This window comes from Acidovorax sp. GW821-FHT10E04 (assembly GCF_059415185.1).
In genome coordinates this window covers 56,816-169,614 of record NZ_JBWKMT010000002.1, presented here as the reverse complement: position 1 = coordinate 169,614, position 112,799 = coordinate 56,816, and the positions used below count along the sequence as shown (strand labels likewise).

The window sequence follows — 112,799 nt, the reverse complement described above, 5'->3', positions numbered from 1 at the left end:
CCGACCCGCGCAAGGCGGCTGCCGCCACGGTGCTGCAGCTGGCGCGCGTGGTCCACACCCACGCCGACGAGGATCTGGCCGGACGCTTTCGCCGGCGCTTCGCGTTCGCGCCCGACGCCTTCGTGCGCCACGCCGCCGATGCAGGCAGCTTCATCGGCCCGGTGTTCGCGCTGGGCGATGGCCGCGTGCTGGCGCGCATCGGCGCGCCCTGCGACGATGCCGCCCATTGGGTGGAACTGCAGGGCGTGAGGCGCACCCCCTTGCCCGCGCTGCACGGCCTGGGCCGCTCGCCCAACCGGCGCTGCTTTGCCCGGAGCGACGGCCAGCACATCACCACCCACGACGGATTCGACGGCCCGGTGATCGCCCGGTTTGCACTGCCCCAGGGCAACGAAGGGCTGCCGCCCCAGGTGCCGGTGTCGGCAGGCCCGCCGGGCCAGCGCTGCGACGAGCTGATCCCCTTCAACGACGGCCAGCGCGTGCTGCTGCGCAACCCCACGGGCATCTACCTGCTGGCCAGCCAGGGCAGTCAGGGGAGCCCCGGCGTACAGCGCCTGCACCCCCAGACCTTCGACGAGGATGGCCCCTACACCTGGCCCAAGAACCAGCAGGAAGAATCGGTAGATGGCACAGAGGTCACGGTGCTGGCGCTCGACATGCTGCACATGGCCCTGTCGCCGGACGAGCGCCACATCGCCGTGGGCGACCAGGACAGCCAGCACATCCTGCTCGATGCACGGGGCAACGTGGTGGCCGAATACGAAACGCTGTCGTCCTACCCGCACCACGCCACCTTCTCGCACGATGGCACGCGCCTGTTCGCCAACTCGTGCCACCTGTACGGGGGCGGCACCCGCTCCGTCCCCCTCGGAGGGCCGCCGCAAGGGGCTGCGGGCGACGAAGACGCCCCGCCGCTGGACGAACGCTGCCGCGTGTACGCCTCGGCCACCCTGCCCGGCATCGTGGTGCTGGGCGATGCCGACGGCTACCTGCACGCCCTCGGGGACGACGGCCGCCCGCTGTGGCGCCACCACATCGGCAGCACCATCAGCGCCATGGAGGCGTCGCCCGACGGCAGCACGCTGTGGGCGGCCAGCTACGGCGGCTATCTGGTGCAACTGGAGCGCCTGGAGACAGGCATGGACCCCTACTCCATCGGCACCTCGCCGTATGCGGAGACGCGGCGGTGGATATTCTGGCGTGGCGAGGCGGCGCCGTTATGCTGGTAGCCGATGTGGCAATAGCATGCGAGGCGCCGGGGGCACCATGATGAATGCGTTTGGCTTTCTGCTTGGGTACCTGGCTGCAACGCTGCTGCTGGCCGTTCTGGTCGTCGCGGGCCTTCTTGCCGCCGCGGCGGTGCTTCCGCGCGGCCATGCGGTCGCCGATCAATTGCGAGAGTTCGCCAGCCGAGTTCCTGGTCTTGCTGTCCGCAGCGTCCTGCTGCTCGACGGACTCCTCTTTGTGGCCGGGGTGGTGCTTCTCGCCGTCCTGACCTTCGTCCATTCTTGACCCCATCCTGGGACGACAGGGTGCTCAACGTCGGAGTTGACCGGCCTGTCAGGCCGCACCGCCGCTCCTCCAATCCCGCTTCAGAAGCGAGTGCAGCATCAGGTCATGATGGGACCCCGCCCAATACCCAACCTCTCTGAGGCGCCCTTCCTCCACAAAGCCAAGCTTTCCGAGCACGGCCAAGGAGGCTCGATTGTCGGGATGCACCTGTGCTTCTACACGGTTCAACCCCATCTCTCCGAATCCCCAAGCGAGAACCGAAGCCAATGCCTCTTTCATGTAGCCGCGTCCCTGGTGCAGTGGAGAGATTTCATAGCCCACCACGCACATTCGCCAGTTTCGGTTCCAGCGGAACAGGCCGCAAGTTCCAATCAGGCCGGGGACGCTTCTTAGCTGTATGCCCCAGCGGGTGCCGGACGCAGGTTCCTCACGCCATTTCGCAAACGTCTGGATCAGACTTCTCACCCCGTCGATGTCTGTCAAGGGATCCGATCCAAACCACTTCATGTGCTGGGCGTCGCCATGAATGCTCAAAAGATCTTCAGCATCAGTGTCAACGATCTCCCGCAAAAGGAGATTCTGAGTCTCGAGCTCCGGGAAGTGGCTCATAGTGCGGTCTAACGTGATGTATCCCGCAAAACTTGCGGGCTAAACTGCACCTTGCGGAATATTCTGGACACTGATTCCTCCTGGAAGTGGCTTGCAGATGGGGCTTGCGGCCAGTGCGCTGTTCAAAAGCACACATATCAAATTTCCGACAAGCCCGGCAGGCATCACCTCGGCAAACTATAGCTTGCCAGTAGGCAGGCGCCGGACACCTGGACAGCGCAGTTTGGGCCGCAAGCCAGCGGGCAGTGAATCAACGCCAGCTTTGGGGTGGTTTCGTCCAGCGGCGGCCTCGGGCCCCAACTCGGTCAATCGCGAAACTTGCGGCTTGAAACGCTGACCGAGTTCCCGTCTGGATCTTTTGTGTTGGCGAATGCGTAGCCGTTTGCTTGATGGATGGCCCCAAAGACAACGCCCGTTGCCTTGGCGGCCGCGACGAACTTTTGCACATCAGTCACCGCAAATGACATCTTGATGGCGGCGGAGCCAAGCCTAAGACTTTTGGCGGCCTGATGGATCAGTATCTCGGCGCCGCCGGCAATCGGGCGAAGTTCGATAAGTCCCTCACTGATTTCGCCACTTGTCTCGTAGCCAAAGTTCTCACTGTAAAACCGGGCGGTGCGATGCATGTCCTTCGCATAGATGATTAGGGTGCTAAGTGCGATGGTCATGGAGATCAGATGCCTTGTGGAGTGCGCGGGAGTGTATCGAGCGTCCGCTCCTGGCCCCATTCTGCCCTCGCACCCCATCCGCCTGCAGCAATCACCGCATGGCAGCCCCTTTTCCACCAACCTGCGGCAGCCACTGCCTTCGCGGCTTGTTGCTGACCACGGGCACAAGCGACGCCACCCGCTCACCACGCGCCGGCAGGCGCAGCAAATCACGCACCTGCGCTCAAAAATGCGGCCCGGGCCCTTCCTGCGCCAGCGTGTCGTGCGCATTGCGCAGCGGGCAGACCTTGAGCGACAGGCAGCCACAGCCAATGCAGCCGTCGAGCTGGTCGCGCAATGCCGTCAGCGTGCGGATGCGCTCGTCCAGGTCGTCGCGCCAGCGGGCCGACAGGCGGCGCCAGTCCGCCACCGTGGGAGTGCGTCCGGCGGGCAGGGCCTGCAAGGCATCGGCGATGGCGGCCAGGGGCACGCCCATGCGCTGCGCCACCTTGATCACCGCCACGCGGCGCAGCACGGAGCGCGGGTAGCGCCGCTGGTTGCCCGCATTGCGCACGCTGGCGATGAGCCCGCGCGACTCGTAGAAATGCAGCGCGGAGACGGCCAGGCCGCTGCGGCTGGCGACCTCGCCCACCGACAGCTCGGACTGTTCGTTCACCGGCACGTCGGGAACGGGGGCGCCCTGCACACCGGGGGCGAGGGGGACGATGGGGACGACGCGCTTGCCTGGCTTCACAACAACTCCTGCAGGGTTTTTCTCCACGGCATTTGACCTCAATTTAACTTGAGGTTTGATACTAGCCCATGAAACCGGAGAAGCCGCCGAGCCCACGGCGGCCGCCCTGGTTTCCCTGGCCATTCCACCTTTGGCTTCACTTCACCACCCACCTCTGGACTCCTGCACCATGCGCCCTGATTCCGCGACGACCCTGCGCCCCGCCACGGCCGCCTCCAAGCTCCGCTTCCTCAACCCGCCCGGCCTGTACGACCCGCGCGCCAACGGTTACACCCACGTGGTGGTGGCGCCTGCCCAGGCGCGCACCGTCTACGTGGCGGGCCAGGGCGGCGAAAACGCGGCGGGACAGCTTTCCGCCGACTTTGGCGAGCAGTTGCGGCAGGCGTTCACCAACCTGCGCATGGCACTGGTCGGGGCAGGAGCCAGCGTGCACGATGTGGCCAAGCTCACCGTGCTGGTCGTGGACCACACCGAACAGCGGCTGGCCCTGTTCAGCCAGGCGGTGCGCAGTCTGTGGCCCGACGGGGCGGCACCGGCCTGCACCCTGATCCCCGTGCCCCGGCTGGCGCTTGACGGCATGCTCATAGAAATCGAGGCCACGGCCGCCATGCCTGCATGAGCACCGCGAAGGTGGCCGCGAACGCACCCCGTTTGTGACGTACCATGCCGGCACGGTCCCATTCCGAGACCCTTACAGGAGGCCCCATGGCAAAAGGCGAACAACGCAGCAACAAGATGGCGAAGAAACCCAAGAAGGACACTTCGCTGCCCAAGGAAAGCGGCGGTTCTGACCGCCCCATGCCACCGGTGACCTCCGTCATTCCGCGTGGCAAGGAAAAGAACAAGTAACGCGGTGGCGCGCACGCGCCCACCACCTTCTTGCTATCACATCAATAGCTGCCAGCGCTTTGCCATCAAGCGCTGGCAGCTATTTTCATTTGAACCTTGCGTATCAGTTCCGGGTGGTCGGGGCGTCGGCCCGCGCCGTGCGGGCCAGCCAGTCGGTATCGGGCTCGGGGCGGCCGAACAGGTAGCCCTGGTACACGATGTCGGGCGCGCGCTGGCTCAGGAACTCGGCCTGGTCGCGGGTCTCCACGCCCTCGGCCACCACGCGCAGGCCGAAGTGGCGGGCCACCGCCAGGATGCCCTCCACCAGCACGCCATCGTCGGCATTGGTGGGCGCGTCGCGCACGAAGGAGCGGTCGATCTTGATCTCCTGGATGGGCAGGCGCTTGAGGTAGGCCAGCGACGAGTAGCCCGTGCCGAAGTCGTCCAGCGACATGTCCACCCCCAGCGCCGCGAGCTGCCCCATCTTGGCCACGGCGTCATCGAAATCATCGATCACCAGGCCCTCGGTCACCTCCAGCGTCAACAGCCGCGGGTCGGCGCCCGTGGCCGCCAGCACCGCGCGCAGCTGCGGCACGAAACCCGCCTGCCGGAACTGCCGCGCGCTCAGGTTGACCGACAGCCGCAGGCGGCGCTCCTGGAACACCGGCCCCGCCAGCAGCGCGCAGGCGTGCGTGAGCACCCAGTTGCCCAGGCTCACGATGAGGTCCGATTCCTCGGCCACGGGGATGAAGACGCCTGGCGGCACCAGGCCGTCGCGCGGATGCTGCCAGCGCACCAGCACCTCGGCGCCGGTGAGCTGGCCCTGCACGTCCACCTGCGACTGCAGGTACAGGCGCAGCTCGTCCGCCCCGATGGCCTGGCGCAGCTCGCGCTCCACGCGAAAGCGCTGCTCGGCCGCCTCGCCCATGCCCTGCTCGAAGAAGGCCGCGCGCCCGCCGCCCGCCTGCTTGGCGCGGTGCAGCGCGGTGCCCGCGCGGCGCAGGGCGTCGTGCGCGACGTCGTTGGCGCTCTGCGGGTAGAGCGTGATGCCCACGCTGGCGCCCAGTTGCGCCTCCTCGGCATCGTTGTCCTGCAGGCGCAGCGGCCGCAGCAGCGCCGACTGCAGTTTTTCCGCGAAGGCCAGCGCATGCCGGCCCGCGAGCGAGGCGTCCGCGCCCAGGCCATGCAGCACCACGGCAAATTCATCGCCCGCCACGCGCACGAGCAGGCCCTGGGGGGGCAGGATCTCGGACAGGCGCAGCGCCACCGCGCACAGCAGGCGGTCGCCCATCTCGCTGCCGCGCGCATCGTTGAAGGTGGTGAAACGGTCCAGGTCGAGCAGCAGCAGCGCATGCTGGGTGCTGGGTGCCCGGCCCGGGCGCCCCTGCAGCGCGGACAGCCGCTCCACCAGCGTGAAGCGGTTGGGCAGGCTGGTGAGGCTGTCGAAGTGCGCCAGGCGGTGGATCTCCTGCGCCGCGTGCTTGCGCTCGGTGACGTCCTGCTTGAGCTCCACGTAGTGGCTGATGTGCCCGTCGGGCTGGCGGATCGGCGCCACCACCACGGCCTCGGCGATCTCGGCACCGTCCTTGCGGCGGTTGAGCTGCTCGCCCGCCCAGTTCTCGCCGCGCGCCAGCGTGTCGCGCAGCCCCTGGCGCTGGGCGGGCGCCATGCCGTTGCTGGACACCAGCGCGGAGGGCTGGCCCAGCACTTCGCCGCGCGCGTACCCGGTGCGCGCGAGGAAGGCGGCGTTGACGTATTCGACGCGCCCCTGCAGGTCGGTGATGACAATGCTCTCGGGGCTTTGCTCCACCGCGCGCTGCAGCTTGCGCAGCTCGGCATCGATGGTGGCCAGGTTCACGGCGGTGCGCTGTGCCTCCTGCACGCGGCGCAGATAGCTGCGGCGCGACAGCAGGGTGGCCGCCGCCGTGACCGCCAGGATTCCGCTCAGGTAGGCGACATAGGCCAGCCGGTTGCCATAGCGCGCCGCGGGCAGCCAGCCCCGCAGGTCGGCCCAGACGAAGAACAGGAACAGCACGCCCGTGGCACCGGTCAGCACCAGGGTGGGCCGCGCGCCGAGGATCCAGCCGGCGAACACGATCAGCACGGGAAAGTTGAGCAGGTTGGGGCCCCGCAGGCCCCCGTTGGTCGCGGCCACGATGGCGACCACGCCCCAGACGCCCCAGATCAGCACCAGTGCCGCCTGGTGCCAGCGCCGCAGGCGCCCCAGCAGCACCGCCACGCCCCCCATCGCGCCCGCGCCCAGGTTGAGCAGCACGTGGGTCCACGACAGGGGCCGGTCCAGCAGCAGCAGGGCGGCGATGACGGTGCCCGTGACCATGACCGTCCAGGAGCCAGCCCGCACCAATTGCTCGGTGGTGGCATCGTCTCGTTCGGAAGGCGAGGAAGGGACAGCAGCGGGCATTGGTTTCAGGCGGTAACAGCCAGGCTGGCATGGTAACGCGATACCCCGCGGCCACCGAGCCTGCCGTGCGCGCCCACCGCCCGGGATGCCCTGGCCGGCGCCCGCGGCCCCGGGCGCGGGGCCTACTCGGCGTCGCCGGACGCCGGTTCGCGCACGCCCGAACCCTTGCCCTTGGCCTTGGCGCGCGCGTCCTTGCGGGCCTGGCGCCTGGCGTCCTCGGCCAGCCCGGCGGCCCGCCAGGCCTCGAACTCCTGCGGGGTTTCCAGCGTGATGCGGCCCAGGATCGCGGTGCGGAAATCGGTCATCACGATCTCGGCCGTCTTTTGCAGGTTCACGCGGCCGCCGCCCAGCATGGCGCCGCGCTTGCGGCCGATGGCCTCGAGCAGTTCGTCGTCCTGCATCGTGGCCATGGCGCCGGCTGGCAGGCCCAGCTTGTAGCGTGCCTCCAGCAGCGGGGCGTAGTGCTGCTGCAGGCGGCGCAGCAGCTCCAGCGCCACCAGTTCCTCGTCGAAGGCATTGCGGCCTACCGCGCCGCTGGCGGCCAGGTTGTAGCCGCTTTCGGGCACGATGATGCGCGGCCACAGCATGCCGGGCGTGTCCCACAGGTAGAAGTCGTCGGCCAGCGTGATGCGCTGCTCCAGCTTGGTGATGCCGGCCTCGTCGCCGGTCTTGGCCTGGCGCTTGTTGGAGAGGGTGTTGATCAGCGTGGACTTGCCCACGTTGGGCACGCCACAGATGAGCACGCGCATGGGCTTGGCCATGCCGCCCCGGTTGGGCGACAGCAGGTGGCAGGCGTCGATGAGCTTGCGCGTGGGGGCCGGGTCGGACGCATCGAGCGGCAAGGCGCGCGTGTCGCTCTGGGCGTTGTACCAGTCCACCCACAAGGCCGTGCGTGCCGGGTCGGCCACGTCCTGCTTGTTGAGCACCTTGAGCGTGGGCTTGTGGCCCGTGATCTCGGCCAGCAGCGGGTTGGCGCTGGAGCCGGGCAGGCGCGCGTCCAGCACCTCGATCACCACGTCAATGTCCTTGATGCGTTCGGTGATGGCTTTGCGGGTCAGGTGCATGTGACCGGGGAACCACTGGATGGCCATGCGGGGGTACTTTCTTCTGTATTTGAATCAATCCAAGGGTGGCAAGGATAATCGCGGTCTCATCTTTTCATGATCTGGCGCGTTTTTGCGCCGCCCTGCCCACCATGCCGCTGCCCACTCCGTCGCCCTCCAAGCCCACCGCCAGCAAGGCCGACAAGGAAGTGCTGTTCAAGGGCGTGACCTGCGCCCTGATCGGCCTGGTCATCCTGCTGGCGCCCCATGTGGCGCGCTCCACCAGCGTGCGCGATCTCATGAGCCAGGCGGCCCTGGTGGGCTGGTTCGCGCTGGTGCTGGGCATCGCGTTCGTGGCGCAGTACGGCATGCGGCGCGCCCGGGCCGGGCGCCGCCCACGATGACATCGAACACCGCCACCATCCCGGCCCGCGCTGTGGACGGTGCCTCCGCGCAGCGGATGTTCCAGTGGCTGCAGCAGCGCGCCACGGACGCGGGCATCGCCCTGCGCAACCCGCCTCCCGAGCCCACCACCTGCTGCGGCCGCGGCTGCAATGGCTGCGTGTGGGAGGGGTTTCTGGACGCCGCCGAGTACTGGCGGCAAGAGGCGCTGCTGCGGCTGGAGGGCTGAATTTCAAGCCAAATTGGCCTCTAGCGCTTGATGAATAAACGCTGGAAGCTATCAAATTCAGAGTACCGAACAACTCTGCCTTGTAGCAGACGTCGCCTCAAACTGGCGCTGCCCAAGGCCAGTGCCACCGTGGAACTGGCTCTGCCAGGCCACCGGTGGCGTCCCCCTTGGGGGAAGCGGCGCAGCCGCTCAAGGGGTCAATTCCTTCACCGACATGTACTGCTCGCGCCAGGCCTCGAACGGCAGCGTGTCCGCCGCCTCGATGGCCTTCTGCGCCGCGATCGACTCGTCGGCCATGGCCAGGTAGCGCGCCTGCTGCTCGGCCGTCCAGGGCAGGCCCAGCAAGGCGTCGCGCGCGGCGATGGACTGCTGGCGGGCAAAGGCTTCGAAGCTGTGGTGATGCTCCTGCACGATGCTGTCGAGCACGCGGGCCGATGGCGTGCGCCCGGGAGCGGACATCAGCGCTCGGGCGTCGCGCAGCGCGGCGCTGTAATCCTGGGTGCCGTGGGTGGCGTCCAGCGCGGCGGCCAGGGGCTCGCACGCGGCCAGCACCTCGGCGCCCCATTCGGTCAGCAGCACGCTCTGGCCGTTGCGCGAGAGCCGCAAGCCGGGCTCGCGGCCCCGCTCGGCCGTGAGGTGCTGGTTCTGCTTGAGTTCGGCGATCTCTTCGGGCGTGTCGGGCGGGCTGTCGGACAGCAGGCAGTGCAGCAAGAACACGTCCAGGAGCCGCATGGTGGGCGCCGTGATGCCCACGGGCACGAACGGGTCCAGGTCCATCAGGCGCACCTCGACGTATTCGACACCGCGTTCACGCAGCGCGTGCAGCGGGCGCTCGCCGGTGCGCACGGTGCGCTTGGGGCGGATGGTGCCGTAGAACTCGTTCTCGATCTGCAGCAGGCTGGTGCCCAGCTGGTTGTAGTCGCCACCCGGGTTGCGCACGCCCACGGTTTCGTAGGCCGGGTACGGCTTGGTGAGTGCTTCGTGCAGCGAGTTGGCGTAGCCCGTGAGGCCGTTGTAGCTCACGGCCAGCGTGGCCTGCGCGTCGCTCTGGTAACCCAGACGCCCCATGCGCAGCGAGGTGGCGTGCGGCAGGTACAGCGCGCTGCCGCCCTCCATCTGCTGCAGGCGGTGTTCGCGCCCTTCCACGAAACACGGGCACAGCGCGGGCGAGGCGCCGAACAGGTACAGCAGCACGAAGGCATGGCGGCGGAAGTTGCGGATCAGCGAGAAATACTGCTCGCTGTCCACGCCCGGCAGCGACCAGTTGTAGTGGATGCCCGAGATGGTCTGCATGCGCCGGCCATAGCGGTGGCCCAGGCCCATGCGGTACACGCTCTTGGCGCGCCCGATGTTGGAGCCGCCGTAGCGCCCGATGGGAATGGTCTCGTCGGTGGGCAGCCCGCAGGGCATGCTGGACGCCCACAGCAGCTCGCCGCCGCTGTTCTTCAGGGTGTGGTGCACGAACTGGTGCACCTCGGTCAGCTCATCCAGGCACTGCTGGACGCCCTTGTGGGCGCCGGTGATGAGTTCGAGCTGGGACTCGCTGTAGTCGGTGGTGATCAGGGGGTGCGTGAGGGCCGAGCCCAGCGCCAGCGGGTGCGGCGTGAGGGCCAGGCCATCGTGGGGCAGCACCCGCAGCCCCTCCTTTTCAATGCCGCGGCGAATCCCTCCCAGGGCCTGCGCCGGGTAGGCGGCCAGTCTCTCGTGCAATTTGCTCATATGTTTATACCGATCCGTCTTCTGTCGGCCCGGAACTTAGCACGGAGCAGGATTGCGCGTATGGACCTGGCTTAAACCCTCGCCGCCATGGCCTTGCTCACTTCATTGGTTCCCTGCGCCGCGCCACTTTGTGGTACTTGTTCGCCCGCGCGCCCCGTCGCTTCGGCCAGGCGGGCCGCCAGCTGCTCGGGAACGTCGGCGCCCAGCCCCAAGTGGATGCCCTGCGTGAGCGTGATGTGCGCGGCCTCGAACGTGCCCGCGCCCGCGCACAGGATGGTGCGCGTGGGCGCACTCTCGTGCGCCAGCACCAGCATGGCGGGCACCACGGCCTCGGGCTTCAGGGCGTCCAGCACCTCCTGGGGCATCAGGCCCTCGGTCATGCGCGTGGCGGCGGTGGGTGCCAGGGCGTTCACGTGGATGTGGTATCTGGCCCCCTCGATGGACAGGGTCTGCATCAGCCCCACCTGCGCCAGCTTGGCCGCGCCGTAGTTGGCCTGGCCGAAGTTGCCGTACAGGCCCGTGGACGACGTGGTCATCACGATGCGGCCGTACTGCTGGGCCACCATGTGCGGCCACACGGCCTTGCAGCAGTGGGCGGCGCCCATCAGGTGCACGTCCACCACCAGGCGGAAGTCGTCCATCTCCATCTTGGAAAACGACTTGTCGCGCAGGATGCCGGCGTTGTTCACCAGGATGTCCACCCGGCCCCAGGCGTCGATGGCCTGCTGCACCATGGCCTGCACGGCCGCGTAGTCGGTGACCGAGGCGCCGTTGGCGATCGCCTCGCCGCCGGCCGCGATGATCTCGTCGACCACGGCCTGCGCCGCGCCCACCGAACCACCCTTGCCGTCCACCGCGCCGCCCAGGTCATTGACCAGCACCTTGGCGCCCCGCGCCGCCAGGGCCAGTGCATGCTGGCGGCCCAGGCCGCCGCCAGCCCCCGTCACGATGGCCACGCGGCCCTTGAATTCGATGTCCATGCAAGGTTCTCCTGTTGTGTCTGTGAAAAAGTTGGCTGGCGCACGCGCGCCGCGCGTGGCACTGTAAGCCACGCGGCACGGGTGCATGGTTGCGCAGGCGACTCGGGCCCAGGGGCCCATGGCGCCCGCGCGCCACGCATGCCGCAGGCACGGCCCGGGCCGGCAGACGCCGCACCAGGGCCCGCGGGCGCCCCGGCGGCCTTGGCGTGCGTGCGCTGGCAGCGCCTCTCTTGCCATGCACAGCGCGGGAGAAAAGGGGGAAGCAACGGCGCCGCTCAGGGGGTCGCCGCTTCATGCATAGCGCACGGGCTGGCTGTAGCGTGGATCGCGGTGCCAGTCCCAGTAGGTCCGCACCAGCTGGCGCACCACCGGCCCCACGGCGCCATCGCCCACCGGCCGCCCGTCCACCCGGGTGACAGGCAGCACGCCCCCGCCCGAGGTGGACAGGAACACCTCGCGCGCACCGCGCAATTCGGCCGCCGGCAAGGCCCGCGCCTGCAGCGGCAGGCCCAGCGACGCCGCCATCTCGAGGACCGTGCGGCGCGTGATGCCTTCGAGCATGCCCTGGGCGGGCGTGGCGATGGTGCCCTGCGCATCCACGCAGAACACGTTGAAGCCCGGGCCTTCGACCACATGGCCTGCTCCGTCGGTGAGCACGACGGTGTCGCCCCCGGCGTCCAGCGCCCCCAGGAGCCCCATGGTGAGGTCGTTCCAGTGGTAGTTCTTGACGCGCGGGTCCACGCTGCTGGCGGGGATGCGCTGCACGTCGCTCACGATGAGGTTCAGGCCCCGCTCGCGCTGCGCCTCGTTGGCGATCCACACATAGGGCACGGCGAACGCGTAGAACTGGTTCACGGCCTGGCGCGGGTCGCGCGAACCCCAGGGCGGCTGGCCGCGCGTGACGATCATCTCCACATACGCATCGCGCAGGCCCGACAGGCGCACGCACTGCTCCAGCACCGCCGCGATCTCGGCGGGCGAGCGTCCCGGGTCGAGCCGCAGGCGCGCACAGCTGGCCAGGAACCGCTCCAGGTGCGCGTCGAGCCGGAAGAATGCGCCGTCCCAGACGGTGACCACGTCGTAGGTGGCGTCGGAGCGCAGAAACCCCCAGTCGGTCAGCGGAATCGCCGCGTCGCCAATGGGAACGTACTGGCCGCGCACGCAGGCGGCCCCCTGGGAATAATCGGGTAAGGTGCTCATGCCCGCATTCTGGCCAGCGCGGGCCGCCCCGCAAGGCCCGTGGGGCCATTGCTCGCACATTCATCGCGGTCACCGCTTGTCCGTCAAGCGCTGCGCGGCATTCAATTGAAAGGAAATACCATGAAAGCAGTCTGGAACGGCGTGGTCGTCGCCGAGAGCGACGACACCGTGGTGGTCGAAGGCAACCACTACTTTCCCGAAAGCGCGCTCAAGCGCGAGTTCTTCACCTTCAGCAACCACAAGACCACCTGCCACTGGAAGGGCCAGGCCAGCTACCTGTCGCTGCTGGTCAACGGCGAGATGAACACCGACGCCGCCTGGTTCTATGCCGATCCCAAGCCCGAGGCCGAAGAAATCCGGGGCCGCGTGGCGTTCTGGAAGGGCGTGAAGGTCGCCGCCTGACCAGGAGGCCAGGGTTATCCCTGCCAGCGCTGGACAATCATGTGGATAAGTTTTGGCAAGTCCTGTATGGCAGCGCCAAGTGCTTGATTCATAAGGCCAAGGCCTGCGACGCCTCTTTTTTAGGCAATCGATCCCGCACTGGCTCCGGTTATCCCAGCCCGCACTGGACAATCATGTGGATAAGTTTGGAGAAGTCTTGTATGACATCCTTAAGTGATTGATTTATAAGAAATATCCTTGCATTGCCCAAAAAAGCGGCAACCACGCCCAGGGATTCCGCGCACCGCGCCCAGCCCCTTGCCACCCCCCAGTCCGCCCCGGTTATCCCTGCCCGCACTGGACAATCATGTGGATAACCCTGGACAAGCCTTGTATGGCGGGGGTAAGTGCCTGATTTACAAGGAATATCCTTGCACCGCTTAAAAAACAGGCACTGCCCCGCCACGCGCCGGCTGGGATACAGTTCCCATCGGCGCCCCCTGCATAGCTACATTTTTAATAGCAGCCAGCGCCCGCCAGTCCAGCGCGCATGAGCAAAATCATCCCATGTCCCACCCTCCGCTCCCGCACAGTCCCGCCGCCGAACGCAACCAGGGCCCCATCCTGGCGGTGCTGCAGTCCCTGCTGGCGCCGGAAGGCGCGGCACTGGAGATCGCCAGCGGCACGGGCCAGCACGCGGCGCACTTTGCCGCCGCCCTGCCCGGCTGGAGCTGGCAGCCCACCGACCTGCAGGGAACGCACTTCGGCGCCATCGCCGGCTGGGCCGCGCACACGGGCGCGCGCAACGTGCGCACACCCGTGGCGCTCGACGTGCTCCAGCCCGCCTGGCCCGCCGATGGCCCGGCGTTCAGCCAGCCGTTCGACCTGATCTACTGCGCCAACATGCTGCACATCGCGCCCTGGGCGTGCTGCGCGGGCCTGATGCGCGGGGCGACCCGCCACCTGGCGCCAGGCGGCCTGCTGGTCACCTACGGCCCGTACCTGGAAGACGGCGTGCCCACCGCCGCGGGCAACCTGGCGTTTGACGCCAGCCTGCGCGCCCAGGACGCCACCTGGGGCATCCGCCGCATCGACGACGTGGCCGCCGTGGCGGCCGGGGCCGGGCTGCGGCTGGCGGCCCGCCATGCGATGCCCGCCAACAACCTCCTGCTGGTGTGGACACGCGCCACCCCCGCCCCCGACGCCCACCCCGACACCACGCACCACCCATGAGCACCCCACCCAACACCGCGCCCTTCTTCATCGCCACGGTAGAGCCCGGCGGCCAGCAATGCGACGCCTGGCCCGAGCAGCCGCTGCTGCTGTCGCTGGAACAGGGCGGCATCGACTGGCCCAGCTCCTGCCGCAACGGCACCTGCCGCACCTGCATGGGCCAGCTGGCCGAGGGCACCGTGCGCTACGCCATCGAATGGCCGGGCCTCACGGCCGAAGAAAAAGACGAAGGCTGCGTGCTGCCCTGCGTGGCCTATCCCACATCGGACGTGGTGCTGCAGGGCAGCATGGTCTGAAGCCCCTCGCAGCCGCGCCGCACCGCCCGACGGCAGGGCGGCGCCGGCAAGGGGCGCCCCCGTCTGGGGAGCCTGCCCAACCCACGGGGAACTGATTTGCATCAGCCCCGGGGCGCCCCACCGGGCACGGCGCGGCCCGGTGCACTAAAATCCCATCCTTCTGGGGCAATATGCCCCTTTGACGAGCGGCAGCGCCGCATCGCATGTTCTTTGGGCGGTTTCTTGGGGGTGCGCACAGCGTGGCGGCCTCCGGCCACGGGGACCTGCGCTGCGGCACCACCGCCAGCGGTCCCCTCAGAAAGCCCAGCCTTCCATGAACTCCCCCCTCACTCCCGTGCCGATCTCGCCCGTCGAGGACATCGTGGCCGAGATGCGCGCCGGCCGCATCGTCATCCTCGTGGATGAAGAAGACCGCGAAAACGAAGGCGACCTCGTCCTGGCCGCCGACCATGTGACGGCCGAGGCCATCAACTTCATGGCCCGCTTCGGCCGGGGCCTGATCTGCCTCACGCTCTCACGCGAACGCTGCGAACGCCTGCGCCTGCCGCCCATGGTGGCCAGCAACGGCACCAAGATGGGCACGGCCTTCACCGTATCGATCGAGGCGGCCGAGGGCGTGACCACCGGCATCTCGGCCGCCGACCGCGCCCGCACCGTGCAGGCCGCCGTGGCCCCCAACGCCGTGGCCGCCGACCTGGTGCAGCCCGGCCACATCTTCCCGCTGCAGGCCGTCGAAGGCGGCGTGCTCATGCGCGCGGGCCACACCGAGGCCGGCTGCGACCTGGCCGTGATGGCCGGCTGCAGCCCCGCCGCCGTGATCTGCGAGATCATGAAGGACGACGGCACCATGGCCCGCCTGCCCGACCTGCAGCTCTTCGCGGCCGAGCACGGCCTGAAGATCGGCACCATCGCCGACCTGATCGAGCACCGCAGCCGCACCGAATCGCTGGTCGAGAAGGTGGGCACGCGCGTGCTGCAGACGGCCTTTGGCGCCTTCACCGCCCACGCCTTCCGCGACAAGCCCAGCCAGGCCGTGCACCTGGCCCTCGTCAAGGGACAGTGGGGCGCCGACGACGTGGTGCCCGTGCGCGTGCACGAACCGCTGTCGGTGCTGGACGCACTGGAAGTCAACCGCTCCATGCACTCGTGGAGCCTGGACACCAGCCTGCAATACCTGTCCGAACAGGGCAAGGGCGTGGCGGTGCTGCTCAACTGCGGCGAGACCGCCGGCCAGCTGCTCTCGCAGTTCGAGGGCACGGCCCGCGCGGCGCAGGCCCCCGAGCGCGGCCGCATGGACCTGCGCACCTACGGCGTGGGCGCGCAGATCCTGCGTGAATGCGGCGTGCACAAGATGGCGCTCATGGGCCAGCCACGCCGCATGCCCAGCATGATGGGCTACGGCCTCGAAATCACCGGCTTCATTCCGAAAGAGTAAAAAACATGTTTGGCGCAGAAAAAGGACCAGCGGACAAGCTGGACGGCAAGAAGCTGCACATCGGCATCGTGCAGGCCCGCTTCAACGAAAGCATCACCAATACCCTGGCCGCGGCCTGCCGTGCCGAGCTTCTGAACCTGGGCGTGCAGGAAAAGAACATCCGGCACGTGCTCGTGCCCGGCGCCCTCGAGGTGCCCGTGGCCCTGCAGGCCATGGCCGAAAGCGATGAGTACGACGCGCTGATCGCCCTGGGCTGCATCATCCGCGGTGAAACCTATCACTTCGAACTGGTGGCCAACGAATCCGGCGCGGGCGTCACGCGCCTGTCGCTGGACTACCAGATCCCGATTGCCAACGCCATCATCACCACCGAGAACCTCGATCAGGCGGTGGCCCGCCAGACCGAAAAGGGCACCGATGCAGCCCGCGTGGCGGTGGAAATGGCCAACCTGCTGGACGACCTGTCATGAGCGAAAACACCCCCACGCCCTCCTCGGCGCGCCCTCCCAAGCAGGGCCGCACCGGGCTCAAGTCCACGGGCACGCGCAAGGCCGCCTCCAAGTCCAACCGCAGCCGCGCGCGCGAGTTCGCGCTGCAGGCGCTCTACCAGCACTTGGTGGGCGGCAACGACGCCCACGCCATCGACGCGTTCACGCGCGACCTGGCCGGTTTTCACAAGGCGGACTCGGTGCACTACGACGCCCTGCTGCACGGCTGCATCGCCACCGCCGCCGACATGGACCTGCTCATCACCCCGCTGCTGGACCGCAAGATGGCCGAAATCTCGCCCATCGAGCACGCCACGATGTGGATCGGCGTGTACGAGTTCCAGCACTGCCTGGACGTGCCCTGGCGCGTGGTGCTCAACGAGTGCATCGAACTGGCCAAGGAATTTGGCGGAACCGACGGCCACAAGTATGTGAATGCCGTGCTCAACGGCCTGGCCCCCCAGCTGCGCGCGCTGGAAGTGGCGGCGGACAAGGCTGGCGGCGCGGCGGCCGCCCCCACCGCCCCCCCATCCGGGGCATCCGCTGACGGCGCCTGAGCTCCCGGGCGCGCCGGGCCGCCACGGAGCGGCGGCGGGCGCGCCCCCATTCCCCCTTCCATTTCAAACGACACCCGGCCAGCACGGGCAGGACGCCTTTCCATGAAGTTTTCCACGCGCGCCGAGCGCATCGAACCGTTCTATGTGATGGAGGTGGCCAAGGCCGCGCAGGCCCTGGCGCGCGAAGTGGCGGGCACGCGCGAGCCGATGATCTTCCTGAACATCGGCGAGCCGGACTTCACAGCGCCGCCGCTGGTGCAGGAGGCCGCGATGCGCGCCGTGCACGGCGGCGCGACCCAGTACACCAACGCCCTCGGCCTGGATGCGCTGCGCGAACGCATCAGCGGCTGGTACCAGGGCCGCTTTGGCGTGAACGTGCCCGCGCGCCGCATCGTGGTGACGGCCGGCGCCTCGGCCGCGCTGCAGCTGGCGTGCCTGGCGCTCATCGAATCGGGCGACGAGATCCTGATGCCCGATCCCAGCTACCCGTGCAACCGCCACTTCGTGAGCGCGGCCGAGGGCAAGGCCGTGCTCGTGCCCACCACGGCCGCCGAGCGTTACCAGCTCAGCGCCGACAAGGTGCGCGCCGCCTGGGGCGAAAAAACCCGGGGTGTCCTGCTCGCATCGCCATCGAATCCCACGGGCACCTCCATCGCCCCCGGCGAGCTGCGCCGCATCCACGACGTGGTGCGCGCGCACGATGGCATCACCCTGATCGACGAGATCTACCTGGGCCTGTCGTACGAGGAAGAGTTTGGCCACACGGCCCTGGCCATCGACGACAACATCATCAGCATCAACAGCTTCAGCAAGTACTTCAACATGACGGGCTGGCGCCTGGGCTGGATGGTGGTCCCCGAGGCCATGGTGCCCGTGGTCGAGCGCCTCGCGCAAAACCTGTTCATCTGCGCGAGCACCGTGTCGCAGCATGCCGCGCTGGCGTGCTTCGAGTCCGAGAGCATCGCCGAGTACGAACGCCGCCGCGCCGAGTTCAAGGCCCGGCGCGACTTCTTCATCCCCGCGCTGCAATCGCTGGGCCTTTCCGTGCCCGTGATGCCAGACGGCGCCTTCTACGCCTGGGCCGACTGCACGCAGGCCGCACAGCGCCTGGGCGTGAACGGCAGCTGGGACTTCGCGTTTGAGCTGATGCGCCGCGCCCACATCGCGGTGACGCCGGGGCGTGACTTCGGCACGGCAGAGCCCGAGCGCTTCATCCGCTTCTCCACCGCGAACTCCATGGCCCAGCTGCAGGAATCGGTGGAACGGCTGCGCAGGCTCCTCGGGTGACACCATGGGCTTTGAGTTCCCCATCCGCGTCTACTGGGAGGACACCGATGCCGGCGGCATCGTGTTCTATGCCAACTACCTCAAGTTCTTCGAGCGCGCCCGGACCGAATGGCTGCGCTCGCTGGGCGTGGGCCAGCAGCGATTGCGGGAACAAACCGGCGGCATGTTTGTCGTAACCGATGCGCAGCTGCGCTACCACCGGCCCGCCCGGCTGGACGATGAACTGATTGTTACCGCCGCCCTGCAGGCCCCAGGCCGCGCATCGTTGACAATAGTGCAGCAGGCGCTCCTGAAACCAGAGCAGATGACCGAACAGCCTCCCCTGTTGCTGACCGAAGGCACCATCCGCATCGGATGGGTCGATGCCGCGACGATGCGCCCTGCAAGAATACCGAGCACCCTCCTGGAACAACTCTCACCATGAACTCCCAAAACATGTCCATCATCTCCCTGGTGCTGCACGCCAGCTGGGTGGTGCAACTCGTGATGCTGCTGCTCCTGGGCGTGTCGGTCGCCAGCTGGGCGGCCATCTTCCGCAAGCTGTTTTCCTTGAAGCGCGTGAAGACGCTCAACGACGACTTCGAACGCGAGTTCTGGTCGGGCACCAGCCTCAACGACCTGTACGCCAGCGCCGCGCAGAACGCCAAGCAGGCCGGCCCCATGGAACGCATCTTCGCCAGCGGCATGCGCGAGTACCAGAAGCTGCGCGAGCGCCGCATCGTGGACCCCGGCACCCTGCTCGACGGCGCACGCCGCGCCATGCGCGCGAGCTTCCAGCGCGAGATGGACGTGGTCGAATCCAGCCTATCGTTCCTGGCCTCGGTGGGCTCGGTCTCGCCGTACGTGGGCCTGTTCGGCACGGTGTGGGGCATCATGCATGCGTTCACCGGCTTCGCCGGCATGGAGCAGGTCACGCTGGCCACCGTGGCGCCGGGCATCGCCGAAGCCCTGGTGGCCACCGCCATCGGCCTGTTCGCCGCCATCCCGGCCGTGATCGCCTACAACCGCTTCGCGCGCGACATCGACCGCGTGGCCACGCACCAGGAGACCTTCATCGAGGAGTTCTCCAACATCCTGCAGCGCAACCTGGGCGCGCACCCGGCGGCCCCCGCCCCATCGGCCTCCGGCCACTAACCGCAGGAGCGCCACACCATGCCCGCCATGGCATCCCGCGGCCGAGGCCGCCGCACCATCAACGAGATCAACATGGTCCCGTTCATCGACGTGATGCTGGTGCTGCTCATCATCTTCATGGTGACGGCCCCCATGCTCACGCCCGGCGTGGTCGACGTGCCCAGCGTGGGCAAGGGCAAGAACATGCCCAAGGTGGTGGCCCAGGTCATCGTCAACAAGGACGGCTCGCTCCAGTTCAAGACCCCCGAGGCCACGCGCAGCCTGAGCCAGCGCGAGATCGGCGATGCCGCCAGCCGCTGGCAGAAGGCCCAGGGCGCGGACAGCGCGAGCGCGGTGGTCATCAGCGCCGACAAGGGTGTGCAGTACGAAAACGTGGTGAAGGCGATGGACGCCCTGCAGAAGGCGGGCGTGCAACGGGTGGGCCTGTCCGTCAAGCAGGGCGGCTGAACCGAAACCGCGCTCCGCACTCTCACCGCCCATGCACGCCCACACCGACCGCGACCAGTTTGCCCCGCCCCGCCCGCCGGCACGCCTGCGCGCCATCACGCTGGCGGTGCTGGTGCACGCGGTGCTGATCGGCGCGCTGACCTGGGGCGTGAACTGGAAGAGCAGCGCCGACCAGCCCGCGGTGGAGGCCGAGCTCTGGGCCGCCGTGCCCCAGCAGGCCGCGCCCCGTGCCGTGGAGCCCCCGCCACCGCCGCCCGCTCCCCCCGAAGTCCGCACCCCCACGCCGCCGCCACCACCGCCACCGCCCCGCGCGGTGGAACCGCCGGACACGCGCGAGGCCGACATCGCCATCGAGCGTGAAAAGAAGCGCCTGGAACAGGAAAAAAAGGCCCGCGAACAGCAGCAGGAGCGTGAAAAGCGCGAACGTGAACGCAAGGAAGACGAGCGCCGCGACCGCCTGGAGCAGGAGAAGAAGGAACGCCTGCAAAAGGAAAAGGAAAAAGAGCAGCGTGAAAAGCAGCTGGCCGAGCAGAAGAAGGCCGAGCAGGACAAGCAAAAGAAGCTGGCCGAAGACAAGCGCAAGGCGGAAGAAGCCACCAAGCGCAGGACAGAGGCCGAGGAAAAGCAGCTGGCCAAGCAGCGCGAGGACAACCTGCGGCGCATGCAGGGCCTGGCGGGCGCCACCGGCAGCGAAAATGCCACCGGCACCGCGCAGCGCAGCGCCGGCCCCTCGGGCAGCTACGGCGGCAAGGTGGCGGCCAAGGTCAAGCCCAACATCGTGTACCCCGATGCGATCTCGGGCAACCCGCGCGCGGAGGTGGAGGTGCGCCTGTCGCCCGATGGCACCATCGTCGGCAAGCGCCTCGTGCAGTCCAGCGGCAACAAGGCCTGGGACGAAGCCGTGCTGCGCGCGCTGGACAAGACCGAGACCCTGCCGCGCGACGTGGATGGACGCGTGCCGCCTTCCCTGACCATCGGTTTCAGGCCGCAGGACTGAGCCCCCAAAACAAAGCGCCCGGTACTTCCGGGCGCTTTTTCTTTTGCTTTTTGACCTCCAGCGCTTGATGGGTAAGCGCCAGAAGCTATCTATTCGATAGCAAAATACCCGCCGTTGCTACCGGTCGCGCCGCTCCATGCGGCGGTTCAGATTGAGGGCACCCAATGTGCAGGCCACGCCGGACAGCAAATACACCGTCACCGCCAGCAGCCCGAATTGGGAGGACAGGTACAGGGCCACGAGGGGCGCGAAGGCGGCGCCAATGATCCAGGCCAGGTCGGCCGACAAGGCGGCGCCCGTGTAGCGGTACTGGGGCGAGAAATTGGCAGTCACCGTGCCAGAAGCCTGGCCGTACGACAGGCCCAGCAGCACGAAGCCCAGCAGCAGGAACATGGTGCTGCCCACCTCGCCGGAGTTGAGCAACACCGGCGCCATGAAGCTGAACACGCCAATCATCACCGCCATGCCGCCCAGCAGCTTGCGGCGGCCCAGGTGGTCCGACAGCCAGCCCGACACCATGATGGCCCCCGCCGCCAGGAAGGCGCCCACGATCTGCACCCCCAGAATCTGCGTGACGGGTTGTTCCGAGTACAGCGTGATCCACGACAGCGGGAACACCGTGACCAGATGGAACAGCGCAAAACTCGCCAGCGCGGCGAAAGCACCCAAAAGCACATTGCTGCCTTCGTCGCGCACCACGCGGCTCACGGGCACGGGTTGCAGTTCGCGCTCCTGCAGCAGTTCGGCGTACGACTGGCCCACCACGAGGCGCAGGCGGGCGAACAAGGCCACCACGTTCACCGCGAACGCCACGAAGAACGGATAGCGCCAGCCCCAGGCCAGGAATTCCTCGACGGTGAGGCTGCTGTACAGATAGGCAAACAGGCCCGCGGCCAAGACAAACCCCAGCGGCGCGCCCAGCTGCCCGATCATGGCGTACCAGCCCCGGCGGTGCCGGGGGGCGGACATCGCCAGCAGCGACGGCAGGCCGTCCCACGAGCCGCCGAGCGCCAGCCCCTGGCCGATGCGCAGGATCAGCAGCGCCACGATGGCGGTCATGCCCACGTCCTTGTAACCCGGCAGGAAGGCCATGGCCACCGTGCACACCCCCAGCAGGAACAGCGCGATGGTCAGCTTCGTGCCCCGCCCCCAGCGCCGCTGGATGGCCATGGAAATGGCCGTGCCCACGGGCCGCACCACGAACGCCACGGCCAGCAGCGCAAAGGCGGCGAGCGTGCCATCCAGGCGCGACATGAAGGGAAACAGAAACGACGGGAACACCAGCACGCAGGCGATCCCGAAAACGAAGAAGTCGAAATACTCGGACGACCGCCCGATGATCACGCCCACGGCGATTTCGCTGGGAGTGACATCTTCATGCGTGTCCGCCCGGGAGAGAGAGGCTGGGCTTTCTTCGAAGCCGGCCGCGGGGTAGGTGGCAGAGGCGGGGCTGCTCATGAACAGGACTCCTTGTCGTTGTCGGAAAAAACCAGGACGGCTGGGCTCGTCCGCCTGATTTTCAGTGATCGCGCTGCCCGCAAAGGCACCGGGTACCTAGGTTTTACCCGCAAGCCTGCCCCGGGACAAGTACGCCTGGGCCAGGGCGCCGTGCAGGACAACGCCGGCTCTGCCCCCATGCCCTGGATGGGGGGCAACAACCTTTGACCCTGGACAAAATGTCCAATGGACAAAAAAGCTAGCGATATTACATTCTGCGGTATCCCGACATCCGCGTTTACCCTCGAATCAACGCCTTGGTAGCGCCTTTCACATGTTCAAACTTCCTCACTTTCGCGGGCCTGCCTGGCTCGCCGCCGCTGCTGCCCTGGGCGGCCTGGCCGGCTGCAGCAAGGCGGTGGTCCTCAACCCGGCGGGCGACATCGCGGCCCAGCAGGGCCACATGGTCATCCAGGCCACCTTGCTGATGCTCATCATCATCGTGCCGGTGATCGCCCTCACCCTGTGGTTTGCCTGGAAGTACCGCCAGAACAACACCGCCAACACCGAGGAAGACTACGACCCCGACTGGCACCATTCCACCACCCTGGAGCTGGTGATCTGGACGGTGCCGCTCATGATCATCATCGCCCTGGGCGCGCTGACCTGGATCGGCACGCACAAGCTCGACCCGTACCGTCCGCTGGACCGCATCTCGGCCACCAAGCCCCTGGACACGCAATCCACCCCCATGGAAGTGCAGGTGGTGGCCATGGACTGGAAGTGGCTGTTCCTGTATCCCGAGCTGGGCATCGCCACGGTCAATGAACTGGCGGCGCCGGTGGACCGGCCCATTCTCCTGAAGCTCACGGCCACGTCCACCATGAACGCTTTCTACGTGCCCGACCTCGCCGGCATGATCTACGCGATGCCCGGCATGCAGACCGAGCTGAACGCCGTGATCAACCAGCCCGGCGTGTTCCACGGCATGGCGTCACACTACAGCGGCTCGGGCTTTTCGGGCATGACCTTCAAGTTCCACGGCCTGGTCCAGGGCGACTTCGAGCAGTGGGTCGCCAGGGCCCGGTCCGAGGGCAAGCCCCTGACCCGCCAGGCCTACATGGCCCTGGCCAAGCCCAGCGAACGCGACCCCGTGCAGCGCTTTGCCAGCGTGGAAGAAGGCCTGTACGACAAGGTGCTCAACCGCTGCGTCGAGGACGGCAAGATGTGCATGCACCACATGATGGCCATCGACGAGAACGGTGGCGATGCCTACGTGCGCGCCATGGGCCTGAACCTGCCCCAGGACGTGTGCACCTCGCAGAACGCCGCCCAGGTGGTGGCCGCCCTCGAGTCGCGCCACGCCATTTCCACCCGCAGCACCGCCGCCCAATGACCCGCCCCAGCCCCGCCCTGCCGGCCGCCGGCGCCCACGCCCAAGAAGACTGACCGCCATGTCCTCCTCACCTGTTACCGCACCCCACTGGGCCCTGGGCCGCATCACCTGGGATTCCATACCGATGGCGCACGAGCCCATCGTGCTCTGGACCTTTGTCGCCACCGTGCTGGGTGGGCTGGCCGTGATGGCCGCCATCACTAGGTTCCGCCTGTGGGGCACCCTGTGGCGCGACTGGATCTGCAGCATCGACCACAAGAAGATCGGGATCATGTACATGATCCTGGGCGTGGTGATGCTGCTGCGCGGCTTTGCCGACGCCGTGATGATGCGCCTGCAGCAGGCCATGGCCTTTGGCGACAACATGGGCTACCTGCCGCCGCACCACTACGACCAGATCTTCACCGCCCACGGCGTGATCATGATCTTCTTCGTGGCCATGCCGCTGGTCACGGGCCTGATGAACTACCTCGTGCCGCTGCAGATCGGCGCACGCGACGTGTCGTTCCCGTTCCTCAACAACTTCAGCTTCTGGATGACCACGGCCGGCGCCGTGCTGGTGATGGTGTCGCTGTTCCTGGGCGAGTTCTCCACCTCCGGCTGGCTGGCCCTGTCCAACCTCGGCGCGCAGGACCCCGGCGTGGGGCTGGACTACTACATCTGGGCGCTGCAGATCGCGGGGGTGGGCACCACGCTCTCGGGCATCAACCTGATCGTCACCATCATCAAGATGCGCGCGCCGGGGATGAACCTGATGAGGATGCCCGTCTTCACCTGGACGGCCCTGTGCACCAACGCGCTGATCGTGGCCTCGTTCCCGGTGCTCACGGCCGCGCTCGTGCTGATGTCGCTGGACCGCTATGCCGGCACCAACTTCTTCACGAACGACCTGGGCGGCAACGCCATGCTGTACGTGAACCTGATCTGGATCTGGGGCCACCCCGAGGTGTACATCCTGATCCTGCCGTGCTTCGGCATCTTCTCCGAAGTGGTGGCCACGTTCTGCAGGAAGCGCCTGTTCGGCTACACCTCCATGGTGTATGCCACGGTGGTGATCACCATCCTGTCGTACCTGGTGTGGCTGCACCACTTCTTCACCATGGGCTCGGGAGCGAGCGTGAACACGTTCTTCGGCATCACGACGATGATCATCTCGATCCCCACGGGCGCGAAGATCTTCAACTGGCTGTTCACCATGTACAAGGGCCGCATCCGCTTCGAGCTGCCCATGATGTGGACCGTGGCCTTCATGGTGACGTTCGCCATCGGCGGCATGACCGGCGTGCTGCTGGCCGTGCCACCGGCCGACTTCGTGCTGCACAACAGCCTGTTCCTGATCGCCCACTTCCACAACGTGATCATCGGGGGCGTGCTGTTCGGCCTGTTCGCGGGCATCAACTACTGGTACCCCAAGGCCTTCGGCTACAAGCTGGACCGCACCTGGGGCGTGCGCTCCTTCTGGCTGTGGGTGGTGGGCTTCTGGGTGGCGTTCGGCCCGCTGTACGTGCTGGGCCTGATGGGTGTCACGCGCCGTGCCAACCATTTCGAAGACCCGTCCCTGCAGATCTGGTTCGTGATCGCAGCCGTCGGCGCGGCCATGATCGCGGCCGGCATTGCCTGCTTCCTGATCCAGATCGTGGTGAGCTACCTGAAGCGCGAAGAGCTGCGCGACCACACGGGCGACCCGTGGGACGCGCGCACGCTGGAATGGGCCACGTCCTCGCCCCCGCCCGACTACAACTTCGCATTCACGCCCGTGGTGCACGAGATTGACGCGTGGTGGGACATGAAGAAGCATGGCTACCGGCGTCCCCTCGCCGGTTTCCAGCCCATCCACATGCCTGCCAATACCGGATCGGGCGCCGTGATCTCGGCCCTGTCCCTGGTGCTGGGCTTCGCATTGATCTGGCACATGTGGCTGCTCGCGGGCGTGTCGTTCGCGGCCGTGGTCCTGGCGGCCATCATCCACACGTTCAACTACCAGCGCGACTTCCACATCCCGGCCTCCACCGTGGCCAAGACGGAAAACCACCGCACCCAACAACTGCGTGCCAGCCATGTCTGATATCCGATACACCCCCGGCGCGGCAGGCGCCGCCAGCGCGGCGCTCGCGCCGCGCGACTACCACCTGGCGCACGAGCCCCATCCCGAGAACGGCACGGCCCTGGGCTTCTGGCTCTACCTGATGAGCGACTGCCTCATCTTCGCCGCCCTGTTCGCCACCTACGGCGTGCTCGGCCGCAGCTACGCGGCCGGCCCCACCGGCGCGCGGCTGTTCGACCTGACGCTGGTGGCCATCAACACGGCCTTCCTGCTGCTGTCGTCCATCACCTTCGGCTTCGCCATGCTGCGCAAGCAGCTGGGCGACGCCAAGGGCACGCTGCTGTGGCTGGCCGTGACGGGCTTCTTCGGCCTGTGCTTCCTGGGCCTCGAACTCTATGAGTTCGCCCACCTGATCCACCAGGGCGCCACGCCCCAGCGCAGCGCCTTCCTGTCGGCCTTCTTCACGCTGGTGGGCACCCACGGCCTGCACGTGACCTTCGGCCTCGTATGGCTGGTGGTGCTGATGGTGCAGATCGGCAAGCATGGCCTGATCCATGAAAACAAGCGCCGCCTGATGTGCCTGTCGATGTTCTGGCACTTTCTGGACGTGGTCTGGATCGGCGTCTTCACCTTTGTGTACCTGATGGGGGTGCTGTAACCATGAGCGCGCAACACACACACGCACACGATGCCCACGGCCACGGCGATCACCCCCATGAGGTGGGGCCGCACAGCAGCCTGCGCGACTACACGATCGGCTTCGTGCTGTCGGTCGTTCTCACGGCCATCCCCTTCTGGCTGGTCATGGCCAAGGTGATCGCCGACCGCAACACCGCCGTGCTGGTGCTGGGCGCCTTCGCCGTGGTGCAGATCCTGGTGCACATGGTGTATTTCCTGCACATGAACGGCAAGGTCGAGGGGGGATGGACCCTCTTGTCCACCATCTTCACCGTGGTATTCGTGGCCATCGCCATCAGCGGCACGCTGTGGGTCATGTTCCACATGAATGCCAACATGATGCCCGCGCACCCCACTCCCACGCCGCCGGCGCACGAAGCGCCGGGGCATTCGACGCCCTGACACCTTGACGCCAGAGCCCTCCCCCGCGCACGCGCCCTTCGCCCAGCGGCGGCTCCGCCAAGCGGCCCTCGTGCTCGTGGGCATCGCCCTGTTCTCGGCATTTGCCGCCCTGGGCACGTGGCAGGTCCAGCGCCGCGCGTGGAAGCTCGCGCTCATGGAGCGCGTGGAGCACCGGGTGCATGCGGCTCCCGTGGCGGCGCCACCGGCCAGCCAGTGGCCCCGGGTCAACGCGGCAGACCACGAATACCTTGCCGTCACCCTGCAGGGCCGGTGGCTGGCAGACAAGACGGTCCTCACCCAGGCGGTGACGGAGCTGGGCGCGGGCTTCTGGGTCATGGCCCCGCTGCAGCTGGACGACGGCACGCAGGTGCTCGTGAACCGCGGTTTTGTACCGCAGGCGCAGCGCAACCAGTGGCTCACGGGAGGGGCGCAGCCACCCCGGCCCGTGGCCACCGTGGAAGGACTGCTGAGGATCTCGGAGCCTGGCGGCGGTTTTCTGCGGACCAATGATCCCGCGCAGCAACGCTGGCACTCGCGCGACGTGGCCGCCATCAGCCAGGCACTGGGGCTGCCCCGCGCCGCGCCCTTCTTCGTGGATGCGGGCCTGCCCGCCGCTGGCGGCGCGCCTTCCGTGCAGACCTGGCCCCGCCCGGGCATGACGGTGATCCGTTTTTCCAACAGCCATCTGGTGTACGCGGCGACCTGGTACGGGCTCGCGCTCATGGTTGCAGGCGCCGGCTGGTATGTGGCACGCTATGAACGCCGCCGGCATGGCCCTTCCCGCCGCCCCACGACCACCGATGAACCCCCTTCGCCCTGACGCCGCCACCGCCCTGCCGCAGCGCAATGCCCGCTCGGCCGATGCCGCGGCGGGCATCAAGAACCTCCAGCAGCTGATCCAGCTGCGCTGGATCGCCGTGGTCGGACAGGTGTTCACCATCGAGATGGCGCACTACAGCCTGGGCCTGGTGCTGCCGCAGCGCGAAATGCTGCTGGTGGTGGGATGCCTTGCGCTTTTCAACGTGGCCAGCCTGCTGCGCCTGCGCATGGGCCCCGTGGTGGTGCGCAACGTGGAGCTTTTCCTGGCGCTGCTGATCGACGTCGCCGTGCTCACGGTACAGCTCTACCTGAGCGGCGGCACCAGCAACCCGTTCGTGTTTCTGTACCTGCTGCAGATCACGCTGGGGGCCGTGCTGCTGCGCGGCGCCTACATCTGGTCCATCGTGATCACCACGCTGCTGTGCTTCGGCTTGCTGGCCGTCTACCACCTGCCCCTGGAGCTGCCGCAGGACCTGCACCAGGGCCTGTCCAGCCTGTACGTGATCGGGCTGCTGGTCTGCTTCGCGCTCAATGCCACCCTGGTCGTCGTCTTCATCACGCGCATCAGCCTGAACCTGCGCGAGCGCGATGCGCGCCTGGCGGCCGCGCGCCGGCGCCGCGTGGAAGAGGAACACATCGTGCGCATGGGGCTGCTGGCCTCGGGCGCCGCGCACGAGCTGGGCACCCCGCTGTCCACCCTGGCCGTGATCCTGGGCGACTGGCGACGCGATGAGCGCCTGGCGGCCCATGAACCGCTGCAGGAAGACATCGGCGAGATGCAGGCCCAGGTGCAGCGCTGCAAGAGCATCGTGAGCGGCATCCTGCTCTCGGCCGGAGAGACCCGCGGGGAAGCTTCGGTGCAGACCACCGTGCGCACCTTCGTCGATGCCCTGGCAGAGGAATGGCGCAGCACGCGGTCGATGCCGCGGTTCGTGTACGACAACGACTTCGGCGCCGACACGCCCATGGTGTCGGACACCACGCTCCAGCAGATGGTTTTCAATGTGCTCGACAATGCGCGCGACGCCTCGCCGGCATGGGTGCGCCTGGCCATCACGCGCAGCGCCGATGCGCTGCGCATCACCGTCACCGACGCAGGGCCCGGTTTTGCGCCGGGCATGCTGGCAAGGCTGGGAACCCCCTACCAGTCCACCAAGGAGCGCCCCGGGGGCGGGCTGGGCCTGTACCTCGTGCTCAACGTGGCACGCACGCTGGGCGGCAGCGTCACGGCGCACAACCGCCCCGAAGGGGGTGCCGAAGTCACCATAGAGCTGCCGCTGGCAGCGATCGCCTTGCCTGGAGCCTGACGCGCATCATGGATACCGACACAGAAAAAGAAGAACGCCTGTTGCTGATCGTGGAAGACGACGAGGCCTTTGCCCGCACGCTGGCGCGCTCGTTCGAGCGGCGCGGCTACCGCGTGCTGCAGGCCACGGGCCTTCCCGAGGTCGAAGCCCTGCTCGCACAGCACACGCCCGGCTATGCGGTGGTGGACCTCAAGCTCAAGGGCGAAGCCTCGGGCCTGGTCTGCGTGCAGAAGCTGCATGCGGCCAGCGAGGCCATGCTCATCGTGGTGCTCACAGGCTTTGCCAGCATCGCCACGGCGGTGGAGGCCGTGAAGCTGGGCGCATGCCACTACCTCGCCAAGCCGTCCAATACCGACGACATCGAGGCCGCCTTCGGGCTCAAGGCGGGCAACACCGACGTGGAGCTGACGAACCGGTCCAGCTCCATCAAGACCCTGGAATGGGAGCGCATCAACGAAGTGCTGGCCGAAACCGGCTTCAATCTCTCGGAAGCGGCAAGGCGCCTGGGCATGCACCGCCGCACCCTCACCCGCAAGCTGGAGAAAAAGCAGGTCCGGTAACGGGCGGGCGGGCGAGGAAACAGCGCCCCGCGCAGCGCCCTAGCGCGACGCAAAACCATGCCATGCCAGCACATCCACCACCATGGCCACGCCCAGGGCCAGCAGGCCCAGCATGAGGCTGCGCCGAAACCACACGGGTGACATCCGGGCCCGCAGCCGCTGCCCACACGCCATGCCCGCCAGCGCAGGCAGCAGCATCACGACCGACAGCCCCACGGTCGCCATGGGATAGCTCGCGTTGAATGCCAGGCCGGCGGCCAGCGCGAGTGTGGAGACCGTGAAACTCAGCCCCATGGCCTGCACCAGCGCATCGCGCTGCAGGCCCAGCGCCTGCAGATAGGGCACGGCGGGCACCACGAAAACACCCGTGGCGGCGGCGATGGCACCGGTCGCGAACCCCACCAGGGGGCCCTGCCAGCCCTGGGCCGGCAGGGGCAGCACGCGCCGCGTCCCCGTCAAGCCCCAGGCGCCGTACAGCGCGAGGGCCAGCCCCAGCGCCAAGCGCGACCCAGGGCCCGCGGGCGCCCCCAGCCACCAGGCGCACAGCCAGGTGCCCAGGCAGATTCCGCATTGCATGCCGCCCAGGCGCCGCACCAGCGGCCACACGGCGGGCCAGGGGCGCATCTGCCAGACATTGGTGACCAGCGAAGGCACCACCAGCAACGCCGCCGCCTGGGCCGGCGGAACCAGCATGGCCAAGAGGGCCATCGCCACCGTGGGCAAGCCCAGCCCCACCACGCCCTTGACCGTGCCGGCCAGCCAGAAAATGGCGGCCGCCCCCGCCAGCCAGCCCGGCGCAATGCCGTGGCCCCACAGCTCGGCAACCCCGTTCATGAGCGCCCCGCCCCGGAAGGCGGCTGATTCATCACAAGTTCCATCGGTATCCCCTGGTCCGAAACCCACCCGCCGCATGTCCAGCAACGCAGTGCCAAAGGCCATTGTTTCGGATGGCCCCGCCCCTGGAAATGCGGAAGCCGCGTAGCCCGCCTCAGGCGCGGCCGAAGCCTGCCATGTGGTACGTTTGCCCCATGCGCTTTGACCTCACCGACCTGCGTCTCTTCGTGCACGTGCACGAAGCAGGCACCATCACGGGGGGCGCAGAACGCAGCCACATGGCGCTGGCCTCGGCCAGCGAGCGCATACGCGGCATGGAAGACGCGCTGGGCGTGCCCCTGCTGCTGCGCGAACAACGCGGCGTGCAGCCCACGCCCGCGGGCCACACGCTGCTGCACCACGCGCGGCTGGTGCTGCGGCAGATGGAGCTGCTGCGCGGCGACCTGGGCGAATATGGCGCGGGCCTAGCGGGCCATGTGCGCGTGCTGTGCAACAGCTCGGCGCTGAGCGAGTACCTGCCGCGGGCCATGGCAGGCTTTCTGGCGCGGCACCCGCGCATTTCGGTGGACGTGGAGGAGCGCTCCAGCCAGGAGGTGGCCGATGCGGTGCGCGCCGGGCTGTGCGACATGGGCCTGGTGTCCGACGCGGTGGACCTCGAAGGCCTGTCCACGCGGGTGCTGCGGCCCGACCCGCTGGTGCTGGTGGTGCCCCAGGGGCACGCACTGGCCGCGCAACGCAGCGTGGCGCTGGCCGACGTCGCGCACCTGGACTTCGTTGGCCTGGCCGAGGGCAGCGCGCTGCAGGCCCTGGTGGTGCGCCAGGCACAGCGCCAGGGGCGGCGGCTGCGCTACCGCGTGCGGCTGCGCCAGTTCGAGGCGGTGTGCCAGCTCGTGGGGCTGGGCGTGGGCGTGGGCATCATTCCCCGCGCGGCAGCCGCACGCCACAGCCGGGCGCAGCACGTGAAGGCCGTGCGCCTGACCGATGCCTGGGCGGACCGGCAACTGGTGCTGTGCCTGCGCGAGCTCGACGAATTGCCGCAGCATGCGCAGCAGCTGGTGCAGCATTTGCTGCCGGCGCTGGGCTGAAAAGCCCTGGAGCGGCCGACGAAACCCTTCTCGCGCCGCTGCTGTTCCCTGCCGTGCGCCTCGCACCGCCCGCAGTGCGGCGCCCTGGCCGGAACCGCTTCACGGTGAGCGGCCAGCCGCGCCTAGCGCACACGCCCCATCAGCCACCGCTCGGCCTCGGCCTGTTGCTTGAAGCGTGCCCAGTCCAGCGCGGTCTTGCCGTGGGCGTCCGTGCGCGCGAGGTCGATGCCACGGTCGGCGAACCATTGCAGCGCCTCCACGCGGCCCCTGCCTGCGGCCAGCATCGCGGGGGTCTCGCCCCGGCTGGCGGGCGCGGGTTCGTCGAGCGGCTGGCCTTGCGCATCCAGCCATTCGAGGCATGGGATGCAGCCGCCCTGCGCGGCCATGTGCACGGGCCCCCAGTCCCAGCGGTTGCGGGCCGAGAGGCTGGCACCTGCCTGCACCAGGCGCCGTGCCGCCGCCAGATGGCCGCCGTAGAAGGCACGCAGCAGGGCTGTGTCGCCCCGCTCGCTGTCCTTGCGCGTCTGGCGCAGGTCGGGCTGGGCACCCGCGCCCAGCAGCGCCTCGATGTGCTCGAGCTGGCCACGGTGGGCCGCCAGCATGAGCACCGAGGAACCATTGGGCGCGAGCAGGTCGGGATTCGCCCCGGCGGACAGCGCGGCCCGCAGCGCAGGGGCGTCGCCGGCATTCTGTGCATCGAGCAAGCGACCCTCCGCGAGGGAATACGGCACGGCCGGCGCGGTTGCAGCCGAAGCGGAAGCCTCGGCCCCGACAACGCGGCCCACGGTGCGGCCAGCCTGGGGCCCCACGATCCACCAGCCCAGCAGGGCCAGCACCAGCAGTGCGCCCCAGGCCGGGCGGGAATGCTGCGCCCGCACGGGCCGCTGCATGCCGGCGGCGAAACGGCCCCGCCGGTGCGCCCACGCCTGGCCCAGCGATTGCCCCAGGGCCGTGGCCGCCGCCTCGCCTGCCAGGCCCGGGGTCAGGCGCACCAGCTCACCGCCCGCACCGCGCGCGTACACCGCGTGGTAGCGGTGCTCGCTGCCGCCGCTGCCCGTGGAGTGCAGCAGCTTGTGCACCAGGGTGCGGCTGGCAGCGCCCGACACCGTGTCGGCGCGCGACCAGAGCCAGGAGTGGCGGCGCGCGGTGATGCCGCCGTCCTGCACGGTCAGGGTCCAGTGGCGGGTGGTCGCATGCAGGGCAAAGGCGGCCAAGGCCATCCACGCGCCGGCGGCAAAGAACCCACGGGGCAGCATCAGCCCCTGCGGGCCCAGCCGGCCGTGGATGGCCGACTCCAGCAACAGCGCGGCCAGCACCAGGCCCGCGGCCCAGCGCCAGCCGCCCTGGGCGAATTCGTAGTGCCAGGCCTGCGGGGTTTCCCGCAGCGTGACCGAAGCGGGCAGAGGCCGGGAGCCTTCTTCTTCCTCTTCCTGCTCGCCCAGGGGCACGATGGGAACCTCCTGCTGCCAGGCGGCACGCCGGTCAAAACGATCCGGCAGTTCGTCCCCACCGAAGGTGCGGGGTGCGGCCTGCACGGGAAGGTCGTAAGTCAGCTCGACGGCGCCGTCCGGGTTGTGCAGCAGTTCCACGCGCCAGTCCACGCGCTCTCCCGAGCGCTGGCTGCCGTGCGGGGGCGCATCGGGCGGTACCTCGAAGCGTGCCACCAGCCGCAACCCGCCATCGGACGTGTGCTGCATGCGCGCGGCTTCGGTGAACGACTCCACGCACCGCTCGGGCGAACCGGAGCTCGACTCGTCCACCCGGTACTGGGCCAGGCGCAGTTGCAGGCTGTGCCCCTGCTGGTAGGCGGCGGCGCGCCCGGGGAGCAGCAGGGTCACTTCGAGCGGATGCCCTGCACGCGGTGCTGACGGCAGCAGGACAAGGGTCGCGCCCGCATAGCGCCAGGCCATGTGGGTCTGTCGCACCGCAAGGGCCAGCAGGGCCATTCCGACCAGCACGAACAGGCCGATGAAGGCCTTGGCGAACCAGGGCGACTGCGGGTTGGTCCACAACATGCCGGCCATGGGAAAGGAAATGCCACACCAGAAAAAGGTGAAGAACCAGACGGCGCCCAGCGGGCTGCCGGCAGAGCCCATGGGCAAGGGGATGGCAGAAACCCCGGCCTGCGGCCCCGGGCGGCCACCGCCCTGCCCCTGCGGCTCCCTGGACGTGCCCAGTCCTGGCAGGGTGGCCAGGAAGACCCAGGCCGCGCCCAGCCCCACCGCAGTGAACACCAGGGCAAAGGGCAGGCGGAACATCAGCAGGGCCCAGCGGATGGAGGGGTCGATGAGGGAACGCGAGGGTTCGCGCGGGTCGACCATGATGGTGATGCGCGCGCCGCGGGCCTGGGCGCCTTGCAGCTGCGCGTGCCAGCGCTGGTGCCAGTCGCCGATGTTGTCGGCCGTCTCCGTGGGATCGAGCCCGACGCGGGAGCCTTCGTATGGCCGCCCCGCGAATTCATAGCGGTAGCGGGCCCGCACCTGCCAGGTGGTGCCGTCGCCGTCGCTGTGGCGCGCGAGGTCGGCCGCGAGCACCTGGGCCTGCACGGGCTGCCAGCCGCGCACCGCCCACGCTGCCCGCAGGGTCAGGGCCAGCGGCTTGAGCCCGACGAAGTAACCACCCAGGCCAAAGCCCAGGGCGAAGGCGGCGCTGAGCAGCAGCACCGCGAGGCGCGCGCCGAACGTGCCGGCCTTGCCGGTTGTCCCTCTTGCCATGGATGTACCTCCATTTCTTTTGTTGTTGTTATGCGGCAAGCATGCGACTCCATCATGACATTTGCATGACAAAAAAATGTCTGGACCATGGCCACGGCGTGGCAAGCGCGTGGCGCGGGGCACCCGCAACGCCATGAAAAAAGCGGCCCGCAGGCCGCTTTTTGCAGTGGATCACTCCCCGGAGGGAAACAATCAGGCGGCCACGCCGTCTGCCACTTCCTTGAACTCGGCGATCTTGTCGAAGTTCAGGTATTGGTAGATCTTGTCGCCGTTCTGGTTGATGACACCGATGTCGGCCAGGTACTCTTCCTTGGAAGGAATGCGGCCCAGCTTGGAGCAGATGGCCGAGAGTTCGGCCGAGCCCAGGTAGACGTTGGTGTTCTTGCCCAGGCGGTTGGGGAAGTTGCGGGTGCTGGTGGACATCACGGTGGCGCCTTCCTTCACCTGGGCCTGGTTGCCCATGCACAGCGAGCAGCCAGGCATTTCCATGCGGGCGCCGGCCGCGCCGAACACGCCGTAGTGGCCTTCTTCGGTGAGCTGGTGCGCGTCCATCTTCGTGGGCGGTGCCATCCACAGCTTGACGGGGATGTCCTTCTTGCCTTCGAGCAGCTTGGAGGCCGCGCGGAAGTGGCCGATGTTGGTCATGCACGAGCCGATGAACACTTCGTCGATCGCGGCGCCGGCCACGTCCGACAGCGTCTTGGCGTCGTCGGGGTCGTTGGGGCAGCAGACGATGGGTTCGGTGATCTCGGCCAGGTCGATCTCGATCACGGCGGCGTAGTCGGCGTTGTCATCGGGTTCGAGCAGCTGGGGATTGGCCAGCCAGGCTTCCATGGCCTTGATGCGGCGGCCGATGGTGCGTGCGTCGGCATAGCCCTGGGCGATCATGTTCTTGAGCAGCACGATGTTCGAGTTGATGTACTCGATCACGGGCTCCTTGTTCAGGCGCACCGTGCAGCCGGCGGCAGAGCGCTCGGCCGATGCGTCGGACAGCTCGAACGCCTGCTCGACCTTCATGTCCGGCAGACCTTCGATTTCCAGGATCCGGCCCGAGAAGATGTTCTTCTTGCCCTGCTTGGCCACGGTCAGCAGACCGGCCTTGATGGCGTACAGGGGGATCGCATGCACCAGGTCGCGCAGCGTGACGCCGGGCTGCATCTTGCCCTTGAAGCGCACCAGCACCGATTCAGGCATATCGAGGGGCATCACGCCCGTAGCGGCAGCGAACGCCACCAGGCCAGAGCCGGCGGGGAAGCTGATGCCGATGGGGAAGCGCGTGTGCGAGTCGCCGCCGGTGCCCACGGTATCGGGCAGCAGCATGCGGTTGAGCCAGCTGTGGATGATGCCGTCGCCGGGCTTGAGCGAGATGCCGCCGCGCGTGCTGATGAAGTCGGGCAGCTCGTGGTGCATCTTCACGTCCACGGGCTTGGGGTAAGCGGCCGTGTGGCAGAAGGACTGCATCACCAGGTCGGAGCTGAAGCCCAGGCAGGCCAGGTCTTTCAGTTCGTCGCGCGTCATGGGGCCGGTGGTGTCCTGCGAGCCGACCGAGGTCATGCGCGGTTCACAGTACGTGCCGGGCACCACGCCCAGGCCTTCGGGCAGGCCGCAGGCGCGGCCGACCATCTTCTGCGCCAGCGTGAAGCCCTTGCCGGTGGCGGCAGGCACCTGGGGCAGGCGGAACAGGGTGGAAGGCGCCAGGCCCAGAGCCTCGCGGGCCTTGGCCGTGAGGCCGCGGCCGATGATCAACGGAATGCGGCCACCGGCGCGCACTTCGTCGAACAGCACTTCGCTCTTGACGGTGAACTCGGCGATGACCTGGCCGTCCTTCAATGCCTTGCCGGCATAGGGCAGCAGCTCGATCTCGTCGCCCATGTTCATCTGGCTCACATCGAGCTCGATGGGCAGTGCGCCGGCATCTTCCATGGTGTTGTAGAAGATGGGAGCGATCTTGCTGCCCAGGCACACGCCGCCGAAGCGCTTGTTGGGCACGAACGGGATGTCTTCGCCCGTGAACCACAGCACGCTGTTGGTGGCCGACTTGCGGCTGGAGCCGGTGCCGACCACGTCGCCCACGTAGGCCACCAGGTTGCCACGGGCGCGCAGGTCTTCGATGAACTTGATGGGGCCGCGCTTGCCGTCTTCTTCGGGCGTGATGCCGTCGCGCTTGTTCTTGAGCATGGCCAGGGCATGCAGCGGGATGTCGGGGCGGCTCCAGGCGTCGGGCGCGGGCGACAGGTCGTCGGTGTTGGTTTCGCCGGTGACCTTGAGCACGGTGAGCTTGATGCTCTGGGGCACTTCGGGGCGGCTGGTGAACCACTCGGCGTCGGCCCAGCTTTGCAGCACGGACTTGGCGAAGGTGTTGCCCTTGTCGGCCTTTTCCTTGACGTCATGGAACTGGTCGAACATCAAGAGCGTCTTCTTGAGCGCTTCGGCGGCGACGGAGGCCACGGCCGCGTCGTCCAGCAGGTCGATCAGGGGGGTGAGGTTGTAGCCGCCCAGCATGGTGCCCAGGAGCTGCGTGGCGCGCTCACGGCCGATCAGCGTGCAGACTTCGGTACCGTGGGCCACGGCGGCCAGGTAGCTGGCCTTGACCTTGGCGGCGTCGTCCACACCGGCAGGCACGCGGTGCGTGATCAGGTCCACCAGCGTGGCTTCTTCGCCAGCGGGCGGGTTCTTGAGCAGCTCGATCAGCTCGCCGGTCTGCTTGGCCGTCAGGGGCAGCGGTGGGATGCCCAGCGCGGCGCGCTCGGCCACATGGTCACGGTAGGCTTTCAACATCATTTTTCTCCGGTTGCGTTCTAAAGTGGGGCGGCGCGCGGTGCAGGCGGCTCCCATGGCCGCTACGCCTGCACGCGCAATCGTGTTCGTCGTTCGTTCTTTGCAAGAGGCCTGCCAGGCCCGCGCTTATTTCAGGGGTTCCAGCACGCTCACGGGCGGGTTCTTCTTGATGGCCTCGGCCACCACCAGCTGCTGCGGGCTCATGCACTCATCGGCCAGGCGCTGGCCGAGCTTCTGGTTCATCAGCATGGACTTGTTGGCGATCTGCAGCCAGACCGCGCCGCCCTTCTGGTCTTCCAGGCGCACCGTGCCGGTGGTCGTGGCCACGGGCGACATGAAGTACTTGAAGCCCTTGCCTTCCACATGGAAGTGCCCTGGCGTGGCCGGGTCGGCCGTCACCGTGACGAATGCGCCCAGCTCGCAGGGAATGCGGCCCACGTGCACGCGGTCGGCGATGGCCAGCTCCTCGGGGGAAAGGGCCGCCTCTGCGGCGATGATGCCGGTGGCCACCTGGTTGGTGGCGCTCTTGAGCTGCGTGCGGCTGCTGGTCGCCTCGCTCTTGGCCACGGTGGCCTTCTTGGCGGGGGCCTTGTCCGCCGTCTTGGCGGTTTTCGCTTCGGACTTGGCGGCCGGCTTCGCGGCGGCCTTGGTCCCGGGCTTGGCCTCGGGCTTGGCCGGCGTTTGCGCCATCACGAAGGCTGGGGCCAGCAGCATGAGGGCGGAGGCGATGAAGGATTTCATGGAAGGTCCTGCGGGGAAGCAGTCAGGAATGTTCACGACGGAACGGAGGCCGGGGCGTCAAACCAATGGCGCACGGCGGGAGGAAGCGCACGCCCGGTGCGGTGGGCGCGCTCAAGGACTTGCCAGTAAAAACGGTAGCTGGCACGGTCATGCAAGGTATCGTCAAAACTGATCGGAGCCCAGTCGGAATCTGCGGCAGCAGCTATTATTTTTGCAGCAATTTCGATGTCATCCTGCTGCGGCGCAAATGCCTGCAGGATGGGACGTATCTGCGCCGGGTGGATGCTCCACATCCGGGTGTAGCCCAGCTCCCGCGCCGCCCGGCTGGCGGCGCCCTGCATGGCCGTGGTATCGGTGAATTCGGTCACCACGCAGTGCGACGGCACCTTGCCGTGGGCGTGGCAGGCCGCTGCAATCTCCAGCTTGGCGCGCACGACAAGCGGGTGCGAGAACTGCCCCGAGGAGGTCATGCCTGCCGCAGGGATCGCCCCTCCATGGGCGGACACAAAGTCCATGAGCCCGAAGCTCAGGCTCTGCACGCGCGGGTGGGCGGCAATCTCGAAGGCGCGATGGACCGCGGCGGGCGACTCGATCAGGACATGGATGGGCACCTGGGCGGCAGATGCCTGCTCCAGCGCCCGTTCCACCCGCAGGACATCGTCCACGGACTCCACCTTGGGCACCATGATGTGGCAGAGCCTGTGGCCCGCCGTGCCCGCAATCGTGGCGACATCGTTGGCGAATGCCGGGTGGTCCACCGCATGAACCCGGGCCGCCACACGCGCGCCGTCCGCAGTGCCCAGGGCGAGGCTGGCGACCAGGCGGGCATGCTCGGCCTCCAGGCCGATCGGAGCGCCGTCCTCGCAATCGAGGGTCACGTCGAAGACGCAGGTGCCGAACTCCCGGGCCAGGTCGGCCTGCAGTTGCAGGCTCTTGCGCATGCGCGCTTCCACGCCGCTGTAGTGGTCGCAGACCGGCAGGAAGCCGGTCTGCGCCTGGGCGCCCAGCAGCACATCGCGCGGATGGGGCAGCGCAGCGCCCTGCCCCTGCGCGGGGACGGAGGCGGCCCGAAGGCCCGATGCCTGTGGCGTCGGCTGCATGGTGGGCCCTGGTTTACAGCAGGTGCTTCACGCCGTCCTGCTCGCCTTGCAGTTCGGCCAGGGTCTTGTCGATGCGTTCTTGCGAGAAGGCGTCGATCTCCAGGCCTTCAACGATCTTGTACTCGCCGTTTTCGCAGGTGACGGGGAAGCCGAACATGGTGTCCTTGGGGATGCCGTACTGGCCGTCCGAGGGGATGCCCATGGTGACCCACTTGCCGTTGGTGCCCAGGGCCCAGTCGCGCATGTGGTCGATGGCGGCGTTGGCGGCCGAGGCAGCCGACGACAGGCCGCGCGCTTCGATGATGGCGGCGCCGCGCTTGCCCACGGTGGGCAGGAAGGTGTTGGCGTTCCATTCCTGGTCGTTGATCATCTTGGCGACGCTTTCGCCGTTGATGGTGGCGAAACGGTAGTCGGCGTACATCGTGGGCGAGTGGTTGCCCCAGACGGTCAGCTTCTCGATGTCAGCCACTGCCTTGCCCGTCTTGGCGGCGATCTGGCTGGCGGCGCGGTTGTGGTCCAGGCGCAGCATGGCGGTGAAGTTTTTGCGCGGCAGGTCAGGTGCCGACTTCATGGCGATGTAGGCGTTGGTGTTGGCGGGGTTGCCGACGACCAGCACCTTCACGTTGCGCGAGGCCACGGCGTTCAGGGCCTTGCCCTGGGCCGTGAAGATGGCGCCGTTGACGGCCAGCAGCTCGGCACGCTCCATGCCGGGGCCGCGAGGGCGCGAACCCACCAGCAGGGCGTAGTCGGCGTCCTTGAAGGCGGTCATGGGGTCGCTGTGAGCGGTCATTTCCACCAGCAGCGGGAATGCGCAGTCGTCCAGTTCCATCATCACGCCCTTGAGCGCCTTCTGGGGACCTTCGACAGGGACTTCGAGCAATTGCAGGATGACCGGCTGGTCCTTGCCCAGCATTTCGCCGGAGGCGATACGGAACAGCAGTGCGTAACCGATTTGACCAGCGGCACCGGTGACGGCTACGCGAACAGGCTTCTTGCTCATGGTGAAAACTCCAGGGAAGTGAGGAAAACAGGTGTGTGTGCAACGCAAGCACCAGCGCCTGTTACCAGCAGCCCGTGCCCCGCAAAACAGCCTTGGAGTGTACCGCCGATTGGGCACCCCGGTCAATTTGTCTTATGTCTTATATAAGATATGATTGAAGACTGGAACAAGCTCGCACACCCCCCGTGCGCAGCGCGCCATTTTTCTGATCGCCATGTCCTCGCTTCCGCTCAACGCCGACACCCCTGCACAGCCTTCGGCGGGCGCAGGCTCTGCCACGCCCGCGTTCAGCCCCCTGTACCAGCAGATCAAGGGTCTCATCCTGCAAAGCCTTCAGCAGGGTGAATGGAAGCCCGGCGAGTCCATTCCGAGCGAGATGGACCTGGCCGCGCGCTTTCGGGTCAGCCAGGGCACGGTGCGCAAGGCCATCGACGAGCTGGCGGCCGAAAACCTCGTGATGCGCCGCCAGGGCAAGGGCACTTTCGTGGCCACCCATGCCGAGCAGCATGTGCAATACCGCTTCCTCAAGCTCATGCCCGACACGGGCGATGCCCGCGTGGAAGGCCGCGCCCAGCGCCAGGTCGTGGACTGCCGGCGCGTGCGCGCCAGCGCTGACGTGGCGCGGGCGCTGGCCCTGCGCAGCGCCGACCCGGTGATCCAGGCCCGCCGGATCCTGTCGTTTGCGGGCGTCCCCACCATCCTGGAGGACATCTGGCTGCCGGGCCAGGCTTTCAAAGGGCTGACGACCGACCAGCTCGCCAGCTACCAGGGGCCCACCTACGCGATGTTCGAGCTCGACTTTGGCGTGCGCATGGTGCGCGCCGAGGAGAAAATACGCGCCGTGCTGCCCGACGCCGACCAGGCGGCCATGCTGCAGATCCCGCAGGCCACGCCGCTGCTGAGCGTGGAGCGCATCGCCTACACCTACAACGACGTTCCCATGGAGTTACGGCGGGGCCTCTACCTCACCGATACCCACCACTACCGTAACGAACTGAGCTGACACCACCCTGGCACCTGAGCGGAAACGTCGAACATTCCACCTGCGACAAACCCATGCTTGTTGCGTTGCAATAGAATTTTGCGTTCTTTGCATCTTCAAATTACAAAGCAGTTACATCCACGAAAGCACACAACATGACAGAACTCGCCAAGAAACGGCCTGAATTCCGCAACATCAATGCCTTCAAGGACCTGACCACCTACCGCATGACGCCTGCAGCGTGGGTTTCGATCCTGCACCGCGGCAGCGGGCTGATCATGTTCCTGCTGCTGCCTTTCATCATCTGGATGTTCGACACCTCGGTGTCGTCCGAAATCTCGTTCGCCAAATTCACTTCGGCGTTCAGCATCGGCATCGGCTTCGTGCCCGGCTGGTTCATCAAGCTGGTGGCGCTGGCGCTGATCTGGTCGTACCTGCACCACTTCACCGCCGGCCTGCGCCACCTGTGGATGGATGTGAGCCACAGCGCGGTGAACAAGGAATTCGGCAAGACCTCGGCCCTGACCGTGCTCGCGATCAGCATCGCCCTGGCCCTGGTGCTGGGCGCCAAGCTCTTCGGCCTGTACTGATCGATCAACCCATGAAACGGTGGCTGCTGCCAGGCAGTGCCCGCCGAAAACGATAGGAAATCTCCATGTCCGTCAATTACGGTTCCAAGCGCGTCGTCGTCGGCGCCCACTATGGCCTGCGCGACTGGCTCAGCCAGCGCGTCACGGCGGTCCTGATGGCCCTGTTCACCCTGGCCCTGCTGGCCCAGGTCATCTTCTCCAAGGGCCCCATCGGCTACGACAAGTGGGCTGGCATCTTCTCGGCCCAGTGGATGAAGGTGCTGACCTTCTCCGTGATCATTGCGCTGGCCTGGCACGCGTGGATCGGCCTGCGTGAAGTCCTGATGGACTACATCAAGCCCGTGGGCCTGCGCCTGGCGCTGCAGGTGTTCAGCATCGTCTGGCTGGTCGGCTGTGCTGGCTGGGGTATCCAGGTTCTGTGGCGTCTCTGAATCCCCCGACTGAAGGCAAAAAATAATGAGCTACACCAACGCTAACATCACCAAGCGCAAGTTCGACGTCGTCATCGTCGGCGCAGGCGGCTCCGGCATGCGTGCCGCGCTTGAACTCTCCCGCGCAGGCCTGAACGTGGCCTCGCTGTCCAAGGTGTTCCCCACCCGTTCGCACACCGTGGCGGCACAGGGCGGCGTGAGCGCCTCGCTGGGCAACATGTCCGAGGACAACTGGCACTACCACTTCTACGACACCATCAAGGGCTCCGATTGGCTGGGCGACCAGGACGCCATCGAGTTCATGTGCCGCGAAGCCCCCAAGGTGGTGTACGAGCTGGAACACTTCGGCATGCCATTCGACCGCAACCCCGACGGCACGATCTACCAGCGCCCCTTCGGCGGCCACACGGCCAACTACGGTGAAAAGCCCGTGCAGCGCGCCTGCGCCGCCGCCGACCGCACCGGCCACGCCATGCTGCACACGCTGTACCAGCAGAACGTGAAGGCCAAGACCAATTTCTTCGTCGAATGGATGGCCCTGGACCTGATCCGCGACGCCGACGGCGACGTGGTGGGCGTGACCGCCCTGGAAATGGAAACCGGCGACCTGTACATCCTGGAAGCCAAGACCGTGCTGCTGGCCACCGGCGGTGCGGGCCGCATCTTCGCCGCCTCGACCAATGCCTTCATCAACACCGGTGACGGCCTGGGCATGGCGGCACGCGCCGGCATCGCGCTGCAGGACATGGAGTTCTGGCAGTTCCACCCCACCGGCGTGGCCGGCGCCGGCGTGCTGCTGACCGAAGGCTGCCGCGGCGAAGGCGCCATCCTGCTCAACAGCAATGGCGAACGCTTCATGGAGCGCTACGCGCCCACCCTGAAGGACCTGGCCCCGCGCGACTTCGTGTCCCGCTCGATGGACCAGGAAATCAAGGAAGGCCGTGGCTGCGGTCCCAACAAGGACTACGTGCTGCTCAAGCTCGACCACCTGGGCGCGGACACCATCCACAAGCGCCTGCCATCGGTGTACGAGATCGGCGTCAACTTCGCCAACGTGGACATCACCAAGGAGCCGATCCCCGTGGTGCCCACCATCCACTACCAGATGGGTGGCGTGCCCACCAACATCAACGGCCAGGTGGTGCGCCAGGCCAATGGCATCCACAACGAAGTGGTCAATGGCCTGTACGCCGTGGGCGAATGCGCCTGCGTGTCGGTGCACGGCGCCAACCGCCTGGGCACCAACTCGCTGCTGGACCTGCTGGTGTTCGGCAAGGCCGCCGGCCGCCACATCGTCGAGTTCAACAACAAGAACAAGGAACACAAGCCCCTGCCCAAGGATGCGGCCGACCGCACGCTGGAGCGCCTGAACCAGCTCGACCAATCGAACGAAGGCATCTACGCGCAGAACCTGGCGGGCGACATCCGCGCCACCATGCAGCAGCATGCCGGCGTGTTCCGCACCCAGGTCAGCATGGACGAAGGCGTCAAGAAGATCGCCGAGATCCGCAGCCGCGTCGGCAGCGTGACCCTGAAGGACAAGTCCAAGGTGTTCAACACCGCGCGCATCGAAGCGCTGGAAGTGGACAACCTGATCGAAGTGGCGCAGGCCACGATGGTCTCGGCAGCGGCCCGCAAGGAATGCCGTGGCGCCCACACCGTGTACGACTACGAGCACCCTGCCGACCACGCAGAGTTCCCGCTGGGCCGCAACGACAAGGAGTGGATGAAACACACCCTGTGGTACAGCGAAGGCAGCCGCCTCGACTACAAGCCGGTCAACCTCAAGCCCCTGACGGTGGACAGCGTGCCCCCCAAGGTCCGTACGTTCTAAACAGTAGCCCCACGAGAGAAGAAACATGCAAAAGCGCACATTCCAAATCTACCGCTACGACCCGGACAAGGACGCCAAGCCCTACATGCAGACCATCGAGATCGAACTCGACGGCCACGAACGCATGCTGCTGGACGCACTGGTCAAGCTCAAGGAACAGGATCCCTCCCTGTCGTTCCGCCGCTCGTGCCGTGAAGGCGTCTGCGGCTCGGATGCCATGAACATCAACGGCAAGAACGGCCTGGCCTGCCTGACCAACATGAACACGCTCAAGGGCACCATCGTCCTGAAGCCTTTGGCGGGCCTGCCCGTGATCCGCGACCTGATCGTGGACATGACGCAGTTCTTCAAGCAGTACAACTCGATCAAGCCCTACCTGATCAACGAAGAACTGGCCCCCGACCGCGAGCGCCTGCAGTCGCCTGAAGAGCGCGAAGAGCTCAACGGCCTGTACGAGTGCATCCTGTGCGCCAGCTGCTCCACGAGCTGCCCCAGCTTCTGGTGGAACCCCGACAAGTTCGTGGGCCCCGCCGGCCTGCTGCAGGCCTACCGCTTCATCGCCGACAGCCGCGACGACGCGACCGGCGAGCGCCTGGACAACCTGGAAGACCCGTACCGCCTGTTCCGCTGCCACACCATCATGAACTGCGTGGACGTGTGCCCCAAGGGCCTGAACCCCACGAAGGCCATCGGCAAGATCAAGGAACTGATGGTGCGCCGCGCCATCTGACCTGGCACCCCCCCTCCCAGACGCCAGTCCATGGAAATCCTGTCCACTCCATCCATCGCGCCAGCAGCGGGCTCGCCGCTGCTGGACGAGCGCGAATTGAGCAAGCTGCACTGGCGCTGCCGGCGCGGCCTGCTTGAAAACGACTTGTTCATCGAACAGTTCTTTGCCCGCTACGAGCCCACGCTCACCCAGCGCCATGCGCAGGGCCTGCGCGCGCTCATGGACTTGGCGGACAACGACCTGCTGGACCTGCTGCTGCGGCGGCGCGAGCCGCAGGGCGAACAAGACACAGAAGAAGCGCGCGAAGTGCTCGGCATGCTGAGACAAAGCGGTGGCGCGATGACGGCTTTCCACGCCTGACGCGGCCAAGGTGCATGCCCCAAGACCGGATCATTATCGGCAACCTACCCAAGGAAAGTAACAATGAAGCTAGCTGACAACAAAGCCACCCTGTCCTTCAGCAACGGCAGCCCCAGCGTGGACCTGCCGGTCTACCAGGGCAGCATCGGCCCGGATGTCATCGACATCCGCAAGCTGTATGCGCAGACGGGCATGTTCACCTATGACCCGGGCTTCCTGTCGACGGCAGCGACCCAGTCGGCCATCACGTACATCGATGGCGACAAGGGCGAACTGCTGTACCGCGGCTACCCCATTGAGCAGCTGGCCCAGAACTGCGACTTCCTGGAAACCTGCCACCTGCTGCTGTACGGTGACCTGCCCAACGAAGCGCAGAAGACCGACTTCACCAGCCGCGTGACCAATCACACCATGGTCAACGAGCAGATGCAGTTCTTCCTGCGTGGCTTCCGCCGCGACGCGCACCCCATGGCGGTGCTGACCGGCCTGGTGGGCGCCCTGTCGGCCTTCTACCACGACAGCACGGACATCAACAATCCGCAGCACCGTGAGATCGCCGCCATCCGACTGATCGCCAAGATGCCCACGCTGGTGGCCATGGCCTACAAGTACGGCATGGGGCAGCCCTACATGTACCCGCAGAACAACCTCTCCTACGCAGGCAACTTCCTGCGCATGATGTTCGGCACGCCCTGCGAAGAGTACAAGGTCAACCCCGTGCTGGAACGCGCGCTGGACCGCATCTTCATCCTGCACGCAGACCACGAGCAGAACGCCTCGACCTCGACCGTGCGCCTGTGCGGCTCGTCGGGCACCAACCCGTTCGCGGCCATCGCCGCCGGCGTGGCATGCCTCTGGGGCCCCGCCCACGGCGGCGCCAACGAAGCCGCGCTGAACATGCTGTACGACATCCAGGCCCAGGGCGGCGTGGAAAAGATCGGCGAGTTCATCAAGCAGGTCAAGGACAAGAACTCCGGCGTCAAGCTCATGGGTTTTGGCCACCGCGTGTACAAGAACTACGACCCGCGCGCCAAGCTCATGCAAGAGACTTGCAATGAAGTGCTGGCCGAGCTGGGCCTGGAAAAAGACCCGCTGTTCAAGCTGGCCAAGGAACTGGAAAAGATCGCCCTGGAAGACGACTACTTCGTGCAGCGCAAGCTCTACCCGAACGTGGACTTCTACTCCGGCATCGTGCAGCGCGCGATCGGCATCCCCGTGAACCTGTTCACCGGCATCTTCGCGCTGGCCCGCACCGTGGGCTGGATCGCCCAGCTCAACGAAATGATCGGCGACCCCGAGTACAAGATCGGCCGCCCCCGCCAGCTGTTCACCGGCTCCGAACGCCGCGACGTACCGCCCCTGTCCAAGCGCTGATCGGCCGCGCGCCAGCCGTCCACGGCTGGCTGGCTGGCGGCGCGGCGCTCCCTGGGGCGCCAATCCGCGACAACCTCCCCAAGCCCGCCATTGGCGGGCTTTTTCTTTGCCTGTGCGCAAGCGCCGGGGCCGCCCCTCGCGGCCCAGGCCCCAGGCCCTGCGCCCCGCCGCATGGCGCGCGGGGGCCCCTCCTGCGCACCTCGGCGCAAGATGCCCCTTGACTTGGAGTGCACTCGAACTTTTAGGATCGCTTTCATGGAATCCCACCTCACCATCAACGATGTCGCACGGCGCACGGGTTTGACGGCGCACACCCTGCGCTACTACGAGCGCGCGGGGCTGATCGCACCAGTGGCCCGCGCGGCGGGCGGCCAGCGCCGCTATGCGGCAGCGGACATGGAGTGGATAGGGTTCCTGCTGCGCCTGCGCGAGACCCGCATGCCCATCGGGCAGATGCAGGCCTTCGCCAGGCTTCGCGGCGAAGGGGATGCCACGGTGCCGCAACGGCGCGCGATGCTGCAAGCGCACCTGAACGACGTGCAGGCCGCCATCGCGGCGATGCAGCAGTCGGCCCAGGTGCTGCAGGCCAAGATCGCGCACTACCGGGCGGTCGAGGTTTCCCTGGACACCGCATCCACCCCTGATGAAAGCACCCTCCATGCACCACCGCACACGCTACGAACAAGGGCTGGCCAAACTCCGCGAAATCGACGGTGAGGCTGGCGAACAGGTCATCGACAGCCTCGCCGGCATCGCACCGGACTTTGCCCGCTACCTGATCGAGTTTCCCTTCGGCGACATCTATTCACGCCCCGGCCTGGACCTCAGAAGCCGCGAGATCGCCGTCGTCGCGGCGCTCACCGCCATGGGCAACGCCACGCCGCAGCTCAAGGTGCACCTGCAGGCGGCGCTGAACGTGGGCGTCACGCGCGAGGAAATCGTCGAGGTCATCATGCAGATGGCGGTGTACGCCGGCTTTCCCGCGGCGCTCAACGGGCTGGCCGCCGCGCGCGAGGTTTTCGCGGCACCGCCGCGCAGCACGGCGCAGGCTGCTGCATGAGCGTGGGCCACGCCGGATGCGGGCGTGCTACGGCCGGGCTGCCCGTCCGGCGGCCACTAGCCGCCCGCCCTGCTGAACCGCTCCCGGTACGCCAGCGGCGTGATCCCCAGATGGCGCACGAACAGATGCCGCAAGGCCTGCTCCGAACCCATGCCCATGCGCGCGGCCACGGTCTTGAGCGGCAACCCGGCCTGCGACTCGAGCAGGCGCCGCGCTCCTTCCAGCCGCGCGGACTCCACGAAGGCCGAGGGGGTCTGCCCCGTCTCCTGCGTGAACACGCGCCGGAAATGCCGCTCGCTCATCGCCGCGCGTGCCGCCAGGGCCGCCAGCGGCATGGGCTCCGCAAGATGCTCCAGCACCCAGTTCTGCACCGCCTGGATGTCGCGGTGGCCCGTGCCCTGGCTGGCCAGCTGCACGCTGAACTGCGACTGCCCGCCGGGGCGCTTGAGGTACATGACGAGGTCGCGCGCCACCTCCAGCGCCAGGGCGTGGCCAAAATCCTCTTCCACCAGCGCCAGGGCCAGGTCGATGCCCGCGGTGACGCCGGCCGAAGTCCACAGGGGGCCGTCGCGCACGTAGATGGCGTCCGGGTCCACCTCGATGGCCGGATAGCGCTGGCGCAGCAGGGCCGCCACGCTCCAGTGCGTCGCGGCGCGCCGGCCGTCGAGCAGGCCGGCGGCGGCCAGGAAGAAGCTGCCCGAGCACAGGGCGATCATGCGGTCCACGCGCGGGGCCACGCTTGCCGCCCAGGCCACGAGTTCGGGAGAGGCCGCCAGCACCTGCTCGATATTGCGCGACCCCACGAGGATCACGGTGCAACCCGCGCCGCCCTGCTCCAGTTCGGCCAGGGTGTGGGTGGCGTTCAGTGCCATCAAGGTGTCCGATGGCACCGCGCCCGCCTGCGCGGCCACCACGCGCACCGCGTAGCCGTCGGGCCGGCCATGCTGGCGCAGGTGCACGTTGGCATAGTCGAACACGGACATGGGGCCCACGGCCTCCAGCGCCTTGAAGCCGGGGTAGACCACGAGATCGACGCGGTGCGGGCTGTTGGCGTGGTGGTGGTCCATGGGGTCGGTCGGCAGAGCGGAAATGAAAGGCGCCCGACTATACGGGAGGCAATGTCCGGCTGCCGCCCATGCCGTCGAATCCGGCCATAACCCCAGGATCTGCGGCCACGGGCTCCACCAGGCCCTGCACATGGCCTACAGTCATGCGGTCCCCCTGCGCGCTGCCGGCCAAAGAGCCTCGCCGCCGCCCTTCCCCGACCAACCCGTTGACCCACCATGACCCTCAAATCCAAAGCCGCCGTGGCCTTCAAGGCCGGAGAACCCCTGCAGATCGTCGAGATCGACGTCGCCCCGCCCAAAAAGGGCGAAGTGCTCATCCGCATCACCGACACCGGCGTGTGCCATACCGACGCCTTCACCCTGAGCGGTGACGACCCCGAGGGCCTGTTCCCCGTGGTGCTGGGCCATGAAGGCGCTGGCATCGTGGTGGAAGTGGGCGAAGGCGTGACCAGCGTGAAGCCCGGCGACCACGTGATCCCGCTCTACACCGCCGAATGTGGCGAGTGCCTGTTCTGCAAGAGCGGCAAGACCAACCTGTGCGTGAGCGTGCGCGCCACACAGGGCAAAGGCGTGATGCCCGACGGCACAACCCGCTTCAGCTACAACGGCCAGCCCATCTACCACTACATGGGCTGCAGCACCTTTAGCGAATACACCGTGGTGGCCGAGGTCTCGCTCGCCAAGATCCACCCCGACGCCAACCCCGAGCAGGTCTGCCTGCTGGGCTGCGGCGTGACCACCGGCCTGGGCGCGGTGAAGAACACGGCCAAGGTGCAGGAAGGCGACACGGTGGCGGTGTTCGGCCTGGGCGGCATTGGACTGGCGGTGATCCAGGGCGCCAAGCTGGCCAAGGCCGGGCGCATCATCGCCATCGACACCAACCCCTCCAAGTTCGACCTGGCCCGCACCTTCGGCGCCACCGACTGCATCAACCCCAAGGACTTCGACAAGCCGATCCAGCAGGTCATCGTCGAGATGACCACCTGGGGCGTGGACCATTCGTTCGAGTGCATCGGCAACGTGAACGTGATGCGCGCGGCGCTCGAATGCGCGCACCGCGGCTGGGGCCAGAGCGTCATCATCGGCGTGGCGGGCGCGGGGCAGGAGATCTCCACCCGCCCCTTCCAGCTCGTCACCGGCCGCAAGTGGCTGGGCACGGCGTTTGGCGGCGTCAAGGGCCGCAGCGAGCTGCCCGGCATGGTGGAAGACGCGATGGCCGGCAAGATCCAGCTGGCGCCCTTCGTGACGCACACCATGGGCCTCAAGGACATCAACGAAGCCTTCGACCTGATGCACGAGGGCAAGTCCATCCGCTCCGTGGTCAAGTATGCCGCCTGAGCCTGCCCCGCAGGCGATCAATCAAGGTAAAAACAGCCCCTAGCGCTTATCCTTCATGCGCTGCAAGCTATCAATTTTGAAGCAATCCACATGACCACCTCCCTGGACCTGCTCGGCAGCCATGCCTGCTTTGGCGGCGATCAGCGCTTCTACCAGCACGCCTCTGCCGAGATCGGCCTGCCGATGAAGTTCTCGGTCTTCCTGCCGCCGCAGGCGCGGCAGCGCCCTGTGCCCGCCATGCTGTACCTGGCGGGGCTGACCTGCACGGAAGAAACCTTCATGGTCAAGGCCGGTGCCCAGCGCCTGGCGGCCGAGCTGGGCCTGGCGCTGGTCGCGCCCGACACCAGCCCACGCGGTGCCAACGTGCCGGGCGAGGCCGAGAGCTGGGACTTCGGCGTGGGCGCGGGCTTCTACCTGGACGCCACGGCCGCGCCCTGGGCGCGCCACTGGCGCATGGAAAGCTACCTGATGAAGGAACTGCTGCCGCAGGTGGCGGCGCAACTGCCCATCGATGGCGAGCGCCTGGGCATCTGCGGCCACTCCATGGGCGGCCATGGCGCGCTCACGCTGGCGCTGCGCCACCCGGGGCGGTTCAAGAGCCTTTCGGCCTTTGCGCCGATCTGCGCGCCCACGCAGTGCCCCTGGGGCGAAAAGGCCTTCACGGGCTACCTGGGGCCAGACCGCACGGGCTGGATCGAGCACGACGCCACGGTGCTGATGCAGCACCAGCCGGTGGCGCCCTACCCGGCCGGCATATTGATCGACCAGGGCCTGGCCGACAAGTTCTTGCCCACGCAGTTGCACCCGCATCTGTTCGAGGAGGCGTGCCAGGCCATCGGCCAGCCGCTCACCCTGCGGCGCCACGAAGGCTACGACCACGGCTACTACTTCATCCAGAGCTTCATGGCCGACCACCTGAGGCACCACGCCAGGACCCTGCAGGCCCCCGGACGTTAATGCGGCCTTAAGTCTCGGGCGCCACAGTGCGCCCATGCCTTTGATCCTGCAGCGCCTGCTGCTTTCCCATGCAGCCACGGGCGCCGGGCCCCGGTCTCCAGCCCCAGCTTCCTCCGCACCCGCACCGCGCCACCTGCACCCCGCTTGGGTGGTGGTGCTCATCAGCGCCTGGCTGGCCACGGCCTGCAACGTGCCGCTGTGGCGCGAGGTGGCCGAGCTGCCCGGCCACGGCAGCGCGCGCGGCTGGGCCTTTGCCGCGGCGTTCGTGGTCATCGTGGCCGCCGGCAACGCGGCCCTGCTGAGCCTCCTGGCCTGGCGGGGCACGCTCAAGCCCGCGGCAGCGGTGCTGGTGGTGATGGCAGCCTTCGGGGCCTACTTCATGCTCGCCTACGGCATCGCCATCGATGCCAGCATGCTCGTGAACGTGCTGCAGACCGATGCCCACGAGGCGGGCGACCTGCTCGGCTGGCGCATGGCGGGCACCGTGCTGGCGCTGGCGGTACCGCCGCTGGCGTGGCTCTACCGCACTCCGGTGCAGCGCCTGGGCGGCCTGCGGCACGCGGCCCACAACGGCGCGCTCTTGCTCGGGGCCATCGCGGTCATCGTGGTGTGCCTGCTGATGGTGTTCCAGGACTTCGCATCCACCATGCGCAACCACACCAAGCTGCGCTATCTCATCAACCCGCTCAACAGCGTGTACGCGCTGGGCAACATCGCCACCAGGCCCTTGCGCATCGACACCAGCAAACTGCTGCCGCTGGGGCGCGATGCCAGGCTGGGCGCAAGCTATGCGGGGCAGAAACAACCGCCCCTGCTGGTGCTGGTGCTGGGCGAAACCGGCCGCAGCGGCAACTTCGGGCTCAACGGCTATGGCCGTGGCACCACGCCGCTTCTTTCGGCCCGCACCGACCTCGTGAGCGCCCGCAACGCGTGGTCCTGCGGCACCAGCACCGCCGCGTCGGTGCCCTGCATGTTCTCGCACCTGGGGCGCACCGGCTACGAGGCGCGCGCCGCCAATTTCGAGAGCCTCGTCGATGTGCTGCACCACGCCGGGCTGGCCGTGCTCTGGGTGGACAACCAGTCGGGCTGCAAGGGGGTGTGCGACCGCCTGGGCGACACCAACACGTCGGCACTGCAGGACCCCGCGCTGTGCCCCACCCGGGGCGAATGCCTGGACCGCATCATGCTCAAGGACCTGGACGCCCGCATTGCCGCGCTGCCCGCCGAGCAGCGCCAGCGCGGGACCGTGGTGGTCCTGCACCAGATCGGCAGCCATGGGCCCGCCTACTCCAAGCGCTCGTCACCCGAGCACAAGAAATTCCTGCCCGAATGCACCTCCACGGCGCTGCAGGAATGCGAACGCCAGCAGGTGGTGAACGCCTACGACAACAGCATCGTGGAAACCGACTTTTTCCTCGACTCAGTGCTCAAATGGCTTTCCACGCTCTCCGAACAAGCGCAGACAGCTATGGTTTATGTAGCAGACCATGGTGAATCACTGGGCGAGAACAACCTCTACCTGCACGGCCTGCCCTACGCCATCGCGCCCGACGTGCAAAAGCACGTGCCCTGGATCACCTGGCTCTCGCCCGCCATGCAATCGCGCACGGGTGCGGCCACGGGCTGCCTGCAGCAGGACCTGGCCGAACGGCGCATCACGCACGACAACTACTTTCACTCCGTGCTCGGCCTCCTGGACGTGACGACGGGGGCCTACAACCCGGACCTGGACATGTTCACCGCCTGCCGCCACCAGGCACAGGCGATGGCCGCGCCCCCCGGCGGCAGCCGCAGGCTGTGACGGCGAGCAAGCCGGACTTGTGCGTTCCGGCCAGCTCCGGCCACTTCCACTTCCCTCGCAGCCCGGCCTGGCTCAGAACAGGCTGCCCTGCCCCCGCGCAAGCCCCGGCCTGAACTGCGACAGGTCCAGCTCCAGCCGCTCCCGGTTGAGCCCCAGCCGCCGGCACGCCCCCGCGAACCGCTGGCGCAGCATGTCCGCCCACAGGCCGCTGCCCTTCATGCGGGTGGCGAAGCTGCTGTCGTAGCTCTTGCCCGCGCTGCGCTGGGCCGCATCGAGATTGTGCAAATCCTGCACCCGTGCCATCACGCGCGCCGCGCGCTGCGGGTAGTGCACCTGCAGCCATTCGCGGAACACCGCATCCAGCTCCCACGGCAGGCGCAGCACGGTATAGAACGCGCTCCTGGCCCCCGCATCGCGCGCGGCCTCCAGCACCTGCTCCATGTCTTCGGTGATGAAGGGGATCTGCGGGGCCACGCTCACGCCCACCGGAATGCCGGCCTCGGCCAGCGTGCGCAGCGTGCGAAGGCGCCGGTGGGGGGCGGCGGCGCGCGGCTCCATGCGGCGCGCCAGCAGCGGGTCGAGCGTGGTGATCGTCACGTACACCGCCGTCAGTTGCTGCGCTGCCAGCGGCGCGAGCAGATCGAGATCGCGCTCCACCCCGCTCGACTTGGTGATGAGCGAGAACGGGTGCCGTGCATCGCGCATCACCTCGATGAGGCCGCGCGTGAGCCTGAGTTCGCGCTCCACGGGCTGGTAGCAGTCGGTGGCCGAACCGATGTTGAGCAGGCGCGGCACATAACGCGGCTGCGCCAGTTCGCGGCGCAGCACCTCGGCGATGTTGTGCTTGGCCACGATCTGGGTCTCGAAGTCGAGCCCGGGCGAAAAATTGAGATAGCTGTGCGTGGGCCGGGCGTAGCAGTACACGCAGCCGTGCTCGCACCCCCGGTAGGGATTGACGGACAGCTCGAAAAAAATGTCGGGGGAGTCGTTGGCGCAGATGGCGCTGCGGGCCGTCTCCAGGTGCACCGTGGTGGCGGGGGCGGGCCCGCCGCCATCATCATCCCCATCCGCCCCTCCCGCGCCCTGCGGGCCGTGGTTCCAGCCATCATCCACCACCTCGCGCACATCGCGGCTGAACCGGTGCGGCATGGCCGTGGAGGCCCCCCGGCCCCGGATGGCCTGCAGGGGGACGCGCACTTCCGCCGGTGCGTCAGGCAGGTCGGGGTCGGCGGCAGGGTTTGGCTTCATGACTGTATGAATATACAGTTATTTGAAGCGAGGCGCACCGCCCTCCCCCCACCACACCCTACTCGCGGAAGAGCCTTTCGATCACCCCCCGCAGCCACTGGTTGCCCGGATCGCTCTCGAACCGGCGGCTCCAGTGCAGCGACACCGTGAAATCCCGCAGCGGCAAGGGCGGCTCGATGAGGGTGTAGCCCCCATCGGCCGCGAAGGTGCGCGCGATGTTGCGCGGCATCACCACCGCGAGGTCCGTGGCCCGCACGATGGCGGGCAGCACCATGAAGTGCTCGGTGGTCAGGCGCAGGCGGTCTTCGAGCTGCAGCATCTCCAGGATCCGCAGCGTGTCCGAATGCGTGCGCACGGCCACGAACTCCAGCTGCCGCAGGTCCTTGAGCAGGCCGGCCCCGGCGCGCCTTCGCGCGGCAAAGGGGTGGCCGGCGCGCAGGAGCACCACGTAGCGGTCCTGGATGAGCTCCACGCGCTGCGTGTCCTTCACCGTCGGCAGGAAACCAAAGGCGAAGTCGATGCGCCCGCTGTCCAGCCGCTGCGCGATCTCGCTGCGCGGCACGGGCAGCGTCTCCAGCCGCACGCCGGGTGCCTCGCGCCGCAGCGCCACCATCAGGTCCGGCAGAAAGCGGCCTTCGCCGATGTCGCTCATGTGGATGCGGAACACCTTGCGCGAATTCGCCGGGTCGAACAGCGCGGACTCGTTGAGCGCCTCCTCCAGCAGTCCGAGCGCGCCGCGCACCGCATCGGCCAGCCGGTCGGCCTTGGGCGTGGGCTCCACGCCGCCGCCCGCGCGCACGAACAGCGGGTCCTTGATCAGCAGGCGCAGCCGCGTCAGCGCCTGGCTGGCGGCGGGCTGGGTGAGGTCCAGCAGCTCCGCAGCCCGGCTCACGTTGCGCGTGCGATAGACCGCGTCGAACAGCCGCAGCAGATTGAGGTCGATGTCCTTGATATGCATTGGATGAATACCGCTTAGTCGTTTCATTGTATTGATGGATGACGCAGGCCCGCCGAAGATCAGGGCCTTCCTCTTCAGCACCGCCACGCCCCATGCTCCAGGCTCTCCCCAAGAACACGGCCCCTGCCGCGCCCGCCCCCTCCAGCCGCCCCACGGTGCGCGAGGTGGTGCTCGACCTGCTGCGCGGCTTCGAGATCAACACCATCTTCGGCAACCCCGGCTCCACGGAGCTGCCGCTGTTCCTCGACTTCCCCAGCGACTTCCGCTACATCCTGGGCCTGCAGGAATCCGTGGTGGTGGGCATGGCCGATGGCTATGCGCAGGCGAGCCACAACGCCGCCTTCGTGAACCTGCATTCGGCGGCCGGCGTGGGCCATGCGATGGGCAACATCTTCACGGCGCACAAGAACCGCACGCCCATGGTCATCACGGCCGGGCAGCAGGCGCGGTCCATCCTGCCGTTCGACCCGTTCCTGTTTTCGGGCCAGGCCACCGAGCTGCCCAAGCCCTATGTGAAATGGAGCATCGAGCCCGCCCGCGCCGAGGACGTGCCGCTGGCCATCGCGCGCGCCTACTACATCGCCATGCAGCAGCCGCGCGGGCCGGTGCTGGTGTCCATCCCCGCGGACGACTGGGACAAGCCCTGCGAGCCGCTGCAGGCCCGCACCGTGAGCACCGGGTCGCGCCCCGAGCCCCGCGTGCTGCAGGCCATCGGCGACGCACTGGACGCCTCGCGGCGCCCCGTGTTCGTGGTGGGCGCCGCCGTGGACCGCGACCGCGCCTGGGACGACGTGCTGGCCCTGGCCGAGCGGCACAGCGCCGCCGTATGGATCGCCCCCATGTCCGGCCGCTGCGGCTTTCCGCAGGACCACCGCCTGTTCGCGGGCGTGCTGCCGGCCATGCGCGAGAAGATCGTGTCGCTGCTCGGCGGCCATGACCTGGTCTTTGCGCTCGGCGCCGCCGCGTTCACCTACCACGTCGAAGGCTTCGGGCCGCACGTGCCCCCCGGCGCGCATCTGGTGCAGCTGATCGACGACCCCGGCACGGCCGCCTGGACGCCCGAGGGCACCTCGGCCGTGGGCAGCGTGCGCCTGGGCGTGCAGGATCTGCTCGCACGCCCCGCGCCCGCCGTGCGCGGCCTGCCCCCCGCGCGCGCCGCACGGCCGCGCGCGGAGCCCTCCGCCCTGATGAGCGTGCCCTATGTGATGCAGACGCTGGCCGAGGTGCGCGAAGCGGCCTCCATCGTGGTGGAGGAAGCCCCCAGCTCCCGCGCGGCCATGCACGCCTACCTGCCCATCCTGCAGAGCGAGACCTTCTACACCATGTGCAGCGGCGGCCTGGGCTACGGCCTGCCCGCCGCCGTGGGCGTGGCGCTGGCCAGGCCCGACCGCAAGGTCATCGGCCTCATCGGCGATGGTTCGGCGATGTACTCCATCCAGGCGCTGTGGAGCGCCGCGCAGCTCGAGCTACCCATCACGTTCATCATCCTCAAGAACCGCCGGTACGCGGCGCTGCAGGAGTTCGCGCCCACCTTCGGCTTCCACGAGGGTGACAAGCTGGAGGGCACCGACCTGCCGGACCTGGACTTCCTGGCGCTGGCCCGGGGCCAGGGCTGCGATGCCGTGCGCGTGAGCGACGCCAGCGAGCTGCCGGACGTGCTGCGCACGGCGCTGGCCCATCCGCGCGCCATCCTGGTGGAGGTGGACGTGGCCTGACACGACCGCCACGGCGAGCCCCGCCATCCCTTGGTTTCACCCCGCAAAAGAAGCACACAAGACCCGGCACGCCCGGGCCACACCTGGAGACAAGCATGCATTCATTTCCCCCTCGCACCACGCGCCGCCTGCTGGGCGCGCTAGCCCTGGCCGGCGCCGCGTCCAGCCTGCTGCTGCTGCCCGCCGCGGCACGCGCAGACACCTGGCCCGGCAAACCCATCAAGGTGGTGGTCAATTTCCCGGCGGGCGGCGCGGCAGACCAGATCGCCCGCGCGGTCACGGTGCCGCTGCAGGCCGCGCTCGGGCAGCCCGTGGTGGTGGAGAACCGGGGCGGCGCCGGCGGCAACATCGGCGGCGAAGCCGTGGCCAAGTCGCCGGCGGACGGCTACACCCTGCTCATGAGCTCGGGCGGCATGGTGTCGGTCAACCCGCACCTGTACCCCAAGATGCCGTTCGACCCCGCCAAGGACCTGGTCCCGGTGGCCGCCGCGGCGCGGGTGCTGGTGTTCCTGGAGGTCCGGCCCACGCTGCCGGTCAACAACATCCAGGAGTTCCTGAAGTACCTCAAGGCCAACCCCGGCAAGCTGACCTTCGGCACGCCGGGCAACGGCAGCTCGCCGCACCTGGCGGCCGAGATGCTCAAGGCCCAGGCCAACGTGTTCGCGGTGCATGTGCCCTATCGCGGCGCGGCCCCCGCCATGCAGGACCTGCTGGGCGGGCAGGTGGACTTCATGTTCGACCCCGGCATCGGCCTGCAGCACGTGAAGGCGGGAAAGCTCAAGCTGCTGGCGGTGGGCAGCTCCAGGCGCTCGCCGCTGTTCCCGGACGTGCCCACGCTCGAAGAGGTGGGCCTCAAGGGCTTCGATGCCGACACCTGGTTCGGCTTCTACGCCCCGGCTGGCACGCCGCCCGAGGTGGTCAGCCGCCTGAACCGCGAGATCAACAAGGTGCTGGCCACACCGGCCGTGAAGGAGCGCATCGCGGCACTCGGAGGCGTTCCCGCACCGATGTCCCCGGCCGACTTCAACGCCCGTGCATCCATCGACAGCACACGGTTTGGAGCGCTGATCAAGGCGCGCAACATCCAGGGGGATTGACCCTCCGGGCCCCCAGCGCCGTCCCCACCGGGGGAAGCGGGCGGGCCGCCGTGGGGCCGCCCCGAATGACCGTGCGCGGCAGTGCGAGATTGGCGATGGTCTACAGTCCCGCGCTTTGCAACACACCACCGAGGTACCGCCATGGCGCGCAAGCCCCAGATCATCCTGTCGTCCCTGGACGTTGACCGCATCGAGGCCCTTCTGGCAGCCATTCCGGCCAGCGTCTTTCCGGGCAAGGCCGAACTGCAGGCGGAGCTGGACCGCGCCGACGTGGTGGCCCCGGAAGAAATCCCGCCGCACGTGGTCACGATGAACTCCACCGTGCAGTTCTCGATCCTGGAGACGGGAAAGGAGTTCTGCCTGACGCTCGTCTACCCCCGCGACATGGACGGCAGCGCGGACCGGATCTCGATTTTCGCGCCCGTGGGCAGCGCCCTGCTGGGCCTGTCCGTGGGCGACGAACTCGCCTGGCCCGGCCCGGGCGGCAAGTCGATGACGGTGCGGGTGAAGGACCTTCTGTACCAGCCCGAAAGCGCGGGCGAACTCCACCGCTGACCGCGCGACGAAACGTCGCCTGGCGGCACCACGCTTGGTGCCACCGCCACATGCAGTGACAATGGCATCCGCCATGACCAGCCCGCCTCCACCCCCCGACAACCCGCTCATCGAAACGTTCGACCCGGACTCGACCGTCGCCTTTCAAAGGCGGATGGAGCGCGCGCCGGAATGGTTCTGCTCGTTCCTGGCCGGCAACAGCCGCGAGAAGAGCCGCCTCAAGCGCGAGATGGCCACGATGAAGGGCTCGGTGGTGTGGCTGGTGCAGCAGCGTCGCCAGGGCAACTGGACCGCCGACGAACGCACGCACCTGCGCGATGTGATGCGGTCGGCGTCTTCCGTCAGCCCCTACCTTTTCATCTGGGTGATTCCTGGATCGATGCTGATCCTGCCCTTCATGGCCTGGTTCCTCGACCGCCAGCGCAAGCGCCGGGAACGCAAGCTGCGAGGCTGATTGCGCCAGGTGCCGCCGCGCGGCACCTCAGGGGTTTGCTGCGGCCCCCAGAACCTGTTCCTGCCTCATGCCCAGTTGCTGGATACCGCCACCAGCATGCCCGCCCCCACCAGCCCCATCTGCCAGCGCAAGGCCGTGGTCCAGGAGGGCACGTGGCGCTCCACGCGCAGATACAGCTGCCGCCCCGCCGCCAGCGACAGCACGAACGCCAGCAGCATGCCCAGCGCGTTGGGCACCGGCGATGCGGGCCACAGGTGGCTGACCACCGCGTTCACGAGCAGGCACACCGCGAAGTGCACCAGGAACACCGAGTACGACATCTGCCCGAGCTGCACCAGCGGCCCCACCCCGCGCCATGACCGCACGCCTTCAGAGCGCAGGGCGGCCACCAGGCACAGCGCCGTCGCCAGGGCCACCAGGATGCGGCCACGGTGGTCAATGGCCAGCGCAACGCCCCCGAGCAGCACCATCGCGGCGAGCCAGCCCCACGCCTGGCGCGCCCGCACGGCCCAGTAGGCCAGCATGCCCAGCCCGTACGCGCCGAAGAAATACACGGCCCACATGTCCAGCTCGGGCATGCGGTTGAACACCCACAGCGACAGGGCCACGCCCGCCACGATCGCGCCCTGCGCCAGCCGCGCCGCATGCCGCCGGGCCCAGGCGCCAGGCAACGCGCGCGCTCCAGCCCATGCCAGCACGCTCACCGCGAACAGCTGAAAGTCGATGGCCACGTACCAGACGCCCGCGGAAAGCGCGCTCTCGCCGACGATGTCCTGCAGCAGCAGCGCGTTGGCCAGCAGCTGCGCCAGGGTGGGCTCGTCCGGCACGGAAGCGTGCTCCATCCACGGCCGCACCAGCGCGGCCACCACCACCGTCAGCAGCAGCGCCACGGCATAGGGCACCACCAGCCGCACGAAACGCCTGGCGATCGCGTGGCCTGCGTGGTCGAAGCGCGGCACGCCCTGCGGCGCCAGGCTGGCGGCGGCCAGGTAGCCGCCGATCACCAGGAACACCTGCACCGCCATGCGGCCGTAGTCGTACAGCCAGGCGATGAGCCCCGGGGCCAGGGGCTGCGCGATGTCCGACATGGGCCCGTAGAAGGCCAGGTGGTGCCAGACGATAGCGATGCATGCCAGGCCTTTGGCCATGTCGATGACGGGCGTGCGGGAAAGGGAAGAGGACATGCTGCGGCAGGTAGTGGGCAAGCCGTGCACCTACAGGAACACAGCCCAAAACCCTCTATTGTCGCCGTCCTTCGGATTCGATGCTGGTCGCCCAGGTGTCTTGCCGGATAACCCAGCCCTGCAGTCCACAATTTCCTGAATTTTCAGTATTTACTGAAAATTCAGGAAATGAGGCACAATCGGTGTCCATGACCTACATCAATCATCTGCCACCCCTGAACCGCCAGTTCGTCGCCCACTTTGGCGAGATGGGCAGCCGGTGGGGGATCAACCGCACCGTGGGCCAGATGTATGCGCTCATCTTCCTGTCGCCGCGCCCGCTCAACGCGGACGAGATCGCCGAGACGCTGGAGTTCTCGCGCTCCAACGTGAGCATGGGCCTCAAGGAGCTGCAGGCCTGGCGCCTGGTCAAGCTGAGCCACCAGCCCGGCGACCGGCGCGAGTACTTCGAGGCGCCCAAGGACGTGTGGGAGATTTTTCGCGTGCTGGCCGAGGAGCGCCGCCGCCGCGAGATCGAGCCCACGCTGTCGATGCTGCGCATGGCGCTGCTCGAGGAGCCCGGATCGGACGAAGAGCGCCATGCCCAGGAGCGCATGCGCGACATGCACGAACTGATCGACCGGCTCATGACCTGGTTCGACGACGTGCAGCGCCTCGCGCCCGAGACGGCGATGCAGCTCATGGGCATGGGCACCGCCGTCACCCGCGTGCTCGAATTCAAGGACCGGCTGACCGGCAAGGGCGGCCCCGCCAAGGGCAAGAGCAACCACCAGGAAGCCTGAAACCATGGACACCTTCATGCTGTCGCGGATCCAGTTCGCCGCCAACATCAGCTTTCACATCCTGTTTCCCACCATCACCATCGCGCTGTGCTGGTTCCTGGTGTTCTTCCGCTTGCGCCACTCGGCCACGCGCGGCACACCGGCCGCGCCGGGCTGGGAGCAGGCCTATTACTTCTGGACCAAGGTGTTCGCGCTGACCTTTGCCATGGGCGTGGTCTCGGGCATCACGATGAGCTTTCAGTTCGGAACCAACTGGCCGGGCTACATGGAGCACGTGGGCAACATCGCCGGGCCCCTGCTGGGCTACGAGGTGCTCACGGCCTTTTTCCTGGAGGCCACCTTCCTGGGCATCATGCTGTTCGGCCGGGGCCGCGTGTCCGAGCGCATGCACCTCGTCGCGACACTCATGGTGGCGTTTGGCACCACGCTGTCGGCGTTCTGGATCCTGAGCCTGAATTCCTGGATGCAGACCCCCGTGGGCTACGAAATCATCGACGGCAAGTTCCACGCGGTGGACTGGCTGGCGATCGTCTTCAACCCCTCCTTCCCCTACCGGCTGGGCCACAAGCTGCTGGCGTCAGCCCTGACCGCGGGCTTTCTCATCGCCGGGGTGAGCGCCTGGCAGCTCGTCAAGGGCACGGCCACCGAAGGCACCCGCAAGGCCCTGCGCACCGCCGTCGCCGCCGTCGCCATGGCGATCCCGCTGCAGATCCTCATGGGCGACATGCACGGCCTGAACACGCTGGAGCACCAGCCCGCGAAGATCGCGGCGATCGAAGGCATCTGGCACACCGAGCGGGGCGCGCCCCTCACGCTATTCGGGCTGCCCAACGAAAAGGAAGGCCGCACCGACTACGCCCTCCAGATCCCCAAGGCGGCGAGCCTGATCCTGGCGCACGACATCGATGCCGAGCTCAAGGGCCTGAACGAGTTTGCTGGCGCCCATCCCCCCGTGGCGCCGGTGTTCTGGGCGTTCCGCGTGATGGTCGGCGTGGGCATGCTGATGCTCGCGGTCGCCTGGGCGGGTGCTGTCGTGCTGTACCGCCGCCGCAGGCACGACCTGGCCACCCTGCCCCGGCCCATGCTGTACGCGCTGGTGGGCATGACGTTCTCCGGCTGGGTGGCCACCCTGGCCGGCTGGTACGTGACCGAGATCGGCCGCCAGCCCTACCTGGTCTATGGCCTGTTCAAGACCGCCGACGCCGTGGCGGCGCATCCTCCGGCGATGGTGGCCTCCACCCTGGCCGCCTACCTCACCGTGTACGTGCTGCTGCTCGCGGCCTACATCGGGGTGATCAAGTACATGGCGGAGCACTCGGCCATGCCGGTTCCCGCCGTGGCGCCGCCCGCCGCGCCACCCCATCCGCTGTAAGGAGGACACCATGGAAATGACCCTGGCCCACACCCTGCCCCTGGCGTTCATGGCCATCATGGGCCTGGCGCTGCTCGCCTACGTGATCCTGGACGGCTATGACCTCGGGGTGGGCATCCTGCTGCCCTTCGCGAGCGATGCGGAAAAGGACGTCATGGTGTCGAGCATCGGCCCGTTCTGGGACGCCAATGAAACCTGGCTGGTGCTGGGGGTGGGCGTGCTGCTGATCTGCTTTCCGATGGCCCACGGCGTGGTGCTGTCCGCCCTGTACCTGCCCGTGGCCGTGATGCTGGTGGGCCTGATCCTGCGGGGGGTGGCGTTCGACTTCCGCGTGAAGGCCCGCGATTCGCACAAGACGGCCTGGAACCGCCTGTTTGCCGCGGGCTCGCTGGTCACCACCCTGGCCCAGGGCTGGATGCTGGGCGCCTATGTCACCGGCTTCCAGAACGACACCTGGGGCCTGCTGTTTTCCACGGGCATCGCCATCACCCTGCCCGCGGCCTACGCCATGCTCGGCGCCGGCTGGCTTCTCATGAAAACCGACGGCGCATTGCAGCGCAAGGCTGCCCGCTGGGGCCAGGGGGCCCTGTGGCCCATGGGGTTTGCGCTCATGGGCATCTCGCTGGCCACGCCGCTGGTCAGCCACACGGTGTTCGCCAAGTGGTTCGTGCTGCCCGAACTGTTCGCCCTGCTGCCGATACCGCTGGCCTGCGTGGCCGCCTTCTTCGCCATCCGCCACGTGCTGGCCACGCCCCGCGTGGTCGAGGCGGGCTATGGCTGGATCGTGTTCGCGGCCACGGTGCTGATCTTCGTGCTGGCCTTCTTCGGGCTGGCCTACAGCATCTATCCGTACATCGTGATCGACCGCCTCACGGTGTGGCAAGCCGCCAGCGCACCGGAGTCCCTCGCGGTGATCGGCATCGGGGTGGCCATCACGCTGCCGGCCATCATCGTCTACACGGTCTTCATGTACCGGGTGTTCTGGGGCAAGGCGCGGGAGCTGACCTACGGGCTGTGACACGCGCCCAGGCCCGCTGCCAGGGCGCCGTGGCCCGCCCGCAGCACGGGCGGCTTCCCCCTGGAGGCGGGCGCGCTGCGCCCCAGATATGGGATCAATACCGCAAGCTGCCCTCGGCATCCACGATGGCCAGCTCCACATAGGTGGAGCCGTTGTGGCTCCTGGGCGAATACTTGACGTTGAAGCGCCCGAACGAGATATCGCCCGCATCCTCCATGGTCTTGATGAAGGACTCCGTGCTCAGGTTGCGCCCGGTGCGGCGCAGGCCCTCCACCAGCAGCCGGGCGTGCACGAAGCCCTCGAACTGCGAGGCCGACGGCTGGGCGCTTGGTGACTTGGCGCGCAGAAGGGCCAGGTACTCGGCCACCACGGGCACCGTGGTGCTGCGCAGCGAGGGCATGATCTGCGCCAGGATGATGCCGCGCGCCTTGTCCTTGAGCTCGCGGTGGATCACGTCCATGCTGGCCACGGAAAACCCGTAGTACGCGGGCCGCGCCGCCGTGGACTGCACCGCCTTGATGTAGCTGGTGAACGTGGTGCCCGCCGTCGCCACGATGACGGCCTGGGGCTGTGCCTTGTCGGTGGCCTGCGCGGCGGCCGCGAAGTCGGGCTGCTTGGGGTCGACCTTGATCTCGGCGACGAAGGCGAGCTTTTCCTCCTCGGAGGCTTTCTTGAGCTCGGCCAGCAGCGTCTTGCCCAGGCCGTCGTCCTGGTAGAACACCGCCACGCGGCTGATGCCCTGGTGGCGCAGCTGCGAGACGATCTTGCCGGCCTCGCTGGCGTAGCCGGCCCGCACGTGAAAGACATAGGGATTCAAGGTTTCCCGAAACGCCGAGGCCCCCGTGACCGGCCCGAACAGCAGCGTGCGGTGTTCCTTGACCAGGGGCAGGATGGCCGCCGTCTGCGCCGTGCCCGTGCTGTTGTAGATCATGAAGACCTTGTCGTTCTCCAGCAGCTGGCGCGTGTTCTCCACGGCTTTCTGGGTGTCGAAGCCGTCGTCCAGCGTGGTGTAGCGGATCATGCGGCCGTGCACGCCACCCTGCGCGTTCACGGCGTCGAACATCAGCCGCGACCCTTCCCCATACTGCGCGGTCTGAGCGCCGAGCGGCCCGGAGAGCACGGCGGACGCGCCCAGGCGGATCTCGTCGCCGGTCACGCCCTCATTGCGGGCGTGCGCCCCCTGGCTGGCACAGAGGGCCAGCATCAGCCCCAGCAAACATGAACGAAGCATGGCACCTTCCCCGCGACGATGACGGACGGCGCCACACGACGCGGCACCCATCTGGTTATTAATCATCATCATTGTCCACGGCATGCGCTGCCGTCCATTGAGGGTTTGCCCTGTCGCGACCAGCCCACACCCGCCCCACGGGGCTGCACAAACGGCTGCGCCCGCAGCGCATGGCACGCTGCGGGCGCACAAGGCAGGCCTCGCCGGGGATCAGAGCTTCAGGCGCGCCCGGGCAGCCTCATACTCCGCGCGCAGCCGGGCCACCAGCTCGGCGGTGCTGGTCACCGCATTGATCGCGCCAATCCCCTGGCCGCAGCCCCAGATGTCCTTCCAGGCCTTCTTCGCGTCGCCGCCGAAGTTCATCTTGCTCGGGTCCGATTCGGGCAGGTTGTCGGGGTCCATGCCCGCCGCGCGGATCGACGGCGCCAGGTAGTTGCCGTGCACGCCGGTGAACAGGTTGCTGTAGACGATGTCGTCCGAGCTGCCTTCCACGATGGCCATCTTGTAGTCATCGCTGGCGCGGGCCTCGTGCGTGGCGATGAAGGCCGAGCCGATGTAGCCGAAGTCCGCGCCCATGGCCTGCGCCGCCAGCACCGCGTCGCCGCTGGCGATGGAGCCGCTGAGCGCGATGGGGCCGTCGAACCACTGGCGGATCTCCTGGATCAGCGCAAACGGGCTCTTCACGCCCGCATGGCCACCCGCACCGGCGGCCACGGCGATCAGGCCGTCGGCGCCCTTTTCAATCGCCTTGTGCGCAAACTTGTTGTTGATGATGTCGTGCAGCACCACGCCGCCCCAGGCGTGCACGGCCTGGTTCACGTCCTCGCGCGCGCCCAGGCTGGTGATGATGATCGGCACCTTGTACTTGGCGCACACCTGCATGTCGTGCTCCAGCCGGTCATTGCTCTTGTGCACGATCTGGTTGATGGCGAAGGGCGCGGCGGGCTTGTCGGGATGGGCCTTGTTGTAGGCCGCCAGGGTCTCGGTGATCTCGGCCAGCCATTCATCGAGCAGTTCGGCGGGGCGGGCATTGAGCGCGGGCATGGAGCCCACCACACCCGCCTTGCACTGCTCGATCACGAGCTTGGGGTTGCTGATGATGAACAGCGGCGAGCCGATGACGGGGAGCGACAGGTTTTGCAACACGGGAGGCAGTTTGGACATGGCGACAACTTCCTGAACAGGTTTTTGGATGAAATAGGGCTCTAGCGCTTATTCATCAAGCGCTAGCAGCTATCATTTTTATATCAATGAGCTGCCCGCTCTGCGGGCAGTCAGTCTCCTCACAACACGCTCAACCTTCAAAAGGCGTCCAGCGCCAGTTCGGTCACGCTGGCGGCGCCGTCCACGATGCTGTCGCGCAGCCCCGGTGCCTTCACCAGGATGTGCTCGGCATAGAACTGGGCCGTGGTGATTTTTGCGCGCATGAAGGCTGCGTCCTGTCCCTTGTGCAACAGGTCCTGCGCCACCAGCAGGCTGCGCGCCAGCTGCCAGCCCGCCACCACGTTGCCTGCCAGCATCAGGTAGGGCACGCTGCCCGCGAACACGGCGTTGGGCTGGGCCTTGGTGCCACCGGCCACGAAGTCGATCACGTCGAGCAGCGCCTTGCGCGCGGCCGTCAGGCGCCTGGCCACGGCCAGTGCGGCCGGGGTGCCGCTGGCCAGCAGCTCGCCTTCGGTGGTCTCGATCTGCGCGGCGATGCCCTTGGCCACCTGGCCCCCATCGCGTGCCGTCTTGCGGCCCACGAGGTCATTCGCCTGGATGGCGGTGGTGCCTTCGTAGATGGTCAGGATCTTGGCGTCGCGGTAGTACTGCGCGGCGCCGGTTTCTTCGATGAAACCCATGCCGCCATGCACTTGCACGCCCAGGCTGGTCACCTCCAGGCTGGTCTCGGTGCTGTAGCCCTTGACCAGCGGCACCATGAATTCGTAGAAGGCCTGGTTCTGCTTGCGCGTCTCGGCATCGGGGTGGTGGTGGGCTGCGTCGAACGCGGCAGCGGCCACGGTGGCCATGGCGCGGCAGCCCTCCACGGTGGCGCGCATGGTCATGAGCATGCGCTTGACGTCAGGGTGGTGAATGATGGCGGCGCTGGCGTTGATGCTGCCGTCCACGGGGCGGCTTTGCACGCGGTCCTTGGCGTACTGAACGGCCTTCTGGTAGGCGCGCTCGGAGATCGCGATGCCCTGCATGCCCACGGCGTAGCGGGCTGCGTTCATCATGATGAACATGTATTCGAGGCCCCGGTTTTCCTGCCCCACCAGGTAGCCCACGGCGCCGCCGTGGTCGCCGAACTGCAGCACCGCCGTGGGCGATGCCTTGATGCCCAGCTTGTGCTCGATGCTCACGCAATGGGCGTCGTTGCGCGCGCCCAGGCTGCCGTCCTGGTTGACCATGAATTTGGGCACCACGAACAGGCTGATGCCCTTCACGCCATCGGGCGCGCCCGCCACCCGTGCCAGCACCAGGTGCACGATGTTCTCGGCCATGTCGTGTTCACCATAGGTGATGAAGATCTTGGTGCCGAAGATCTTGTAGGTGCCGTCGGGCTGGGGTTCGGCACGCGTGCGCACCAGGGCCAGGTCCGAGCCCGCCTGGGGTTCGGTCAGGTTCATGGTGCCAGTCCATTCGCCGGTGACCAGCTTTTCAAGGTAGGTGGCCTTGAGCTCGTCACTGCCCGCGGTGAGCAGCGCCTCGATGGCCCCGTCGGTGAGCAGCGGGCACAGCGCGAAGCTCATGTTGGCGCTGTTGGTCATCTCGATGCAGGCCGCGCCGATGGTCTTGGGCAGGCCCTGGCCACCAAAGTCGGCCGGATGCTGCAACCCCTGCCAGCCGCCTTCGCCGTACTGGCGGAAGGCTTCCTTGAAGCCGGGGGTGGTGGTGACGACACCGTCCTTCCAGCTCGATGGGTTCTTGTCGCCTTCGAAATTGAGCGGAGACAGCACCCCTTCATTGAACTTGGCGCACTCTTCCAGCACGGCGGCGGCCGTGTCCAGCCCTGCGTCTTCAAAGCCGGGGATCTGGGCGATCTGTTCAATGTTGGCCAGGTGCTCGATGGCGAACAGCATGTCCTTGAGGGGTGCGGTGTAACTCATGGATGTCTCCGGGAAATTTCGTCAAAAAAAAGGCATCGCAAGCGATGCCTTTGTATGCACAGGGGCGTTCTTACAGGGCCTTGACCAGCTCTGGCACCGCCGTGAACAGGTCGGCTTCCAGCCCATAGTCGGCCACGCTGAAGATCGGTGCCTCGGGGTCCTTGTTGATCGCCACGATCACCTTGGAGTCCTTCATGCCCGCCAAATGCTGGATCGCTCCCGAGATGCCGGCGGCGATGTACAGCTGCGGCGCCACGATCTTGCCGGTCTGGCCCACTTGCCAGTCGTTCGGGGCGTAGCCCGCGTCCACCGCGGCGCGGCTGGCGCCCAGGGCCGCGCCCAGCTTGTCGGCCAGCGGGGTCATCACTTCGTCGAACTTTTCCTTGCTGCCCAGCGCCCGGCCACCGGAGACGATGATCTTGGCGGCGGTCAGTTCGGGGCGGTCGCTCTTGGCGATCTCGCTGCCCACGAAGCTGCTCTTGCCTGCGTCGGCCGTGGCTGCTGCTGCTTCGACTGCGGCGGAACCACCGGTGGCGGCTGCGGCGTCAAAGCCGGTGGTGCGCACGGTGATGATCTTCACGCTGTCGGCGCTTTGCACGGTGGCGATGGCGTTGCCCGCGTAGATGGGGCGCTCGAAGGTGTCGGCGGCGACCACCTTGGTGATGTCGCTGATCTGGGCCACGTCGAGCTTGGCGGCCACGCGGGGCGCCACGTTCTTGCCGCTGGCGGTGGCGGGGAACAGGATGTGGCTGTAGTTGGCAGCAATGGCCAGCACCTGGGCGGCCACGTTTTCTGCCAGGCCGTGTTCCAGGCCAGGGGCGTCTGCGTGGATGACCTTGGCGACGCCAGCGATCTGGCCCGCGGCGGCTGCGGCAGCGCCTGCATTGTGGCCGGCGACCAGCACGTGCACGTCGCCACCGCAGGCCACGGCGGCGGTCACGGTGTTCAGGGTGGCGCCCTTGATGGACGCGTTGTCGTGTTCAGCAATAACGAGTACCGACATTTAGATCACCTTCGCTTCGTTCTTGAGTTTCTCGACCAGGGCGGCCACGTCGGCCACCTTGATGCCAGCGCCACGCTTGGCGGGCTCGGTGACCTTCAGGGTCTTCAGGCGCGGAGCCACGTCCACGCCGAGGTCTTCGGGCTTGACGGTATCGAGCTGCTTCTTCTTGGCCTTCATGATGTTGGGCAAGGTGACGTAGCGGGGCTCGTTCAGGCGCAGGTCGGTCGTGATGACCGCTGGAAGGGTCAAGGCCAGGGTTTCCAGGCCGCCGTCCACTTCACGCGTCACGCTGACCTTGTCTGCAGCCAGTTCAACCTTGCTGGCGAACGTGGCCTGGGGCAGGTCGGCCAGGGCCGCCAGCATCTGGCCGGTCTGGTTGGCGTCGTCGTCGATGGCTTGCTTGCCCAGGATCACAAGGCCGGGCTGCTCCTTGTCCACCAGGGCCTTCAGGATCTTGGCCACGGCGAGAGGCTGCAACTCGACGTCGGTTTCCACCAGGATGGCGCGGTCGGCGCCAATGGCCATGGCGGTGCGCAGGGTTTCCTGGCACTGGGCCACGCCGCAGGAGACTGCGATGACTTCGGTCACCAGGCCTTTTTCTTTCAGGCGCACGGCCTCTTCGACGGCGATTTCGTCAAAGGGGTTCATGCTCATCTTCACGTTGGCGATGTCCACACCCGTGTTGTCCGATTTGACGCGGACCTTCACGTTGTAGTCCACCACGCGCTTGACAGGGACCAAGACCTTCATTGCTGCGGCTCCTAGATAGAGTTGGTTGAATTGACGTTTACGTAAACTAGAACATTCTATGCCGCACTGCAACGAAAGCGCTACGGGGCCGGAACACAGACCTCACGATTCCAAAAAAGAACGATCGTGCTTTTTGTCGATTATAGGCGAGTGCACCGGGCGCCTGTCTAGAGTCTGCTGTCGCATGCGGCACCCCGTTCGCAGCCCCCGGGGCCCGGTCACCGCGCGGTGGCAGCCCCAGGCGCCGCTGGCGCGCCGGGTGACAGCGCCGCCGCCAGCCCCCCTTCGACCTGCACGTGCATGACCCGCTGGGGGTAGGGAATCTCGATCTGGTGGGCGCGCAAGGCGCTCAGGATGGCGCGGTTGATCTCCGAGCGCAGGCCCAGTGAGCCGTTCTCGGGGTCGGCGATCCAGAAGCCGACCGTGAACTCCAGCCCGTCGGCCCCAAACGCCGAGAGGGCCACGCTGGGGGCGGGATCGCGCAGCACCCGGCTGCTGGCCAGCGCGGCGTCCGCGAGAAGCCGGGTCACCAGGTCCACGTCGCTTTCGTAGGCCACGCTCACCACGGTCGACAGCCACACGCGGGGGTCGGCCAATGACAGGTTTTCCACCCGCTGGGTGATCAGCATTTCATTGGGCACGATGGACTCGCGCCCCGTGGACGAACGCACCACGGTGTAGCGCGCATTGATGTTGGTGATGCGGCCTTCGAAATTGTCGACGCGCACGTTGTCGCCGATGCGCATGCTGCGCTCGGCCAGGATGACGAACCCGCTCACGTAGTTGGACGCCAGCTTCTGCAGGCCAAAGCCGATGCCCACGCCCACGGCGCCACCCAGCACCGACAGCGCCGTCAGGTCGATGCCCACGGCCGACAGCGCCATGATGAGCCCGACGAAGATCAACAGCGCCCGCACGGCATTGCTCACCGCCTTGCGCAGCGACAGTTCCGCCCCCGTGGCCGAGCGCAGAAGGCGCGACTCGATGGCGGCGGAGATCCACAGCGCGATGAGCAGCACCGCACCGGCGGTCAGCGCGCCTTCGATGATGGTGCGCACCGACAGCGTCGCGCCCCCTACCTTCCAGTGGATCTGGTCCAGCTCCTCCAGCACCAGCGGCAGCAGTCCCGTGACCCAGAGCACCATGCCCAGCCAGGCCAGCCAGGAGATGGAGCGTTCGATGGGCCGCACCCAGGCAGCGTCCGGGTATGCCACCTGCAGCACCTTCACGCCAATGCGGATCACCACCAGCGCCACCAGCACCGGGATCGCCAGCTTGAAGGCGGCCAGCGCCACCCAGTAGTGCAGCAGCGTGCGCGCCACATAGGCCAGGCTCAGCAGCACCAGCGGAAACAGCGCGCCATCCACGATGCGGGTGCCAAACAGAATGGAGCGTGGATCGCCCCGGTGCAGGCCCCGCTGCAGCAGCGAGACCAGGCCCCAGGCCAGGGCGACGCACCCCGCCAAGGCCGCCAGCTCCACCAGCACCATCGGGCTGAGGAAGGACTGCACCCACAGGCCCACATCGTCGAGCATCGGCTTGTCCATCGTGGCGATCCTCAGCGCTTCCAGCGGGGCTGGCGTTTTTCCGCAAAGGCGCGCGCGCCCTCCTGCGCCGCCTCGTCCATCATGTTGGTGGCCATGGCCTGGCCCGCCAGCTGGTAGGCGGCATCCATGCCCAGCTCGCGCTGCTGGTACACCAGCGCCTTGCCCATGGCCACGGCCACGCGGGGCTTTTGCAGGATGGACTGCACCAGCATCTCCACCTCGGCGTCCAGCGCATCGGCGGGCACCACGCGGTTCACCAGGCCCTGTGCCAGCGCGGTGGGGGCATCGATGAAATCGCCGGTGAGCAACATTTCCATCGCCCGCTTGGCTGGCACATTGCGCACCAGCGGCACGCTGGGCGTCGCGCAGAACAGGCCGTAGTGGATGCCGCTGGTGGCAAAACTCGCGCTGTCGGCCGACACGGCCAGGTCGCACTGCGCCACCAGCTGGCAGCCCGCCGCCGTCGCCATGCCCTGCACCCTGGCGACCACGGGCACGGGCAGCTTGTGGATGGTGAGCATCATGCGGCTGCATTGGGCAAACAGCTTTTGGTAGTACGCCAGCTCCGGGTTCGCCGCCATGTCCTTGAGGTTGTGCCCGGCACAGAAGGCCTTGCCCGCTGCGGCCAGCACCACCACGCGCACAGATTCGTCGCGGTGCGCTTCGTCCAGCGCCTGTTGCAGGGCTGTCAGCATTTCAGAGCCCAACGCATTGAAGCGTGCAGGGTCGTTCAAAGTGAGGGTGATCACACCGCGCGTATCACGGGTGATCAGCAGCAGCTCGTCAGAATTTGGAATCGTCATGTTGTTTCTCCTGTGCACAGCAATGCGAGGGGCGTTTGAAACAGGCGCGCATGAGGCCAGTGCCACCGTGGAACTGGCTTCACCAGGCCACGGGTGGCGTCCCCCTCAGGGGGAAGACGCCGCAGGCGGCTCAGGGGGAGTCAAAGATCAGCCAGGACGCGCAGATGCGCCTCCACGCTGCGCGCCAGCGGCCCCATCACATAGCCGCCCTCCAGGCACGACACGATGCGGCCCTGGGAATAGCGCCGCGCCACGTCCTTGACCCGCTGGGTGATCCAGGCGTAGTCCTGCTCGGTCAGGCCCAGCTGGCCCATGTCGTCCTCGCGGTGGCCGTCGAAGCCGGCGGAGACGAAGATCATCTCGGGCTTGAAGGCCTCCAGGCGCGGCATCCACATCATCTCGATGATCTCGCGGATGTCCATGCCACGGGTGTACGCTGGCACGGGCACGTTGACCATGTTGGGGGCCGGGTCCTGGTCGCCGCTGTACGGGTAGAACGGGTGCTGGAAGATGCTGACCATCAGCGCGCGCGGGTCGCCCGCCAGGATGTCCTCGGTGCCATTGCCGTGGTGCACATCGAAGTCCACCACCGCCACGCGCTGCAGGTTGTAGCGCTGCAGCGCATATTTGGCGGCCACCGCCACGTTGTTGAAGAAGCAAAAACCCATGGCCTTGTCGCGGCATGCATGGTGCCCGGGCGGACGCACGGAGCAGAACGCGTTCTCGACCTCGCCGGCCATCACCGCATCCGTGGCGGCCAGCGCGGCACCCGCGGCGCGCAGCGACGCCTTCCAGGTGTGGGCGTTGATGGAGGTGTCGGTGTCGATCTGCGCGTAGCTCGGGCCGCCCGCCATCAGCTCTTCGTTGAGCCGGTCGGACAGGCCCCGCAGCGCCGCGATGTGCATGCGGCCATGCGCCAGCTCGATGTCGGCCAGCGAGGCCTCGGGGGCCTCGTAGCGCTCCAGCGCATCGCCCACCCCGGTGACCAGCAAGCGGTCTTCGATGGCATCGAGCCTTTCGGGGCATTCTGGGTGGCCCGGGCCCATCTCGTGCTTCCAACAATCCCGATGGGTGAAATAGCCCGTCTTGCTCACAGTCAATCCCCGTGTCTCGTATTTTTTTGGATGGTTTTCGGATAACGTCGCGCCATGACAATGAATGCACAGCACAAGATCAAATCGCTTCTGGATCAGCTTAACACGGTGATCGTGGGCAAGCAGGCCCAGGTACAGGACTGCGTGGCCTGCCTGCTGGCCGGCGGGCACCTTCTCATCGAGGATGTTCCGGGGGTGGGCAAGACCACCCTGGCCCATGCGCTGTCGCGCACTTTCGGCCTGCAGTTCTCGCGCGTGCAGTTCACGGCCGACCTGATGCCCAGCGATCTGACGGGCGTCTCGGTCTACGAGCGCGGCAAGGAAGCCTTCGTGTTCCACCCTGGCCCGGTGTTCGCCCAGGTGCTGCTGGCCGACGAAATCAACCGCGCCAGCCCCAAGACGCAAAGCGCGCTGCTCGAAGCCATGGAGGAAAAGCAGGTGTCGGTAGAGGGCGAGACGCGCGCCCTGCCCCACCCCTTCTTCGTGATCGCCACCCAGAACCCGCACGACCAGCTGGGCACCTTCGCGCTGCCCGAATCGCAGCTCGACCGCTTTCTGATGCGCATCTCCATCGGCTACCCCGACCGCGCGGCCGAGCGCGTGCTGCTGGCGGGCGCGGACCGGCGCGACATGGTGGACACCATGCTGCCGCTGCTGTCCGACGAGGAACTGGCCGAGCTGCAGCGCCAGGTGCAGGCCATCCATGCGGCCGACCCGCTGCTCAACTATGTGCAGGACCTCATCGCCGCCACGCGCTCGGGCCGGTGGTTCCTGCAGGGCCTTTCGCCCCGCGCGGGCATCGCCCTGGTGCGTGCTGCCAAGGCGCAGGCCCTCATCAGCGGGCGCGACTACGTGGCGCCCGACGACGTGCAGGCCGTGCTGCCCCAGACCATCGCCCACCGCCTGGTGCCCGTGGGCGATGCCGGACGCGGCGCGGTGGAACAGGTGCGCGCCATGGTCGAGGCCGTGCCGCTGCCGTGAAATGACAGCCGCCCATCCCCCCGCCACGCTCCGCCCGACCGGGGGCTGGCGCGCCATCCTGGCCCGGGTGAGCCCGCTTGCGCCACTGCGCCGCCGCTTCCAGCGCTGGTGGCAGGCGCGCCTGCCGCTGAGCGACACGCTCGCGCTCACGCAGCGCAATGTCTACATCCTGCCCACCGGCTCGGGCTGGATGCTGGCATTGACGCTCATCGTGCTGCTCATCGCGTCCATCAACTACCAGCTCAACCTGGGCTACCTGCTGACCTTTCTGCTGGCGGGCAGCGCCGTGGTGGGCATGCACATCTGCCACGCCAACCTGCGCGGGCTCACGCTGCACCTGAAGGCGCCCGAGCCACACTTCATGGGCACCAGCACGGCGTTTGACATCCAGCTGTCCAGCGAGCGCAAGACGCCGCGCTACGGCATCGCCCTGTCGGTGCACGGCACGGGCAAGGAGGCACGCCACTGGGCCTGGACCGACGTGCCCGCCCAAGGCCAGTCGAGCGTGCAGGTCGCCTTCAAGCCCCCGCGCCGGGGCCTGCACCGCGTGCCCACGCTGACGGCCGAGACGCGCTTTCCGCTCGGCACCTTCCGCGTCTGGACCTACTGGCGGCCCGCGGCCCAGGTGCTGGTCTACCCCGCGCCCGAGACCCCGGCACCGCCGCTGCCGACCGGCGAACCGCGCGCGGGCGGCGCCGGCAACACGCCCACGCAGGGCATTGGCGAATTCGACGGCGTGCGCGCCTACCGCCGGGGCGACCCGCTCAAGCTCGTGGTCTGGAAGAAGGCCGCCAAATCGCTGGGCACCGGCACGGACGACCTGGTCAGCCGCGACGCCCAGCAGGCCCAGCGGCACGAACTGTGGCTGGACCTGGCCCGCGCCTCGCTGCCCGACCACGAAGCCCGCATCTCACGCCTGGCCGCCTGGGTGCTGCAGGCCGACCGGCTGGGGCTGGACTATGGCCTGCGCCTGCCGGGTGTCGAGATCGCCCCGGACACGGGTGCGGCGCACCGACGAAATTGCCTGGAGGCACTGGCGCTGTGCTGAACCCCGCTTCAAAATCCGTATCCAGTGGGTCCCTGCCGCATACAGGCAAAGCGCAGGCAGCTATATTTTTTATAGCATGCCCACCACTCCAAGCCGGGCCTGGACCCTTGCCATGAACCTGCTCCGGACCCTTGTTTCCCTGCCGCGCGACGCCCGCGACACGCTCTTTCTGCTGTTCGTGATCGTCTGGGTCATCGCACCGCAGGTGTCCAACCTGCCGGTGTGGACCAGCCTGCTGGCCGGCGGGCTGCTGCTGTGGCGCGGCTGGCTCGCCTGGAAAGGCCGGCCCCTGCCCGGGCGCTGGACCGTGGGCGCCCTGCTGGTGGTGGCGGTGGCGGGCACGCTGTTCACGCACCGCACCATCCTCGGGCGCGATGCGGGCGTCACCCTGGTCGTCATGCTGCTGGCGCTCAAGATGCTGGAGCTGCGCGCGCGCCGCGACGCGATGGTGGTGTTCTTCCTGGGCTTCTTCACGATGCTCAGCAACTTCTTCTTCTCGCAGTCGCTGCTCACCGCCGCCGCCATGCTGGTGGCGCTGCTGGGCCTGCTCATGGCGCTGGTCAATGCCCACATGCCGGTGGGTCGCCCGCCCCTGGCGCAGACCTTTCGCATGGCGGGCACCATGGCGCTGCTGGGGGCCCCCATCATGGTGGCACTGTTCATGCTATTTCCGCGCATGGCGCCGCTGTGGGGCATGCCCGGGGAGAACCTCACGGGGCGCAGCGGCCTGTCGGGCACCATGAAGATCGGCGAGATGGCCGAGATCGCGCTCGACGAACGCGTGGCCATCCGCCTGCGCTTCGCGGGGGCGCCCACCGATGTCCCGCCCCAATCGGCGCTGTACTTCCGCGGCCCCGTCATGACGGCGTTCGATGGCCGGCAATGGCAGGCCGAGCCGTTTCGGGAAGACAGCGCCTGGGCCGCACGCGCGGCCCCGCCAGCCAACCTGCAGGTCAGCGGACCGGCCGTGCGCTACGAAGTGACGCTCGAGCCCCAGCGGCAACCCTGGCTGATGGTGCTGGAAGCCACCCCCGAGGCGCCCGAGCTGCCCAACAACGTGCGGGCCTACATGACCCAGGACCTGCAGTGGATGACCTCACGCCCCATCACCGAGGTGATGCGCTACCAGGCCGTGAGCTACCCCGAGTACCGCCATGGCCCCCAGCAGTCCGTGCGGCAGCTGCGCGTGTACACGGAGCTCCCCCCCGGCTTCAACCCCCGCACCCTGGCTTTGGCCGCGCAAATGCGCGCAGACCCCGCGCTGGCCAGCGGCGGAACAAGCGCGCTGGTCAATGCGGCCCTGCAGCGCCTGCGCACGGGCGGCTACACCTACACCCTCGATCCCGGCGTCTATGGCGAACACACCGCCGACGAGTTCTGGTTTGACCGCAAGGAAGGTTTTTGCGAACACATTGCCTCGGCCTTCGTGGTGCTGATGCGCGCCCTGGATGTGCCCGCACGCATCGTCACGGGCTACCAGGGGGGTGAACGCAATCCCGTGGACGGCTACTGGACCGTGCGCAATGCCGATGCCCACGCCTGGGCCGAGGTGTGGATGGAAGGCCGCGGCTGGGTGCGCGTGGACCCCACGGGCGCCGTCTCGCCAGGCCGCGTGGGGGCGTTCCAGCGCCTGCAGGCGCCCCAAGGCGCGTTCGCGGCCGCGATGGGCACCCTCAGCCCGGGCATGGTGCAGAACCTGCGCGCCGTGTGGGAAGCCGTCAACAACAGCTGGAACCAGTGGGTGCTCAACTACACGCAGAGCCGCCAGATGGACCTGCTCAAGGCGCTGGGGTTTGAATCCCCCAGCTGGCAGGACCTCACCACCGTGCTGGGCACCCTGGTCATCGCGGCCGCGCTGGGCGGCATGGGCTGGAGCCTGTGGGAACGCAGCCAGCACGACCCCTGGCTGCGGCTGCTGGCCCGCACGCGCCAGCGCCTGGCGCGCGCGGGCCTGCCACTGCCGGAAACCCTGCCACCGCGCGCGATGGCCGAACGGGTGCGGGCACAATTCGGGGCGCCAGCCGACGCAGTGGCAGACTGGCTGCTGCGGCTGGAGCGACTGCGCTACGCCCCCCACCCCGACACCGAACTGGGCACGCTGCGGCGCGAATTCCGCACCCTGCCCTGGCCAAGGAAATGAATCATCCCCCTGAGCGGCTTCGATGCTCCGTGCAGCCGCCAGAGACGGCAGCCCTTCGGGGCCGTCCCAGCCTGCGCAGGCAGGCCTGGATCCGCGGCCTCCAGCCCCTTCTCTCGGCTCCGCCACGAAGGGGGGCGCCGCCAGCGCGGCAGGGCTGCCCTTGCGCGGTGACGCCGGCCCGGGCCGCGCCGGTTGCGCGGCGCAGGGACACAACAAAGTAACGAACAACCGACATGAAGAAGACAGCCCGATGGGCCAATATTGCTATATTTTTAATAGCATCTTGCGCAATAACAGCAAGCGCCAGCCCCCAAAAACCCTCTAAACCCACCGCCACGAAGCAAAAGCCCGCGGTGCCCTATGCATCGCGCCCCGAGGCCCTGCAGTTTGCCGACGACCTGGCCGCGCGCCGCGACCTGGACCGCGAATGGGTACGCCAGGCCATCGGGCAGGCGCACTTCCTGCCACAGGTCCCCCGCCTCATGCTGCCGCCAGCCAAAGGCACCGCCAAGAACTGGCGCGTGTACCGCAGCCGCTTCATCGACCCCATCCGCATCCGCGCCGGCCAGCGGTTCTGGCAGGAGAACGAGGCCACGCTGGAGCGAGCCGAGCGCGAGTACGGCGTGCCCGCCGAGATCATCGTGGGCATCATCGGCGTGGAGACCATCTACGGCCAGCAGATGGGCACGTTCCGGGTGATGGACGCGCTGGCCACGCTGGCGTTTGATTTCCCGTCAACCCACCCGCGTGCCAAGGAGCGCACCGCATTTTTCCGCGGTGAGCTGGAGCAGTTCCTGAGCCTCACCAACCGCAGCGACACCGACCCGTTCGAGCCCCGTGGCAGCTACGCCGGTGCCATGGGCCTGGGGCAGTTCATGCCGTCGAGCTGGGTGCGCTATGCGATTGACTTCGATGGCGACGGCCGCGTGGACCTGTTCAAGAGCCCGGCGGACGCCATCGGCTCGGTGGCCAACTACTTCCGCGGCCATGGCTGGACGCCAGGCATGCCCACGCACTTTGGCGTGCAGTTCGACGCCGCGCGCCTGCAGCTCGACGACCTGCTGGCACCCGACATCCTGCCCACCTTCAGCGTGGCCAGCATGACAGCCAAAGGCGCGGTGCTGGATGCCCAGGGCGCGCAGCACACCGGCCCGCTGGCACTGGTGGAACTGCAAAACGGCGGCGAGCCCGCCAGCTATGTGGCAGGCACCGAGAATTTCTACGCCATCACGCGCTACAACTGGTCCAGCTACTACGCGATGGCCGTGATCGAGCTGGGCCGCGAGGTGGCGGCGGCGCGAGCGCGCTGATCCTGGCGCTGAGGCGGCCGGAGCAGGCGCACAGGGTCGACCGAGGGGCCGAGCACCGGATGGCCCGCAATACCCTTCGCGAGCCGAACTGCCTGGTGGGGCTCTGCGGATCGGAGCCAGCTGTACTACCCGCACCGCACGCATCCGGTGGCGAAGGGGAAAGACCTGTCCTGGCCGCAGGGCCAAAGCGGGGTTTGCCAGCGCCTGCCAGCACGGTTGCGCAACTCAAGCCACAATGCGTCGCTCCCCCGCTTGCCCGGCAACCGCCGCGGCGGCACGCACTATTCCTGACCACCATCCCATGCCTGCATCACCTTCTTCCATGCCCGCTGCGGACGCGATCGTCCGTGTGCGCGGCGTGAGCAAAACCTACGCTGGCGGGTTCCAGGCACTCAAGAACATCGACCTGGACATCCGGCGCGGCGAGATCTTTGCCCTGCTCGGGCCCAACGGCGCGGGAAAGACCACGCTCATCAGCGTGATCTGCGGCATGAGCAATGCCACGGCGGGCTCCATCAGCGCCGATGGCCATGACACCGTGCGGAACTACCGCGCCGCCCGCGCGGCCATTGGCCTCGTGCCCCAGGAGCTGCACACCGATTCGTTTGAAACCGTGTGGGCCACGGTCAACTTCAGCAGAGGGCTGTTCGGCAAGGCTCCCGACCCTGCTTTCATCGAAAAGATCCTGAAGGACCTGTCGCTGTGGGACAAGAAGGACAGCAAGATCCTCGCGCTCTCGGGCGGCATGAAACGCCGCGTGCTGATCGCCAAGGCGCTGTCGCACGAGCCCAAGATCCTGTTCCTCGACGAGCCCAGCGCGGGCGTGGACGTGGAGCTGCGCCACGACATGTGGCGCCTGGTGCGGGCGCTGCGCGATGCGGGCACCACCATCATCCTGACCACGCATTACCTGGAGGAAGCCGAGGACATGGCCGACCGCATCGGCGTGATCCGCAAGGGCGAGCTGATCGTGGTGGAGGACAAAAATGTGCTGATGCGCAAGCTGGGCAAGAAGCAGCTTGCACTCACGCTGCAGCAACCGATGCAGCAGATACCCGCGTCGCTGGCCCGCTGGCCACTGGTGCTTAGCCAGGGTGGCACCATGCTCACCTACACCTTTGACACCCAGCAAGAAGACACAGGCATTGCCGCACTTTTGCGCGCGCTGGCCGAACACGGGATTGACTTCAAGGACCTGCATTCCAGCGAGAGTTCGCTCGAAGACATTTTTGTGGGCCTGGTGCACCAGGACAAGGACCAGGACCACGCCCCGTCGCAACAGAAAGCATCCCGAGCATGACCGGCCTGAACCTGCATGGCGTGCGTGCCATCTATCGCTTCGAGATGAACCGTGCCTTTCGCACCTGGATGCAAAGCCTGATCGCACCGGTGCTGTCCACGGCGCTGTACTTCATCGTCTTTGGCTCGGCCATTGGCTCGCGCATGGGCGACATCGGCGGCGTGAGCTATGGGGCCTACATCATCCCCGGCCTGCTCATGCTGTCGCTGCTGTCCGAAAGCATTTCCAACTCGGCTTTTGGCATCTACATGCCCAAGTGGTCCGGCACCATCTACGAGCTGCTCAGCGCGCCGGTCAACTGGGTCGAGGTGCTGCTGGGCTATGTCGGCGCCGCAGCCACCAAGTCGCTGCTGGTATCGGTGCTCATCCTCACCACCGCCAGGGTGTTTGTGCCCTACGAAGTGGCGCATCCGGTGTGGATGGTGGGCTTTCTGGTGCTCACCGCCGTCACGTTCTGCCTGTTCGGATTCATCATCGGCCTCTGGGCTGACAGCTTTCAAAAGCTGCAGGTGATACCGCTACTGGTCATCACACCGCTGACGTTTCTCGGCGGTGCGTTCTACAGCATCAGCATGCTGCCGCCGTTCTGGCAGACCGTTTCGCTGTTCAACCCGGTGGTCTATCTCATCAGCGGGTTGCGCTGGGCGTTCTACGGCCAGGCCGATGTCCACATCGGCGTGAGCGCGGGCATGACGTTCGTGTTCATGGCCCTGTGCCTTGTCGTGGTGTGGTGGGTGTTCAAGACGGGACGGCGCATCCGGCGCTGAACGCACCGCAAGACGTGGGCTGGGCGGTGCTTCATAGAGTCAGCATTTTGAACTTGAAACAACCCGTTCGGTCTGAGCCTGCTGCAACTGGATCACCTCTTACCGCAAGACTCCTGCCCACCTTCAGCGCTGCCAGCATACAAGCAAAGGGCGGCGTGCTGGATGGCGCCGCCGCGCCCCTGGCCTCGTCGAACTACACAACGGCGGTGATACGCCGAGCTACGTGCCGGGCACCGAAAACCGCTACGCCATCACCCGCTACAACCGGTCGATCTGCTACGCCATGTCGGTGATCGAGCTGGGCAGCGACGTCGCGGCTGCGCGGTCCACGCAGTAGCCGTCGACAGTCGGGCCGGCCGCCGCTGGAACCCAGCCCAGCTCCGGCGCAATGTACTGCGCGGTGTCGCTCAGGATCTGCGCGTACTCGTGCACGTTGAAGTCATATGGCAGCTCCAGCCGCAGCTCCTGCACGCGCGGCACGATCGGGTCCTGGCGCAGGCTTTCCAGGATCTCATCGGACGTCCCCACCAGATCGCGCGCAAACAGCGTACGGCGCTCGCCCTGGGGTGCCATCGTGCGAACCTCGCGCAGCGCCGCCCAGGCTCGGTAGCGCGCCCGGCTCGCAGCATCTGCGCTGTCCAGCGGCACGACGACCCGGCCCAGCGCCACACGCGGGGCGTGGGGAGCCGACCAGTGGGCATGAAACAGTTCGAGCTGACTGCGCTGCGCCGCGAAGAAATCGTCTGTCTGCTCACCACGGTTGAGATTGCCGATCAGCAGGTGGTAGCCCTGGGCACCCGCCCACTGCGCAGACTTCAGCGACCCGCCGCCGTACCACAGTCTCTCCACGAGCCCCGCCGCATGCGGCTGCACCCGCGGGCGCTGGCGTCCTGCGGGCGACTCCACGAAAAAGTCGTCGTCGCCGAAATAATCACCGCGCAGGTTGCTGCGCAGCCGCTCCACCCGCGCGTGCGAAAAATCGATGGCCTGCGCATCGCCGTCGAACAAACGCCCGCCCAGCAGCGGCCCGTAGGGTGGCGCCCCCGCACTCAGCCCCACCTGCAGGCGCCCGCGCGACAGCACGTCCACCGTCGCCAGGTCCTCGGCCAGCCGGAAAGGGTTCTCATACCCCATCTGGATCACCGCCGTGCCCAGCGCGATGCGCCCCGTGCGCTGCGTGGCGGCGGCCAGCAGCGTGGCCGCGGACGACACCGCCCGCTCCAGATGCCGCTGGCGCACCCACGCGCCCTGGTAGCCCAGCGCTTCCCCCAGCTCGAACAGCCGCAAGGTGTCTTCCAAACCCTGCAGCGGGCTGTCCTCGGCATAGTTGCCCGGCGTCAGAAATGCGAGATGAGAAATAGCCATGGATGAAAAAGAAAAAGGATCAACAGACGCCGATCAGACCGACAGACGCCCGCAACCGGCGCGCCCCCACGCCAGCGCACCCGTGGATCTGGCTCCGCCAGTCCACCGGGTGCGTCCCCCTGAGGGGGAAGTCGCGCAGCGGCTCAGAGGGCTTCAGAACTTGGGCAAGCCCGGGGGATTGGTTTCCGATTTGGGCAACGCTTCCTCCAGCAGACTCCAGCGCTGCAGCGCCTGCGTGTACTTGCCGTTCTTGATGAGCCCATTGGTGGCCAGCGTCAGCGCATCGGCCAGGCCCGAGCCCTTGCGCGTGGTGATGGCCACGTCGGACTTGAGCGGCCAGCCCGCGTTCACCGTGCCCACGAGCTTGATCTTGCCGTCCTTGGCCGCGTGGTAGGCCTGCGGCGCGTTGGGGTTGAAGTTGGCGTCGGCCCGGCCCGACACCACGCCCAGCAGCCGCGCGGCGTCGTCGTCGAAGTACACGGGCTCCACGGGCTTGAGGCCTGCGGCGACGTTTTGCTTGTTCCACTCCAGCAGGATGCGCTCCTGGTTGGTGCCCGATCCGGTGATGACCTTCAGCCCCGCAATGTCCTTGGGCTCCTTGATGGACGTGATCTTGCTGTCGGCGCGCACATAGAAGCCGTGCAGGCCCAGGCGGTAGGTGGAGAAGTCGTACTTCTCCTTGCGCTGCTCCGTCACGCCCACGTTGGAGATCACCGCGTCGTACTTGCCCGAGGTGAGCCCGAGCGGCCAGTCGGCCCAGGCAATCGGCAGCAGTTCGAGCTTGAGCCCCAGTGCGTCGGCAATCAGCTGTGCATAGTCCGGATCGAACCCCACCACCGTCTTGGCGTCGCTGGCATACGTGGCGATGGGGGGCGCAAACGGCGCGATCGCCACGGTGAAGACTCCTTCCTTCACGAACTTGAAATTCTTCGGAATGGCCTGGACGGCCGCTGCGTCTTTCTCGGCGCGGATGCGGCCCATTTGCTCGGGGCTGAAGTCAAACGCGGTGGCAGCACCGGCCACGGTCCACGCGCAGGACAGCGCGCACGCCGAGGCCAGGGCCACCAGGCTGCGGCGCGACAGGGAATGGAGAGTCAGAATCATGGATGGTCCTTGAAGGCTGCAGGCTTACTTCTTGGGCAAGCCGGGAGGGTTGGTGCGCGAGACCTGGATGGCCTCGGACTGCAGGTTCCAGCGCTCGAGCGCCTTGGCGTAGTTGCCGTTCTTGATCTGCGCATTCAGTGCCGTGGTGATCGCGTCGGCAATGCCCGAACCCTTGCGCGAGGTCACGGCAATCTCGGCCGCCTGCGGCCAGCCGCCCGAGAAGGTTCCCACCAGTTTCGTCTTGCCATCGCGCGCGTTGTGCGCGGCGATGCCGTTGGGGGCCAGGTACGCGTCGGCGCGGCCCGAGGCCAGCGCCAAGTACAACACCACATCGTCGTCGTAGTACTGGATGTCCACCGGCTTGAGGCCTGCGGCGATGTTCTGCTGGTTCCAACGCAGCAGGATCTGCTCCTGGTTGGTGCTCGCGCCGACCACCACCTTCAGGCCCGCCACATCCTTGGGCTCCTTGACGGACGTGATCTTGCTGTCGGCCTTCACATACACGCCCAGCTGGTCATTGCGGTAGGTCGAGAAGTCGAACTTTTCCTTGCGCTCCTCGGTCACGGTGACGTTGGAGATCACCACGTCGAACTTGCCGGATTGCAGGCCCAGCGGCCAGTCGGCCCAGGCCACGGACACCAGCTCCAGCTTGCGCCCCAGGCTGTCGGCCACCAGCTGTGCGATGTCCGGCGCGTTGCCCACGGGCGTCTTGTTGTCGGTGGCATAGGCGCCGAATGGCAGCCGGCCCGTGGTGGTGCCCACGGTGAGGACGCCGTCCTTGGCGAACTTGAAATCCTTGGCGACGAGCTTGATCGCCTCGTCCACCTTCTGCGAGCGGGGACGCGTGGGCTGCTCGGGACTCAGGTCGATGGCCTGCGCAGCAGCGTGGACGGGCGCCAGTGCGGCGATGGACGCAGCGGCCAGTGCAAGGGCTGCGAGGGTTCGGTTCACAAGGGTCATGGATCGGCTCCGGGGATGAAATGGATAGGTCAGGAAAACAGGCAAATGAAGGAAGCAAAAAATCGGCAGATCACAGCGGCGCCCATGCCGCAGCCCGGCCTGGGCTAAAGGCCGGCTGCCCCAGAAAGGCCGCTGCGGGTGGGGGAATGTGTGGCGGCTCAGAGCACCTTGGCCAGGAACTCCGCCGTGCGGGGGTGGTCGGGCTGGCTGAACACCTTGGCGGGCGTGCCGGTCTCCAGCACGCGGCCCTGCTCCATGAAGACGACCGTGTCGGCCACCTCGCGGGCAAAGCCGATCTCGTGCGTCACGATGATGAGCGTGGTGCCGGTGCGTGCCAGTTCCTTGATCACATCGAGCACCTCGCCCACCAGCTCCGGGTCCAGCGCAGACGTGGGCTCGTCGAACAGCAGCACCTTGGGCTTGAGCGCCAGGGCCCGTGCAATGGCCACGCGCTGCTGCTGCCCGCCGGAAAGCTGCCGTGGATAGCTGTGCGCCTTGTCGGACAGGCCCACACGCGCCAGCAGCTCCAGCGCCAGCGCTTCAGCCTCGGCACGCGGCAGCTTGCGCACGGTGACCGGGGCTTCGACGATGTTCTCCAGCACGGTGAGGTGCGGGAACAGGTTGAAGTTCTGGAACACCATGCCCACGTCCACCCGGCGTTGGAGGATGTCCTTCTCACCCAGCTCGTACAGGGTGTCCGCGTCCTGGCGGTAGCCGATCAGCTCGCCATCGATGGCAATGAAACCATCGTCCACCCGCTCCAGGTGGTTGATGGTGCGCAGCAAGGTCGACTTGCCCGAGCCGGACTGCCCCAGGATCACCGTGACGCTGCCGGGCGGCACCGTCAGCGTCACGTCCTTGAGCACTCGCAGGGCGCCGTAGCTCTTGGACACGCCGTGGATGGTGACTTCACCACCGCGGTTGCGCTCGCCCGTCCAGCGCGGCACGGTGGCGACGGCGGGCGTGGGCGCCGCTGCCGGTGCGGTCACGGCTGTATCACCTTGAACGGCCACGCGCCGCGCAGGCCGCAGGCGCTGCGCAATGCCGCTGAAGATCGACGGCGGCAGGCTGCGCAGCGCGCCCTTGGAAAAATGCCGCTCGATGTAGTACTGCAGCAGCGACAGCACCGTGAGGATCACCAGGTACCACACGGTCGCCACCATCAGCAGCGGGATCACCTCCAGGTTGCGGCGGTAGATGATCTGGATGGTGTAGAACAGCTCGGGCAGGGCCAGGATGTACACGTTGGACGTGCCCTTGGCCAGCCCGATGATGTCGTTGAAGCCTGCCGGCAAGATGGACCGCATGGCCTGCGGCAGCACGATGCGGAACGCCTGGCGGCGGCGCGGCAGGCCCAGTGCGGCGGCCGCTTCCAGCTGCCCCTGGTCCACCGACAAAATGCCGCCACGCACGATCTCCGATGCAAAGGCCGCCTGGTTCAGCGTAAGGCCGATCAACGCCGCCACGAACGGGCTGATGAGCTGCGCGGTGGGGTACGAGAAGAACGTCCAGCCGGTGAAAGGCACGCCCAGGCTCACGGTCTCGTACAGGTAGCCCAGGTTGTTGATGATGAGCAGCAGCACGATGACCGGGATGGACCGGAAGATCCAGATGAACGTCCACGACAGCCCCGCCAGCAGCGGCGAGCGCGACACCCGGGCCAGTGCCAGCGCCGTGCCCAGCGTGAATCCGAACAACGCCCCCAGCGCGGTGAGCAGCAGGGTGCGGCCCAGGCCCACCAGCACGGGCTCCGAGAAGAAATACTCGCCGAAGATGCTCCAGCCCCAGCGCGGGTTGGTGAACACCGAATACAGCACCAGCCCAATGACCACGGCGGCAAACACCGTGCCGGCCGCCCGTGCCCGGTAGCGCGCGGGCACGACTTTGTAGTGCGAATAGTCACCCTTCACCGGGGCAGGTGCGGGGGAGGACGAGGGTGTCGGGGCAGGCGTGCTGAGCGCATGGCTGTGGACACCAGGGGGCGCGGCATGGCCGGGGCCCAGCGGCAGACCGGCAGCGGCGTCCAGGGTGGTGGAGGTGGACATGGTGGTGAGGTCTCGCGGTCTGTCGAGGTTCGTGGAAAAGAGCGGGGTGGGCTGGGCAGGTGTCTGTGGCGGGCTTCAGGCCGCTTGCGCCACGACTGCAGCGGGTCCCACGCCCAGGGCGTGCGGTGTGGCGTGTGCCGTCAACGTGGGGGTGGACTCCAGGCCGTCCACGGCGCGCAGAGTCTTCTCGAACGGCAGGTGGCGGTACGTCGCGTGCGGCAGCGTGGTGTCGAACAGCGCCGTGTACCCATGGCCCAGATACAGCCCGACGGCCTCGGGCTGGCGAAAGCCGGTGGTGAGGTACAGCCGGGCATAGCCCTGACGCAGCGCCTGCGCTTCGAGCTCCAGCAATACCTTGGCGGCGACCCCCTGGCGGCGGTGGGCCGAGTGCGTCCACACGCGCTTGAGCTCCGCCGTGAGCGCGTCGCTGTGGCGCTTGAAGGCACCGCCGCCAATCGCCTGTCCGCCGCGCAGCAGCAGTACAAAGTTGCCGCCATGCTCCGGCGTGAACAGCTCGGGCGGGTACTTCTCCATCTCACGCTGCCCGCCTTCGCGGTCGTAGAACTCGCCGTAACGCGACTCGTACTCGTGCGACAGCTCTTCGATGAGCGGGCGGGCCAGGGGATCGGCGGGCGAGGTGTAGATGAAGCTGTCATTCATGGGGAGGGCTTTCTCGTGAAAGGGTCTCAGGCCAGAAACCGCTCAGCCAGCCGCACCCAGTACGTGGCCGAGGGCGCCAGGATGGCGTCGTTGAAGTCGTAGTACGGGCTGTGCAGCGATGCCCCATCGCCATTGCCCACGAACACGTAGCTGCCCGGGCGCTTGAGCAGCATGAAGGCGAAGTCCTCGCTGGCCGTGCGCGGGCGAAAGCCAGCCTCCACACGGGCTGCGCCAAAGGTGTCGAGCGCAACGCTGCGTGCCAGTTCCGTCTCGGCTTCATGGTTGAGCACGGCCGGGTAGCCGGGCCGGTACAACACATCGGCCGTGGCGCCAAAGCTCTCGGCCTGCGCGCGGGCGATGGCCGGAATGCGCTCCTTGAGCACCTCGCGCACCTCGGGCTTGAAGGCGCGGGCCGTGAGCTTGAGCTCCACGCTCTCGGGCACCACGTTGGGTGCGTTGCCTCCGTGGATCGAGCCCACCGTGACCACGCCCATGTCGAGTGGATCCACATTGCGCGAGACCACCGTCTGCAGCGCGGTGATGATGTGCGCGCTGGCCACCACCGGGTCCACCGTCTCGTGCGGCGCGGCGCCGTGGCCGCCCTTGCCGCGCACGGTGATGGTGATCTGGTCCACCGAGGCCATGGCAGGCCCCGTCACGCAACCAAAGTGCCCCTCGCCCACGCAGGGCCAGTTGTGCAGGCCAAACACCGCGTCGCACGGAAAGCGCTCGAACAGGCCCTCGCCGATCATGCGGTGGGCGCCGCCGCCGTTCTCCTCGGCGGGCTGGAAGATGAGGTTCAGCGTGCCGTCGAAGCGGCCCGACTCGGCCAGGAAGCGCGCCGCAGCCAGCAGCACCGTGGTGTGCCCGTCGTGCCCGCAGGCGTGCATCACACCGGCGTTCTGGCTGGCATAGGGCAGGCCCGTGGCCTCGGTGATGGGCAGTGCGTCCATGTCGGCACGGATGCCCAGGGTCTTGGTGCCCTGCCCTTTGCGCAGCGTGCCCACCAGGCCGGTGCCCGCGATGCCGGTGGTTACCTCATAGCCCCAGGACGCGAGGCGCTCAGCCACAATGGCCGAGGTGTGGTGCTCATGGAACGACAGCTCGGGGTGCTGGTGCAGGTCCCGGCGCAATGCCTGGAACTCGTGGATGAAGGCGGCAATGCCCTCTTCCACACTTTTCACCCGCTGCACGTCGTGCGCGGAAGCCGCTGCAGGCAATGCGGCTCCCATCACGCGGCCTTCTTCTCTGCCGCCGCGGCTGCATCCACAACGGCCTGCGCATACCGGCTGGCCTTGCGTGGCAGCCCCAGGTGGTCGCGCAGCGTGTGGCCCGGCAGCGTGCGCTGGTAGCGGCCCCGCGCCTCCAGCACGGGGATCACGTGGGTGATGAAATCGTCGAGCCCCTGCGACAGCACGGGGAAGCCCAGGATGAAGCCATCGGCCGCGCCCTCGTCCACCCAGCGGATGATCTCGTCGGCCACGCGCTCGCCGGTGCCCACGAACTGCGAGCGCGGCGTGGCGGCCTCCAGCGCCACCTGGCGCAGGGTCAGGCCGCGCGCCTTGGCATCGGCCTTGATGCGGTCGGTGGTGGAGCGAAAGCTGTTGCGGCCGATCTCGCCCAGGTCCGGGAAGGGCGCGTCCAGCGGGTACTGGCTGAAGTCGTGGTGGTCGAAGTAGCGGCCCAGGTAGGCCAGCGCTTCATCGACGGTGAGCAGCTCGCGGATGGCCTGGTACTTGGCGTCCGCCTCTTCCTGCGTGGCGCCCACCACGGGGCCGATGCCGGGGAAGATCTTCACATCGTCGGCCTGGCGGCCATGCACCACGGCGCTGGCCTTGACCTTGCGCAGAAAGCTGCGCGTCTCCTCCACCGACGGCGAGTGGGTGAACACCGCATCGGCGTACTTGCCCGCCAGGCCGATGCCGGCGTCGGAGGAACCCGCCTGGAAGATCACCGGCTGCCCCTGCGGCGACCGGCCGATGTTGAGCGGCCCCGCCACCTGGAAGAAGCGGCCCTTGTGGTTCAGCGTGTGCAGCTTGGCGGGGTCGAAGAACTGGCCCGTGGCGCGGTTGCGCACCACGGCGTCTTCGTCCCAGCTGTCCCACAGGCCTTGCGTCACCTGCAGGTACTCGTCGGCGATCTCGTAGCGCAGCGCATGGTCGGGGTGGTTGCGGCTGTAGTTGCTGGCCGTGCCCTCCAGCGGCGTGGTCACCACGTTCCAGCCAGCGCGCCCCTTGCTGATGAGGTCCAGCGACGCGAACTGCCGCGCCACCGTGAATGGCTCGCTGTAAGAGGTGGAGATGGTGCCCGCCAGCCCGATCTTCGACGTCGCCACGGCCAGCGCCGACAGGATGGAGATGGGCTCGAAGCGGTTCAGAAAGTGCGGGATGGACTTCGCGTTGATGAACAGCCCGTCGGCAACAAAGGCGAAGGCGATGCCGTTGGCCTCGGCCTTCCGCGTGGTCTCGATGTAGAAGTCGAGGTTGACGCTCGCGTCCGCAGGGCCTGCGGGGTGCTTCCACGAATTCATGTGGCCGCCAGCGCCGTGCAGCATGACGCCGAAGCGGATGGGTTGTGGGGTGTTGCTCATGGTGTCTGTTCCTGGGAAAAAGGGGGCGGCCAGCGGGTCAGGCCTCGGCGGTGGCGTAGGCGCCGGCCAGCAGTTCGACCGAGGCCAGGCGCTCGGCAAAGCCCGTGACCGGCGTGTCGACCACGAACTCTTCGATGCCGTAGCGCCCACTGAGCGCATCGAGTTGCCCGCGCACATGCTCGGGCGAGCCGGCGATCACGTGGGGCCGGGTTTCCTCGAGCCGGTAATCCGCCACGCCGGCCTGGCGCGCAAACTCCGCGGCGGCCTGCGCGCTGGGCAGGTTCACGCTCTGCCCGGTGGACAAATGCAGCTTGAAGACGCGCAAGGCGCCCACCAAGCTGTCGGCCTGCGCCTGTGTCGGGGCCACCAGTGCATAGAGCGCCAGCGAGGGGGCGCGGCCAGCGGCTTCGCGGTACACGCGCACCGTGCGCTCGATGTTGACGGGGTCGCCGTTGAAATGGCCCGCGTACGTGAAGTGCCAGCCGTGGCGCGCCGCCAGCGCCGCGCTGTCGGGGCTGCCGCCGAGCAGGTGGCGCTCGGGCAGGCTGGGCGGTGCGGGGTAGGCCACGGCACCCGCCAGCGCATGCTCAGGGTCCAACGTGCCGTGCAGAAAGGCATCCAGCTCCGCAAAGCGCGCGCCGAAGTCGGATGGCCTGGATTTGTCCTGCAGCGCCTGCAGCGCCCGGGTGGACAGCGGCAGGCCGCCGGGCGCCTTGCCCACGCCCAGGTCCACGCGGCCGGGGGCCAGTGATGCGAGCACCTTGAACGCCTCGGCCACCTTGAAGGGGCTGTAGTGCTGCAGCATCACGCCGCCCGAGCCGATGCGGATGCGCGAGGTGCGCGCCAGCAGGTGGGCCACCAGCACTTCGGGTGCCGAGCCGGCCAGGCCCGGGTTGCCATGGTGCTCGGCCACCCAGAAGCGGCGGTAGCCCAGTTGCTCGGCACGCTGGGCCAGCGCTACGGTGCGCTGCAGCGCCTCGGCCGCCGTGGCCCCGTCGGGGATGGGACTTTTGTCGAGCAGGGAGAGGGTGTAGGACACGGTGGAGGCAGCGATTCGCGCATGGGTGATCAATGCGACAAATTCTGTGGCCCGACGGCCTGCACCGGTTGCGCTAACTTTTCATATCGATATGCGGCGCGCGCTGCGCCGCATACCGCCCGCGCCGTGGGTCAGGGGCGCTGCATGGTGCAGCTGTGGGGTTGCTGGGCCTTGGCGGCGGCGATCTGGCGCACCACGCGAAAGCCGTAGCCTGAGCCTTCCACGTCGAACTTCACGCCCGGTGCGCCCTTCTTGTCCATCACGCCCACCACCAGCGCCTGCTGGAACTGGTGATCCGCCGCGCGCATGCTTCCGCCCTGGCCCGACAGCTGCACATTCGCGCTCTCCATCTGCCGCGCCACGGCCACGGCGTCGGTGCCGCCCGCGCGTTCGATGGACTGGGCCAGCGCCTCGACCATGAGCTGCATGCGCATGTGCACGTAGTCATCCTGCGGCTTGGGAAAGCGCGTGCGGAACGACTGGTAGAACGCCTCGCTCTGCGCGCCCGGCACGTTGGGCAGCCAGTCGGCCACGGCCACCACCTTGCCGATGCCCGCGTCGCCGATGGCGGCGGGCGCGCCCAGGGCGTTGCCGTAGAAGGTGTAGAAGCTGCCTTCGTAGCCCACCTCGCGCGCGGCCTTGACCAACAGCGTGAGGTCATTGCCCCAGTTGCCCGTGACCACGGCCTGCGCGCCGCTGGTCTTGATCTTCACCGCATAGGGCGCGAAGTCCTTCACCCGGCCGATGGGGTGCAGCTCGTCGCCCACCACCGTCACCTCGGGGCGCTGGGCGGCCAGCTGCTTCTTCGCCTCGCGCAGCACGGCCTGGCCGAAGCTGTAGTCCTGGCCGATGAGGTAGACGCTCTTGAGGCCCTTGTCTTCGCGCATCACTTCCATGAGCGCGGCCATGCGCATGTCGGCATGGGCGTCGAAGCGAAAGTGCCAGAAGCTGCACTTCTCGTTGGTGAGGATGGGGTCCACCGCCGAGTAGTTCAAAAAGATCACGCGCTTGTTCGGTTCGCGCTCGTTGTGCTTGTTGATGGCTTCGATCAGCACCGCCGCCGTGGCCGACGAATTGCCCTGCAGGATGACCTGTGCGCCGTCGTCGATGGCCGCGCGCAGTGCCGACAAGGCCTCTTCGTTCTGGCCCTTGCTGTCGTAGCGCTCCAGCGCCAGCGGGCGGGGGCCGCCGCTGCTGGCGGGCAACTGCACGCCGCCGCGTGCGTTCACACGCTCCATGGCCCAGTAGACGTTGCGGTACACCGCCTCGCCGGTGTTGGCGAACGCGCCCGAGAGGCTTTCGATGAGCGCCACTTTCACCGGTTTGGCCGGGGCCGCGGCCGTGGTGCCGGGCGCGGTCTGGGCATGGCTGGCGGAAAGGGGGGCCACAGCGCAGACCAGCGCCGTGGCCAGCGCCAAAACCGGTTGACGTAATGCCGCTGCGCCTGTTTTCAAGCCCACGGAGCGCAATTTATTCATGCCATTTTTCCCTTGAAAAGCAACCCGGCCGTACACAACTCCTTGGCATGCGGCGACCACGTCGAGAGCCGCGCAGTTTATAGGAGTTACCCATGATCTTCGCCCCCGTGATCCGCCGTGCCGCTTATGCCCAGTCCCCCCGTTCCGCCGACCTGGCGCTGCAGCGTTTCCTGATGGGCGCACTGGCCGCACCCGCAGCCCCGGCCTCTGCCGGCTGCGCCGTGACGCAGGACGAAAAGACCACCACCTTGCAGCTGGATGTACCGGGCCTGGCCCGCGAGCAGCTGTCCATCAGCATCGAAGGCAACCAGGTGCGCCTGCAAAGCGTGGAGGGCGCGCCCCGTCAGGTGCAGCGCGCCTGGGAGCTGGCCACTGATATCGACGTGGCCAACAGCTCCGCCAAGCTGGAAAACGGCGTGCTGACCCTGACGCTGGCCCGCCTGGAGCCCGCGAGCCGGGCCACGTCGCTGAGCATCCAGTAAACGGCTGCGCTTGCACAGTTACCCGCCCGCCCGCGCAGGGCGGGCCGCCTGCCGCCAGCACGACCGCTATTGATTCAATAGCTGAAAGCGGCAGGGGCGTTTTTTCTTATGAAACGACCTGCCGACAGGCCTGCGCAGCGGCCGGAGAGCGCGCTCAGTGTGGCAATGCCGGAACCCGGGCCCGCATGCGGTATTCGCTGGGGCTGCAGCCCACATGTGCGCGGAACACACGGCTGAAATGGGCGCTGTTGGAGAAACCCCAGGACAGCGCGATGTCCGTGACCGACCGCTGCGCCTGCGCGCTGCTGCGCAGGTCTTGCAGGCACGCCTCCAGCCGCCGGTGCTGGATCATGGTGGCCAGCGTGTTCTCCTCGTCCGCCACCGCGTTGTACAGGTGCCGCTTGCTGCAGTTGAGCGCCTGCGCAATACGGTCGATGGTGAGGTCCGGGTCTGCGAGGTGGCGGTCGATGTACTGGCCGATGCGGTCCCGCAGGGCCTCGCGCTGCGACACGGCACTGTGCTGGCCGTTGCGCTCCAGCAGCGACAGCTGCACCAGGTGCGTGATCACGTCGGCCACGCCGTCGGCAGCGGCGTCGGACATGCTGGGCAGCTCGGTGAACGCAGCGCGCATGGTGTCCCACGCCAGGCGCGACACGCCCGTGGTGCCTGAAAACCGCTGCACCATCAGGTCGTCGAGCTTGAGCTTGCGCTCGGGCAATTGTTCCTTGGGGATCATCAGCACCATCTGGCGCACGGCCTCGGGGTTGCTCACGGCGTAGGCGCGGGTGGTGTCGTACACGCTCCACTCGCCGGGCGACAGCCACACCTGGCGGCCGTTCTGCTCGAAGCAGGCGCGCCCTTCGAGCTGCGCCACCACCTTGATGTAGGCCCGGTCGCTGCTGCGGATGAGGCTGGGGGTGCGCACCACACGGTGGCGGCTCACGTCGAGCTGGCACAGGTTGACGTAGCCTGCCTGGCCCGACGTGATGTGGCCCGCGAAGGCCTCGTCGCCGAAGGCATCGGACTCCAGCCCGCCAATGAGGCGCCACACCGCATCGCCCCACAGGTGCAGGCGGTCGCGCGGTGGCACGGTGTCGGTCGATACCTCGGTCAGAGGGTGGGCCATGGGTGTCTCCAGTCGTCATGCAGACGGTGCCGCCTGTCTCAGCGGGATTATCGGCCGCGCCGCTATTCCTGCGGCGGGCACGGAAATCCGGGTAAACCCCCTGCGCCGTGCACGCTGGGACAAGGCTTTTGTGCACGCTCAGCCCAGCGTACCGGGCGGCGTCTTCCTACGATCCGGGTACGGCCTGCACTGCGCGGGCCTCCCATCCGAGGAGACACACAATGACAACGCATTCACCATCCCAACCCTCCAAGCGCCAATGGATCAAGGGGGCCGCCGCCACCGTGGGCGCGCTGGCCGTGGCGCCGCAGCTGCTGGCCCAAGGCAGTGGCAGCGCCCCCGTGCGCATCGGCTACGCGATTGCCCGCACAGGCCCCTGGGCCGCAGGCGCCCAGGTCAGCCAGGAGCCCAACTACCTGCTGTGGGCCGAACAGGTGAACGCGGCGGGCGGCCTGAGCATCAAGGGCGCCAAGCGCCCCATCGAGCTCATCGGCTACGACGACCGCAGCGAGACCGAGACCTGTGTGCGCACCTTCGAGAAACTCATGGGCAGCGACAAGGTGGACCTGATCCTGCCGCCCTGGGGCTCGGGCGCCAACTTCGCCATCGCGCCGCTGGCCAACCGCTTTGGCTACCCGTTGCTGGCGCCCACCGCCCTGTCGCGCAAGCTGATCGACATGAACCTGCCCTACTTCTTCTCGCTGCTGCAGCAGCCCGACAAGATGATGGGCGCGCTGGTGGACATGCTGGTGGCCAACGGCGTGAAGTCGGTGGCCATCGTCTACATGGACGACCTGTTCGGCCTGGAAAACTTCGCGGCGCTGAACAACGCGCTCAAGAAGACCAGCATCCAGGTGGTGGAGCGCAAGAGCTACCCGCTGGGCGTGAAGGACCTGGCGCCCGTGCTGCGCGGCATCAAGGACCAGAACCCCGACGCCTTCATCGGCATCACCTACCCGCCCGACACCATCCTGGTCAGCCGCCAGGCGCGCGAGGTGGGGCTGAACCCCAAATTCTTCTACGCTTCGGTGGGCACCGCCTTCCAGCTGTACAAGAACGTGATGCAGGCCAACACCGAAGGCGTGATCGGCATGGGATCGTGGAGCGTGAAGACCAGCCCCGAGGCCAAGGCCTACTTCGACGCCCACGTGAAGAAGTTCAACAAGGAGCCCGACCGCTGGGCCAGTGGCCATGCCTGGGCGGGCCTGCAGATCCTGCAGCAGGCCGTGGAGAAGGTGGGCCTGGACCGCAAGGCGCTGCGCGAGCACATCGCCAAGAACGAGTTCAAGACCATCCTGGGCGGCATCCGCTTTGCAGGCAGCGAGAACGCCTCCATCCCTGGCACGGTGAGCCAGTGGCAGGGCAGCGACTTCGAGGTGGTGTGGCCCAAGGACCGCGCCACGGCGCAGCTGAACACCAACAAGCCTGCCTGGAAGTAAGACGGCATGTCCTTGACCTCCTGGGCCGAACTGGTCGCCAGCGGCCTCATTACCGGCGGCATCTACGCGCTGGTGGCTATGGGCCTGAACCTGCAGTACGGGCTGATGCGCATCATGAACATCTCGCATGGCGAGTTCCTGATGCTCGGCGCCTTCCTCACCTGGTGGGCGCACACCGCCTGGGGCTGGTCGCCGCTGCTGCTGATGCCCATCGCCTTCATCGCGCTGTTCGTGCTGGGGGTGGCGGTGCATGCGCTGTGCTTCAAGCGCCTGGCGGCGCGCGCGCCGAACGTGGACGTGTTCGAGGCGCGCAGCCTGATGGTGGGCTTCGGCCTGATGTTCCTGGTGCAGAACACCGCCCTCTTGATCTGGGGCGGCGACCTGCGCGGCTACGAGTACCTGGCCGACCCGGTGCAAGTGGCGGGCATGCGCTTCACCGAGAACAAGCTGGTGCTGTTCGGCGTGGCGCTGGCGCTGTCGGCCGCGCTGATCGCGCTGCTCAAGCTCACCTTGCTGGGCAAGGCCGTGCGGGCGCTGATGCAGTCGCCCACGGGGGCACAGCTGGTAGGCATCAACACCCGGCGCCTGCACCCGATGATGTTCGGCATCGGCCTGGGCCTGTCGGGCGTGGCGGGGGCCCTGCTGTCGATGACCTACGAGATTTCCCCCTCGATGGGCGAGCCCTATACCGTGACGGCGCTGATCGTGATCACGCTGGGCGGCTTCGGCAGCCTGGCGGGCAGCCTGGCCGGCGGCCTGCTGCTGGGTGTGGTCGAGGCCCTGGGCATGCACTTCAGCAGCCCCTCCCTCAAGATGCTGCTGAGCTATGCGGTGTTCATCGGCGTGCTGATCTGGCGCCCCAACGGCCTCTTTTCCAAAAAATGAAATCTCTCCATTCCAACAAGCCCTGGCTGGCGCTCGCCGCGGGCACGGCCGTGGTCGGCACCCTGCCCTGGCTGGTGTCCGAGTTCGTGGCCTCGGTGCTGCTCAGTTGCCTGATGTACATCGCACTGGCCACCAGCTGGTCGCTGTTCTGCGGCGCCACGCGCTACCTCTCGCTGGCCACATCGGCCTTCTTCGGCATCGGCGCGTACGCCAGCGCCACGCTGCTAGAAGTGCTGCCCTGGCCGTTGGTGATCGTGGCCGGCGCGCTGATCGCCGCCGTGGTGGCCGTGGTCATGGGGGCCGCCGTGCTGCACCTGCGCGGCACCTACTTCGCGGTGCTGACCTTCGGCATGACGGAGCTGATCCGCCACGCGGTGACCTTTGTCGAAAAGCAGGTATCGGGCACGGTGGGCCGTGTGCTCACGGTGGTGCCCAGCAACGAGACGGTGTACCTCACGGTGCTGCTGATCGCGGCGGCGGCCATTGCGACCGCCATCGCCATCCAGCGCAGCCGCTTCGGCCTGGCGCTCTCGGGCATCGGGGCCGACGAGCAGCGTGCGCAGACCCTGGGCGTGGACACGCGCCTGGCGAAGATCGCGGGCTTCGGCATCACGGCCGCGTTTGCGGGCGCCGTGGGCGCGGCCATGGCCGTGCGCTGGACCTACATCGAACCGGCCGCCGTGTTCAGCCCCTTCATCGGCTTCCAGACGGTGCTGATCGCGCTGATCGGCGGGGCGGCCAGCATCGGCGGGCCGGTGCTCGCGGCCATCGTCTTCAGCCTGCTGGCCGAGACGCTGCGCCTGCAGCTGCCCTATGGCTACATGATGGTGCTGGGCCTGCTGCTGATCCTGTGCGTGATGTACCTGCCCAACGGGCTGGCCACGCTGTGGCAGCGCAAGCGGGCGGCCACGCCTGCAACGGAGGCCAGCCATGTCTGAAGCCCTGCTGACCATCGACAGCGTGACCGTGCGCTTTGGCGGGCTGACCGCCGTGGACGGCGTGAGCGCCAGCCTGCACGCAGGCGAGCTGATCGGCATCATCGGCCCCAACGGCGCGGGCAAGACCACGTTCTTCAACGCCATCTCGGGCGTGCAGCCACCGACCTCGGGCACGCTGCACTGCGGTGTCGACAACCTGACCGGCAAGGGCCCGCACCACTATGCGGCCCACGGCATTGCGCGCACCTTCCAGACGCCGCGCGTGTTCCCGGACATGACGGTGCGCGACAACGTGCGCTTTGGCATGCAGTTCGCGGGCCGCCACCGCCAGGGGCCCGTGGGCCTGCGCAGCGAGGACGAGATCCTGGCCATGCTGGGCCTGTCGGCCTTGGCCGAGCGCCCTGCCGCCGATGTGACGCCCTCGCAGCAGCGCCTGCTGGAGATCGGCATGGCCCTGGGCACGCGCCCGCGCCTGCTGCTGCTCGACGAGGTGGCCGCTGGCCTGACCGAGGCCGAGGTGGACGCCATGGCCCAACGCATCCGCCGCCTGCGCGATGACTGGGGCCTCACGGTGGTGTGGATCGAGCATGCGGTGACCACGCTGCTCAAGTACGTGGAGCGCGTGCTGGTGCTGCACCAGGGCCGCAAGATCGCCGATGGCACGCCCGCCGAGGTGGTGCGCAACCCGGAGGTGATCGAGGCCTACCTGGGCGATGAGATGGGCACACAGGCAACACCCGAAGGAGCCACGGCATGAGCGGCGCACACCTCACGGTACAAGGGCTGGTCACGGGCTACAACGGCTTTCAGGTGCTGCAGGACCTGTCGCTTGAGGCCCAGCCCGGCATCACGGTGATCGTCGGCCCCAACGGCGCCGGCAAGACCACGTTGCTCAAGGCCCTGGCCGGCCTGCTGCCGCGCCAGGGCACGGTGCAGCTCGACGGCCAGGCCGTGCCGGCCCTCAATGCGACCGCCTGCGTGCAACGCGGCCTGGCCCTGGTGGCCGAGGGCCGCCAGCTGTTTCCACAGATGACGGTGACCGAGAACCTGGAGCTCGGCGGTTGGTTGGTGCCCTCGCGCACGCGCGCCGAGCGCCTGGCCCAGGCCTTCGAGGACTTTCCGCGCCTCAAGGAGCGTGCCCAGCAACTGGCCGGCACCATGAGCGGCGGCGAGCAGCAGATGGTGGCCGTGGCCCGCGCCATGATGAGCGGCCCGCGCCTGTTGATGCTGGACGAGCCCTCGCTGGGCCTGGCCCCACGCATGGTGGACGAGCTGCTGGCCATCGTGCAGCGCATCGCGGCGCAGGGCGTCACCGTGCTCATGGTGGAGCAGAACGTGCGCAAGGCGCTGCAGGTGGCCCAGCGCGGCTATGTGCTGGAGCGCGGGCGCATCGTGGCCTCGGGCGATGCCGCCACGCTGCTGCAGTCCGACGCCGTGCGCCAGGCCTACCTGGGCGTTGCCTGAACGTCCCGCACCCCATCCCCATCGACTTTTCCTTCCTATTCATCCAGGAGACATTCAATGACTGCCATTTCCATGCTGATCAACGGCGAGCGCGTGCAGGCCGCCAGCGGCGCTACCTTCGAGCGCCGCAACCCGCTCGACGGCTCCGTGGCCACCACCGCGCCCGCCGCCACCGTGGCCGATGCCAAGGCCGCAGCAGACGCAGCCGCCAAGGCCTTCCCGGCCTGGTCGGCCCTGGGCCCCAATGCGCGCCGCGCGCTGCTGCTCAAGGCGGCGCACGCACTCGAAGCCAAGGGCGACGCCTTTGCTGCCGCCATGGCCGCAGAGACCGGCGCATCGGGCCTGTGGGCCGGCTTCAACGTGCACCTGGCGGCGGGACTGCTGCAGGAGGCCGCGGCCCTCACCACGCAGATCGCAGGCGAGGTGATTCCGTCGGACGTGCCCGGCAGCCTGGCCATGGGCGTGCGCCAGGCCGCGGGCGTGGTGCTGGGCATCGCGCCGTGGAACGCGCCCATCATCCTGGGGGTGCGCGCCATTGCCACGCCGCTGGCCTGCGGCAACACGGTCATCTTGAAGGGCTCGGAGCTGAGCCCGGCCACGCACGGCCTGATCATCGAGGCGCTTCAGGAGGCCGGCCTGCCGCCAGGCGTGGTGAACTTCGTGACCAATGCACCCGCAGACGCCGGTGCCGTGGTCGAGGCCATCGTGGCCCACCCGGCCGTGCGCCGCGTGAACTTCACGGGCTCGACCAAGGTCGGCCGCATCATCGCGCAGACGTGTGCCAAGTACCTCAAGCCCGTGGTGCTGGAGCTGGGTGGCAAGGCACCCTTGCTGGTGCTGGACGATGCGGACGTCGATGCCGCCGTGGCCGGCACCGTGTTCGGCTCGTTCGCCAACTCGGGCCAGATCTGCATGTCCACCGAACGCATCGTCGTGGACAACGCCGTGGCCGACGAGTTCGTGGCCAAGCTCGGCGAGCGCGCCAAGGCCCTGCCCCTGGGCGACCCGCGCAAGGGCCCGGTGGTGCTCGGCTCGGTGGTGGACATGGCCACGGTGCACCGCTGCAACGCGCTCATCGACGACGCGCTGGCCAAGGGCGCCACGCTGGTGTGCGGCGGCAAGAGCGACAGCACGCTGATGCAGGCCACCGTGCTCGACCACGTGACGGCCGAGATGGACATCTACCGCGAGGAGTCGTTCGGCCCCGTCAAGCCCGTGGTGCGCGTGAATGGCGTGGAAGAAGCCATTGCCTGCGCCAACGACAACGAGTTCGGCCTGTCATCCGCCGTGTTCAGCCGCGATGTGGCCAAGGCGTGGAACGTCGCGGCGCGCATCGAGTCGGGGATCTGTCACATCAACGGGCCGACGGTGCATGACGAGGGGCAGATGCCGTTCGGTGGGGTGAAGAGTTCGGGGTACGGGCGGTTTGGGGGGATGGCGGGGGTGCGGGAGTTCACGGAGCTGCGCTGGATCACGGTGCAGACAACCCCGAGGCACTATCCATTTTGAGGGCGTTGAAACGGCTCCCATGTACGGTGGACGGGCATGAGCGTCCACCTGAATGCCGCGCGCCTGGTCAATGTCGGTCAAGCCGCCATTCACCCCCCTGCGTCCGAGCTTGAGAGGCGTATTCAAAGGTTTCTGGGAAAGGTGCACAGAAATCAGCGCCCGTCGCACAACCCCGCGGGCATCGCCGATGCCTGCGCTTTTTTTCTTGACAGCTGGTAGCCCACCCCATAAGGTTGTTAGCGATTGTTTCAGCATTCATCGGCTAGTGCGCCGGCCCGGAAATAGCTGCATGCAACGAAGTCGATGGCTTCATTCTCAAAAAAGCAGGCGCCCCCCTCAGTGACCACCGCAGCGGTATCGAGGACTTGCAGTGCGGTACCGAGTGTGAAAATCCGATTTCGTGAACATGTGGCTTGAGCGGTGACAGCACACTAGATTCGCGCAATGTGCTGTCCAGCATGAATGGCGCGACAAACGAACCGCCGCAAATGTGCCTCCCACGGGAGCGGACACGCATCAGCGTTGTCAATCACTACAGCGGACAGCCAGACATGAGCAGGATTTGTTTTCGTATTGCCACAATGATTCTCTTTGTGGTTGGTTTTTCCAGCCAGGCCTGGGCCCAGGCATTCACAGAGGATTTTGACAACATCACGTTGCTCACGGGCAATGGATGGTTCATGCAGAACAACAGCACCCCGGCCGGCTCAACCAGCTGGTTCCAGGGGACAGCAACCACAGCGACGCCAACCCCCGGCCCCTTCAACGCGTATAGCGGCGCAGCCAATGCATACATTGGCGCCAACTACAACAACACCGGCAGCACCGGCACCATCAGCAACTGGCTCGCGATGCCAAACCGGACGCTGCGCAATGGGGATGTGCTGACCTTCTTCACAAGAAAACCCACGGGGACCGACTATCCCGATCGGCTGGAAGTCCGGCTGAGCACCAATGGCGCAAGCACAAATGTGGGATCAGGCGCCACCGCCGTGGGGGACTTCACGGCGCTGCTGCTCAGCGTCAATCCAACGCTGGTGGCCGGCGGCTATCCCCAGACTTGGACGCAATACACCATCACTATCTCGGGACTTCCAGCCCCCACCTCTGGACGCATGGCGTTTCGCTATTTCGTCACCTCGGCCGGTGCTCTCGGAACGAATTCCGACTACATCGGTATCGACAACACGGTGTACACACCCTATGTGTGCCCGGCATTCACGATGACACCGGGGGGCGCGCTGGCCCCGGCTGTCTGGGGTCAGGCCTATAGCACCCCCCTTTCACAGACGGGTGCACTGGGAGCGCCAAGCTATGCGGTGACTGCTGGTGCTTTGCCCCCCGGGTTGACGCTGGGTGGTAGTGGCACCATCTCCGGCACGCCAACGGCCACTGGAACCTTCAACTTCACAGTGACAGTCGCGGACGCCAGCGGCTGTTCGGGTTCGCAGTCCTACTCCATCCAGGTCGAGGCCAACGTGCCTGGTGCGCCCCAGAACGTCAGCGTCACGGCTGGCAACGGGCAAGCGACCGTGAACTGGCAAGTACCATCCCACGATGGCGGCAGCGCCATCTCCGGCTACACGGTCACAGCGGTGCAAGACGGCAGCAAAACGTGTACGACCTCGGGTGCGCTCGGCTGCACGGTCTCTGGCCTCACCAACGGATCGGCGTACAGCTTCCGCGTCGTGGCTACCAACAACAAGGGGCCTTCCGCCGCAGGCATCAGCAATGTGGTCACACCAACACTTTCGACGGTGACCGGCACGGTACCTGGCATGTCAGGCACCGGCTCAGTCACCCTCGCTGGCGGAGGCGCAAGCTGTACGCTGGATTCCAGCTCCGCATTCACGGTGCCTTCTACGGCCCCCGCCAACCGCACCTTGCCTCATGGCGCGTTCGAGTTCCTCGCCACCGGCTGCACCGGCAGCGTCACCATCTCCATCACGTACCCGACTCCGTTGCCTGAAGGCGTGCAGTTCTGGAAGTTCGGACCGGCTACGGCAGGAGCACAGACCTCCACCTGGTTCTTATGGACCGAGGCAGTGCTCAGCCCGGACCGCCGCACAGTGACGTACAGCATCACTGACAACGGCATAGGTGATTCAGACATTGCCGCAGGGCGTATCCGCGATCCGCTGGCTCCGGCACTGGGCTCTGATCCCACCAGCATCCCGGTCAACAACCCGTGGGCACTGGCTGCACTGGCTGCCATCCTGGGTTGGATGGGACTGCGCAGGCAACAGCGCGGTTCTGCAGGATAGTTTTGTCGACGGGGCTGGAATGACCAGCCCATTTCAGCCGACTGGCACGATGGAATCCAGCGGCCACCGCGGCTTCACATCAAACGCATAGTCGGTGTTCGCCTCCTGCTGCCCCGCCTGCAGCCGCATTGCCGCCGCCATGGCGATCATGGCCCCGTTGTCGGTGCACAGGTGCAATTCGGGGTAGTGCACCCGCACCCTGGCCGCCGCGCAGGCGGCATTGAGCTGCGCCCGCAGATGCCGGTTGGCGCCCACACCACCGGCCACCACCACGCGCTTGAGTCCGGTCTGCTTGAGCGCCGCCAGCGTCTTTTTCACCAGCACCTCGACGATGGCGGCCTCGGTGCTGGCCGCCAGGTCGGCCTTGCGCGCTTCGAGCCCGTCGCCCAGTTTCTTGGCCTGGGTCAGCACGGCGGTCTTGAGCCCGGCAAAGGAGAAGTCGAGATTGCCGCTGTGCAGCAGCGGGCGCGGCAGCTTGAAGGCCGCCGGATCGCCCTGCTCGGCCAGGCGTGACAGCGCCGGCCCTCCCGGGTAGCCCAGGCCCATGAGCTTGGCCGACTTGTCGAAGGCCTCGCCCGCCGCGTCGTCGATGGTCTCGCCCAGGATCTCGTAGCGGCCCACGCCGTCCACCCGCATGAGCTGGGTGTGGCCGCCGGAGACCAGCAGGGCCACGAAGGGGAACTCGGGCGGGTCCGCGCTCAGGAAGGGCGAGAGCAGGTGCCCCTCCAGGTGGTGCACGCCCAGCACCGGCTTGTCCAGCGCCGCGCCCAGCGCGCAGGCCACGCCGGCCCCCACCAGCAGGGCACCCGCCAGGCCCGGGCCGCGCGTGTAAGCAACCACGTCCACGTCCGCCAGCGTCTGGCCGGACTCCGTCAACACTTGCGTGGTCAGCGGCAGCACGCGGCGGATGTGGTCGCGGCTGGCCAGCTCGGGCACCACGCCACCATAGGCCTGGTGCATCTCGATCTGGCTGTGCAGGGCGTGGGACAGCAGGGTGGGAACGGCATCGCCCGTGGAGCGCACCAGCGCCACGCCGGTCTCGTCGCACGAGGATTCAATTCCGAGGATCAACAGACTCATGCCCCGAGTGTAAAACCCGGGCTCGCGGGGGGCCTGATGCAAAAACCCCTGCCGGCGGTGGCCGGCAGGGGTCGTGCATCCCCAGGGTCGCAGGCCGCGCCTACCAGCGGTCCGAGCGCATGCGCAGCTCCCAGCTGCCGCTGCGCAGTTCGTACACGCCCACCGCGCCGTAGCGCTGCTCGCCCTTGTCATCCCAGGTCATCGTGCCGATCACGGGCGCGTAGCCGTTGATGCCGTGCATGGCCTTGGTGATGTCCTTGGGGTCCGCGGACTTGGCCTTCTGGATGGCCGCCGAGAGCACGTACATGCTGTCGTAGCTGTAGTGCCCGCCGTACGCGGGCGGCTTCTTGTAGGCATCGATGTACTTTTCCAGGAAGGGCTTGCCCGTGGAAAACTCCTTGGCTTCCAGCACGGGCGAGGTGGCATAGACGCCCTCGACGATGCCGGCCCCCTTGGTCATGTCGGTGGTCTTGATGGTGTCGCCGCCCAGCAGGCTCACCTTGGTGTGCCCCACCTTGCGCAGGGCTTCCAGCAACGCCAGCGCCTGGAAGTCATTGAGGGTGGAGACGATCACCTCCACCTTCGCGGCCTTGAGTTCGCCGGCCAGTTCGTCGAATGCCGTGGTCTTGTCGTCGAACGACTTGCGCACCACCACCTCTTTCTTCTCGGCCTTGAGCTGCGCGGCGGCCCCGTCGGCCAGGCCCTTGCCGTAGGGCGTGCCATCGTCCAGCGCGGCATAGCGCGCGGCGCCCAGCTGGGTGGCGGCAAACGAGCCGATGGCGCGCGCCTGCAGCGTGTCGTTGCCCACCATGCGGAAGGTGGTGGAAAAACCCAGCTGCGTGAACTTGGGGTTGGTGGAGATGGCGATCTGCGCGATGTCCTTGGCCGCGTAGATGGGCGCGGTCTCGATGCTCACGCCCGAATTCAGGTGCCCGATGACGGCCACCACGCCGGCATCCACCAGCTGCTGGGCCACCGTCTTGCCGGTGGCCGCGTCGGCCTTGTCGTCCACCGCCACCACCTCCAGCGTCACCCGCTTGCCGTCCACGGTGTAGCCGCCCTTGTTCAGTTCGGCCACGGCCAGGTTCACGCCATTGAGCAAGTCCTGCCCGAGGGCGCCCAGGGGGCCGCTCAAGGGCTGCGCCACGCCGATCTTGATGGTGTCGGGCACCTTGCCGCACCCGGACAGGAGCAGCAGCGCCATGGACGCGGCGGTGGTCAAGGCCAGCCCGGCGGCGAAACGGCGCCGGTCAATATGCTTGTTCATGCGGAATCCTCATCAATATGTCAATGTGACCAGATGTATATGCGACGACGGAGGAAAGGCGCTATCGGGTATGCCCTGCCAATCGGCAAACTATTAGCAAGTTTCAGACCCTGCAAGGCAAGGCCCTTGCCGGAACCCGGCGCCTGCCCGGGGCGCACCGCTTCGGCGCACCAATTTGTGGCGTAAAAATTGCTTATGCTCCGGGGTATGAACGAGTCTCTGCGCATCGTGGTGGTGGCCCCGGACCTGGCCATTGCCGACCCCGACGACGAACACGCCGTGCTGCAGGCGGAGCGTTCGCGGGCGCTGCGCATCGGGCTGCTGGAGAACAATTTCAACCTGATCGCCACGCTGCCCGCGGATGTGTTCCTGAGCGAGCGGATCGCCCAGTTGCAGCCCGACCTGATCATCGTGGACGCCGAGAGCGAGGCCCGCGACGCGCTGGAACACGTGGTGGTGGCCACGCGCGACGAACGCCGCCCCATCGTGATGTTCACCAACGACGAGGACACCTCGCACGTCAAGGACGCGGTGGCCGCGGGCGTGTCGGCCTACATCGTGGCCGGCCTCGCGCCCCAGCGCATCCGCCCCATCCTGGACGTGGCGATGGCGCGCTTCCAGCACGAGCAGGCGCTGCGCGCCGAGCTCGCCGATGCCAAGACCGAGCTCAAGGACCGCAAGACCATCGACCGCGCCAAGGGCCTGCTCATGCAGCGCCAGGGCCTGACCGAGCAGGCCGCGTACGAGAAACTGCGCAAGACCGCCATGGACAAGGGCCTCAAGCTCGTGGATGTGGCCCAGCGCATGCTCGACGTGATGGACCTGCTCGGGTAAGCAGGTGACACCCTCCTGAGGCGCTGCGCGCATCGGTGCAGCCGCCAGAGGCCGCCCGCTCCTGGGGACGTCCAGACTGCGCAGGCAGTCTTGGAGCCGCGGCCCTTGGCCCCTCCTCTCGAATCGCTGCCCGGCTCGGGAAAGGGGACGATCCCCTCGCTGCGCAGCGGTCCTTGCCCGGCATCCCCGGCCTGGGCCACGCCCAGGTCCACCGGCTTCTCCCGGATGGTGCGCCGCACAAAGGCAGTGCGGCATTCACCGCGCGCACAACCTCCGCGCGTTTGCAGGTCAAAAAGGCCCCCAGCGCTTGATCCATTTGCGCAAGCAGCTATTAATTCAATAGCAAACCATGCGCCGAACTGATGCGGAGCCCGTGCGGCAAGGCCTGGCACGCCACTTGCATTAACCCCTGCGAGACCAATGGCGGTCTCACCCCCACACAGCACGGGCCCAAAGGCGGGCCGGTGCTGGGCGAGCCCTTCATCGGGTATCGCCATGGACAGAGGCGTCCCTCACCGACCGGTGCTGCATGTATGCAGGCTGCTCGGGAGGACGCCTTTTTTGTTTTCAACGCTATGAGGAAGTGCCCCATGACCGATCTGCTCAAAACCAGCCTCAACCGCCGCACCGTGCTGCAGGCCGCCACCGTGGGCGCCGTCGGCGTCAGCCCCGCGCTGCGTGCGCTGGTGCACGCCCAGGGCTCGGACGCGCCGGAGAAGAAGGAAGTCAAGATCGGCTTCATCCCGCTGACCGACTGCGCCAGCGTGGTGATGGCCTCGGTGCTCGGCATCGACAAGAAGTACGGCGTGACCATCATCCCCACCAAGGAAGCCTCCTGGGCCGGTGTGCGCGACAAGCTGGTCAACGGCGAACTCGACTTCGCCCACGTGCTGTACGGCCTGGTCTACGGCGTGCACCTGGGCCTGGCCGGGCCCAAGAAGGACATGGCCGTGCTGATGAACCTGAACCACAACGGGCAGGCCATCACGCTGTCCAAGAAGCTCGCCGACAAGGGCGCCGTCAATGGCGCGGGCCTGGCCAAGCTGATGGCCAGCGAGAAGCGCGAGTACACCTTCGCGCAGACCTTCCCCACCGGCACGCACGCCATGTGGCTGTACTACTGGCTGGCGGCCAACGGCATCAACCCGATGAAGGATGCCAAGGTCATCACCGTGCCCCCGCCACAGATGGTGGCCAACATGCGCGTGGGCAACATGGACGGCTTCTGCGTGGGCGAGCCCTGGAACCACCGCGCCATCATGGACGGCATCGGCGTGACGGCCACGACCACGCAGGACATCTGGAAGGACCACCCCGAGAAGGTGCTGGGCACCACGTCCGAATTCGTGCAGAAGTACCCCAACACGGCCCGTGCCGTGACGGCCGCCATCCTGGAGGCCAGCAAGTGGATCGACGAAGGCCTGGCCAACAAGAACAAGATGGCCGAGACCATTGCCGGCAAGGCCTACGTGAACACGGGCGTCGATGCCATCAACCAGCGCATCCTGGGCCGCTACCAGGACGGCATGGGCAAGACCTGGGACGACCCCAACCACATGAAGTTCTTCAACGAGGGCACGGTGAACTTCCCCTACCTCACGGACGGCATGTGGTTCCTCACGCAGCACAAGCGCTGGGGCCTGGTCAAGGACCACCCCGACTACCTGAACGTGGCCAAGGCCGTGAACCGCATCGACGTCTACAAGCAGGCGGCAGCCGCTTCCAAGACGCCGCTGCCCAAGAGCGAAATGCGTACGAGCAAGTTCATGGACGGCGTGGTGTGGGACGGCAAGGACCCCGCCAAGTACGCCGACAGCTTCAAGATCAAGGCGTAAGCGCCCTGCCCCGTCCACCCTGTACAGGAGAACACCATGGTCAGTGCCGTCTTTCACTCCCCGCTGGATGCAGCCCCCGTGGTTGCACAGAACGCTATGAATAATGTAGCTAGCAGCGCTTCCCCCGCAAGCGCCAGAAGCCAAAAACAGTCAAAAACGGCAATGGCGGCAAGCCCTGCGCCCACGGCATCTGCAGCCCCCGCCGGTCGCGACTGGGCGGCGCTGTCGCGCGGCTTCTGGATGGCGGTGCTGCCGCCGCTGTGTGGCCTGGGCTTGCTGGTGGGTCTGTGGGCCGTGGTGTCAGCCACCACGGGCAACAGCATTCCCGGCCCGGTGGAAACCTGGAAGCAGGCGCTGGAAATCTTCAGCAACCCGTTCTACCGCAACGGTCCCAACGACCAGGGCGTGGGCTGGAACGTGCTGATGTCGCTCGAACGCGTGGCCGTGGGCTTTGGCATGGCGGCGCTGGTGGGCATTCCGGCGGGCTTCGTGATCGGGCGCTTCAACTTCCTGTCGCGCATGTTCAACCCGCTCATCAGCCTGCTGCGCCCGGTGTCTCCATTGGCCTGGCTGCCGATCGGCCTCCTGGTGTTCAAGGGTGCCAACCCGGCCGCCATCTGGACGATCTTCATCTGCTCCATCTGGCCCATGATCATCAACACCGCCGTGGGCGTGCAGCGTGTGCCGCAGGACTACATGAACGTGGCCCGCGTGCTCAACCTGTCGGAGTGGAAGATCGCCACCAAGATCCTGTTCCCCGCCGTGCTGCCCTACATGCTGACCGGCGTGCGCCTGGCCGTGGGCACCGCGTGGCTCGTGATCGTGGCGGCCGAGATGCTGACTGGCGGCGTGGGCATCGGGTTCTGGGTGTGGGACGAGTGGAACAACCTCAACGTCAAGAACATCATCATCGCGATCTTCGTGATCGGCATCGTCGGGCTGGTGCTGGAGTTCGCGCTCATCAAGCTGGCCACTGCGTTCACCTTCGAAGAGGTCAAAACCTGACCCACCCCTGAGCCGCGCCTGCGGCGCGTCATCCCCTCAGGTGCCCCCCCAGTGGCCCGGCCAAGCCGGTGCCGCGGCGGTCCTCGAAACAACCCGGAGTTCCTCATGCACACCTCTCTCACCACCAAGTTCATCGAAGTCCATGGCGTGGAGCAGACCTTCAAGACCGCCAAGGGCCTGTTCCCGGCGCTGCGCGACATCAACCTCACGATCGCCAAGGGCGAGTTCGTCGCGCTGATCGGCCACTCGGGCTGCGGCAAGTCCACCCTGCTGAACCTGATCGCGGGGCTGACCACGCCCACCAACGGCGCGCTGCTGTGCGCCAACAAGGAGATCAGGGGCCCGGGGCCGGAGCGCGCCGTGGTGTTCCAGAACCACTCGCTGCTGCCCTGGCTCACCTGCTTTGACAACATCTACCTCGCCGTGGAACGCGTGTTTGGCGGCAAGGAAACGAAGGCCCAGCTCAGGGCCCGCACCGATGCGGCGCTGGCGCTGGTGGGCCTCACGCACGCCGGGCAAAAGCGCCCCGGCGAGATCTCGGGCGGCATGAAGCAGCGCGTGGGCATCGCCCGTGCGCTGGGCATGGAACCCCAGGTGCTGTTGATGGACGAGCCCTTCGGCGCGCTCGATGCCCTGACCCGCGCCAAGCTGCAGGACGAGCTGCTGGAGATCGTGGCGCGCACGCAGAGCACCGTGGTCATGGTCACCCACGACGTGGACGAGGCCGTGCTGCTGTCCGACAAGATCGTGATGATGACCAACGGCCCCGCCGCCACCATTGGCGAGGTGCTGGCCGTCGACCTGCCCCGCCCCCGCCGCCGCGTGGAGCTGGCCGAGGACCCGCGCTACGTGCAGTGCCGCAAGGCGGTGATCGACTTTCTGTACACGCGGCAGGCGCATGTGGAGAAGGCGGCCTGACGGCCAGAGCCTCCGGGGCTTTTCCCCGGCGGGCATCGGGAAGCGGCCTTGGCTTGGGCCAATACGGCACAATGCGGCCCCATCCGCAGGCCGCATTCGCTTCCTGTGGAAGACGGGCCTGGCATCCCGCATCCATGGCGACTTTCCACATGACATCTCCCCCTTTTTTCAGGCCCCACCAGCCCACCGCAAGCGCCGCCTTCCAGATTGACCAAGCCTTCCAACAGGCCCTGACCCTGCATCGCAGTGGACAACTGCAGGGCGCTGCCAACCTCTACCAGCAGATTCTGGCCAGGAGTCCCCATCATCCTGGTGCATTGCACATGCTGGGCGTGGTGGCGCTGGGCAGCGGCGCATTTGCAGACGCGCAACGGCTGATTGGGCAGGCAGTGCGGTTGTTGCCACAGGATGCGGGTGCTCACGTGAATCTGGCTCTGGCACTGGCCGGGGGCGGCAAGCCCCAGGAGGCCCTAGAGCGCATCAATCAGGCTCTAGATCTGCAGCCAGAAATGCCCGCCGCACAAATGAACCGCGTGGGCATCCTCATCAAGGCAGGTTTTCACGAAGAAGCCCTGTCCAGCGCTAGCCAACTTATCGAAGCGGGGCACGACCACCCCGAGCTACGGGTCAACCAGGGGATTGCCCTGCTGGAACTGAAAAGGTCCGAGGAAGCGATTGCCGCTTTCGAGCACGTGCTGGCGGCAGCCCCTGAAAACCTCAAGGCCCTCAACAACCTGGCGTGCGCCCTCATAGAAACAGCTCAGCTTGATGCGGCCATCGCTGCAGCCGACCGGGCGCTGGCGATTCACCCTCAGTATGCAGAGGCGTGTTTGACCAAAGCCCGCGCGCTCGCTGCGCAGGGCCTGCTTTTAGAAGCAGAACCTTTGCTGCGGCGTGCCGCCGAACTGCAGCCTGGCAATGCGCAGGTGGTGCTGGACCATGCAGGCTGCCTTCTGGACCTGCACCTCCACGAACAGGCCATTGCGCAAGTGGAAAATGCCCTTTCCATCAATCCGCAGCAAGCCAGCGCCTACGTCATCGGCGGACGGGCTCTGGCAGGAATGGGAAGGCACGATGACGCGATCGCCAACTACCAAAAGGCCCTGGAAATCGACCCCGCGCTGGAGGCTGCCCACTTTCACAAGGCGGCATCGGAAATCGACCTCAAGCGATTCACCGCCGCCATTGACAGCCTTGCGCATTGCCACGCCGATCCAGCCGTCGCGCAACCCGTGCGCATGCATATCTGCGACTGGACAGGATTCGATTCCTACCTGGAGGAATTGCGGAGCAAGGGTGCGCTGCAAAGAAGCAGCCCCTTTCCCTTCCTTGCGATAGTGGACGACCCACTCCTTCACCTCCAGCTGGCGCGTGCATATCTGAAATTGCATCGGCTGGACAAAGCTGCACAGCACAGCTTCCCTGCACGGCGGCCCGGACGCATCCGAGTGGGGTACTTCTCTGCAGACTACTTCACACATGCCACCACCTACCTGATGGCCGAACTGTTCGAAAGCCACGCCAAGGAACAGTTCGAGATTCACGCGTTTTCGCTTGGCCCCCAGGTGATGGATGGCATCCGCCGCCGTATCGAGCAGAGTGTGGACCATTTTCACGAGGTCGATGGGCGCACAGATCAGGAGATCGCCGCCATGGCTCGGGGCCTGGGAATCGACATCGCGGTCGACTTGAAAGGATTCACCCGGGATGGGCGCATGGGCATTTTTGCCAACCGCTGCGCACCCGTTCAGGTGAGCTATCTCGGCTACCCCGGCACCACCGGTGCCGATTACATGGACTATGTCATTGCAGACGAAGTCGTCATCCCCCCGGAGCACCAGGGATTCTTCACTGAAAAAGCAGTCTGGATGCCGTACAGCTACCAGGTCAACGACAGCCGCCGCCCCATCTCCGACCGCCAGTTCACACGCGCGGAACTGGGCCTGCCAGACAGCGGATTCGTTTTCTGCTGCTTCAACAACAACTACAAAATTCTTCCGGGCACCTTTGACTGCTGGATGCGCATCCTGAAGGCGGTACCTGGCAGCGTTTTGTGGCTGTTCAAGGACAACGAGGCCGCCGCCGAGAATCTCGTCAAGGAGGCCGAAAAGCGCGGCGTGGGTGGCGCTCGCCTGGTCTTTGCACAGCGGATGCCGCTGGACGACCATCTTGCGCGCCATCGGGCGGCAGATCTTTTCATCGACACCCTGCCCTACAACGCCCACACCACTGCCAGCGACGCGCTCTGGGCCGGGCTACCCGTGCTCACGCTCGCGGGCCAGGCCTTCGCGGGACGAGTGGCCGCCAGCCTGCTCACCGCAGTGGGTTTGCCCGAATTGATTACCCACACCCCGCGGGACTACGAAGCCCGTGCCATTGAACTTGCCAGCCAACCCGAGACCTTGGCGGCCGTTCGTGCCAAGCTTCAAAGGCTGCGCACCAACTCGCCGCTGTTTGATGGTCAACGCTTCACACGCGACCTCGAAACGGCCTACCGGATCATGTTCGAGCGCCAGCAAGCCGGTGAGGCTTGCGAGCCGATTCTCGTCGCCGGCTAGCAGCGGGTTCTCGGCCGATCCAGGCTGCCGGCCAACCGGTTTTCTCGCCCACGCGCCTGGGCTGCCGGGCATCTCCTGCCGTCAGCGCGCCCCGGTGATGTACTGCTCCAGCTGCTCGATGATGAATTTCTGCTCGGAAATGATGTCCTTGACCAGGTCACCGATGGAAATCATGCCCACGAGCTTGCTGCTGTCGTCCACCACGGGCAGGTGGCGCAGCCGGTTGCCGGTCATCAGCTGCATGCACTGCTCGCTGGTGTGGTCGGGCCGCACGAACAGCACGGCGGTCGTCATCACGTCCCGCACCTGGGTGACCGAGGACGTGCGCCCCATGAGCGCGATTTTTCGCGCGTAGTCCCGCTCGGTGAAGATGCCCACGATGTCGGCGCCTTCGGTCACGATCAACGCACCGATGCCCTTGTCCGCCATGAGCTTGAGCGCATCGAACACCGAAGTGGCGGGCCCGATGGTATGCACGGTGGCATCGGGTTTGGATTGAAGAATCTTGGCGACTACGGTCATTGGAACCTCCCTCGTGATGGCTGAAACAGGTACAGAGTGATTTCAGCCCATAAGCCTTGCCGATGCAACCCGCGCAAGTGCCATTCACCACACCTTTGGCGCGTTCCCCACGGACTCGATGCACATGTTTCGCACTTGTTGCATTCGGGAGAACCCGAAACAAACCGAAAAGAATCGAAACCGCGCTGAGACGACGCATGCCGCGCCGCCCGGCACGATACAGCCCATGTCCAACGCGCTTTCGAAAGGATTCACCGCCCACCTCTCCTGCCACCACGATCGCTTGCGACTGGCTACCGGCCCTCGGGCCGCAGGCAGAAAGACAGGCGTCTGGATTGTTTCCAAAACTGGAACAGTTAGTTTGCGACCAAATAGTTTTTCTTTGTACCACCGCGGCGTACAGTTCATCCCATCGATGAGCCGAACCCGCAAGGCGACTCACCGAACCCGGTTCAGAAATGGTTTTTGTCCCGGTTTTTCTGAGACGCTTTTTTCTTCCTGAAGGATTTCATCATGAACAAGACCGCCCGCTTCCTCTCCATCGCCGCCGTGGCTGCTTTCGCTTCGTTCGGTGCCCAGGCCGACGAGGCCGATGCTTCGCAGTTCGCCACGAAGTTCGACAACAACCGCACGCGCGCCGAAGTGGCCGCCGAAGCCGCCACCGTGGCCCAGACCCGCTCCATCGAGCCCGCAGGTTCGCGTGTGGTGACCTACCAATCCACCGCCGACCGCGCCGCCGTGCGTGCCCAGGCAGCCGATGCCGTGCGCACCGGCCAGATCCCTTCGGGCGAGCGTGGTTGATCAGCGTTTGATTCGCTGAATCCAGGCCCCCTCCTGCTGCGTATTTCCAAGTACATCGCCCTCATTTTTTTGAATTTCACCGGAGTTTCACCATGAACAAGACCGCACGTTTCCTCTCCATCGCCGCCGTGGCCGCTTTCGCTTCTTTCGGTGCACAGGCCGACGAAGTCGATGCCTCGCAGTTCGCCACGAAGTTCGAGACGAACCGCACCCGTGCCGAAGTGCAAGCCGAAGCCTCGGCAGTGCCCCAAACCAGCGGTGCCATCCCCGTCGGTTCGCGTGCCTTGGTCTACACCTCCACCGCTGACCGCAACGCGGTGAATGCCCAAGCTGCAGACGCCCTGCGCACTGGCAAGATCTCGTCCGGCGAAATCGGCTCCCTGTAATCCGTCCGGCCCGCGCCGCAAGGCGGTGCGGGCAGGCAGTTGCAAATGCAAAAAGGCCGAGGCCCCTTTCGGGGCCTCGGCCTTTTGTCTTTGGGAGCCGCAATGGCGTTGCGGCAGCCGCGTCTCACCCAGGCTTATTTGCTCCCACGCGCCTGCGCCACGGCGCCCTGCACGTCCTTCCACAGCGCCTCACCCACGTTGGCGGCAATGCTGGTGTTGACCGCCCCCAGTTTCTCGCGCATGCGGTTGGCTTCTGTGGGCGACAGTTCGTTGACCTGCATGCCCTTGGCCTTGAGGTCGGCCAGCGCCTTGTCGGCCTCGGCGCGCGTATCCTGGCGCTCGAAGTCGCGGCTCTTCCTCGCGGCATCGAGCAGCACCTTCTGCTCGGCCTTGTTGAGGCCGTCCCAGTACTTCTTGCTGACCAGCACGATCCAGGGGCTGTAGACGTGGTTGGTCACCGTGAGGTACTTCTGCACCTCGTAGAACTTGCTCGACAGGATGGTGTTGTAGGGGTTCTCCTGGCCGTCCACGGTGTTGGTCTCGAGGGCGGTGAACAGTTCCGAGAACGGCAGTGGAACGGCATTGGCTCCCAGGGTCTTGAAGCTGTCGAGGAACACGTTGTTCTGCATCACGCGCAGCTTGATGCCATTCATGTCCTCCAGCTTGGTGACCGGGCGCTTGCTGTTGGTCAGGTTGCGAAAGCCGTTCTCCCAGTACACGAGGCCCACGAGGCCCTTTTCCTGCAGCTTGTCCATCACCTTCTGGCCCACGGGGCCG

The 112,799-nt window shown here is 67.2% G+C and carries 106 protein-coding genes (2 of these 106 running past the window's edge); 65 read left to right on the top strand and 41 right to left on the bottom strand.

What is annotated here, in order from left to right; all coding sequences use genetic code 11:
- Together AC07OC_RS05640 and AC07OC_RS05635 are read left to right on the top strand one after the other, a co-directional pair.
- Positions 1-1,229, top strand: partial view of a YncE family protein gene (locus AC07OC_RS05640; RefSeq protein ID WP_370628115.1) — the 3' end only. It extends 1,912 nt beyond the left edge of the window; the window shows 1,229 of its 3,141 coding nt (coding positions 1,913-3,141); its start codon lies off the left edge, out of view; it ends in the stop codon at positions 1,227-1,229.
- 37 nt (positions 1,230-1,266) lie between these two features.
- Positions 1,267-1,512: a hypothetical protein gene (locus tag AC07OC_RS05635; protein WP_218340698.1), complete on the top strand. Its 246-nt coding sequence runs from the start codon at positions 1,267-1,269 to the stop codon at positions 1,510-1,512.
- Positions 1,513-1,560: 48 nt separating this feature from the next.
- Here the strand turns inward: AC07OC_RS05635 and AC07OC_RS05630 are convergent, their stop codons facing one another.
- From AC07OC_RS05630 to soxR, 3 genes are all read right to left on the bottom strand, one after another.
- Positions 1,561-2,121: a GNAT family N-acetyltransferase gene (locus tag AC07OC_RS05630; protein WP_218340697.1), complete on the bottom strand. Its 561-nt coding sequence runs from the start codon at positions 2,119-2,121 to the stop codon at positions 1,561-1,563.
- 305 nt (positions 2,122-2,426) lie between these two features.
- Entirely contained in the window at positions 2,427-2,789 is a 363-nt protein-coding gene (locus tag AC07OC_RS05625; RefSeq protein ID WP_218340696.1) for a VOC family protein, read from the bottom strand.
- A gap of 223 nt (positions 2,790-3,012) precedes the next feature.
- Entirely contained in the window at positions 3,013-3,474 is a 462-nt protein-coding gene (gene soxR, locus AC07OC_RS05620) for a redox-sensitive transcriptional activator SoxR (RefSeq protein ID WP_370627834.1), read from the bottom strand.
- 217 nt (positions 3,475-3,691) lie between these two features.
- Between soxR and AC07OC_RS05615 the strand changes: the two genes are divergently transcribed.
- Both AC07OC_RS05615 and AC07OC_RS05610 read left to right on the top strand, forming a co-directional pair.
- Positions 3,692-4,141: a RidA family protein gene (locus tag AC07OC_RS05615; RefSeq protein WP_218293967.1), complete on the top strand. Its 450-nt coding sequence runs from the start codon at positions 3,692-3,694 to the stop codon at positions 4,139-4,141.
- Positions 4,142-4,227: 86 nt separating this feature from the next.
- On the top strand, positions 4,228-4,371 hold the full coding sequence (locus AC07OC_RS05610) for a hypothetical protein (RefSeq protein WP_218293966.1): 144 nt from the start codon (positions 4,228-4,230) through the stop codon (positions 4,369-4,371).
- A gap of 103 nt (positions 4,372-4,474) precedes the next feature.
- Here AC07OC_RS05610 and AC07OC_RS05605 read toward each other — a convergent pair whose 3' ends face one another.
- Both AC07OC_RS05605 and ylqF read right to left on the bottom strand, forming a co-directional pair.
- A complete protein-coding gene (locus AC07OC_RS05605) occupies positions 4,475-6,772 on the bottom strand; it encodes a putative bifunctional diguanylate cyclase/phosphodiesterase (RefSeq protein WP_255591338.1) in 2,298 nt (765 codons plus the stop codon).
- Positions 6,773-6,894: 122 nt separating this feature from the next.
- The gene (ylqF, locus tag AC07OC_RS05600) at positions 6,895-7,863 is read right to left on the bottom strand and encodes a ribosome biogenesis GTPase YlqF (protein WP_218293965.1); all 969 of its coding nucleotides are present in this window, start codon (positions 7,861-7,863) and stop codon (positions 6,895-6,897) included.
- A 104-nt stretch (positions 7,864-7,967) separates the two neighbouring features.
- On the opposite strand from ylqF, the gene AC07OC_RS05595 reads away from it, so the two are divergent.
- The gene (locus tag AC07OC_RS05595) at positions 7,968-8,219 is read left to right on the top strand and encodes a hypothetical protein (protein ID WP_218340694.1); all 252 of its coding nucleotides are present in this window, start codon (positions 7,968-7,970) and stop codon (positions 8,217-8,219) included.
- Positions 8,216-8,446, top strand: a complete 231-nt coding sequence (locus AC07OC_RS05590) for an oxidoreductase-like domain-containing protein (protein ID WP_218340693.1) — start codon at positions 8,216-8,218, stop codon at positions 8,444-8,446. The genes AC07OC_RS05595 and AC07OC_RS05590 overlap by 4 nt, the downstream gene beginning before the upstream one ends.
- Positions 8,447-8,635: 189 nt before the next feature.
- Here the strand turns inward: AC07OC_RS05590 and gshA are convergent, their stop codons facing one another.
- From gshA to AC07OC_RS05575, 3 genes are all read right to left on the bottom strand, one after another.
- On the bottom strand, positions 8,636-10,165 hold the full coding sequence (gene gshA, locus AC07OC_RS05585; protein WP_218340692.1) for a glutamate--cysteine ligase: 1,530 nt from the start codon (positions 10,163-10,165) through the stop codon (positions 8,636-8,638).
- A gap of 71 nt (positions 10,166-10,236) precedes the next feature.
- Complete coding sequence (locus tag AC07OC_RS05580) at positions 10,237-11,145, bottom strand: SDR family NAD(P)-dependent oxidoreductase (protein ID WP_218340691.1); 909 nt, start codon at positions 11,143-11,145, stop codon at positions 10,237-10,239.
- Between the two features lie 291 nt (positions 11,146-11,436).
- Positions 11,437-12,345: an aminotransferase class IV gene (locus tag AC07OC_RS05575; protein WP_218293961.1), complete on the bottom strand. Its 909-nt coding sequence runs from the start codon at positions 12,343-12,345 to the stop codon at positions 11,437-11,439.
- A gap of 120 nt (positions 12,346-12,465) precedes the next feature.
- Between AC07OC_RS05575 and AC07OC_RS05570 the strand changes: the two genes are divergently transcribed.
- The 11 genes from AC07OC_RS05570 to tolA all read left to right on the top strand — a co-directional run bounded on the left by AC07OC_RS05570 (position 12,466) and on the right by tolA (position 20,600).
- The gene (locus AC07OC_RS05570) at positions 12,466-12,747 is read left to right on the top strand and encodes a DUF427 domain-containing protein (RefSeq protein WP_218293960.1); all 282 of its coding nucleotides are present in this window, start codon (positions 12,466-12,468) and stop codon (positions 12,745-12,747) included.
- A gap of 546 nt (positions 12,748-13,293) precedes the next feature.
- Positions 13,294-13,959 carry a DUF938 domain-containing protein gene (locus AC07OC_RS05565; protein ID WP_494600483.1) on the top strand — a complete coding sequence of 222 codons (666 nt, stop codon included), beginning with the start codon at positions 13,294-13,296 and terminating at the stop codon, positions 13,957-13,959.
- Positions 13,956-14,255, top strand: a complete 300-nt coding sequence (locus AC07OC_RS05560; RefSeq protein ID WP_218293958.1) for a 2Fe-2S iron-sulfur cluster-binding protein — start codon at positions 13,956-13,958, stop codon at positions 14,253-14,255. The genes AC07OC_RS05565 and AC07OC_RS05560 overlap by 4 nt, the downstream gene beginning before the upstream one ends.
- Positions 14,256-14,568: 313 nt before the next feature.
- Positions 14,569-15,690: a bifunctional 3,4-dihydroxy-2-butanone-4-phosphate synthase/GTP cyclohydrolase II gene (gene ribBA / locus AC07OC_RS05555; RefSeq protein ID WP_218293957.1), complete on the top strand. Its 1,122-nt coding sequence runs from the start codon at positions 14,569-14,571 to the stop codon at positions 15,688-15,690.
- Positions 15,691-15,695: 5 nt separating this feature from the next.
- Positions 15,696-16,160, top strand: a complete 465-nt coding sequence (gene ribH, locus AC07OC_RS05550; protein ID WP_494600482.1) for a 6,7-dimethyl-8-ribityllumazine synthase — start codon at positions 15,696-15,698, stop codon at positions 16,158-16,160.
- Complete coding sequence (gene nusB, locus AC07OC_RS05545) at positions 16,157-16,735, top strand: transcription antitermination factor NusB (RefSeq protein ID WP_218293955.1); 579 nt, start codon at positions 16,157-16,159, stop codon at positions 16,733-16,735. Before ribH ends, nusB begins: the two co-directional genes overlap by 4 nt.
- 102 nt (positions 16,736-16,837) lie before the next feature.
- A complete protein-coding gene (locus AC07OC_RS05540; RefSeq protein WP_218340686.1) occupies positions 16,838-18,022 on the top strand; it encodes a pyridoxal phosphate-dependent aminotransferase in 1,185 nt (394 codons plus the stop codon).
- A 4-nt stretch (positions 18,023-18,026) separates the two neighbouring features.
- Positions 18,027-18,446, top strand: coding sequence for a tol-pal system-associated acyl-CoA thioesterase (ybgC, locus tag AC07OC_RS05535; RefSeq protein WP_218340685.1), 420 nt, complete (start codon positions 18,027-18,029; stop codon positions 18,444-18,446).
- Complete coding sequence (gene tolQ / locus AC07OC_RS05530) at positions 18,443-19,156, top strand: protein TolQ (RefSeq protein ID WP_218293952.1); 714 nt, start codon at positions 18,443-18,445, stop codon at positions 19,154-19,156. The genes ybgC and tolQ overlap by 4 nt, the downstream gene beginning before the upstream one ends.
- 18 nt (positions 19,157-19,174) lie before the next feature.
- On the top strand, positions 19,175-19,603 hold the full coding sequence (locus tag AC07OC_RS05525) for an ExbD/TolR family protein (RefSeq protein ID WP_056170151.1): 429 nt from the start codon (positions 19,175-19,177) through the stop codon (positions 19,601-19,603).
- A gap of 31 nt (positions 19,604-19,634) precedes the next feature.
- Positions 19,635-20,600: a cell envelope integrity protein TolA gene (tolA, locus tag AC07OC_RS05520; protein ID WP_218340684.1), complete on the top strand. Its 966-nt coding sequence runs from the start codon at positions 19,635-19,637 to the stop codon at positions 20,598-20,600.
- A gap of 117 nt (positions 20,601-20,717) precedes the next feature.
- Here tolA and AC07OC_RS05515 read toward each other — a convergent pair whose 3' ends face one another.
- On the bottom strand, positions 20,718-22,058 hold the full coding sequence (locus tag AC07OC_RS05515; protein ID WP_494594590.1) for an MFS transporter: 1,341 nt from the start codon (positions 22,056-22,058) through the stop codon (positions 20,718-20,720).
- Positions 22,059-22,371: 313 nt separating this feature from the next.
- Between AC07OC_RS05515 and cyoA the strand changes: the two genes are divergently transcribed.
- The 7 genes from cyoA to AC07OC_RS05480 are packed head-to-tail and all read left to right on the top strand — an operon-like array spanning position 22,372 to position 29,243.
- A complete protein-coding gene (gene cyoA, locus AC07OC_RS05510; protein WP_218293949.1) occupies positions 22,372-23,433 on the top strand; it encodes a ubiquinol oxidase subunit II in 1,062 nt (353 codons plus the stop codon).
- Between the two features lie 58 nt (positions 23,434-23,491).
- On the top strand, positions 23,492-25,498 hold the full coding sequence (gene cyoB / locus AC07OC_RS05505; RefSeq protein ID WP_494594588.1) for a cytochrome o ubiquinol oxidase subunit I: 2,007 nt from the start codon (positions 23,492-23,494) through the stop codon (positions 25,496-25,498).
- Positions 25,491-26,135, top strand: coding sequence for a cytochrome o ubiquinol oxidase subunit III (cyoC, locus tag AC07OC_RS05500; protein WP_494600481.1), 645 nt, complete (start codon positions 25,491-25,493; stop codon positions 26,133-26,135). The genes cyoB and cyoC overlap by 8 nt, the downstream gene beginning before the upstream one ends.
- 2 nt (positions 26,136-26,137) lie before the next feature.
- Positions 26,138-26,557, top strand: coding sequence for a cytochrome o ubiquinol oxidase subunit IV (gene cyoD / locus AC07OC_RS05495; RefSeq protein WP_218293946.1), 420 nt, complete (start codon positions 26,138-26,140; stop codon positions 26,555-26,557).
- A 4-nt stretch (positions 26,558-26,561) separates the two neighbouring features.
- Complete coding sequence (locus AC07OC_RS05490; RefSeq protein ID WP_218340680.1) at positions 26,562-27,377, top strand: SURF1 family protein; 816 nt, start codon at positions 26,562-26,564, stop codon at positions 27,375-27,377.
- Positions 27,358-28,683, top strand: coding sequence for an ATP-binding protein (locus tag AC07OC_RS05485; RefSeq protein ID WP_218340679.1), 1,326 nt, complete (start codon positions 27,358-27,360; stop codon positions 28,681-28,683). The genes AC07OC_RS05490 and AC07OC_RS05485 overlap by 20 nt, the downstream gene beginning before the upstream one ends.
- A gap of 8 nt (positions 28,684-28,691) precedes the next feature.
- Positions 28,692-29,243, top strand: coding sequence for a response regulator transcription factor (locus tag AC07OC_RS05480; protein ID WP_492254897.1), 552 nt, complete (start codon positions 28,692-28,694; stop codon positions 29,241-29,243).
- Between the two features lie 39 nt (positions 29,244-29,282).
- Here AC07OC_RS05480 and AC07OC_RS05475 read toward each other — a convergent pair whose 3' ends face one another.
- Positions 29,283-30,077: a sulfite exporter TauE/SafE family protein gene (locus tag AC07OC_RS05475; protein ID WP_218340678.1), complete on the bottom strand. Its 795-nt coding sequence runs from the start codon at positions 30,075-30,077 to the stop codon at positions 29,283-29,285.
- A 194-nt stretch (positions 30,078-30,271) separates the two neighbouring features.
- Here AC07OC_RS05475 and AC07OC_RS05470 point away from each other — a divergent pair, with 194 nt between their 5' ends.
- Positions 30,272-31,162 (top strand): LysR family transcriptional regulator, encoded by an 891-nt coding sequence (locus AC07OC_RS05470; RefSeq protein ID WP_494600480.1) that lies wholly within the window; start codon positions 30,272-30,274, stop codon positions 31,160-31,162.
- A 122-nt stretch (positions 31,163-31,284) separates the two neighbouring features.
- Here the strand turns inward: AC07OC_RS05470 and AC07OC_RS05465 are convergent, their stop codons facing one another.
- From AC07OC_RS05465 to AC07OC_RS05445, 5 genes are all read right to left on the bottom strand, one after another.
- Entirely contained in the window at positions 31,285-33,876 is a 2,592-nt protein-coding gene (locus tag AC07OC_RS05465; protein ID WP_218340676.1) for an ankyrin repeat domain-containing protein, read from the bottom strand.
- Positions 33,877-34,068: 192 nt separating this feature from the next.
- Positions 34,069-36,654, bottom strand: coding sequence for a bifunctional aconitate hydratase 2/2-methylisocitrate dehydratase (gene acnB / locus AC07OC_RS05460; protein ID WP_218293939.1), 2,586 nt, complete (start codon positions 36,652-36,654; stop codon positions 34,069-34,071).
- 126 nt (positions 36,655-36,780) lie between these two features.
- Entirely contained in the window at positions 36,781-37,395 is a 615-nt protein-coding gene (locus AC07OC_RS05455) for a hypothetical protein (RefSeq protein WP_218293938.1), read from the bottom strand.
- 32 nt (positions 37,396-37,427) lie between these two features.
- The gene (locus AC07OC_RS05450) at positions 37,428-38,495 is read right to left on the bottom strand and encodes an HpcH/HpaI aldolase/citrate lyase family protein (RefSeq protein WP_255591334.1); all 1,068 of its coding nucleotides are present in this window, start codon (positions 38,493-38,495) and stop codon (positions 37,428-37,430) included.
- Positions 38,496-38,508: 13 nt separating this feature from the next.
- Positions 38,509-39,495 (bottom strand): malate dehydrogenase, encoded by a 987-nt coding sequence (locus AC07OC_RS05445; protein WP_218293937.1) that lies wholly within the window; start codon positions 39,493-39,495, stop codon positions 38,509-38,511.
- Between the two features lie 214 nt (positions 39,496-39,709).
- Here AC07OC_RS05445 and AC07OC_RS05440 point away from each other — a divergent pair, with 214 nt between their 5' ends.
- From AC07OC_RS05440 to AC07OC_RS05400, 9 genes are all read left to right on the top strand, one after another.
- Entirely contained in the window at positions 39,710-40,498 is a 789-nt protein-coding gene (locus tag AC07OC_RS05440; RefSeq protein WP_218293936.1) for a GntR family transcriptional regulator, read from the top strand.
- A gap of 134 nt (positions 40,499-40,632) precedes the next feature.
- A complete protein-coding gene (gene sdhC / locus AC07OC_RS05435; RefSeq protein ID WP_218293935.1) occupies positions 40,633-41,067 on the top strand; it encodes a succinate dehydrogenase, cytochrome b556 subunit in 435 nt (144 codons plus the stop codon).
- A 65-nt stretch (positions 41,068-41,132) separates the two neighbouring features.
- Positions 41,133-41,498 (top strand): succinate dehydrogenase, hydrophobic membrane anchor protein, encoded by a 366-nt coding sequence (gene sdhD, locus AC07OC_RS05430; protein ID WP_124515511.1) that lies wholly within the window; start codon positions 41,133-41,135, stop codon positions 41,496-41,498.
- A 25-nt stretch (positions 41,499-41,523) separates the two neighbouring features.
- Positions 41,524-43,332: a succinate dehydrogenase flavoprotein subunit gene (gene sdhA, locus AC07OC_RS05425; protein WP_218293934.1), complete on the top strand. Its 1,809-nt coding sequence runs from the start codon at positions 41,524-41,526 to the stop codon at positions 43,330-43,332.
- Positions 43,333-43,357: 25 nt separating this feature from the next.
- Complete coding sequence (locus AC07OC_RS05420; protein WP_218293933.1) at positions 43,358-44,062, top strand: succinate dehydrogenase iron-sulfur subunit; 705 nt, start codon at positions 43,358-43,360, stop codon at positions 44,060-44,062.
- Positions 44,063-44,092: 30 nt separating this feature from the next.
- Entirely contained in the window at positions 44,093-44,422 is a 330-nt protein-coding gene (locus tag AC07OC_RS05415; RefSeq protein WP_369641924.1) for an FAD assembly factor SdhE, read from the top strand.
- A 63-nt stretch (positions 44,423-44,485) separates the two neighbouring features.
- Positions 44,486-45,796, top strand: coding sequence for a citrate synthase (locus tag AC07OC_RS05410; protein WP_218293931.1), 1,311 nt, complete (start codon positions 44,486-44,488; stop codon positions 45,794-45,796).
- Between the two features lie 255 nt (positions 45,797-46,051).
- On the top strand, positions 46,052-46,513 hold the full coding sequence (locus AC07OC_RS05405) for a MerR family transcriptional regulator (RefSeq protein WP_218340674.1): 462 nt from the start codon (positions 46,052-46,054) through the stop codon (positions 46,511-46,513).
- Entirely contained in the window at positions 46,455-46,856 is a 402-nt protein-coding gene (locus AC07OC_RS05400; RefSeq protein ID WP_218340673.1) for a carboxymuconolactone decarboxylase family protein, read from the top strand. The genes AC07OC_RS05405 and AC07OC_RS05400 overlap by 59 nt, the downstream gene beginning before the upstream one ends.
- A gap of 56 nt (positions 46,857-46,912) precedes the next feature.
- On the opposite strand, the gene AC07OC_RS05395 is transcribed toward AC07OC_RS05400, so the two are convergent.
- Positions 46,913-47,923: a GlxA family transcriptional regulator gene (locus AC07OC_RS05395; RefSeq protein WP_218293928.1), complete on the bottom strand. Its 1,011-nt coding sequence runs from the start codon at positions 47,921-47,923 to the stop codon at positions 46,913-46,915.
- Between the two features lie 216 nt (positions 47,924-48,139).
- Between AC07OC_RS05395 and AC07OC_RS05390 the strand changes: the two genes are divergently transcribed.
- The 3 genes from AC07OC_RS05390 (at position 48,140) to AC07OC_RS05380 (ending at position 52,019) form a co-directional block, all read left to right on the top strand.
- Positions 48,140-49,261 (top strand): S-(hydroxymethyl)glutathione dehydrogenase/class III alcohol dehydrogenase, encoded by a 1,122-nt coding sequence (locus tag AC07OC_RS05390; RefSeq protein WP_218340671.1) that lies wholly within the window; start codon positions 48,140-48,142, stop codon positions 49,259-49,261.
- Between the two features lie 90 nt (positions 49,262-49,351).
- Positions 49,352-50,218: an S-formylglutathione hydrolase gene (fghA, locus tag AC07OC_RS05385; protein WP_218340670.1), complete on the top strand. Its 867-nt coding sequence runs from the start codon at positions 49,352-49,354 to the stop codon at positions 50,216-50,218.
- Between the two features lie 34 nt (positions 50,219-50,252).
- Entirely contained in the window at positions 50,253-52,019 is a 1,767-nt protein-coding gene (locus AC07OC_RS05380; protein WP_218340669.1) for a phosphoethanolamine transferase, read from the top strand.
- Between the two features lie 72 nt (positions 52,020-52,091).
- Here the strand turns inward: AC07OC_RS05380 and AC07OC_RS05375 are convergent, their stop codons facing one another.
- Positions 52,092-53,267: a PA0069 family radical SAM protein gene (locus tag AC07OC_RS05375; protein WP_218340668.1), complete on the bottom strand. Its 1,176-nt coding sequence runs from the start codon at positions 53,265-53,267 to the stop codon at positions 52,092-52,094.
- Positions 53,268-53,325: 58 nt separating this feature from the next.
- Positions 53,326-54,225 (bottom strand): LysR family transcriptional regulator, encoded by a 900-nt coding sequence (locus tag AC07OC_RS05370; protein WP_218340667.1) that lies wholly within the window; start codon positions 54,223-54,225, stop codon positions 53,326-53,328.
- A gap of 92 nt (positions 54,226-54,317) precedes the next feature.
- Here AC07OC_RS05370 and mdlC point away from each other — a divergent pair, with 92 nt between their 5' ends.
- The 4 genes from mdlC (at position 54,318) to AC07OC_RS05350 (ending at position 58,046) form a co-directional block, all read left to right on the top strand.
- On the top strand, positions 54,318-55,940 hold the full coding sequence (gene mdlC, locus AC07OC_RS05365; protein ID WP_218340666.1) for a benzoylformate decarboxylase: 1,623 nt from the start codon (positions 54,318-54,320) through the stop codon (positions 55,938-55,940).
- 95 nt (positions 55,941-56,035) lie between these two features.
- The gene (locus AC07OC_RS05360) at positions 56,036-57,037 is read left to right on the top strand and encodes a Bug family tripartite tricarboxylate transporter substrate binding protein (protein ID WP_218293921.1); all 1,002 of its coding nucleotides are present in this window, start codon (positions 56,036-56,038) and stop codon (positions 57,035-57,037) included.
- Between the two features lie 141 nt (positions 57,038-57,178).
- The gene (gene rnk / locus AC07OC_RS05355) at positions 57,179-57,592 is read left to right on the top strand and encodes a nucleoside diphosphate kinase regulator (protein WP_218293920.1); all 414 of its coding nucleotides are present in this window, start codon (positions 57,179-57,181) and stop codon (positions 57,590-57,592) included.
- Between the two features lie 73 nt (positions 57,593-57,665).
- Entirely contained in the window at positions 57,666-58,046 is a 381-nt protein-coding gene (locus AC07OC_RS05350) for a hypothetical protein (protein WP_218293919.1), read from the top strand.
- Between the two features lie 65 nt (positions 58,047-58,111).
- On the opposite strand, the gene AC07OC_RS05345 is transcribed toward AC07OC_RS05350, so the two are convergent.
- Positions 58,112-59,230: an acyltransferase family protein gene (locus AC07OC_RS05345; RefSeq protein WP_369641918.1), complete on the bottom strand. Its 1,119-nt coding sequence runs from the start codon at positions 59,228-59,230 to the stop codon at positions 58,112-58,114.
- Between the two features lie 188 nt (positions 59,231-59,418).
- Between AC07OC_RS05345 and AC07OC_RS05340 the strand changes: the two genes are divergently transcribed.
- The 3 genes from AC07OC_RS05340 to AC07OC_RS05330 are packed head-to-tail and all read left to right on the top strand — an operon-like array spanning position 59,419 to position 62,402.
- Positions 59,419-60,012: a GbsR/MarR family transcriptional regulator gene (locus AC07OC_RS05340; protein ID WP_218293917.1), complete on the top strand. Its 594-nt coding sequence runs from the start codon at positions 59,419-59,421 to the stop codon at positions 60,010-60,012.
- A gap of 4 nt (positions 60,013-60,016) precedes the next feature.
- On the top strand, positions 60,017-61,384 hold the full coding sequence (locus AC07OC_RS05335; protein WP_218293916.1) for a cytochrome ubiquinol oxidase subunit I: 1,368 nt from the start codon (positions 60,017-60,019) through the stop codon (positions 61,382-61,384).
- A 16-nt stretch (positions 61,385-61,400) separates the two neighbouring features.
- The gene (locus AC07OC_RS05330; RefSeq protein ID WP_370628452.1) at positions 61,401-62,402 is read left to right on the top strand and encodes a cytochrome d ubiquinol oxidase subunit II; all 1,002 of its coding nucleotides are present in this window, start codon (positions 61,401-61,403) and stop codon (positions 62,400-62,402) included.
- 94 nt (positions 62,403-62,496) lie between these two features.
- Here AC07OC_RS05330 and AC07OC_RS05325 read toward each other — a convergent pair whose 3' ends face one another.
- From AC07OC_RS05325 to AC07OC_RS05290, 8 genes are all read right to left on the bottom strand, one after another.
- On the bottom strand, positions 62,497-63,633 hold the full coding sequence (locus tag AC07OC_RS05325) for an ABC transporter substrate-binding protein (RefSeq protein WP_218293914.1): 1,137 nt from the start codon (positions 63,631-63,633) through the stop codon (positions 62,497-62,499).
- Between the two features lie 210 nt (positions 63,634-63,843).
- Complete coding sequence (locus AC07OC_RS05320) at positions 63,844-64,797, bottom strand: NAD(P)H-dependent flavin oxidoreductase (RefSeq protein ID WP_218293913.1); 954 nt, start codon at positions 64,795-64,797, stop codon at positions 63,844-63,846.
- A gap of 137 nt (positions 64,798-64,934) precedes the next feature.
- Positions 64,935-66,725 carry an acyl-CoA dehydrogenase gene (locus AC07OC_RS05315; RefSeq protein ID WP_218293912.1) on the bottom strand — a complete coding sequence of 597 codons (1,791 nt, stop codon included), beginning with the start codon at positions 66,723-66,725 and terminating at the stop codon, positions 64,935-64,937.
- Positions 66,726-66,795: 70 nt separating this feature from the next.
- Positions 66,796-67,728, bottom strand: a complete 933-nt coding sequence (locus AC07OC_RS05310; protein ID WP_494600479.1) for an electron transfer flavoprotein subunit alpha/FixB family protein — start codon at positions 67,726-67,728, stop codon at positions 66,796-66,798.
- Complete coding sequence (locus AC07OC_RS05305; RefSeq protein WP_494600478.1) at positions 67,729-68,478, bottom strand: electron transfer flavoprotein subunit beta/FixA family protein; 750 nt, start codon at positions 68,476-68,478, stop codon at positions 67,729-67,731.
- A gap of 218 nt (positions 68,479-68,696) precedes the next feature.
- On the bottom strand, positions 68,697-70,025 hold the full coding sequence (locus AC07OC_RS05300; RefSeq protein WP_494600477.1) for a mechanosensitive ion channel family protein: 1,329 nt from the start codon (positions 70,023-70,025) through the stop codon (positions 68,697-68,699).
- Between the two features lie 11 nt (positions 70,026-70,036).
- The gene (locus AC07OC_RS05295; RefSeq protein ID WP_218340659.1) at positions 70,037-70,828 is read right to left on the bottom strand and encodes an enoyl-CoA hydratase; all 792 of its coding nucleotides are present in this window, start codon (positions 70,826-70,828) and stop codon (positions 70,037-70,039) included.
- Between the two features lie 140 nt (positions 70,829-70,968).
- The gene (locus tag AC07OC_RS05290) at positions 70,969-71,874 is read right to left on the bottom strand and encodes a histone deacetylase family protein (protein ID WP_255591329.1); all 906 of its coding nucleotides are present in this window, start codon (positions 71,872-71,874) and stop codon (positions 70,969-70,971) included.
- Between the two features lie 108 nt (positions 71,875-71,982).
- Between AC07OC_RS05290 and AC07OC_RS05285 the strand changes: the two genes are divergently transcribed.
- From AC07OC_RS05285 to AC07OC_RS05260, 6 genes are all read left to right on the top strand, one after another.
- Complete coding sequence (locus AC07OC_RS05285; protein ID WP_218294447.1) at positions 71,983-72,903, top strand: AAA family ATPase; 921 nt, start codon at positions 71,983-71,985, stop codon at positions 72,901-72,903.
- A 1-nt stretch (position 72,904) separates the two neighbouring features.
- Complete coding sequence (locus AC07OC_RS05280; RefSeq protein ID WP_494600476.1) at positions 72,905-73,951, top strand: DUF58 domain-containing protein; 1,047 nt, start codon at positions 72,905-72,907, stop codon at positions 73,949-73,951.
- A gap of 112 nt (positions 73,952-74,063) precedes the next feature.
- Positions 74,064-76,091 carry a transglutaminase TgpA family protein gene (locus tag AC07OC_RS05275; RefSeq protein ID WP_494600475.1) on the top strand — a complete coding sequence of 676 codons (2,028 nt, stop codon included), beginning with the start codon at positions 74,064-74,066 and terminating at the stop codon, positions 76,089-76,091.
- A gap of 233 nt (positions 76,092-76,324) precedes the next feature.
- Positions 76,325-77,401, top strand: coding sequence for a lytic murein transglycosylase B (gene mltB, locus AC07OC_RS05270; RefSeq protein WP_494594548.1), 1,077 nt, complete (start codon positions 76,325-76,327; stop codon positions 77,399-77,401).
- Between the two features lie 301 nt (positions 77,402-77,702).
- Positions 77,703-78,701, top strand: a complete 999-nt coding sequence (locus AC07OC_RS05265; protein WP_494600474.1) for an ABC transporter ATP-binding protein — start codon at positions 77,703-77,705, stop codon at positions 78,699-78,701.
- A gap of 5 nt (positions 78,702-78,706) precedes the next feature.
- Positions 78,707-79,468: an ABC transporter permease gene (locus AC07OC_RS05260; RefSeq protein WP_218294445.1), complete on the top strand. Its 762-nt coding sequence runs from the start codon at positions 78,707-78,709 to the stop codon at positions 79,466-79,468.
- Between the two features lie 276 nt (positions 79,469-79,744).
- Here AC07OC_RS05260 and AC07OC_RS05255 read toward each other — a convergent pair whose 3' ends face one another.
- The 9 genes from AC07OC_RS05255 to AC07OC_RS05215 all read right to left on the bottom strand — a co-directional run bounded on the left by AC07OC_RS05255 (position 79,745) and on the right by AC07OC_RS05215 (position 90,709).
- Entirely contained in the window at positions 79,745-80,833 is a 1,089-nt protein-coding gene (locus AC07OC_RS05255) for an LLM class flavin-dependent oxidoreductase (protein WP_218340654.1), read from the bottom strand.
- 153 nt (positions 80,834-80,986) lie between these two features.
- Positions 80,987-81,937 carry an ABC transporter substrate-binding protein gene (locus tag AC07OC_RS05250; protein WP_218340653.1) on the bottom strand — a complete coding sequence of 317 codons (951 nt, stop codon included), beginning with the start codon at positions 81,935-81,937 and terminating at the stop codon, positions 80,987-80,989.
- A 24-nt stretch (positions 81,938-81,961) separates the two neighbouring features.
- Positions 81,962-82,897 carry an ABC transporter substrate-binding protein gene (locus AC07OC_RS05245; protein WP_218340652.1) on the bottom strand — a complete coding sequence of 312 codons (936 nt, stop codon included), beginning with the start codon at positions 82,895-82,897 and terminating at the stop codon, positions 81,962-81,964.
- Between the two features lie 158 nt (positions 82,898-83,055).
- Positions 83,056-84,942: an amino acid ABC transporter permease/ATP-binding protein gene (locus AC07OC_RS05240; protein ID WP_494600473.1), complete on the bottom strand. Its 1,887-nt coding sequence runs from the start codon at positions 84,940-84,942 to the stop codon at positions 83,056-83,058.
- Positions 84,943-85,017: 75 nt separating this feature from the next.
- A complete protein-coding gene (locus AC07OC_RS05235) occupies positions 85,018-85,602 on the bottom strand; it encodes a GNAT family N-acetyltransferase (protein ID WP_494600472.1) in 585 nt (194 codons plus the stop codon).
- Positions 85,603-85,628: 26 nt separating this feature from the next.
- Complete coding sequence (locus AC07OC_RS05230) at positions 85,629-86,834, bottom strand: M20 aminoacylase family protein (RefSeq protein WP_494600471.1); 1,206 nt, start codon at positions 86,832-86,834, stop codon at positions 85,629-85,631.
- Positions 86,834-88,192, bottom strand: coding sequence for an LLM class flavin-dependent oxidoreductase (locus AC07OC_RS05225; protein ID WP_494600470.1), 1,359 nt, complete (start codon positions 88,190-88,192; stop codon positions 86,834-86,836). Before AC07OC_RS05225 ends, AC07OC_RS05230 begins: the two co-directional genes overlap by 1 nt.
- Before the next feature lie 37 nt (positions 88,193-88,229).
- Positions 88,230-89,231 (bottom strand): LLM class flavin-dependent oxidoreductase, encoded by a 1,002-nt coding sequence (locus AC07OC_RS05220; RefSeq protein WP_218340647.1) that lies wholly within the window; start codon positions 89,229-89,231, stop codon positions 88,230-88,232.
- 131 nt (positions 89,232-89,362) lie between these two features.
- Positions 89,363-90,709: a branched-chain amino acid ABC transporter substrate-binding protein gene (locus AC07OC_RS05215; RefSeq protein WP_218340646.1), complete on the bottom strand. Its 1,347-nt coding sequence runs from the start codon at positions 90,707-90,709 to the stop codon at positions 89,363-89,365.
- 92 nt (positions 90,710-90,801) lie between these two features.
- Here AC07OC_RS05215 and AC07OC_RS05210 point away from each other — a divergent pair, with 92 nt between their 5' ends.
- Positions 90,802-91,191 (top strand): Hsp20/alpha crystallin family protein, encoded by a 390-nt coding sequence (locus tag AC07OC_RS05210; RefSeq protein ID WP_218340645.1) that lies wholly within the window; start codon positions 90,802-90,804, stop codon positions 91,189-91,191.
- Between the two features lie 154 nt (positions 91,192-91,345).
- On the opposite strand, the gene AC07OC_RS05205 is transcribed toward AC07OC_RS05210, so the two are convergent.
- The gene (locus AC07OC_RS05205) at positions 91,346-92,317 is read right to left on the bottom strand and encodes an AraC-like ligand-binding domain-containing protein (RefSeq protein WP_218340644.1); all 972 of its coding nucleotides are present in this window, start codon (positions 92,315-92,317) and stop codon (positions 91,346-91,348) included.
- 221 nt (positions 92,318-92,538) lie between these two features.
- Between AC07OC_RS05205 and AC07OC_RS05200 the strand changes: the two genes are divergently transcribed.
- The 7 genes from AC07OC_RS05200 to AC07OC_RS05170 all read left to right on the top strand — a co-directional run bounded on the left by AC07OC_RS05200 (position 92,539) and on the right by AC07OC_RS05170 (position 100,816).
- Entirely contained in the window at positions 92,539-93,756 is a 1,218-nt protein-coding gene (locus AC07OC_RS05200) for an amino acid ABC transporter substrate-binding protein (protein WP_494600469.1), read from the top strand.
- Positions 93,757-93,762: 6 nt separating this feature from the next.
- Entirely contained in the window at positions 93,763-94,641 is an 879-nt protein-coding gene (locus tag AC07OC_RS05195; protein WP_057270748.1) for a branched-chain amino acid ABC transporter permease, read from the top strand.
- Positions 94,638-95,579 carry a branched-chain amino acid ABC transporter permease gene (locus tag AC07OC_RS05190; RefSeq protein ID WP_492254872.1) on the top strand — a complete coding sequence of 314 codons (942 nt, stop codon included), beginning with the start codon at positions 94,638-94,640 and terminating at the stop codon, positions 95,577-95,579. The genes AC07OC_RS05195 and AC07OC_RS05190 overlap by 4 nt, the downstream gene beginning before the upstream one ends.
- The gene (locus tag AC07OC_RS05185) at positions 95,572-96,336 is read left to right on the top strand and encodes an ABC transporter ATP-binding protein (RefSeq protein ID WP_218340640.1); all 765 of its coding nucleotides are present in this window, start codon (positions 95,572-95,574) and stop codon (positions 96,334-96,336) included. Before AC07OC_RS05190 ends, AC07OC_RS05185 begins: the two co-directional genes overlap by 8 nt.
- Positions 96,333-97,043: an ABC transporter ATP-binding protein gene (locus AC07OC_RS05180; RefSeq protein WP_494600468.1), complete on the top strand. Its 711-nt coding sequence runs from the start codon at positions 96,333-96,335 to the stop codon at positions 97,041-97,043. The genes AC07OC_RS05185 and AC07OC_RS05180 overlap by 4 nt, the downstream gene beginning before the upstream one ends.
- A gap of 57 nt (positions 97,044-97,100) precedes the next feature.
- Complete coding sequence (locus tag AC07OC_RS05175) at positions 97,101-98,552, top strand: aldehyde dehydrogenase (RefSeq protein ID WP_494600467.1); 1,452 nt, start codon at positions 97,101-97,103, stop codon at positions 98,550-98,552.
- 581 nt (positions 98,553-99,133) lie between these two features.
- Entirely contained in the window at positions 99,134-100,816 is a 1,683-nt protein-coding gene (locus AC07OC_RS05170; protein ID WP_218340637.1) for an IPTL-CTERM sorting domain-containing protein, read from the top strand.
- Positions 100,817-100,849: 33 nt separating this feature from the next.
- Here the strand turns inward: AC07OC_RS05170 and tsaD are convergent, their stop codons facing one another.
- Positions 100,850-101,896, bottom strand: coding sequence for a tRNA (adenosine(37)-N6)-threonylcarbamoyltransferase complex transferase subunit TsaD (tsaD, locus tag AC07OC_RS05165; RefSeq protein ID WP_218293885.1), 1,047 nt, complete (start codon positions 101,894-101,896; stop codon positions 100,850-100,852).
- A 100-nt stretch (positions 101,897-101,996) separates the two neighbouring features.
- A complete protein-coding gene (locus tag AC07OC_RS05160; protein WP_218293884.1) occupies positions 101,997-103,163 on the bottom strand; it encodes a branched-chain amino acid ABC transporter substrate-binding protein in 1,167 nt (388 codons plus the stop codon).
- A 207-nt stretch (positions 103,164-103,370) separates the two neighbouring features.
- On the opposite strand from AC07OC_RS05160, the gene AC07OC_RS05155 reads away from it, so the two are divergent.
- The 5 genes from AC07OC_RS05155 to AC07OC_RS05135 all read left to right on the top strand — a co-directional run bounded on the left by AC07OC_RS05155 (position 103,371) and on the right by AC07OC_RS05135 (position 110,313).
- Complete coding sequence (locus AC07OC_RS05155; protein WP_218293883.1) at positions 103,371-103,997, top strand: ANTAR domain-containing response regulator; 627 nt, start codon at positions 103,371-103,373, stop codon at positions 103,995-103,997.
- 590 nt (positions 103,998-104,587) lie between these two features.
- Positions 104,588-105,832 (top strand): CmpA/NrtA family ABC transporter substrate-binding protein, encoded by a 1,245-nt coding sequence (locus AC07OC_RS05150; protein ID WP_218340636.1) that lies wholly within the window; start codon positions 104,588-104,590, stop codon positions 105,830-105,832.
- Between the two features lie 36 nt (positions 105,833-105,868).
- Entirely contained in the window at positions 105,869-106,837 is a 969-nt protein-coding gene (gene ntrB / locus AC07OC_RS05145; RefSeq protein WP_492245541.1) for a nitrate ABC transporter permease, read from the top strand.
- 105 nt (positions 106,838-106,942) lie between these two features.
- Complete coding sequence (locus tag AC07OC_RS05140) at positions 106,943-107,755, top strand: ABC transporter ATP-binding protein (RefSeq protein ID WP_218340634.1); 813 nt, start codon at positions 106,943-106,945, stop codon at positions 107,753-107,755.
- A gap of 149 nt (positions 107,756-107,904) precedes the next feature.
- Positions 107,905-110,313 (top strand): tetratricopeptide repeat protein, encoded by a 2,409-nt coding sequence (locus tag AC07OC_RS05135; RefSeq protein WP_218340633.1) that lies wholly within the window; start codon positions 107,905-107,907, stop codon positions 110,311-110,313.
- Positions 110,314-110,394: 81 nt separating this feature from the next.
- Here AC07OC_RS05135 and AC07OC_RS05130 read toward each other — a convergent pair whose 3' ends face one another.
- Entirely contained in the window at positions 110,395-110,835 is a 441-nt protein-coding gene (locus tag AC07OC_RS05130) for a CBS domain-containing protein (RefSeq protein WP_218293878.1), read from the bottom strand.
- A 513-nt stretch (positions 110,836-111,348) separates the two neighbouring features.
- On the opposite strand from AC07OC_RS05130, the gene AC07OC_RS05125 reads away from it, so the two are divergent.
- Positions 111,349-111,636, top strand: a complete 288-nt coding sequence (locus tag AC07OC_RS05125; protein ID WP_494600466.1) for a DUF4148 domain-containing protein — start codon at positions 111,349-111,351, stop codon at positions 111,634-111,636.
- Between the two features lie 92 nt (positions 111,637-111,728).
- Complete coding sequence (locus AC07OC_RS05120) at positions 111,729-112,022, top strand: DUF4148 domain-containing protein (RefSeq protein WP_218293876.1); 294 nt, start codon at positions 111,729-111,731, stop codon at positions 112,020-112,022.
- 134 nt (positions 112,023-112,156) lie between these two features.
- Here the strand turns inward: AC07OC_RS05120 and AC07OC_RS05115 are convergent, their stop codons facing one another.
- Positions 112,157-112,799, bottom strand: the 3' portion of a protein-coding gene (locus tag AC07OC_RS05115; RefSeq protein WP_218340632.1) for a TRAP transporter substrate-binding protein. The gene runs 377 nt beyond the window's last position; only the last 643 of its 1,020 coding nucleotides appear in the window; its start codon lies off the right edge, out of view; its stop codon occupies positions 112,157-112,159.

Coding starts and splice junctions, on each gene's coding strand:
- AC07OC_RS05635 (WP_218340698.1), top strand. CDS start 1,267: ATGATGAATGCGTTTGGCTTTCTGCTTGGGTACCTGGCTGCAACGCTG.
- AC07OC_RS05630 (WP_218340697.1), bottom strand. CDS start 2,121: ATGAGCCACTTCCCGGAGCTCGAGACTCAGAATCTCCTTTTGCGGGAG.
- AC07OC_RS05625 (WP_218340696.1), bottom strand. CDS start 2,789: ATGACCATCGCACTTAGCACCCTAATCATCTATGCGAAGGACATGCAT.
- AC07OC_RS05615 (WP_218293967.1), top strand. CDS start 3,692: ATGCGCCCTGATTCCGCGACGACCCTGCGCCCCGCCACGGCCGCCTCC.
- AC07OC_RS05610 (WP_218293966.1), top strand. CDS start 4,228: ATGGCAAAAGGCGAACAACGCAGCAACAAGATGGCGAAGAAACCCAAG.
- AC07OC_RS05605 (WP_255591338.1), bottom strand. CDS start 6,772: ATGCCCGCTGCTGTCCCTTCCTCGCCTTCCGAACGAGACGATGCCACC.
- ylqF (WP_218293965.1), bottom strand. CDS start 7,863: ATGGCCATCCAGTGGTTCCCCGGTCACATGCACCTGACCCGCAAAGCC.
- AC07OC_RS05595 (WP_218340694.1), top strand. CDS start 7,968: ATGCCGCTGCCCACTCCGTCGCCCTCCAAGCCCACCGCCAGCAAGGCC.
- AC07OC_RS05590 (WP_218340693.1), top strand. CDS start 8,216: ATGACATCGAACACCGCCACCATCCCGGCCCGCGCTGTGGACGGTGCC.
- gshA (WP_218340692.1), bottom strand. CDS start 10,165: ATGAGCAAATTGCACGAGAGACTGGCCGCCTACCCGGCGCAGGCCCTG.
- AC07OC_RS05580 (WP_218340691.1), bottom strand. CDS start 11,145: ATGGACATCGAATTCAAGGGCCGCGTGGCCATCGTGACGGGGGCTGGC.
- AC07OC_RS05575 (WP_218293961.1), bottom strand. CDS start 12,345: ATGAGCACCTTACCCGATTATTCCCAGGGGGCCGCCTGCGTGCGCGGC.
- AC07OC_RS05570 (WP_218293960.1), top strand. CDS start 12,466: ATGAAAGCAGTCTGGAACGGCGTGGTCGTCGCCGAGAGCGACGACACC.
- AC07OC_RS05565 (WP_494600483.1), top strand. CDS start 13,294: ATGTCCCACCCTCCGCTCCCGCACAGTCCCGCCGCCGAACGCAACCAG.
- AC07OC_RS05560 (WP_218293958.1), top strand. CDS start 13,956: ATGAGCACCCCACCCAACACCGCGCCCTTCTTCATCGCCACGGTAGAG.
- ribBA (WP_218293957.1), top strand. CDS start 14,569: ATGAACTCCCCCCTCACTCCCGTGCCGATCTCGCCCGTCGAGGACATC.
- ribH (WP_494600482.1), top strand. CDS start 15,696: ATGTTTGGCGCAGAAAAAGGACCAGCGGACAAGCTGGACGGCAAGAAG.
- nusB (WP_218293955.1), top strand. CDS start 16,157: ATGAGCGAAAACACCCCCACGCCCTCCTCGGCGCGCCCTCCCAAGCAG.
- AC07OC_RS05540 (WP_218340686.1), top strand. CDS start 16,838: ATGAAGTTTTCCACGCGCGCCGAGCGCATCGAACCGTTCTATGTGATG.
- ybgC (WP_218340685.1), top strand. CDS start 18,027: ATGGGCTTTGAGTTCCCCATCCGCGTCTACTGGGAGGACACCGATGCC.
- tolQ (WP_218293952.1), top strand. CDS start 18,443: ATGAACTCCCAAAACATGTCCATCATCTCCCTGGTGCTGCACGCCAGC.
- AC07OC_RS05525 (WP_056170151.1), top strand. CDS start 19,175: ATGCCCGCCATGGCATCCCGCGGCCGAGGCCGCCGCACCATCAACGAG.
- tolA (WP_218340684.1), top strand. CDS start 19,635: ATGCACGCCCACACCGACCGCGACCAGTTTGCCCCGCCCCGCCCGCCG.
- AC07OC_RS05515 (WP_494594590.1), bottom strand. CDS start 22,058: ATGAGCAGCCCCGCCTCTGCCACCTACCCCGCGGCCGGCTTCGAAGAA.
- cyoA (WP_218293949.1), top strand. CDS start 22,372: ATGTTCAAACTTCCTCACTTTCGCGGGCCTGCCTGGCTCGCCGCCGCT.
- cyoB (WP_494594588.1), top strand. CDS start 23,492: ATGTCCTCCTCACCTGTTACCGCACCCCACTGGGCCCTGGGCCGCATC.
- cyoC (WP_494600481.1), top strand. CDS start 25,491: ATGTCTGATATCCGATACACCCCCGGCGCGGCAGGCGCCGCCAGCGCG.
- cyoD (WP_218293946.1), top strand. CDS start 26,138: ATGAGCGCGCAACACACACACGCACACGATGCCCACGGCCACGGCGAT.
- AC07OC_RS05485 (WP_218340679.1), top strand. CDS start 27,358: ATGAACCCCCTTCGCCCTGACGCCGCCACCGCCCTGCCGCAGCGCAAT.
- AC07OC_RS05480 (WP_492254897.1), top strand. CDS start 28,692: ATGGATACCGACACAGAAAAAGAAGAACGCCTGTTGCTGATCGTGGAA.
- AC07OC_RS05475 (WP_218340678.1), bottom strand. CDS start 30,077: ATGAACGGGGTTGCCGAGCTGTGGGGCCACGGCATTGCGCCGGGCTGG.
- AC07OC_RS05470 (WP_494600480.1), top strand. CDS start 30,272: ATGCGCTTTGACCTCACCGACCTGCGTCTCTTCGTGCACGTGCACGAA.
- AC07OC_RS05465 (WP_218340676.1), bottom strand. CDS start 33,876: ATGGCAAGAGGGACAACCGGCAAGGCCGGCACGTTCGGCGCGCGCCTC.
- acnB (WP_218293939.1), bottom strand. CDS start 36,654: ATGTTGAAAGCCTACCGTGACCATGTGGCCGAGCGCGCCGCGCTGGGC.
- AC07OC_RS05455 (WP_218293938.1), bottom strand. CDS start 37,395: ATGAAATCCTTCATCGCCTCCGCCCTCATGCTGCTGGCCCCAGCCTTC.
- AC07OC_RS05450 (WP_255591334.1), bottom strand. CDS start 38,495: ATGCAGCCGACGCCACAGGCATCGGGCCTTCGGGCCGCCTCCGTCCCC.
- AC07OC_RS05445 (WP_218293937.1), bottom strand. CDS start 39,495: ATGAGCAAGAAGCCTGTTCGCGTAGCCGTCACCGGTGCCGCTGGTCAA.
- AC07OC_RS05440 (WP_218293936.1), top strand. CDS start 39,710: ATGTCCTCGCTTCCGCTCAACGCCGACACCCCTGCACAGCCTTCGGCG.
- sdhC (WP_218293935.1), top strand. CDS start 40,633: ATGACAGAACTCGCCAAGAAACGGCCTGAATTCCGCAACATCAATGCC.
- sdhD (WP_124515511.1), top strand. CDS start 41,133: ATGTCCGTCAATTACGGTTCCAAGCGCGTCGTCGTCGGCGCCCACTAT.
- sdhA (WP_218293934.1), top strand. CDS start 41,524: ATGAGCTACACCAACGCTAACATCACCAAGCGCAAGTTCGACGTCGTC.
- AC07OC_RS05420 (WP_218293933.1), top strand. CDS start 43,358: ATGCAAAAGCGCACATTCCAAATCTACCGCTACGACCCGGACAAGGAC.
- AC07OC_RS05415 (WP_369641924.1), top strand. CDS start 44,093: ATGGAAATCCTGTCCACTCCATCCATCGCGCCAGCAGCGGGCTCGCCG.
- AC07OC_RS05410 (WP_218293931.1), top strand. CDS start 44,486: ATGAAGCTAGCTGACAACAAAGCCACCCTGTCCTTCAGCAACGGCAGC.
- AC07OC_RS05405 (WP_218340674.1), top strand. CDS start 46,052: ATGGAATCCCACCTCACCATCAACGATGTCGCACGGCGCACGGGTTTG.
- AC07OC_RS05400 (WP_218340673.1), top strand. CDS start 46,455: ATGCACCACCGCACACGCTACGAACAAGGGCTGGCCAAACTCCGCGAA.
- AC07OC_RS05395 (WP_218293928.1), bottom strand. CDS start 47,923: ATGGACCACCACCACGCCAACAGCCCGCACCGCGTCGATCTCGTGGTC.
- AC07OC_RS05390 (WP_218340671.1), top strand. CDS start 48,140: ATGACCCTCAAATCCAAAGCCGCCGTGGCCTTCAAGGCCGGAGAACCC.
- fghA (WP_218340670.1), top strand. CDS start 49,352: ATGACCACCTCCCTGGACCTGCTCGGCAGCCATGCCTGCTTTGGCGGC.
- AC07OC_RS05380 (WP_218340669.1), top strand. CDS start 50,253: ATGCCTTTGATCCTGCAGCGCCTGCTGCTTTCCCATGCAGCCACGGGC.
- AC07OC_RS05375 (WP_218340668.1), bottom strand. CDS start 53,267: ATGAAGCCAAACCCTGCCGCCGACCCCGACCTGCCTGACGCACCGGCG.
- AC07OC_RS05370 (WP_218340667.1), bottom strand. CDS start 54,225: ATGCATATCAAGGACATCGACCTCAATCTGCTGCGGCTGTTCGACGCG.
- mdlC (WP_218340666.1), top strand. CDS start 54,318: ATGCTCCAGGCTCTCCCCAAGAACACGGCCCCTGCCGCGCCCGCCCCC.
- AC07OC_RS05360 (WP_218293921.1), top strand. CDS start 56,036: ATGCATTCATTTCCCCCTCGCACCACGCGCCGCCTGCTGGGCGCGCTA.
- rnk (WP_218293920.1), top strand. CDS start 57,179: ATGGCGCGCAAGCCCCAGATCATCCTGTCGTCCCTGGACGTTGACCGC.
- AC07OC_RS05350 (WP_218293919.1), top strand. CDS start 57,666: ATGACCAGCCCGCCTCCACCCCCCGACAACCCGCTCATCGAAACGTTC.
- AC07OC_RS05345 (WP_369641918.1), bottom strand. CDS start 59,230: ATGTCCTCTTCCCTTTCCCGCACGCCCGTCATCGACATGGCCAAAGGC.
- AC07OC_RS05340 (WP_218293917.1), top strand. CDS start 59,419: ATGACCTACATCAATCATCTGCCACCCCTGAACCGCCAGTTCGTCGCC.
- AC07OC_RS05335 (WP_218293916.1), top strand. CDS start 60,017: ATGGACACCTTCATGCTGTCGCGGATCCAGTTCGCCGCCAACATCAGC.
- AC07OC_RS05330 (WP_370628452.1), top strand. CDS start 61,401: ATGACCCTGGCCCACACCCTGCCCCTGGCGTTCATGGCCATCATGGGC.
- AC07OC_RS05325 (WP_218293914.1), bottom strand. CDS start 63,633: ATGCTTCGTTCATGTTTGCTGGGGCTGATGCTGGCCCTCTGTGCCAGC.
- AC07OC_RS05320 (WP_218293913.1), bottom strand. CDS start 64,797: ATGTCCAAACTGCCTCCCGTGTTGCAAAACCTGTCGCTCCCCGTCATC.
- AC07OC_RS05315 (WP_218293912.1), bottom strand. CDS start 66,725: ATGAGTTACACCGCACCCCTCAAGGACATGCTGTTCGCCATCGAGCAC.
- AC07OC_RS05310 (WP_494600479.1), bottom strand. CDS start 67,728: ATGTCGGTACTCGTTATTGCTGAACACGACAACGCGTCCATCAAGGGC.
- AC07OC_RS05305 (WP_494600478.1), bottom strand. CDS start 68,478: ATGAAGGTCTTGGTCCCTGTCAAGCGCGTGGTGGACTACAACGTGAAG.
- AC07OC_RS05300 (WP_494600477.1), bottom strand. CDS start 70,025: ATGGACAAGCCGATGCTCGACGATGTGGGCCTGTGGGTGCAGTCCTTC.
- AC07OC_RS05295 (WP_218340659.1), bottom strand. CDS start 70,828: ATGACGATTCCAAATTCTGACGAGCTGCTGCTGATCACCCGTGATACG.
- AC07OC_RS05290 (WP_255591329.1), bottom strand. CDS start 71,874: ATGGGCCCGGGCCACCCAGAATGCCCCGAAAGGCTCGATGCCATCGAA.
- AC07OC_RS05285 (WP_218294447.1), top strand. CDS start 71,983: ATGAATGCACAGCACAAGATCAAATCGCTTCTGGATCAGCTTAACACG.
- AC07OC_RS05280 (WP_494600476.1), top strand. CDS start 72,905: ATGACAGCCGCCCATCCCCCCGCCACGCTCCGCCCGACCGGGGGCTGG.
- AC07OC_RS05275 (WP_494600475.1), top strand. CDS start 74,064: ATGAACCTGCTCCGGACCCTTGTTTCCCTGCCGCGCGACGCCCGCGAC.
- mltB (WP_494594548.1), top strand. CDS start 76,325: ATGAAGAAGACAGCCCGATGGGCCAATATTGCTATATTTTTAATAGCA.
- AC07OC_RS05265 (WP_494600474.1), top strand. CDS start 77,703: ATGCCTGCATCACCTTCTTCCATGCCCGCTGCGGACGCGATCGTCCGT.
- AC07OC_RS05255 (WP_218340654.1), bottom strand. CDS start 80,833: ATGGCTATTTCTCATCTCGCATTTCTGACGCCGGGCAACTATGCCGAG.
- AC07OC_RS05250 (WP_218340653.1), bottom strand. CDS start 81,937: ATGATTCTGACTCTCCATTCCCTGTCGCGCCGCAGCCTGGTGGCCCTG.
- AC07OC_RS05245 (WP_218340652.1), bottom strand. CDS start 82,897: ATGACCCTTGTGAACCGAACCCTCGCAGCCCTTGCACTGGCCGCTGCG.
- AC07OC_RS05240 (WP_494600473.1), bottom strand. CDS start 84,942: ATGTCCACCTCCACCACCCTGGACGCCGCTGCCGGTCTGCCGCTGGGC.
- AC07OC_RS05235 (WP_494600472.1), bottom strand. CDS start 85,602: ATGAATGACAGCTTCATCTACACCTCGCCCGCCGATCCCCTGGCCCGC.
- AC07OC_RS05230 (WP_494600471.1), bottom strand. CDS start 86,834: ATGGGAGCCGCATTGCCTGCAGCGGCTTCCGCGCACGACGTGCAGCGG.
- AC07OC_RS05225 (WP_494600470.1), bottom strand. CDS start 88,192: ATGAGCAACACCCCACAACCCATCCGCTTCGGCGTCATGCTGCACGGC.
- AC07OC_RS05215 (WP_218340646.1), bottom strand. CDS start 90,709: ATGAATAAATTGCGCTCCGTGGGCTTGAAAACAGGCGCAGCGGCATTA.
- AC07OC_RS05210 (WP_218340645.1), top strand. CDS start 90,802: ATGATCTTCGCCCCCGTGATCCGCCGTGCCGCTTATGCCCAGTCCCCC.
- AC07OC_RS05205 (WP_218340644.1), bottom strand. CDS start 92,317: ATGGCCCACCCTCTGACCGAGGTATCGACCGACACCGTGCCACCGCGC.
- AC07OC_RS05200 (WP_494600469.1), top strand. CDS start 92,539: ATGACAACGCATTCACCATCCCAACCCTCCAAGCGCCAATGGATCAAG.
- AC07OC_RS05195 (WP_057270748.1), top strand. CDS start 93,763: ATGTCCTTGACCTCCTGGGCCGAACTGGTCGCCAGCGGCCTCATTACC.
- AC07OC_RS05190 (WP_492254872.1), top strand. CDS start 94,638: ATGAAATCTCTCCATTCCAACAAGCCCTGGCTGGCGCTCGCCGCGGGC.
- AC07OC_RS05185 (WP_218340640.1), top strand. CDS start 95,572: ATGTCTGAAGCCCTGCTGACCATCGACAGCGTGACCGTGCGCTTTGGC.
- AC07OC_RS05180 (WP_494600468.1), top strand. CDS start 96,333: ATGAGCGGCGCACACCTCACGGTACAAGGGCTGGTCACGGGCTACAAC.
- AC07OC_RS05175 (WP_494600467.1), top strand. CDS start 97,101: ATGACTGCCATTTCCATGCTGATCAACGGCGAGCGCGTGCAGGCCGCC.
- AC07OC_RS05170 (WP_218340637.1), top strand. CDS start 99,134: ATGATTCTCTTTGTGGTTGGTTTTTCCAGCCAGGCCTGGGCCCAGGCA.
- tsaD (WP_218293885.1), bottom strand. CDS start 101,896: ATGAGTCTGTTGATCCTCGGAATTGAATCCTCGTGCGACGAGACCGGC.
- AC07OC_RS05160 (WP_218293884.1), bottom strand. CDS start 103,163: ATGAACAAGCATATTGACCGGCGCCGTTTCGCCGCCGGGCTGGCCTTG.
- AC07OC_RS05155 (WP_218293883.1), top strand. CDS start 103,371: ATGAACGAGTCTCTGCGCATCGTGGTGGTGGCCCCGGACCTGGCCATT.
- AC07OC_RS05150 (WP_218340636.1), top strand. CDS start 104,588: ATGACCGATCTGCTCAAAACCAGCCTCAACCGCCGCACCGTGCTGCAG.
- ntrB (WP_492245541.1), top strand. CDS start 105,869: ATGGTCAGTGCCGTCTTTCACTCCCCGCTGGATGCAGCCCCCGTGGTT.
- AC07OC_RS05140 (WP_218340634.1), top strand. CDS start 106,943: ATGCACACCTCTCTCACCACCAAGTTCATCGAAGTCCATGGCGTGGAG.
- AC07OC_RS05135 (WP_218340633.1), top strand. CDS start 107,905: ATGACATCTCCCCCTTTTTTCAGGCCCCACCAGCCCACCGCAAGCGCC.
- AC07OC_RS05130 (WP_218293878.1), bottom strand. CDS start 110,835: ATGACCGTAGTCGCCAAGATTCTTCAATCCAAACCCGATGCCACCGTG.
- AC07OC_RS05125 (WP_494600466.1), top strand. CDS start 111,349: ATGAACAAGACCGCCCGCTTCCTCTCCATCGCCGCCGTGGCTGCTTTC.
- AC07OC_RS05120 (WP_218293876.1), top strand. CDS start 111,729: ATGAACAAGACCGCACGTTTCCTCTCCATCGCCGCCGTGGCCGCTTTC.